The organism is Caballeronia sp. LZ035 (genome assembly GCF_031451175.1).
Taxonomy (GTDB): domain Bacteria; phylum Pseudomonadota; class Gammaproteobacteria; order Burkholderiales; family Burkholderiaceae; genus Caballeronia.
The window spans coordinates 1,167,243-1,254,218 of the sequence record NZ_JARUXS010000002.1; the positions used below are offsets into that span (position 1 = coordinate 1,167,243).

Here is an 86,976-nt window from a genome sequence, read left to right on the forward strand (position 1 = left end):
TGCTCACCAACCTGTCCGTGACCGCGACCGGGATCATCGGTTACTGGGCCATTCCCGCGCTCGGCTGGCGCTCGATGTTCGCGCTCGTCGGGCTGGGCGCCATCGGCATCTGGTTCATGCGCAAGTCGATGCCCGAATCGCCGCGCTGGCTCGAATCGCAGGGCCGCCACGAAGAAGCGGACGCGTTGTTGCGGTCCATCGAAGCGCGTTTTCCGCAGCTTCCGGCGTGGGATAGCGTGTCGATGTCCGTGACGGCAGCAGCGGCCGATACGGCGCCGGTCGCGGCAAAACCCGGCTATCGTGCACTGTTCCGCAACCCGCTGTTGTCGAGGACCGTGCTCACGATGATCATGTCGGCGGTCAACATGTCGGTGCTCTACGGACTGATCGCGTGGTTCCCGACCTTTCTCGTCAAGCAGGGCATCGCGGTCACGTCGACGCTGGGCTACACGGCGGTGATGGGGATCGGCACGCCTGTCGGTTGCCTCATCGGCATGGCGCTGACAGACCGGCTCGGACGCCGCGTGAGCATCGTCGGCGTGCTGGTGCTCGAAGCGGTCGCCACGGCGCTGTATCCGATGGTCCATTCGCCTATCGAGCTGATGGCGACAGGCGCCGTCATCATGATGTGTTCGTCCTGCATCACGTCGCTTGCCTTCGCGGTCTATATCCCCGAACTCTTTCCCACCGAGTTGCGGATGCGCGGTTCATCGCTGTCCGCTGCCGTGGGGCGGCTTGCATCGGCGGCTGCGCAGGGCGGCATCGTGATGATCTTCGGCATCGGCGGGATCTTTGGCGTCACCAATTTCCTGATCGGTTTGATCGTGTTGCAGATTCTCGCGTTGCTCGTGCTCGGTGTGAACACGCGAGCCCAAACGCTGGAGGACATCGAGCCGAAGGACGCGCCTCACTCGGAACCGGCTTCGGCCTTGCATGGCCGCGGCGCGAGCCTCTCTCAAGCCGATTGACAAGCGAGATGCGCCATCACGATGATGGCGCATCTCCCCGACACCACGTCCAACGGATCATTGCTCGACCGTCAACGGCGGCCCGAGAAACTCGATGTCCCACTTCGCGCCAAGCTTCGCAAGCGTCTCCGGGGCGGGAATGCCGCGGGCCATGACGTCGCGCAGTTCGCTGAAGAAGCGGTTAGCGTCGAAACCTGGCGAGATCAGCACCAGCATATGCGACGTGTCATCGCTGATATTGACGAAGCGATGCGTGGTGCCGACCCGCGCCGTCAGCGTCTCGCCCGCCTGCAGGATGCGACGCACGCCATCCACTTCGAAGAGGTAGCGCCCTTGCAGCACGTGGAAGATCTCGGTTTCATTCCCGTGCCGATGCAGCGGCGGGCCGAAGCCCGGTGCATCGTGGGTTTCGATGAGCGTCGCGCGCCCCTCCGTTTCCGAGGGCTCGATGCAGACCGTCAGTTCCAGTCCGATGGCTGGGATATGAATGGCGCTATCCGCGACCGGGTAGCGGTCCATGAGTTGCGGTTTCATGATGTCGGTCCTTCGTCGATAGCGCATGGGTTCAATGATGGTCGAACAGGGCAATCTGCTTCGACTTGATCATCGAGCGGACCTTGGTCATGAACTTGGTATGCGGGTCCTTCTGGCATTCCTGCGCGACGGTTGCGGCGACCGGCTGCATGGTATCGACGACCGTGGTTTCGGTGCCCGACACGCCGAGCTTGTCGACGCCTGCAACCCAGTAGACGAGTGCCGGCTTGTATGCTTCGTCAACCTGAACGAAGTCGGCGCACGTCATCTTGGCGGGGGCGATTTTCTCTCCGGCTGCGTGGGCCATGCCGGACATGCCGACGGTGAGGGCGCACAGGGCGGCTGCGAGGCTTTTGGCGAGGTTCATTTGGACTTCCTTGATGGTGGGTTGAGAGGTGAAGTTCGAGACTGCCTGCGCATCGTATCGACGCAGACTTAGCCGCGAATTACCATCAAGGAAGCAGCCCGCTTCAGTCGCCGGTCATCAGAACGCGTGGCGCAAGGCCACGCGCGCGACGAGCTGCGCCGAGTTGGACGACACATTCTGCGCGCCCGGAATGTACGCCTGATCCAGCACCGAATCGGTCGACCCGCCCGCGATCTTCTGATACGCACCCTGCACGTACACGTCCGTGCGCTTCGACAGCGAATAGTCCGCCATCAGCCCGGCCGAGTGAATGCGCGGCTTCACGGTGCCCGCGCTCGCGTCATACGTTTCGATCGAATACACATACTGCGCACCGACATAGAACGACGGCGTGAACTGGTACTTGCCGTTCACTTCGAAGTTCTGATACCGCAGGTTCTTGAGCGTGTTGCCGTCGGACGCGAGCGGCACGCCAATATAGCCGTTCGTGATCGGATCGCGATAGCTCGAATTCGAGTACGCGAAGCCGACGGTCGCTCGGTCGAACGTGTAGTTGATGCCCGCGCCGAAGATCTGCATGCGCTGAGCGATGAAGCTTGCGTCGTTGGTCGCGATCGCGCCGTTCGCGTTGAGACCCGTGCCGTCCGCGCGCAGATACGCCGCGCCGAGCAGCAGGCCGCCGAGCGTGTACGACGCGCCCACGCTGTACTGCCGGTTGTTCGCGAAGTTCGTGTCGTTGCTGAAGCTGTAGGTGCCGCCGAACTGCAATCCGCCGATCGCCGGCGACGTGTACTTCACCGTGTTGTTCACGCGGAACGAGTTGTCGGTGTTGTCGTTGTCGAACGGATGCGCGAACAGGTAGCCCGCGAAGTTGCCGTTCGCCGTGGTGGGCGCGAAATAGTCGACCACGGAATCGTACTGACGGCCGAACTTGACCGAGCCGTAGCGGTCGTTGGCGAGGCCCACATAAGCCTGCCGACCGAACATGCGGCCGCCTTGCCCGGCCGCGCCGTTGCTGAGGTTCACGCCGCTTTCCAGCTGGAAAACGGCTTTATTCCCGCCGCCGAGATCCTCAACGCCGCGCAATCCCCAGCGGCTGCCCGACGCATAGCCACTGGTGAGCTCCACCACGCGATGCGCACCGACATTGGTCGTGTAATCGACGCCTTCGTCCAGGATGCCGTACAGGGTGACGCTGCTTTGAGCATGCGCTGAAGTTGCGATGCACGCGAGCGCGGCGATCGGGATTGCCTTGATTCTCATGAATGTCTCTAGTCTTTTCTTTCTCGGGGAAGGCCCCGGGCGTCCAGCCGGCGGGACCGCGAGCGACGGATTGTGCTGCATGGGCGCGCGACTGCCAAAGGATTTGATCGAAGACCCATCGTGAGTTTTATGAATGTTTCTCCCGCGAATTCTTCGCTTGTCGTTGCAGCGCGACGCGCGGAAAAATGCTTCACAAATGTGCAGCCCAAACCATTTCGGCAGGGCCGTACCGCAATCGGAGACAGCACGGATATGCAGCCAGAACGGAATTTTGTGAACGGGCGTTTTATCGAACCCGTCGGCGATGCGCTCACCGCCATCCTCAATCCCGCGACCGAAGAGGTGGCAGGGCAGGTCCACAACGCGTCGCTTGAACAGGCGCTGCTCGCCGTCGATCAGGCCGCCGCCGCACAACGTCAATGGCGCGCACTGCCCGCCGCCGAACGCGGTGCGCACATGCAGCGGCTCGCGGATGCGATCGTCGAGGTGTCCGCCGAGATCGGTGCGGCGTTGGCGAAGGAGTCGGGCAAGAGCGTGACAGACGCCACCAACGAAGCCGTCTATGCCGCGCAGATCACGCGCTATCACGCGGAATGGGCACGCCGGATCGAAGGCGAAGTCATTCCGAGCGATACGCCCGATGAAAATCTCGTGCTGCATCGCGAGCCCATCGGCGTCGTGGCGTGCCTGATTCCTTTCAATTTCCCTATCTACACCTTACTGCGCAAGATCGCGCCGGCGCTGATCGCGGGCAATGCGGTGGTCGTGCGCCCGAGCAACAACACGCCGCTGTCGGCCTTCGCACTGGCGCGCGCCGTCGAACGCGCCGCGCTGCCGGCGGGCGTCATCAACATCCTCGCGATGGATCACGCAACCGCCGAAGCGGTCTGCACGCATCCGAAGGTCGGCATGATCACGCTGACCGGCAGCGTCAACGCGGGCCGCAAGGTACTCGAATACTGCAAGGCGAACATCGCGAAGCCGTCGCTGGAACTGGGCGGCAAGACGCCGGCCATCGTCGAGCCGGACGCCGATCTGCCGAAGGCCGCGCGTGAACTGGTCGCCTCCAAGCTCACGCACTGCGGACAGCTTTGCACGGCCATCGAGCGCGTCTACGTGCATGAAAGCATTCACGACGCCTTCGTCACGCTGTTGCGCGACGAGATGAAGGCGAAGCAGATCGGCGATCGCAGCGAGGATGCGGGCTTCATGGGGCCGCTCGTGAATCGCACGTCGCGCGACGGCATTCACGCGATGGTGCGTCGCGCGATCGAAGCGGGCGCGAAGCTCGAAACCGGCGGCGAGTTGCCGGAGGGCCGCGGCTTCTTCTATCCGCCGACGCTGCTCTCGAACTGCCGTCAGGACATGGAAGTCGTGCAGGAAGAGACCTTCGGGCCGGTGCTCGCCGTGCTGAAGTACGCGGACATCGACGAAGCGCTCGCAATGGCGAACGATCACCAGTTCGGTCTTTCGTCGGTGCTGTACACGGAGAACTACCGGACGGCGATGAAGGTCGCCAATTCGATCGAAGCGGGCGAGCTTTATATCAACCGTACGCCCGCTGATCCGTATCAAGGTTTTCACGCCGGCTGGAAGCGCTCCGGCATCGGCGGCGACGACGGCAAGCACGGCATGCTGGAGTTCACGCAGACGCGTCTCGTCGTCATGAAGTACTGATCCGCGCAGTCTCTCTTTTCATCACCAACAAAAACATATCGAAGGTTCGGCCGCGCGGCATCTGAATGCCGTGCGTCGCTGTCCTTCCAGGAGCACACCTGTGTCATCGAATCCCGCTCAAACCGGCCGCGACGTCGCGGCGCCGGGCGAAGGCTCACGCGCCGACCGCTATATCCAGCTCGCCTTGCTCGTGATCGCGGCTGGCGCCATTTATCCGATCCTGTATCTGCGGCAGGTCTATCAGCCGACGATGCTGGAAGTCTTCCACATCTCCGAGTCGCAGCTCGGCTATCTCTATTCCGCGCTCGGCACGATCTTCCTCGTGTGCTACCTGCCGAGCGGCTGGCTCGCGGACCGCATCGCGCCGCGCGTGCTGATCAGCTTTTCGCTGATCGCGACCGGCGCGCTCGGACTGTGGTACTCCACGGCGCCCGCGTTCGGCTCGTTGATCATCATCTTCGGCTGCTGGGGCATGACGACCGGCCTGACCTTCTGGGCCGCGATCATCAAGCGTGTGTCGATGATCGCCTCCGCCTCGGAGCAAGGCCGCTTCTTCGGCCTGCTAGACGGCGGACGCGGCCTGGTCGAGGCCCTGCTCGCAACCATCGCGATCTCGCTGTTCGCGTGGGCCACGCAGACGCACGGCGATTCGACGGCGGCGGGCTTCAAGCTGGTCGTCTACCTGTACGCGTTCCTGTGCATCGGCCTGGGTGTGGTGCTTGGGTTGGTGCGCGATCCCGCCGCGACGCAAGTGAAAGAGACGAAGCGCCGCGACAGCAACGTGATGCGCGATCTTGGCGTGCTGCTGAAGAACCCGCAACTCTGGCTGCTCGCCGCCATCGTGTTCTGCGGCTATCAGGTGTTCTGGGCCACGTATAGCTTCTCCGCGTATCTGCACGAGAAGGACATCGGCTTGTCGGTGGTCGCGGCGGGCTTCATCACGACGCTCAAGCTGTGGATGCGTCCGATTGGCGGCATCGGCGGCGGCTTCCTCGGCGACCGCTTCTCGAAGACCTCCGTGCTGGTGTTCGCGCTGTTCGCGGCTGCTGCTGCGCTGCTCGTGCTGATGGCCGCGCCGTCGATCGGCAGTCATGCGCTCATAGCGGTGGTCGTGCTGTTCATCGGCGTGATGACCTACGCGATTCGCGGTCTCTACTGGTCGCTGCTGGATCAATGCAAGGTGCCCGCCGAAACGATGGGCCTCGCCATCGGCCTCGTGTCCGTTATCGGCTATTCGCCGGATGCCGTGCTGCCGCTCATCAACGGCTATCTGACGGAGACCTACCCGGGCGTACACGGCTATCAACTCTACTTCGGCTACATCGCCTGCATGTCCGCACTCGGCGGCGTGGCCGCTCTCGTCTTCAAGCATCGACTCGACAAGCAGGAGTCTCAACGATGAAAATCGCCGCGCTGGAAACGCATATCGTCGCCGTGCCGCCACCTCATGTCGGCGGCATGTACTGGATCTTCGTCAAGCTGCGCACGGAGTGCGGCATCGAGGGCGTCGGCGAGATCTACGCCGCAACCTTCCATCCGAAAGCGATGACGCCGATCATCGAAGACGTGTTCGAACGCTATCTGCTCGGTCACGATCCGCATCATGTGGAGCGGCTGTACCGTGAAGCGTATTCGAGCGGCTTCACGCAGCGTCCCGACCTCACGATGATGGGCGTCGTCAGCGGGCTGGAAATGGCGTGCTGGGACATCATCGGCAAGGCGGCGAACAAGCCGGTCTATGAACTGCTCGGCGGCCGCGTGCATGAACGCCTGCGCTCGTACACGTATCTCTATCCGAAGAACAGCCGCGGAGAGTACGACTACGACGATCCCGATCTCGCCGCCGAATGCGCCGCGCACAACGTGTCGCTGGGCTTCACCGCCGTCAAGTTCGACCCGGCCGGACCGTACACCGCGTATTCCGGCCATCAGCTTTCGCTCGACGTGCTGGATCGTTGCGAACTGTTCTGCCGCAAGGTACGCGAAGCGGTCGGCAGCAAGGCCGATCTGCTGTTCGGCACGCACGGGCAGATGGTGCCCTCGTCCGCGATCCGCCTGGCGCAGCGGCTGGAAAAGTTCGATCCGCTGTGGTTCGAAGAGCCGGTGCCGCCGGGACAGGAACACGCGATGGCGCAGGTTGCCGCGAAGACCAGCATTCCGATTGCGGCAGGCGAGCGCCTGACCACCAAGTACGAATTCTTCAAGCTGCTCGACGCGCGCGCCGCATCGATCCTGCAATTCAACGTCGGACGCGTGGGCGGGCTGCTCGAAGCGAAGAAGATCGCGAGCCTCGCCGAAGTCCATTACGCACAGATCGCGCCGCATCTCTACAACGGTCCGGTGGGCGCGGCGGCGAGCATCCAGATTGCCGCGTGCTCGCCCAATTTCCTGATTCAGGAAAGCATCGGCACGTGGGACGGTTTTCATGCCGACGTGCTCAAGTCGAAGATTCGCTGGGAAGACGGGTACATCATTCCGTCGGACGAGCCGGGACTCGGTGTCGAACTGAACATGGACGTCGTGCGCGCGCATACGCCGTACACCGGCGAACGGCTGCATCTGCAAATGGCCAGCGCGCCCGTCGACGTGAAGGACCTCGCGCCCGCCAAGGGCTGAACGAAAGGCATCGGGATCATGGAATTCGATTACATCATCGTGGGCGCGGGATCGGCGGGCTGCATCCTCGCGGACCGGCTTTCGGAGTCGGGCGAGCACTCGGTACTGCTGCTCGAAGCGGGCGGCGCGGACAGTTCGTTCTGGTTCAAAGTGCCGGTGGGCTTCACCAAGACCTACTACAACCCGCAATACAACTGGATGTATTACAGCGAACCGGAAGCGCAACTCAACGGCCGCCAGCTGTATTGCCCGCGTGGCAAGGTGCAGGGCGGCTCCGGCTCGATCAACGCGATGATCTACGTGCGCGGCCAGCCGCACGATTTCGACGACTGGGAGCGCGCCGGCAATCAGGGCTGGGGCTTTCGCGACGTGCTGCCGTACTTCCGCCGGCTCGAATCGCACTGGGCGGGCAACACGGAGTATCACGGCGCGGATGGGAAGATCGCCATTTCGTCGATGAAGGCCGATGCGCATCCGATCTGCGGCACGTTCCTGGAAGGCGCGCGGCAAGCGGGCTTCCCGGTTATCGGCGACATCAACGGCGCAGACTACGAAGGCGCGACCATCTACGACATCAATGCGCGCAACGGCCAACGTTCGTCGAGCAGCTTCGAATATCTGCACCCGGCGCTCTCGCGCAGCAACTTGCGCGTGGAGCGCGACATCACTGTCAGCCGTGTCTCGTTCGACGGCAAGCGCGCGACCGGCATCGAGGCGTCGCGCCACGGCAAGACGCTGCGCTTCCAGGCGAAGCGCGAAGTGATTCTCGCGGCGGGCGCGGTGGATACGCCGAAGCTGATGCAGCTGTCGGGCATCGGCGACAAGGCATTGCTGGCCCGGCACGGTATTCCGTTGCTGCACGAGCTGCCCGCCGTCGGCAAGAATTTGCAGGATCATCTGTGCGTGAGTTTCTACTATCGCGCGACCGTGAAAACGCTCAACGATGACCTGGCGTCGCTGTTCGGCAAGATGAAAGCGGGCCTGCGCTATCTGACCCGGCGGCGTGGACCGCTCTCGATGAGCGTGAATCAATCGGGCGGCTTCTTCAAGGGCGACACGCGCGAAGCCGAACCGAACCTGCAACTGTATTTCAATCCGCTGTCGTATCGGATTCCGAAGAGCAGCAAGGCGCGGCTCGAACCGGAGCCGTATTCGGGCTTCCTGCTGTGCTTCAACCCGTGCCGTCCCACGAGCCGCGGGTCGGTCGAGATCGGCTCGAACCGCGTGGAAGACGCCGCGAAGATTCGCGTCAACGCGCTGACCACGGAGAAGGACTTGCAGGAAGCAGTGCAGGGCAGCCGGCTGATCCGCAAGATCATGGACTCGGGCGCGCTGCGCGGCATGACCGCTGAGGAAATCTCGCCGGGCCCGGACGTGACGAGCGACCGCGCGCTGCTCGATTATTTTCGCGATCAGTCGGGCTCGATCTACCATCTGTGCGGTTCGTGCACGATGGGACCGGACGCGGCGACGTCCGTCGTCGATGCGCGTCTGCGCGTGCACGGCCTGGAGGGGCTGCGGATCGTCGATGCATCGGTGTTTCCGAACATCACGTCCGGCAACATCAATGCGCCGGTGATGATGGTCGCGGAAAAGGGCGCCGACATGATTCTCGAAGACGCACGGACGGACGCCGCGCGCCGCGTTACACCGACCGAGCTTGCCACGGCTTGATGCACTCAACTAAGGCGTGCCCCGAAGCGGCATAATCTGCTTCGATTCGTACGATGCCGCCTCAGAGCGGCATGAGACCGGGGCGAGGCGCGTGGGCGCCGGTTTGGGTCGAAGGAGACCGACGTGAAGCGAAAGATGCCCGCCCTGAATGCGCTGAGGGCTTTCGAGGTTGCCGGCAACACCGGCAGCTTCACGCGTGCGGCAGAAGTGCTGCACGTCACGCAAAGCGCGGTGAGCCGCCAGGTTCGCCAGCTCGAAACCCAACTCGGCGAAGCGCTTCTTTTGCGCCGTCATCATCAACTGGAACTCTCGGCCACCGGGCGCCTGCTGTTGCAGGCGCTCAAGCTTTCGTTCGACCGTATCGAACTGACGGTGCGCAGCATTCAGGAAAAGACCCATTTGAAGCGCCTGCGCGTCAACGTACCGCCGACCTATGCCAGCCGCTGGCTGATGCCGCGCCTGCAATCGCTGCGCGCGGCCGCGCCCGAACTCGAACTCACGGTGACGACGAGCCTGAAGGACGATCTCGCGGAATCGGGCGGGCTTGATTGCGCGGTGCGCTTCGGCGACGGCGAATGGGAAGGCCTCGACAACCAGGTGCTGATGAACGAACGGCATGTCGCGGTGTGTTCGCCCGCGCTGCTGGGCGGACGCATCGAACCGGTGGAAGATCTGAGCGCCTTCACGATGCTGCACGTACTCGCGAGCAGCGACCAGCGTTATCTCACCTGGCAGCACTGGCTGAAAGCCGCGCATATCGACGATGTCGATCTCGGCGGCGGCTACGAGTTCGACTTGCTCGATCACGCGATCCGCGCGGCGGTGGACGGCCTCGGCGTCACGATGGCCGACCGTCACATGATCTCCAGCGAACTGCGGCAAGGCACGCTCGTGCCGTTGCGCGACGTCGAGGTGGACGGACACCAGTCCTACTGGCTCGTGACGCGGACCGGCCAGGACGATGCGCCGCAGGTGGCGTTGTTTCGTGACTGGCTGCATCGGGAAATTGCGGAACAGGAACGCGCGTGGCCGCCGCGCGTTCGGGAATAGGCAGCACGCGCGCCACAGACAAAATATATAAAAGATAAAACGTACGAAGGAGACAACCGTGCGCCGTCTGCCATCGCTGACCGCGTTGCGTTTTTTCGAGGAAAGCGCGCGCCATATGAGCTTCAACAAATCGGCCACTGCGCTGTGCGTCACACCGGGCGCGGTCAGCCGGCAAATCCGTCTGCTGGAGGATGCGCTCGGTCCGAAACTGTTCGAACGCGATCACAAGGGCATTCGCCTCACCAAGCCTGGCGAGGAATTGCTCGCGTGTCTGTCCGAGGCGTTCGATTCGATCGAGCGCGTCACACGCATGCTGTCCGGCGCCCGGCGCGGCGAGCGCAAGCCGCTCACGGTGACCGCGCCGCCGACCTTCGCCACACGCTGGCTGTCGCCCCGTCTCGGGTCGCTGATGGACGCCGTGCCCGACATCGATCTGTCCGTACGCACGGATGCCCGCGAGGATCGTCATTGCTGCATTCGCTTCGGCTATCAGGCGCGCGCGGATCACCACTCCGAATTGCTGTTCAACGAGCGGCATGTGCTGGTCGGTGCGATGAAGTTCGCCGGGCAGTCCGTCGAGGCCCTGCTGGAACGCGTGCCGACGCTCCATGTCCTGCACAACGACGCGCGGCTTTCGCTCTGGCCCGACTGGCTCGATGCAGCCGGTTTGTCGCGTTCGCATGCACAGAAAGGGATCGAATTCTCCACGCTCGATCAGGCAATCCACGCCGCGCGCGCCGCGTCGGGGCTTGCGGTCGTGGATCGCAACATGATCGTCTCCGACCTGCGTGAAGGCGCGCTGGTGCAGCTCTCGCCGGTGGAATCGGCCGGGCCGTACGGCTACTGGCTGGATCTCGCGCCATCTCATGCGGACTCGGACAGCGTGCAGGCGTTCGCGGAATGGCTGCGCGGCGAAGGAACCACGGCCGCGCAGCCTTGACGCGCGTTTAACTACCGCTCGCCTGATTCAAGGTCAGATGCTTGGTCTCGGGCGCCCAGGCAATCGAGACGATCATCCCGACGAGCAGCACGGCGGCGAGCGCGAGCATCGTCATCTGGATGCCGGCCTGCGCAATGCCCACCGGCAGCAGGAACGTGCCGATGGCCGAACCGAGCCGGCTGCATGCAATCGACAGGCCGACGCCACAGGCGCGAGCTTCCGTCGGAAAGCACTCGGGCGGAAACACGCCGACCAGGTTCGAGAATGCCGACATCGTCAGCGTGAAGACGCCGAACGCGACGAGCATGCCGAGGTTCATCGACGCAGGCAGCATCGCCAGCGCAAACAGCGAGGCGCAACACACCGCGAACGAGCCGATCAGGAACGAACGGCGCGACAGCCTGATCGTGAGCCAGATGCCGAGCAGCGCGCCGAGCACGAGGAAGGCGTTCAGCAGCAGGTCCGCGCCGGAACCTTCGGGCAGATGGATCGCGGTGAGAATGCTCGGCAGGAACGTGTAGATCGCGAAATAGGGAATCACGAGACACACGAAGAACGCACAGTTGAACACCGTGCGGCGGATCAGGTCCGGCTTGAACAGGCGCGCGAAGCCGCCTGCGGGCGCGTCGTGCTCGCCGGGACCGCCGTCGAGCGTCACGTTCGGGCCGAAGTACTTGCGTACGATGCGCAGCGCTTCATCCGCGCGGCCATGGCCGAGCAGCCAGCGCGGCGACTCCGGCGTGCCGATGCGCAGGATCAGCACGAGGAAGGCCGGCACGCCCGCGGAGGCGAGCAGCCAGCGCCACGCATCCGGCGACGCATCGGCGTAATGCATGCCGAGCACGTTGGCGATCACATAGCCGATGGTCCAGATCACGCTGAACGAGCCGAGCAGCGTGCCACGATGCTTGCGCGGCGAGAACTCCGCGAGGATCGCATGGCCGACGGCGAAATCGCCGCCCATGCCGAAGCCGATCAGCACCCGCAGCGCGACGAGAATCGCGGGCGTGGTCGCATAGAACTGCGCGAAGGCCGCCGCGGTGATGATGACGAAGCTCAGCAGGAAGATCTTCTGCCGGCCGAGCTTGTCGGACAGCCAGCCGAACACGAGACTGCCGATAAAAATGCCGATCAGCGCCGACGAGCCGAGCAGGCCCATCCAGAAGGCATCGAGTGGAATCTGCTTGTTCAGCGACGACAGTGCATAGCCGATCGTGCCGAGCGCGAAGCCTTCCGTGAAATGCGCGCCGAAGGTCAGGCCCGCGATCTTCACGTGGAAGCGGTTGAGCGGAACATCGTCGAGTGCGATGGGCTGCTGCGCGGCGTGATGCGGGGTGCCGGCAGACGGGCCGAGCGCCTGCGGGCTCAGGCTGTGAGTATCCAAGAGTATCTCCTCCAATGCGGAGTCAGGAAGGCCGCGCACGCGATGGTCTTATCGTTCGGGCGTGCGCAGCGGGATGATGATTCAGCGGCCGAGTCCGGCCATCATCAGGTACTTGAGTTCCATGTATTCGTCGAGGCCGTACTTCGAACCTTCACGGCCCAGGCCCGACTGCTTGACGCCGCCGAAGGGGGCGACTTCCGTCGAGATGATCCCGTCGTTGATGCCGACCATGCCGCTCTCCAGCGCCTCGCCGACGCGCCACGCACGGCCCAGATCGCGCGTGTAGAAGTACGCGGAGAGGCCGAAGGGCGTGTCGTTGGCGGCGGCGACGGCTTCCTCTTCCGTCTTGAAGCGGAAGCACGCGGCGACCGGACCGAAGGTTTCCTCGCAGGCGATCTGCATCGAAGGCGTGGCGTCCGCGAGCACGGTCGGCTCGTAGAACGTGCCGCCGAGCGCATGCGGCTTGCCGCCGGTGAGGATGGTCGCGCCCTGGCTCACGGCATCGGCGACGTGGGTCTGCACCTTCGCCAGCGCCGCTTCGTTGATGAGCGGACCCTGATCGAACTCGCCTTCCAGACCGTTACCGACACGCAGCTGATGCACCGCGCGCGTCAGCGCCTGCGTGAAGGCGTCGTAGATGCCGTCCTGCACATAAAAGCGGTTCACGCATACGCAGGTCTGTCCGGTGTTGCGGAACTTCGAGGCGATGGCGCCCTGCACGGCGGCGTCGATGTCGGCGTCATCGAAGACGATGAAGGGCGCATTGCCGCCGAGTTCCAGCGAGAGCTTCTTGAGCGTATCCGCCGATTGCTTCGCAAGCAGCTTGCCGACGCGCGTCGAGCCGGTGAACGACAGCTTGCGCACGTCCGGCGACCCGGTGAGCGTCTGGCCGATGGCGACGGCATCGCCGGACACGATGTTGAACACGCCCGCCGGAATGCCCGCTTCCTCGGCGAGCACGGCCAGCGCGAACGCGGAAAGCGGCGTCTCTTCCGACGGCTTCAGCACCATCGTGCAACCGGCGGCAAGCGCCGGTCCGGCCTTGCGCGTGATCATCGCGAGGGGGAAGTTCCACGGCGTGATGGCCGCGACCACGCCCACCGGTTCGCGCGTGACGACGATCTTCGAATGCGGCTTCGGGCTCGGAATGATGTCGCCATAGGCGCGCTTGGCTTCTTCCGCGAACCATTCGAAGAAGCTCGCCGCGTACGCGACTTCGCCCAGCGCTTCGGCGAGCGGCTTGCCTTGCTCGCGCGTCAGCAGTTCGGCGAGCGTGTTGCGGTTCGCAAGCATCAGTTCGCCCCAGCGCTTCACGCGCGCGCCGCGTTCCTTCGCGGTCAGCGCGCGCCAGGCGGGGAACGCGCGCTTCGCGGCATCGATCGCGAGCTGGGTTTCCACGCTGCCGCCGCGCGCGACCTGGGCGATCACCTCGCCCGTCGCGGGATTGCGCACCGGATAGGTGGCCGCGCTTTCGCGCCATTGGCCGTCGATATAGTGAGTGGTTTGCAGAAGGCCGTTCATGCTGCACGCTCCAGGGTTTCTTCGAAGACGCCTTGCGCCGGCCGCGATTCGCGCGCGATGCGCCGTCCCGCCGTGTAGTCGTTGATCAGATCGCACGGCGTGTAGTGGCGTTCGAGTTCGTGCAGTTCGTCTGCGTCGAGCTTCGTGTCGAGCGCGGCGAGGGCGCTGTCGAATTGCGCCGGCGAATCTGCGCCGACCAGCATGCTGGAAATGCCCGGGCGGCTGAGCACCCAGGCCTGCGCGATCTGCGCCGCCGATACGCCGCGCCGCGCCGCCACGCGCGCCACGGACGCCGAGATGGCTTGCGACGCGGGATCGCCATACATCTGCGCGGTGAAGAAGTCGGTCTGATTGCGCGTGGACTTCGCATCCGACGTGAGCAGGCCGCGCGCGAGCGGACTGAACACCGAGACGCCGACGCCCTGGTCGATGCAATACGGCACCATCTCGCGCTCTTCCTCGCGATAGGCGAGGTTCAGCTGCAACTGCATGTTGATGGGCTTGTGCCAGCCGTGCCGCTCGCAGGCCTGCATGATCTTGGCGAACTGCCACGTGTACATCGTCGACACGCCGATATAGCGCGCCTTGCCCGAACGCACGATATCGTCGAGCGCGCACATCGTTTCTTCAACGGGCGTGTTCACGTCGAAGAAATGCAGCATGTAGACGTCGATGTAATCCATGTCGAGACGCTTGAGCGACGCGTCGATGCCGTCCATGATGTGCTTGCGCGAATGGCCGCCCGCGTTCGGGTAGCTCGCCATGTCATAGCCGACCTTGGTCGTGACGACAACTTCCTCGCGCTTCACGAGACGCTTCAGAATGCGGCCGACGACTTCCTCGCCGACACCGGTCGAGTAGAAATCGGCGAGATCGATGAAGTTCACGCCTGCATCGAGCGCGTGCTTCACGATGGGTTCGCTTTGTGCTTCGTTGAAAATCCAGGGCTTCCATTGCGGCGTGCCCATGTTCATCGTGCCGAGGCACAGACGCGACACCTTGAGGCCGGACTGGCCGAGACGTTGATATTCCATGTGCGGAAGCTCCTCAGCGCTTTTTCGGCGTGTAGAACGGGTTCGACACGTCGCGCGCGGCCTTGAACACGGCTTCCTTGCGCGGCAGACCTTCGAGCGCGGCGATGATCGCGTTCTTGCAGGCGCGGTAGTTGTTCTCGAAGACGGCGTCGAGATCGTCGGTCTTCGGATTGACCCAGTTCGCCGACACGACAACCCAGTCGTTCTCCGCTTCGGGCGGCAGCGTGCCGTTTTCGAGCGATTCAGCCACGGCCTTCGCGATGCCTGCCTGCGACGCGCCCCAGGTGGCATTGCCGTGGAAGTCGCTGTCGATCGGCGCCTTGTTCACGTAGAGCGTGAGCGGCTTGGTCGGCACGCCCGGCTGGGCGATCACGACGAAGGGCGCATGGCCCGCGGAGGGCGTCGCGAGCGCGGTGGCGAACGCCTGACCGGCGGGGCCGTTGCGCGGCCCGACCAGCACGTTGATATGGGCGAGATTCACGCCCGGTCCTTCGAAGCCTTCGCCGATGAAGAGTGTCTTGTCCATTGCCTTGATTCCTGTGCCTGTGTGAGATGTCGGTCAGCAGCCACCACTGCGGTGGATGAGAGCGATTCTGTGACGGCCTTCAGGGGAGGAGGAATCGAGGATTTCTCAAGGTGGGGTTGACGAAAGCTCAACTCGGGGTTGACCCGGAGGGCCGACGGCAACGGTCGAGGGTTCGATCGGGGTTTCTTCGCGGCGAACATGCCGAACCCGCGATGACGCCTGCTCCGGCGAACCAGGCCGCCGCAACGGATGACGGTCAAGGTGCGAGGCGGCCCGTCTGTCTGTTCGGCTGGAACCCCGAGATTCGCACTTGAGGGCAGCCCATGCGCGAATCAGCTGCGTGACGACGCCATCTCCGCAATCCGCCGCACGAGCCGCGTGGCGCGCTGACCGCGTGCAACATCCATCGCACGGTGAAGCAGGCGGACGACTTCAGCCTCGTCGGCACCCGCGCTTCGGCGCAGCGCGGCGCTCACCCGCAAGGCTTCGGGAAGCAGCCAGCGGCGTCCGCTGCTTTCCAGACTCACCACCAGCTGGTCCATCAGGCGAGAGAGTGCAGCAGCGCCCACTTCCCGCCGCGCGGCGTCGGCGAAACGCTCCAGCGACAGCAGGTCGACGAGCGTCGCGTAGCGCCGTTCGAGATTCGCCAGCGCACGATCGACGAGTTGCCGCGCGGCCTCGTTGCCCTCGCTCGCTTCGGTCCAAAGCAGGAAGCTGCGGCCCACCGGCTCCCACGCCGCCAGCCCATGTTCGCGTGACAGCGAACAAAGAAGGCGCGCCTGTTGCCCGATCCGCGCGTCGTTTTCTTCGAGCAGAAAGAGGATGCAGGCCAATGCCGCCGCCGCACAGCGCGAGACCGGATCGGGCTGTTGCCGTGCATCGGTGAGGGCGCGCAGCAGTGCGGGATCCGAATGCGGACGCGCGCCGGTCAGCCAGAGCGAAATGGCGAGCGCGTTGTGCGACACCGCCGCGACCGGATGCCCGTCGAGCTGATTGTCGCTGCCCGCCAGTTCATCCATGGCTTCTTCGTGACAGCCGTCGAGCGTCAGCAGGACGCCGCGCATCAGCTTGTAGCCGGGATGCGTGGACGAGCCCTCGCATTCCTGCACGATGCGTTCGCGCACCGGCCCAAGCAGGTCGGGATGATCGTCGCCGTAGCCTGCCTGAAGGGTTCGCAGCAGCAGCGCCGAGAGTCCGCGCAAGCGCATTTCGTCGTCGGCGCAGGCGGTCGCGAGGTCGTAGACACGCCACCACGCCGCCACCGCTTCCGCCGCCGGACGCTTCGGATGCATGCGCCCCAGCGCCTCCGCGAGCATCAGCGTGAGCAGCATATGATCGCGAACCTTGAGCGTCGCGTGCGCGTCCGGATGAGCGAGCGTACGGCCGATCCATTCGATGCGCTCCGCTTCGCGCCGCGTCTCGCTCCAGAGGTCGCGCGATGCCTGCAGGAGCTTCACGGCCAGTTCGATCCGCCCCGCATCGATCGAGGTGTTCAGCCCGCGGCGCAGGTCGGCGAGGAGCGCGTGCGAGTCGTGTGAGAAAGACCCCCCACGCGCAAGCCATTGCGCGTGGCGCAGCGAGGCATCGGCGTAAGCGGTATCCGGCTGGAGAACCAGTTGCGCGAGGGTGTACTCGCGGACTGCGGCGTGCAGGGTCAGCCGGACGATGCCGTCGTCATCCGCAGCCGACACCGTCACAAGGCCCGCGTCCAGACCTTCTCGCACCGTCGCTTCATCGCATGCCGCGATGCACTGCGCATCGGCCCACGACAGTGGACGCGCGCAAAGACTCAGGCATCGCAGCGCCCGCCGCGCGGATTCGCCGAGCGCATCGAAACGCGTGGCGATCACCGTTCGCACCGCGTGCTCAGCAGGCAGCGATGCCACATGCAGGCCGCTACGCCGCGACAGCATCGCGCAAAACTCGCGGTCCCAGTGGGCGAGGGCATCGCCCGCCGATGCGCCCGCAATCTGCTGTGCCGCCAGTTGCAACGCGAGCGGATTGCCCGACACCGCGCGGCAAATCGACGCAATGGCGGGATGCGTGTCGTCTGCCGTCGCGCCGGCGGCATGCAGCTGCATCGTGAACAGCTTCGTTGCATCGGAAAGATCGGCGAAGCGCAAGGGCGCAAGCGGCAAAAGATACTCGCCCGGCACGAAGAGCGGCGCTTGGGCGCAGACCATCACGTTCGCGCGCGTGTGCGCGAGCATCGCTTCGATCACGCTCGCCAGGTCCTGCGCGCTCTCGCCGCCATGATCGATCACGAACAGCGCAGGGCGCTCGCCGAGACTCGCGACCAGCGCATCGATGCCCATGTCGGGCTGCGCCACGCCCGCCTGTGCCGCGATTTCCTCGGCCAGATGCGCGGGCAGGGTCGCCATGCCGAGATCGATCCAGTACACGCGCTCCTCGAACAGCGCCGCGACACGCGGAGCCGCCTCACGCGCGAGCCGCGTCTTGCCGATGCCGCGCGCGCCCATCAGCGTGACGAGCCGTTCCTGCGCGATGCGCATCGTCAGTTCGGAGAATTCGGCGTCGCGGCCCACGAGCGGCAGATGTGCCAGCGGATCGGCATGGGAAGCGATGCGCGTCGCAACCTGCACCGGCCGATGCTGTGCGGCCGGTGTCGCGTCGACGGATGCGGCGGGCGCGTCGTCGAGTTCGTCGCGTATCTCGACCCATTCAGTCGTGAGCCGATAACCGCGGCGCGGCACCGTTTCGATCAGATCGCGGTCGTCGCCGAGCGCGCGGCGCAACTGCGACACCAGCGCCTGCACGCTGCTGTTGGCGACCGGCTGTGACGATGGCGACGAGCCCTGCTGCAAGTCGCTGACCGGCACGATGCGGCCGCGCGCATCGACGAGCGCGAGCAGCACGTCCATGGCGCGCTCGCTGACGGGCACGGCTTTGCCGTCGAGCGAAAGTGCGCGCGACGCACGGCGCAGTTCAAAGCGTCCGAAACGCGTGACACGCTCCGTTGCGGGGAGAGTTTCTTGTTCTTTCATGCAAGCGGTGAGTGGTCTGGGGTGTGCAGGCGGGCTGCCTCCTGGTGCGCAAGAAAGGGCGCAAGGAAAGGCGCGAGAAAGCCGCATGCATCGTCCGCTTGTTATGCGTGGCCGCCGTGACTATCGCATATTGTCCCGATGCGCGTGTGCACGCGCCGTCATCATGCCGATAACGACAAGGACATTCATCGCCGCGTCATGCAGGAGCTTCATGCAGGAGCTTCATGCAGGAGCTTCACGCGCGCAGCCAGACGAACTCGCCCGCCGCGATGCCTTCGAAGCGCTCGTCGCTCGACTCGACGATGTTCTGCCGCCAGTAGCGGCCGTGATCCGCATAGTGGGACAGCATGTCGGCGAGGGTTTCGCCGTCGAGGTCGTCCGCGAAGGGCGCGCGCACGATCAGGACCACGCAGCCCGTGTCGGTGTCCATGCCGAGCTGCGCCTGATCCTGCGCATAGATGAGCAGATTTGCTTCCAGCATCAGCCGGAACACCGTCAGCGCGCGGCCCGCGCTCACCGCGCCGTACTGGAAGGTGATGTAGAGCGCGTCTTCGTCGCTGTCGAAGAAGTCGAGACGCACGTCGAATCCTTCGACCTCGATGGAGCGCGTCTCGAGCACATGAGCCGCGTCGGGCAGGCCGACGGCGGCGCACAGTGCGTCGATCAGGGTTTCGTAGCGGGCAGCGCTCATGGCATCGAAGCAAACGAAAAGCGCCGGCATGCGACGATGCCGGCACAGGGTGCGATGGCAGCGCGGATCAGGCCACGCCGCCGATGCCTCACATGTCTCTTACGAAGCCTTGGCGGCGTCCTTCAGGCCCGATGCGCCGCTCTTGAGCGCTTCGCCGGCAGCCTGCTTGACGCTGGCTTGCGACTGGGCCTGAGCGATTTCCAGACCTTGCTGCGCGTTCGCGGCGATCTGGCTCGTGATCGCGTCGGTGCTGACGCCGCTGCCTGCCGAACCTGCGCCGCTCGCTGCTACGTTGCCTGCCGTCGAGGTAATCGTACCCATGATGCACTCCTTGGTGGTAGAGGAAGAAAAAGAAGCCATTCGATGCGGACCGCTCGCCCGGCCCGCGCGCTCGAACAGCGTGTTGCAGGCCGTGACGGGACATGCGCGCAGCGTCGTCCCGTCACGGCGTTCCGCGCGCGTGGCGCGAAATCCGTGTGGCGCGATTACTTCGCCAGTTCCTGTTCGCGCAATTGCGCGATGACCCGGCTCGCCGCCATCAGGCCTTGATAGATCTTCGAGCGGTTGTTGCGGTCCAGTTCGTTGCCGCCCGACGCATCGCCGACGGCTAGCGCGCTGTCGCGCAGCGCCTGTTCCAGCGCATCGAGACGCGGCGCCGCCGCGGGATCGGCCAGCAAGGTCTGAAGATGATTGAAGTCATCGGCGTGACGTTCCAGCGCTTCGTACATGTTTTCTCCTGATTCCGCTTCAATGTCCGCTTCAATGTCCGCTTCAATGCGGCAACTCGGGTTCGGCATCGGCATGGGCTTCGGACGCCGGCATCGTGTAGATATGCTTCACGCCGTCGGGCGTTTGCGCGTACTGCACGTCGCCCGCCGACACCAGCGCGATATACGTTCCCTTCTTCGGCGCGGCCGCCGGCTGCACGACGTCCGTCAGCGCCATGCGAATCGTGCGAATGCGCTTGCCGAAGTCACCTTTCACGCGCGCGAGCGCCTGCTCGACGCGCTGCCTGTCCGCGACCGTGCCCGACAGCGTGAACACGCCCTGGCCGTCGTACTTCACCTCCACACCGTCGATGCCGATGGCGTCGCGGATACCGCGCGCCGTCTCGTCGGCGATGCCGTAGCGCCGTGCCACCACGCCCGGCTTCAGGCGTTCGAACACCTGCCGCGCCATGTAGTCGTCGCTGGCGCTGCGCACCATGCCGGTGGCGATGACGCGCGGGGCGCCGTCGTCGCCGGCGGTGCCGTCGGGCGCGACGTGAAGTTCATTCAGATGCGCTTCCGCCAGCGCGCGCTCGAGCTTCTGTTCCATTTGCACGTCGGGCGGGGCGATGGCCGCGCGGCTGACGTTCGTCGTCAGCGCGAAGCTGATGCCTACCGCCGCGACGCCCACGGCCGCGCAAGCCACGGCGATGCTCGCGTAACGGCGACGCTGCTGCGAACGCGTCCCGCCAGCCGCTGCCGCGTCTTCGCTTGCGCCCGGTTCGGATGGACCGTTCAGCAGGGTCGAGAGCAACGCGAGATCGCTCGGCCAGGTGGCGTCGGCCCAGCCGATGCACACGACGGTCTCGTCGAACTGCATCGGCACAAAATCGATCATCCAGGTCCTGCACGGATCGAGCGTCGCCGTGCCCGCCTCGATGCGCTCGCTGCATGTGGCGCCGCTCTCGTCCATGCTCAGCAGCACGTCGGGGCCGCGCCAGTCGGTGAGCTGGATGTCGGCGTCGTCATCGCGGCCAATGCGATGCGCGCCCGGCGTCAGTACCACCTGCGCGCCCGCGTGATGTCCGGTAAGTATGCGTAGCAGTTTCATGACGGATCGTGCCTTGCCGTGCTCGCTGCGATGAATGAACTGTAGCGAGCGCATACGTGCCCTTGGTGCAGTGACGCGAAGACGGCGTCAGACATGCGAAGCGTCGAGCGCATGGAGCGTGGCGTTCGTGCGCGCCTGATTCGAACGGCGCAGCGGGCGCTGCATCATCAACAGATGCAATCCCGCGAGCAGGTTGAAGTCCGCCATGCGTGCCGAAGGTGCGCCGTGTTTTTTCGAGCGTTCGATCAACCGTTCCTTGATGGCTTCGATGCTGCCCGCGTCCAGCGAGCCTTGGGCGAAGCGCGCCGCGGTCGCTTCGCGGGCCAGACGCAACAGCAGCGAGTCGATACGTGCGTGCGGATTCGTCTGGAGTTGGCGGCGCAGCGAGAGCAGGGCGTCGCAGCAGGCGTCGGCGAGATGCGTCGCCGTGTGATCGAGCAGGTTTGCGCTTGCCGACGAAGCCACCGGGGCCGCGTGCAGCGAGCTAAGTCGCCATGAGCGTTCGCGGCGGTCCTGATCGCGTTGCTGCTGGCCTTGCCCTTGTCGTTGTCCTTGTCCTTGCCCCTGGTTTTGGCCCTGCTGTCCGCCGCCGCGTCCGCCGTCACGCGTGACCCGCGATCCGCCCGCACGGTGTAGCGGCGAGCGCTGCATCGAGGCATGCGCATGCTTCAGCACCTGAGGCGCCGTCTTGCGTGATGCGCTGAACTTGCCGCGCTTCGTCATGCGCGGTTTGCGCGCCTGCGCCAGCCGCGCGCGCAGCTTGTTGGCCCGCAACTTGTTCGACAGCAACTTCGCATGCGCGCGATGCGCATTGGCAAACGCCGTCTGCCCGCGATACAGGCTCGCCTGATGGTCGGATCCGGCAGCATGCTGCGCGCGGTCCTCGCGCGCGCGCTCGGCCTGCGCGAGCGCTTCGGTGCGGGCATCGCCGCCGACCTTCGGATTCATAGCGGCAGCGCGGTGCGCATCATCTGATTGGCAAAATGCAGCACGGCGGAGGCCGCGAACGGCGCCGCGATCACGATGGTGACGACGACCGCAATCAGCTTCACGCCATGCGGCAGCGTCTGATCCTGCATCGACGTGATCGCCTGGAAGAACGAAACCGCGAGTCCTACGGCCGCCGCGACGATCACCACCGGCAGCGAGCAATAGAGACACAGCAGCATGCCTTGCGCGGTGGCGCCGGTGAGTGCGTCCAGATTCATGTCGAGGTCACTTGTAAGTCAGCACGAGGCCGTGAATGAGCGTGGACCATCCATCCATGACGACGAACAGGAGCAGCTTGAACGGAATGGCGACGTTGGTCGGCTGCACCTGATTGAGGCCCATTGCCAGCAGCACATTGGCGATGATCAGGTCGACCACGATGAACGCGATGTACAGCAGGAAGCCGATCTTGAACGCATCGGTCAGTTCGCTCAGCGTGAACGACGGCGCAAGCACGAACAGGTCGTCCTCGGTCAGCTTGCTGGCTTCTTCCTTCGGCCACACGAGCGAGGCGGAGCGCAGGAAGAAGCGCTTTTCGCGTTCGTCGGCGTGGCTCGCGAGGAACTTGCGGAACGGCTCGCGCGCGGCGCTGAACGCCTGCATCACTTGCTGCGAACTGGACTCGCCCGCCATCGGCGAACCCGACATGTTATGCGTCGCGCTGATGGCGACCGGTGCGAGCACGTACGCCGACACCAGAATCGCGATGCCGTTGAGCACCATGTTCGGCGGCACCTGCTGCACGCCGAGCGCATTGCGCAGCAGCCCCAGCACGACGACAATCTTCATGTAGCAGGTCACGACCATCGCGACGAACGGGAGAATGCTGATCGCCAGGACGACGAGCAGCAGTCCCGTGAGATCACCGAACTGAACCATCGCCGTGCGCCATGCTGACGATGCGGATGCCCAGATGCTCCGCCACCGAGATGAGTTCGCCAAAGCCGATGGTCTGCCCGTGCGCCACCAGCCGGATGCGCGCATCTTCGACGGGCGTATCGAGTTCGATCACATAGCCCGCGCGCAGCGACGAAAGCTGCGCAAGCGGCAGCGCCACGCTGTCGAGTTCGAACTGCACGGGCAGGTCGAGTTCGCCGATTTCGATGACGTCGCTCGCGGCGTTCGGGCTGTTCGCAAGCGGCGTCGCGCCGTCGTCGATGAAATGTGTCTCGTCGGTCATGATGGGATCCTCGGTGATGGCAAGGCTGCCGCCGTTCATCTGTGCGGAAGCGGTCAGCCGTTTCAGGCCAGGCGTGCCCCAGGCGGCGCGCACGGTGAACGCGTCGCCCTGGCGCAGCGCGGTTTCGGTGGCCACGGGCATCGTGCGCAACAGCACGTCGCCGGGTCGCAGCGCTTCGAGCGCGTCGATCGCGACGCGGCGTGCGCCAATGGCAATGCGTCCCGGCACACGGCACGCCATCCCGGGTGCGACCGGGTGCATGTTCCGGATACGGCGCTCGAAGAGCGCGAGAACGGCCGGCGTGGCGTGGATCAGCGCGCGATGCCTGCGAGCGTTGAACGTCAATTCGAGCCCTGCGCTGAGCGTGTCGTCGGGCGTGTCGAAGGAGTCGGCACAGACAATGCCGGCGACGCGCCAGGTGCCTGTGCCGCTCGCCAGCAGCGCTTCCGTCAGCGGCGCCAGAAGCGCGGCGGCAAGCGCCTGCCGCAGCGCCTCTGCACCCGCGGACGCCGCGAGGATACGCAGCGCCGGATAGCGTTGCAGGTCGAGATCGATGGCAAGCGTCCCCGCCACGTGCGTCAACACGATGCGTCCCGGTTCCGCGAAGGATTCCTCCGACGCCGACGCGCTCAGCTGCCACGATTCGACGCCTGCGCATTGCAATGCCAGCGCATCGGTCCGTGCATCGAACAGCACGCGGCTCGCTTGCGCCAGCGCTTCGGGAACCCGCCGCAATGCCGCGGCCAGCCCTTCGTGCGACGCGGCGAATGCCTGCTTGTCAAGCGCTGCGGACTCGTTGAACGCAATGGCCATGAGATCGGGATGGAAGTGGAACGGCGCGTCACCAGATAGCGATATCGACTTCACGCGGTTCGCCCCATGCATCGAGCAGCGCCGACAGTTCGCGATCCAGCATCGGGTTATGCTGCAAGAGTAACTGGCGGCTGGAAGCGTCCTGCGTGTCGAAACGAAGCTGGAGACAGCGAGGCGAAAGCGTGAGATACAGCGTGGTCGCCGGCAGAATGCGCGGATCGAGCGGCATGCGTACTTCCCAGTTGCCCGATTGCGTGATCGCGCGATGCGCGCAGAACGCGGTCACTTCACGCGCCACACGGCCGATCAGCGCAATGAACGGCTCTTGCTGGCGGTACGCTGCATCGACAATGGGCGCGCACACGGCACCAATGCGTTCGGCCAGCGGATGCTCGGGCGCATCGTGTTGCTCCTGGTGTTCATCGCGCCGGGTATCGACATGACCTTGTTCGATTGCAGCAACGCGCGTGCGCCGCATCAGCGCGGCATAGTCCACGCGGCGCGGACGCAGGCGCGCGGCCGGCGCTGCCTCGTTCTGCTCCGGCAAGAGCGGCGCGATGATGCGCACGAGCCGGCTCACAGCGTCACGCGGCCGAGCGGCTGCAAGTCAAGATGCGCGCCGAGTTCCTGATACGAGTACACGGACAGCCAGCCGAGTTGCGCCTCGATCATGCGGCGCACGTAGCGGCGAATGTCCATCGACGTGACCAGCGCGATGCCCGCACGCGGCGCCGCACCGGCAAACGACTGAATGCTGTCGACGAGAAACTTCGCCTGATCCGGCGGCAGCGCAAGGTAGTTGCCGGTCGGCGTTTGCTTGATGGCCTGACGGATGTGCTGTTCCACCGGCATGTCGAGCAGCACGACCGGCAACTGCTTCGCGCCGCCGGCCGCGCGATGCGCAAGGAAGCGCGAAAGATCGCCGCGCACGTATTCGGTGAGCATCAGCATGTCTTTCTCTTTCGGGCCCCACGAAATGAGGCTTTCCATGATGTTGCGCGCGTTGCGGATCGATACCTGCTCTTCGAGCAGGCGCCGCAGGACATCGGCGATACGCTGCGGCGGCAGCACCTTCTGCACCTCGGCCACCAGGCCCGGATACTCCGCGCCGAGTTGTTCGAGGATGTACTGCACTTCCTGCACGCCGACGAAGAGCATTGCGTGCTGCCTGAGCAGCGCGACCGACGCATGCGCAATCAACTGCTCCGCGCGCCATACGCGCGAGTTCGCGGGCACGGCGTTCTCATCGATCCAGTAGGTCGCATGACCGTTGGCGACGAGCGGCGTGCCGACGTCGCATTGCGCGATCAATGCGGTTTCGCTCGATTCGTTGGCTACACTCAGATCGGGCAGCATGACCTTGCCCGCTTCCAGCGACAGCGAAAGCTGCGGAACATCCTGCATCAGAAACTCGCAGGTCGAAGGCGCGAGACGGTCCGACACCCACATCGTGATGCCCGGAAACGGCACGCCCAGTTCTTCCTGCAAGGTGGCGCGTTCCGCTTCGAACGCCCGGTCCAGCGCCGCCGGATTGATGCGCGCCACGAGATCCGCCGCGATGCGCACGCCGATGGGCGCGGCAAACGCAGGCGCGTGCGGCATGATGGCGGGCGCGTGTGCCTTCGAACCGGCGCGCTGCATCGATCCCAGCGACTCGGCGACGGGCGCGGCGCGCTCCGGCTTCTTCTTGCCGAGCTTGTATGACGCAAACCCCAGCGTCGCCGACAACAAGACGAACAACGGCCACGGAAAGCCCGGCACGGCCGCAAATGCGAGCAGCAGGAACGAAGCAAAGGCCAGCGCGCGGGGATTGCTCGTGACCTGCCGCCCGATCTCCGCGCCGAGCGACAGATGCTTGTCGTCGCGCTCGTCGGCGACGCGGGTAATCATGACGCCTGCCGCAACCGACAGCAGCAGCGACGGAATCTGCGAGACCATCGCGTCGCCGATCGAGAGAATGGAGAAGCGGTTCGCCGCCTCGCCTGCCGTCATCCCGTGATACGCAACACCGACCGCCAGCCCCGCCACGATATTTACCACGGTGATGATGAGGCCCGCGATGGCATCGCCCTTGACGAACTTCATCGCGCCGTCCATGCCGCCGTGCAACGCGCTTTCGAGTGCGAGCGTGGCGCGCTTGCGGCGCGCTTCGTCTGCGGTGAGATTGTTGGCGCGCAAGTCGGCGTCGATACTCATCTGCTTGCCGGGCAAGGCATCGAGCGTGAAGCGCGCGCCGACTTCCGCCACCCGCTCGGAGCCCTTCGCGATCACGATGAACTGCACGACCGTGATGATCGTGAACACGACAATGCCCACCACCAGATTCCCGCCGACCACGAGCTCACCAAAGCTGTCGATGATGTCGCCCGCTTCGGCATGCAGCAGAATCGACTTGGTCGAGGCAATGTTCAATGACAGCCGATACAGCGTCGTGAACAACAGCAGCGTCGGAAACGACGACAGCGACACGATGCTCGGCACGTAGAGCGTAATCATCAACAGGGTCACGCTGATCGCCAGGTTCAGGCTCAGCAGGATGTCGATGAGAAAGGTCGGCAGCGGCAGGATCATCAGCGAGATCATCGCGACGATGAGCGCCAGGAGCGCGACTTCGCCGCCTGCGGGGAGTTTGAGGGTTTTCAGCATCGTATTCAGATCTCGCTCAATGAACGCGCGCCGAGCGACTCGACCCAGCGCAGGATCGCGGCCACGGTTTCGAACAGTTCTTCGGGAACCGGCGCGCCGATTTCCACCTTGTAGAGCGCGCGCGCCACGGGCGGATTGCCCACGATGGGCACGTCCGCCATTTGCGCTTCGCGGCGCAACCGCGCGGCTTCCTGGTCGTAGCCCTTGGCGATGATGACGGGCAGCGGATTCTCATCGGGTGCATAGCGGATCGCGACGGCGTAATGCGTGGGGTTCACCACCATCACGCTCGCCGCACCCACGCGCGGCCGTGGCGCGCTGGTCGCCATCTCGCGGGCGAGCCGGCGGCGCTCGCCCTTGATGACCGGATCGCCCTCATCCTGCTTGTGCTCGCGCTTGACCTCGTCCTTGCTCATTTTCTTGCTGCGAATGAAGAGCCATTTCTGTAGCTTCACATCCGCCGCTGCGAGCGCGACGAAGACCACGGCCGCGATGCCGAACAGTTTCAGCACCATGCCCGAGAACAGTCGCGAGAGTTCCGGCAAGGGTTGATAGAGCGAGCCCACGATCATCGGCAAGAGTCCCTTCACGGTCTGCCACATGACGATGGCGACCGTCGCGCCCTTGATGAACATCTTCGCCAGATCGATCAGCGCGCGCACCGAGAAGATCTTCTTGAAGCCCGCCATCGGGCTGACGGCCTGCAAGTTGAACGAGACCGGCTTCATCGATATCTGGAAGCCCACTTGCGGCATCAGCGCCAGACAGACCGCCAGCATCGCAACCGCGACCGGAATCGCCACGGCGCCGGCCACGCGCGAGCCGATCTGCTGCAAGGCCACCGCGAGCGACACCATGTCGTGCGCGCCGCCCACGAAATGCAAGGCGATTTCGAGCGACGAACGCGCTGCATCGACGATACCGCTGCCCGCCGCGAGCAGCGCGACCACGCCGGCCGCGAGCAAAACGCCGTCGACGAGATCGGAACTCTTCGATACCTCGCCGTCCTTGCGCGCATCCTTCAGCTTTTTCTCGGTGGGCTGCTCGGTCTTTTCGTCGCTCATCGGCAGGCGCCTGAAGGAAATCGTGCGGTCGATCTTATGCGCCGCCCGTCAGGTAAGGGCGATGCCTCGCGAAGCGCGCGCAGCGAAAGCGAAGTGCACACGACGCTTCGCATTCGCGCAGAAGGCTTCGCACGGCGGTGAAAGACGCACGCACGCCATTGTTATGGTGAGAGCGGGTCGCCAGTGGCGGCAATTCATTCCACGGAGGTTTCACGTCATGCTCCCGAGCCAGTCATCGCCGTCTCCCGACTATCTGCGCTGCAGTCACGATGTGGTCTGCGGGCTGATCGAGACGGTTTCCGCCGCGCTGTTTGCGCACTTTCCGAAGGCGGCCGGCGACACGCTCGACGTCGAACTCGTGCTCGACGCGCTGCGCGTGTTCCGCCCGAACGTGACGGAAATCGGCATGCTCGACGGCGTGCTGCATATCGTGCATGGCCGCTGGGACGATGCCGCCCATGCGCTGCGCGCGGTGATCGATCTCGCCCCCGAGTTCGCCTATGCCAAGGCGATGATGGCCTACTGCCTGGCCTCGCGCGGCGAACCGGGCTGGCGTCAGTGGGCGCACAACGCACTCGAATCGAGCCCGAACCAGGAAACACTGACACTGGTGCGAGCGCTCGAAGCGCGCGAAGACCTCCAGCATGCGATGCACGACTATCGCGGCGGCGACTTCGTGATGCCGGAATCGGTGCAGACCTTGCAGGAGCAGGCGCGCGAGGCGGAAGAGGCGCAGCATGCATCCGCTTCGGGGGCCGCCTCGATGCCGGACCCGCAATTCAGCTATCTGCGCGCCTGAACGTCATACGGAGATTCGAAGATGAGCAATGTCATCGGCAACGACATGATGAGTTCGGCGTTGAGCCAGTTGAGCCAGGGCAACGACGCGGCGAACGACAGCGCGGCGCAGAAGTTCCAGGCGATGATGGACGCGCCCAATCTCGTTCCGCCTTCGTCTCATGCATCGGGTGGCGATGCCGCTGCCTTCACGCAGATGGTCGCCTCCCACGACGCCGCCGCGCAACACGCGATGCAGCACATCACCGAGTTCTCGCAACGCGCGGGCGACATGGACGTGAAGCAGGTGATCGCCGAATCCGCGCAGGCGGCCATGGAGATGTATCAGGTCCAGTTCGATTTCCAGGCGAAGATGAGTGTGGTGTCGTCGTCGAAGTCGTCGGCTGAAACTCTGATGAAGAACCAGTGAGCATGAAGCGCGACCTTCTTCGCCGTGCGGCGTTCGTGCTGGTCCTGAGCGGCTGCGCGCTGCTGTCCGCGTGCAAGAAGGAGTTGTACGCGAAGCTGTCCGAGCAGGACGTCAACGAAATGACCGTCGCGTTGCTCGAACGCGGCGTGCGCGCGGACAAGACCACGCCCGACGGCGGCAAGACCTACACGCTGGAAGTCGAGAACGACGACCTGGTGCGCGCGATGCAGATTCTTGCGCAGCGCGGCCTGCCGCACAATCGTTTCGACGATCTCGGCAATCTGTTCAAGAAGGATGGCCTCGTTTCGACACCCACGGAAGAGCGCGTGCGCTTCATCTACGGCTTGTCGCAGGAGTTGTCGGGCACGCTGTCCAATATCGATGGCGTGCTGTATGCGCGCGTGCAGATCGTGCTGCCGAACAACGATCCGCTCGCGCAGCAGGTGAAGCCATCGTCGGCGGCGGTGTTCATCAAGTATCGGCCGGAATCGGATATCGGCGCGCTGACGCCGCAGATCAAGAACCTCGTCGTGCATAGCGTCGAGGGGCTGTCTTACGATCAGGTCAGCGTGACCGCCATTCCTGCCGAGGCGGTGGACGTTGCACAGGTTGCGCCCGCGACGAAACACTACCCGTTGCCGTGGATCATCGGCGGTGGAGTCGCGTTGTTGCTGGCGGTCGGGATCGGCGTGGCGTTGCTCACGCGGCGGCAGATGTTGCAGGCGCGCTTGAGGCCCGCTGTCGAAGTGATCAACGGACGCTTCGCGGACTTCGCTTCGAAGCGGATGAAGCGCGGTTCTTCGACCTGATTCGCACGATGCACGTCAACGCGACGCCCGCCCGCCGCATCGCCGCTGCGCTGAACGCATGGCAGGACAATGCGCGCAATGCGTTGTCGTGGGCGCATGGTTCGTGGCCCGCCGGCGTGCTTTCGCTCAGTGAAGACGATTGCGCGGCGCTGACGTCCGCCGTCGCGTCCGTGGAGCATCGCGAAGCCTGCTCGCTGGCCTTCCTGGCCAGTGCGCAGATAGGGTCGCCGTCGCTGGAGGGCCCGTTCCTCGATGCATTACCCATTGAAATCGGACTGCGCGTCCTGCGTCTGCGCGCTTTGCAGTTCCGCCGTGGCGAGATTCGGCGCATCGTCGACAAGCGCACACGCATGAGCGTGCTGCACTGGGCGGGCGTGTCTTCTCTCGAGCACATCACGCGTGACGCGCTCGTTGCGCCCGACATCGCGCGCCTGTCGATCCCTCCTGTCGCCATGCTCGACGCCGATGCGCTCGCGCTCGAAGGCCTGGCGTTGATCGCACGCGACACGTCGTCATCTTGCGCGCTGCTGAGGTGCGCGTTGCCGCGTGCATCGGCGCATGCGTCATGGGTCGGTGGCGTGCCGCGCGCACTCGACCAGCACGGCACGCAGGCCCTCATCGCGCAACTTCCCGAACTTCTGCCGGAGTGGTCATGGTTATTTGGCTGAGCGAGCACGGGCAGGCTGCTTCATCCGATGCGCAGCCCATGCGCTTCGGCGTACACGGCGATATCGTCGCGCGCGAAACCTTCGGCGCATTGGTCGATCTCGATGCGGCCTACGCCCGCGCATCGCAGGACGCGCAAGCGGAACGCGATGCGGCGCGCGAGGACGCTGCGCGCATCGTCGAGGAAGGACGCGTGCAAGCACGAGCGTTACTGGAAGAAGCAAAGCGCGAACGCGAACAGGCCGCGGCGCGAGGTTTCGACGAAGGCATGGCGCAAGGGATCGCGCAATGGATGGAAAACATCGCCCATGCCGCCGACGAAGCGCGCGACACGCAGGCGCAGATGCGCGCGCGCATGGCCGAGATCGTCGCAATGGCGGTCGAACAGATCGTGCGCACCGAGCGCGTCGGTGCCTTGTTCGAGCGTGCGCTGGTCGCCGTCGACGGCATCGTGGAAGGCTCGACCTATCTGCGCGTGGCCGTGCATCCCGACGATTACGACGACGCCCGCGCCGCCTTCGATGCCTTTGCCGCGCGCTGGCGTGAACTCGGCCGTCCGTTGCCGCTGACGGTCAGCGTCGATACGCGTCTTTCGCGCGGCAGTTGTTTGTGCGAGTCGGATCTCGGCTTCATCGATGCCGGCGTGACCACGCAGCTTCGCACGATGCGCGCGGCGATCTCGCGCGCACTGAAGGCGTCGGTGGAGAAATGAGCGTGATGTTCGAGCAACTCTCGCACGCCATCGAGAATGAACTGCGCACGACGGCGCGCGTGACCCAGAGCGGCAAGATCATCGAAGTGATCGGGACGCTCATCAAGGTTGGTGGCGTCGATCTGCAACTGGGCGAACTGTGCGAATTGCGCGCGCCGGACGGAGCGCTGCTGCAGCACGGCGAAGTGATCGGCTTCACGCGCGACTACGCGCTGGTGTCGCCGTTCGCGCGGCTGGAGAACGTGTCGCGCGCGACTCGCGTGATCGGTCTCGGAAGACCGATGAGCATCCGGGTCGGCGATGCACTGCTCGGCCGCGTGATCGACAGCCTTGGTGAGCCGATCGACGGACGCGGACCGCTCGATATCGACGAGACCTGCACGCGCGCCATTCTCGCCGATCCGCCCAGCCCGATGACGCGCCGCATGATCGAAGATCCGATGCCCACTGGCGTGCGCGCCATCGATGCGCTGACCACGTTTGCGGAAGGCCAGCGTATCGGCATTTTTGCGCCGGCGGGCGTCGGCAAGAGCACGCTGCTCGGGATGCTCGCACGCGGCGCGCAATGCGATGTCAACGTCATCGCGCTGATCGGCGAGCGTGGGCGGGAAGTGCGCGAGTTCGTCGAACTCATCATGGGCGAGGCGGGGATGGCACGCTCGGTCGTGGTGTGCGCGACCTCGGACCGGTCATCGATCGAACGCGCCAAGGCGGCTTATGTCGCCACGGCGATAGCCGAGCATTTCCGCGACGAAGGCAAGCGCGTGCTGCTGATGATGGATTCGCTCACACGCTTCGCCAGGGCGGGCCGCGAGATTGGACTGGCCGCCGGCGAGCCGCCCGCGCGACGAGGCTTTCCGCCTTCCGTGTTCGCGGAACTGCCGCGTTTGCTGGAACGCGCGGGCATGGGCGAGACGGGCTCAATCACTGCGTTGTACACCGTGCTTGCCGAGGATGAAAGCGGCAGCGATCCGATCGCAGAAGAAGTGCGCGGCGTGCTGGATGGCCACCTGATTCTGTCACGCGAGATCGCGGCGAAGAACCGTTATCCCGCCATCGACGTCCTCGGCAGTCTGTCGCGCGTGATGCCGCAGGTGGTGACGCGCGAGTATCTGGCTGCTTCCACACGTCTGCGTGAACTGCTCGCCCAGCATCGCGATGTCGAGATGCTGTTGCAAGTGGGCGAGTATCAGGCAGGCTCGAATCCGCTGGCGGACGAAGCGATCGCCAAGATCGACGCGATTCTCGCGTTTCTGGGTCAGGCAACGGACGCCTACGCCGATCCGCAGGAGACGGCGGAACGCCTCGCGCAGCTTGCGCAGCCGTCATGAACACGAACCGCAGACGCATCGCTGCGCTATCGCGAGCAAGCGCACGGCGTGAGCGCATGGAAGCCGATTTGCGCGCGTCGCTCGATGCGTTGCGCCGCGACCTGGCGCAACTTCAGGCGCATGCGGAAGAACTGAAGGCGCGCGTCGACGAGCTCGAAGCGACTGCATTCGACCATCGCTCGCGCATCGCACGGATGATGACGGGCGAAGATACGTTTTCGCTCGACACGTTTGAAGCTTGCCGTCGCTATCTCGACATCATCGATGCGCGCACGCGCGAAGCGGGCAATGCGCTCGACGCGCAGCAGGCTGCCATCGTCGCGAAACAAGCGGAGACGCAACTGGCGCAGCGGGCGATCGCGGTCAATCGCGCCCGCATCGACCTGTGTCGCAAGCGTGTGCGCGGCCTCGAACAGGTTCTGGAGCAAGCCGCACTCGACGCGGAAGACGAAGCGGCAGAAGAACGGGTGATGGCCAAACGTCTGGCGATGAAGGCATGAACGACCTGTTCGTGCTGTACGGTCCGCTCGTCATTCAGAAGCTGATGGTGCTGGGCGTGTGCTCGGTGCGCCTGTTCGTCATCATGACGCTGTTTCCTCCCACCGCCGACGGCACGCTGCAAGGCCCGGTGCGCAATGGCGTCGCGCTGCTGTTCAGCGTGTATATCGCGGTGGCGCAGCCCGCGGACTTCGCGCAGACGCTCACCGGGATGACGCTGCTCCTGACCGGCCTGCGCGAAGCGCTGATCGGTATCGTGATGGGCTTTGCTGCCTCGACCGTATTCTGGGTCGCGGAAAGCGCGGGCGTGTATCTCGACAGCCTCACCGGTTATAACAACGCGCAGATCACCAATCCGCTGCGCTCGGAGAAATCGACACCCTCGGGCACGCTGATGAGTCAGCTCGCCATCGTCGCGTTCTGGACGCTCGGCGGCATGAACTTCCTGCTCGAAGCGCTGTACGAATCGTACCGATGGTGGCCCGTGGCCTCGACCATGCCGCTCGACACGAACTATCTCGAACTCTTCGTCCTGCGCCAGACCGACTCGATCATGGAGATGATCGCCAAGCTCGCCGCGCCCTTGCTGTTCGTGCTGGTGCTGATCGACCTCGGCGTGAATGTGGCGGCGAAGTCGGCGCAGAAGCTCGAACTCGGGGCGCTGAGTCAACCGATCAAGGGCGCAGTGGCCGTGCTGCTGCTTGCCTTGTTCGCGGGCATCTTCGTGAACGAAGTGCGGGATCAACTCGATCTGCGCCTGTTCGCATCGCAGATGAAAGCCCTGTCCACGTTTCATGGCAAGCCGCACGAATAAAAGCTGTCGAATCTGCCGATCGTTTTTCAACAATCTTCAAATCGCGCTCACGCCTCAACTTTGTTGAGAATGTTCGATCGAGCCGCGGGCTACATTGGCCTCCGTCGCGCGACGCCGCCGTTCGTCGCGCACTTCGAACGGAGTCAACATGTTCTCGAGTGTGTACTTCCCGCTGGTCTCGACGATTTCATGCGACGGCGCGCCGCGCGTCCAGCTCGATCTGCTGCGCGCCGGCCGCGTGACGGATGCCGTGTCGCATGCGCATCGCTGTGCGCCGCAATCGCAATGCAGCGATGGCAGCGACGCGTCCGACTGCATGCAGCTGCAAGCCGACCTTCAGACGATGCTCGGTATCGATGTCGATGCCGAGGATTCGTATCGCGAAGCACAGAAGCTGATGCGCTCGTCGCGTCGCGATGTGCGCGTGGCCTCATGCCGCAACGCGGGCTGGCAGGCGTTCTTCCGCCAGCGTTTCGGCACGGCGATGTCGTGCTTCATGCGCATGGTCGACGACGAACGCCTCAAGCCTTCGCAGGCCATGGAAGGGCGCTTCGGTGCTGTGTGCGTGGTGCTGGAAATGGGCCAGCATCATGAGGCAGCGGCGTTGCTGGATGAAATGGACGCGCTGCTGGACGCCGTGAACGTGCACGCGGACCTGTGGCGCGAAATCATCGATACGCTGCGTTTCGACCTCGCCAGCCAGCACGAGCTGCGCACGGCCGCGCCACTCTCGGACCACGTGTACTGGCAGTCGGGACTGGCCGCGAGCATCATGCACGCGACGCCGGACCGCGATGCGCTGAAGCATGTCGAGTCGCCGTTGCTGCGTGCGCGCATCGACTTCATCGACGCGCTGCGCAAGCTCGCTCACGGGCAGCCCGGTGCGTCCGATGCAGCCCTCGCACATCTGAACTGGACCTTTGCCAATGGCCTGCATGCGTACCAGCACGCAGTGCGGCTCGACATCGCGCTGGCCGCGCTGGCGGGCGGTGCGCCGCAACTCGCCGAAGCGATGCTCGCGCCGTTGACGCCGGACCCGCGTGGCGCACGCAATCATCGACATCTCGAGTATCTGTATTGCCTTGCCAGGACGCGCAGTGCGCAAGGCCGCGACGACGAGTCGGCGCAACTCTATCGCCACTATGCGCTCGCCGCCATGCAATGCCTGCGCGAAGCCGCGCCGATGCTTGCGCCGCTTGCGCACCGGACGCGGCGTGCGCCCGCGCAGCTCGATGAAGTCGGCGCGCGCCTGCCGGCGAAGTATCGGCGGGCGTATCGGTATCTGATGGACAACCTCGATCGCAGCGACCTGTCCGTGAGAGAAGTGGCGGCCGAAATCGGCGTGACGGAGCGTGCGCTGCAGAGCGCGTTCCGCAACAGCCTCGGCTCGACGCCGACCGAGATCATCCGCCAGAAGCGCATGGAGCGCATCCGCGTGGAATTGCAGCGCGATGTCGTGCATGGCGATCACGGCGTGCTCGATGCCGCGAACCGCTGGGGCGTGCAGAACCGCTCGACGCTCGTCAACGGCTATCGACGCCAGTTCAACGAAGCGCCTTCCGACACGCTCAAGCGTTGAGCGTGCTTCCTTCTTCGACCGATCGATTCGAACATTCATGACAGACACTGCCCGCCGGTTGCTTGCGCGCTTCAAACTATGTGTGTGCCTCGTCCTTGCGTTGACGAATACCTGCGCCTACGCGATGAAGGTGCCGTTCAGGACGCAGTCGGTGCATATCGCCGTCGACGGCAAGGAACTCAAGGACGTCTTGCGCGATTTCGCGGCGAGCCAGGGGATTGCGGCGTCCGTTGCGAACGATGTTTCAGGGGCGGTGTCGGGCCGCTTCGACATGGCGCCGCAGCGCTTTCTCGACACCCTCGCCGCGACCTTCGGCTTCGTCTGGTTCTACGACGGCAGCGTGCTCTCGATCAGCAGCGCCAACGACATGACGCGCCAGATGATCCATCTCGACTTCGCGGGGACGCGCGAGCTGCGCTCGACGCTCGCGCAGATGGGCCTCGACACGCCGCGCTTTCCCGTGGTCTACGATCCTTCGTCGGGCGCGGCGCTTGTCACCGGGCCGAAGCAGTATGTCGCGCTGGTGGCCGATCTCGCGTCGCGGCTCGATCAGAATGCGAACCGGCGCGTTGGCACGGAAGTGCGCGTCTATCCGCTGCATCACGGCTGGGCGGACGATCATAACGTCGTCATCGACGGCAAGTCGGTGACCGTGCCGGGCGTCGCGCGCGTGATCGCGGAGATGTATCACCCGGGGCGCGATGCATCGGGCGCGAACAGCGACGGCCCGAACGCGTCGCAGGCAATGCAGCCCGGCATGGAACGGCAGACGCCGATGAACGACGCATCTGGCAACATGAACGGCGGCTCGCCCTTTGCCGGCGGCGACAACAGCACGCTTTATCCGCCATTGCCGCCGTTCATGAACAACGGCATGGCGACGCCTTCGGCCGCGCAGGGCCGTGGCTATGTGCCTCGCGTCGCCATGTCGGCCGATGGCGGCGGCACCGGCGCGGTTCCGGCCGGAGCGGGCATGCTGCCCGTCATCAAGGCCGATCCGCGCACGAACTCGGTGCTGATTCGCGATCTGCCGCAGCGCATCGGGCAGTATCAGTCGCTGATCGAGCAACTCGACGTGCGGCGGCAACTCATCGAAATCGAGGCGCATATCATCGAAATCGACGATTCGGCGCTCAAGCAACTGGGCGTGGACTGGCGCGCGCACAACAGTCATATCGACGTGCAGACGGGCACCGGCAGCACCACCGCGAACAGCTTCAACGGCCAGGTCAACCCGGTCTTCACGGGCACGGATTCGAGCGGCAGCACGATCATCAACACGACGCCCGCCGGCATCTCGCTGACGGCCGTCCTCGGCGATGCAGGCCGCTATCTGCTCGCGCGCGTCAACGCGCTGGAGGACAACAACCTCGCACGCGTCGATGCCAGCCCGAAGGTCGCCACGCTCGACAACGTCGAAGCCGTGATGGACAACAAGAAGAAATTCTTCGTGCGCGTGCAGGGCTATACATCCGGCGATCTCTACGCCATTTCGACCGGCACGTCGCTCCGGGTGCTGCCGATGGTCGTCGATGAAAACGGCCAGACGCAGATCAAGCTGCAAGTCCATGTCGAGGACGGGCAGACGACGGATCAGCAAGTGGACAGCATTCCCGTCATCACGACCAGCACGATCAACACGGAAGCGGTCGTGGCCCAGGGCGAGAGCCTGCTGATCGCGGGGTATCGCGTGGACAGTTCGTCGAACGGGGAGAGCGGCGTGCCGGTGCTGTCGAAGATTCCCCTGCTCGGCGGCCTGTTCAGGTATCGGGAGAATCAGCACAGCCACATGGAACGGCTGGTGTTGCTGTCGCCGCGTGTGATCGAGTATTGAGACGCGCAACGGCTCGCGGCGGGTGCGCGAGCCGCTTGTCACTGCGCGTCAGGCGATCCGGCCGCTTCGCGAACAGACGGCCATGAAACTCCAGGTCTCGTTGTCCGCGGACCAGGGCTGCGCGTTGCGGGCGGTTTCACTGGTGCCCGCATGCAGCTTGATCCCGCCCGCCGACTTCGGACACGCGGCGCGCTGGGTCTCGCGTTCGCGTTCACGCTCGCGGCGCGGCGCGGGCGCCTCGGTGACTTCTTCGATGCGATACCCGTGCGCATACATCGTCCGCAGCGCGATGCCTTGCGCGCCGTCGAGCAACAGTTTCTTGCGCAGCTTGTAGATGTGCTGCTCCAGCGTCCTCCCGGCGATCTCCTCCGAGCTTCCCCACACGGCGGCGGCCAGCGCGCGCCGCGTCACGTAGTTGCCCTGCTGCGAAAACAGCACCCACGCAATGGCGAATTCCCGCGCCGTCAGCCGCACTGCGCGTCCGTCGATGCACGCGCTGCCGTCGCGCCGGTTGAGGCGGTACACGCCGGCCTGCACGGCGTCGTCGGCATGAGAGGCAGCGTGCGCATCGTCCGTCTGGTGCAGGCCGAAGCGGCGCACCGCCAGCAGCACGCGCAGACGCAGTTCACGCGGATCGACGGGCATCAGCACGATGTCGTCGGCGCCGGCGGAAAGGGCGGCGTGCATCTGCTCGCGCGCGCAGAAATCGCCGATGGCGATCAGCGGCGCGCGCCGGTCGTCGAAGCAGGCCCGGCGCGTCAGGACAGGATGCGACGGATCGAGGCCCGCACGCGCGTCGAACACGATGGCGGCGAATTCCTCGCGATGCAGCGCGCGCGCCAGTCCCACGCCCTCGCCGTACTGCACGCAGTCGATCCCGTCATCGGCGAACGCCGAACGGATGACGTGAAACATCCCCGAATCGCTGGTGAAAATTGCAAGTCTCAATGGTGTCCTCGCGAAGATAGGCCATCTGTGGCTCGCATGCTCATGCCTTTGCGCATGGTTGCGGCGGGTGTCAGCCATCGAAAGGTAGGAGGAGACGCGCGCTAGGTACGTAACATTTTGTTAAGCACGCGCTCCATAGCAAGGCCGTATGGTGTGAAGAAACGAAATTACGCGCAGCTTGACGGGGACTTGGCAGACGATTCACACGCGTGTGATGAACCGGCCGCGAACCGACAGCGGAGACGGGTGCGGGATGAATATCACAAAGCCTTACGCGGTAAGGGTTTGCAAGGAGCGGCAGCGTGAAGCTTACGTCCGGTAATGTTTCTGCCCGCTTTATTTGAGAATCGCTTGAGGGTTGACGATGCGGGCAAACGTTTGCGGTCAGCGAGGGCTGTAGAAGAGATACGTGGCCGAATACGGCACGAGCAGCGTGCCGCCTTCGCGTTCGCAGAGCGCATCGGGCGGCAGGCCGCCGGTCGTATCGATGCGCTGCACCACGGAAGTGCGCGAGAAGCGGCGCTGTGCGGCCATGCGCGCGCCCGGCTTGCCCGCATCCTTGGCGACCGAGCGAGACCAGACCAGCGTGCCCGCCGTGACCTGCGCCACCGCATCGCGACGCGTGCTGACCGAGCTGTCGTCGTAGGCGATGAAGTGGTCGCCTGGCGTCACGGTGCCAATGCTGCGGCGATGCCTGTCGACCAGCGTCGCGAGCTCGCCTTCGCGCCACCAGATACGCACGGCGCCATCCCGGCGGCATTCGTAGACGGACTGGCCGCGGGCGGTCAGCACTTCGTCGAGATGCGCGTCGGGTGCGGCGCGCAGTTCGTCAGGGATGCGGGACGTGTCGAGCGGAGGCGCGGCGTGGGTGGCGCAGCCTCCCAGGCCTGCAAGGAGCGCAAGCGCAGGGACCAGCACAGGGCGCTTCTTCATCAGAGTGCCGCGACGCCGAGTGCTTCGGCCACGCGGACGCGGGCGTCGTCGTTGCGGTAGGCGAGGTGCGCATCGTCGCGCGCCTGCGGCAGGAAGCGATCGACGATGGCGATCGCCGTCGCATTGTGACTGTCGAGCACCGCATGCGCGAGCCTCTGCCATTCGATATCGTCCTGCGCATGCAAGCACCAGCTCGACAGCGCCCAGACGATGGGACTGCCGTCGCCGCGCGCGTCGACCTGACGCAGCACCTGCGATGCCGCGAGCCAGTTGCCGGCGCCGATTTCCATGCGCGCTTCGCAGACATCGCCGATCGCGCCGCGCGGATGCAGCACGCGCAGCGCCTGGAGTATGTCTTCCAGTTCGGCGCGCGCACCGGTACGCACGCCCCACGAAAACACCGCGAGCAGCACGTTCGACACGATGGGAGGATTCGACATGTTCCGGCTCCGAAGACTGTAATGGACGACACGCCGTGCAGGATGTGCTTGGCCATCCTGATCGACTGTGCGGACGAAGCGATTCTCCACGATGCCCTGCCTGCGCAAGCTGCACAGCGCGAAGCAGCGACTACACGCGCGAACCGGCAGAACCACGCATGGGCAGCGCATGAGTTGCACCGGGCAGTTCGGCTCGCGCGACCTGACTTCGCATCGCTGCCGTGCTTTGCCCCGGCATCCGCCTAGTCTGTGCGCTGAACCGTCACGCGCTCGTCCCGCGTCGCCGGTTCTCCATCGAATCTCACATTCCTCAGCGGGAGCACACAGCATGAGCAACGCGATCTCGACGGCCTTCCTGAATTCTTCGGGCGCCGTCTCGGACTTTGGCTCGCAAGGCAACACCGAAGGCGCGGGCGGCAATAGCGCCGTCGCCAAGGTGCTGCAGGACATCGAGCAGCTTCTGTCGGGCGGACAGAATCAGGGCGGCGGGCAAGGCGGCGGCGCGAACGGCGCAGGCGGTCAGGGCGGCGACACGGGCGCGCTGAGCGGCATCCAGCAACTGCTGCAAGACATCCAGGCGATGCAACAGGGCGACCAGCAAGGCGCCGGCAATCAAGGCGGCGGCAACTTCGCGGGCGGCGCGGGTGGCGCGGGCGGCGCAGGCGGTGCGGCCGGTGGCCAGGGCCAGGGCCTGCACGACGTCAAGCTCAACACCAAGGCAGGCGGCGAAGCGCTGCATCTGCAAGCCGATTCGAACGGCACGCTCTACAACGGCAGCGGCAACTCGGTCGGCCAGATCAATCAGGACGGTTCGGTGTCGCTCAACTCGGGCGCGACCAAGGAAATCCAGCGTCTCGAAACGGGCGGCAAGGACGGCCTCGCCGGCATGCTGACCGGCGTACACGGCGACAAGGGCGAAGGCGGCAACGTGTCGTTCTCTTCATCGGAAGTGACGGTGAGTGCGGGCGATCTGAACCAGAAAAACGATTTCTGAGCAAGCCGATCCGGCGCGCGCCGATGGGTGCAGACCTCTGCAAATCCGTGCGCGCCGCTTCGCAAGCGAAGGCGGGTGTTCGCATGCCGGATGAACAGCATGCGGATGCCGCGCCGGATTGAACGCCAATGGTTTCAAAGGAGCGGGAAATGAGCCTGATCGGCAATGTATTTCATGACATCGGCAATGCGGCGAAGGACGTGGTGGGCGGCGCGCTGCACATGGCGGAAGGCGCGGCATCGCTCGGCAAGTCGCTGCTGACGCTGAACCCGCGCGAAGCGGCGGACAGCCTCGGCCGGATCGCGGGCGGCGCGGCGCAGACGGCGGGCGGCGCGGCCACGCTCACGCCCGAAGGGCTCGCTGCGACGACCCTGCTCGACGGCGGCGTGGAGGCGGTCCATGCCTTGTCATCGGCGACGCCGAATGTCTGAGGCGGCAGCGCACACGCAAGACGGCCGCGCCGATGCCTCGGCGCTGGCGCGCGCCGTCGCCGATCATATTCGCGAGGGGCGCATCGACGAAGCGGAACTGATGCTCGTGCGGCTGCACGAATGCTGTCCGGCGAGTCGCGACGTGCTTGCGTTTCCGGTGCTGATCGCCTTGCAGCGCGGCCGGACTCACGATGCGTGGCAACTCGTCAATGGCCTGCCCGACGAGCAGTGTCCCGAGCTCAAGGCGCTGTGCCTGCGCATGCTGGGCGACCCGCTCTGGCACGGCTATGCAAGCGCCCACGCCGACAGCCCGAATCCCACCGTGCGCCGCGCCATGCGGCAACTGCTCGGATGCGAGGCGGAACCGCATCCGCACGCGCACATGCACGCGCACGAGGCGCAGTGACCTCCCGGAGTTCTTCATGCTGAACAAGCTGAATCTGCGTTCGACGCACACTACGGCCGACACCAAAACCGCCGGGACCGACCCCGGCGCGAAAACGAAAGCGCCATCGACTGACACGAAGGCGCGGGCCATGCCTTCGTCGGGCTTGCAGATCGGCTCGTTCGCGCAGCAGGTGCGGCACAAGCTCACGCCGCATCGGCATGAGAAGAACGCGGCGGCGAGTCATGCGTTCGATACGCTTAACGTGAAGGACGCGGAAACGAAACCCGTGAAGACGCCGCTTGCCGCCGATGTCTCGCCCGAGCGGCGCAACGAACAATATGCGGCGGTGGCAAAGCAGAACCAGGCGTTTCGCACGCATCTGCGCGGCATCGGTCTCGAGACGGTCCACAACAGCGGCAGCAACAATAACTGCTCGATCTATTCGCTGGTCGATATCGCTGCACCGAAGCTCGATCCGCAGAAACGGCATCAGGCGGTCGACGAGATTCGCGCGGCCTTCGACCACGCGCATCCCGACGAGAAGGGCAACATGTTGCTGCTCGATATGCAGCGCGGCGGTCATGGTCCCGCGCTGGTCGCGCTGGTGAACAGGAAGTTCGGCGTGAACATGGAAGTGGGCGTGGTGCAGGCGGGCGTCGAAGATGCGCATCCGCTGACGCATCTCGGCACCGTGCGCGCGGGCGATGGGTCCTCCGCGGGAAAGCCGGTGACGCACAAAGGCGTCGTGTGGGACCAGCACGGGCATTTCGAAGCCTTGCGGCAGATTGCGCCGAAGCCCGCTGCGGCTGGTTCGACGGCTGCGACCGCAACTTCGAGTAAAGCCGCGCCGTTTGCAAAGCTCGCGGCGATCGGGAAGTTTCGTGGCGGAACGCCGGCCGTGAAGACCGCGAAGGACACCAGCGAAGCCCCGACCGAGTCGTATCAACTCGACGCATTCGACTTCAAGACCGATACCGCCGACTGGTCCACTGACGCGCAAAAGGCCCTGAGCGGGACAGCGGAGGCGAAGGACACGCACAAGGATGTCAGCGACACCTCAGTGCCCAAAGACGAGACGTCGAAAATCAAAGGCGATACACCGGAAGCGAAGGACACCGGCCCCGGCTTCTCCGTGCCGCCGCGCAAGATGAACATCGGACAGGCATACGACCGCAGCAAGCCAGGCTTCACGGCGATCGAATCGCTCGGTATCCGGCCCTTCGGTAATCTCTTCAACGCAGCGGCGGCAAGCATGCACGGACCGTCGAATGCCGCGCTGCTGGGCGCTGGCGGCGGCGTGGGCGGCGTCCACGATGCGCTGCTCGGCGGGCTGAACGGTCACGCACTGATGGCATCGAGGCAGAAGGGCAAACGCTACGGCAAGCAACTCGACGACATGCTCAAGAAGGACGTCGAGGCCTTCCAGAAGAACCCGCAACTCGACACGCTGATTCTCACCAAGGACAAGAAAGGCCAGTGGGCCTACGACATGGAAAAGGTGGCGAAGGTCGCCGCCAGCGACAAGCCCGAACACAAGGACGCCAGCGCGCACGCGAAGAACGTCTTCCTGACCGCTTACATCAAGGACGAAGTGGCGGGCAAGCGGCAGAATCGCGCGACGTATGAGGTGACGCGGAACGTGGTGGGCATTGCATCGGCGGGCGCGATTCTCGGCGGCACGCTCGGCATGGCTGCACCGGCTGCGGGCGCGGCGGCCATCGGTGCGAAGAGCGCGGGGCTGGGGCTTGGTTTTGCAAACGCGCTCGATGGTGCGAAAGGCGTGCGCGGCCTCAAGCAACGCATGCGCGACGACAAGGAACGCGAGATCGACGGGCGCTTTCTTGCAAAGCGCATGGACCTGAAGGATGTCGGCTACGACAAATCGATGCCGCAGGAAGCCATCAACGGCGCGCAGGCGGCGATCAAGGACCACGCGCGCCTGGAGGCAAACGAAATGCTGTTCCGCAGCCTGTTGACGGGGCAGCACATCGACGAGAAAAAATCGACCGAAGCGAAGAAGGGCCGCGCGGATGTGGCGGCGAAGCATGCATACGGCGTCGTCGATCACCAGGTCGATACCTTTGCCGCGAAGAAGGACGGCGCGCTCGAAGACTTCCATCGGCACGTGAGTGCGCCGGGGCTCTCGCAGCGCGAGAAGAGCAAGCGGCTGGAGGCATCGATCAAGAACGATCCTGCGCTACGCCAGGCCTACGATCTCATGCGCGATGTCGGCATGCGCAGCAGCGAGGCGACTGTTGCCCTGCACAAGCTCGTCATGCGCAAGATCGAGACGAACATGGCGAAGGATCCGGCGCGCGCCGGCGCGACGACCGAAGCCGCTCAGGGATACGACGGCAAGCCCGAAGCCGGCGACGTGCGCGACATGCGCGCGGTGTTGCGGCGGCATTGAGGGCGACCTCACGCATTGCCCGCCGACGTTTCGAACAGAACGCCGCAATGGACGCGGTCGAGCAGCAGCGCGTGATTTTCTCCGGTCTACCAGCGCATGAACGCGCTGTTGTGATGATGGCCGATCACGATCAGATCGACCGCGAGTTCATCGGCGAACTTCGAGATCCCGTCCACCGGATTGCCGACGACACAATGTCCGGTAGCCGAGATGCCCAGATCGCTCAATCGCTTCACACCTTCCGACAGGATGTGCTGCGCGGCGGTGTCGTCGATGTCGAAGGCTACGGGCGAGAGCACCTCGAACCCGCGCGTCCAGTAGGAATGGTCGAGCACCGCCAGGAGATGCGTGTTCGCGTTGAGTTGCTGTGCGAGCCGCGCGCCACTGCGCAACGCGGCGCGTCCTTCGGGCGTGCCGTCGTAGCAGAGCAGGATGCGATGAAATAGCATGATCGTGATTTGCGCTGTCGGCGGCGGCTCAGGTCACCATCGGCACGGCTTCGATCAGCGCGAGACCCAGCAAAACCCCGATGGCCGCCCCGATCAGGCGCGGATGCCACCGTTCCAGATGGCATGCTGTCATCAAGGCCCCCACGAAGATGACCCCCAGCAAAGAAAAAATGACCAGGAGATAGCCGATTTCAAACTCATTGTTGATCAGCATGATGCGCCCCTTCAGACAGCCCACACGCTCAATATACATCACGACGTGATATATTGAAAATGATCTTGAGCAATGAGGAGGGCGGGTCATGCTGGTCACATTTCATTCGAAGGCGACGCCGGACGTCGTCATGCTGAAGGACCTCGCGGGGTACTTGCTGGGCGTTATCGGCAAGCGCATCGACGTCAGGGGCGTGATCATCCATGCCGATGTGGCGGCAGCGATCGGCCGGCTCGAAGCCGCGCTGGACGAGGATGCGAGGATTGCCGAAGAGCATGGCGCCACGCATCGGGTGCTGTCGGGTCGCACGACGAACCATGACGCGGGACTTCGGCAACGCGCGGTGCCCTTTATCGACATGTTGCGCATGGCGAATCAGCAGCACGCGGATATTCTCTGGAGTTGCTAGCGGGAAGGCGGCGAGTGTTTAGTGGCCCGGACCGGTTTGCTCGACACAGGAGATCATCAACGTACTGCTTGAGTCGACCACATGACGGACCGTTGCGACATGTACTTCTTGTGCTGTGCAGCGCCATTTTGCAACGAGGTCCGCATGACACGACGAGCGACGAAGGTCGGGACGCGGAGTCTGCACGGAATACGGGCAGGACAGCAGCCCGTCGCACTGGCGATGCAGTTCGGCAGTGATGTCGGCTCGCGTTGCCTCGCAGTTCTTGCCGAGCGTCGCAGAGATGACGTGGATCGTACGGCCGGACGGTGCCGCTTCTGCGAATGACAGTGGCGGCGAGAGCCACACCATCATTGTGATCGTCGCCAAAGGCAAAACGCGCGAGCGAGGGATTCGCATGACGAATTCTTCTGTAGGTAAGCTCAAGCACGGGGCATGACTCTTTCATTCTAGGTCGCGTCTCACGCGAATACCGGGACTCCTTGTTCAACAGCCTCGACGCCGCCTGTAGAGACGGGAACGCCGTTCTGAGCCGCGACATCCAATGCCATATCAGCAACGGAATGCCGGGAGCTCCAGATGAAACCGCTCATCACCGTATTGACGGCCGTTTTCACGTTCGCATGGTCAGGGTTGCAAGCGCGAGCCGCCGGACCGACTGATCCGCAGATTGCCGCTATCGTTGTCACAGCCAATCAGGTCGATATCGACGCGGGCAAGCTTGCCGAGTCGAAGACGACATCGGCCGACGTCAAGGCATTTGCGCGACAGATGGTTGCAGATCACAGTGGCGTGAACCGGGCTGCGGCCGACCTCGCGCACAAGCTCAAGCTCACGCCCGAAGACAATGCGACGAGTCGAACCCTCCGCCAGGGCGGCGACGCGAATCTCGCCAGCCTGAAGACGCTTTCCGGCGCACAGTTCGACAAGTCGTACGTCGATCACGAGGTGACCTACCATCAAAGCGTGCTCGATGCATTGGACACGACGCTCATACCGAGCGCAACGAACGCTGAATTGAAGGCGCTTCTGGTGAAGGTGCGACCCGCGTTCGAGGCGCATCTCGACCACGCGCGGCACTTGCAGACCGCCTTGGAGAAGAGCGGTGCGTGATCTGCGGATGTGCGCCTGCCTCTTGAGTGCGCTTGCGATTCCCGTCGATGCGGTCGCCAGAACCTATGTTGTCGTCATCGAGCAGATGCGTTTCGAACCGGGGGTTCTGACGGTCGAGCGGGGCGATCGCATCCAGTTCGTGAACAAGGATCTGTTCCCGCATACAGCCACAGCCGACAAAAAAACGTTCGATTCGCATGCCATTGCGCCGGGTGCATCCTGGAGCTTGGTCGTGCGGCATGCAGACCGTTATACGTACTTCTGCACGCTCCATCCGACGATGCATGCCATCCTCATCGTGCAATGACGAACATGACTGAACCCATGCGATCCGACTTGTTCGAAGATGATCGAAAGATCGCGCAATGCGTTGCGGCAGGGGATCGCGGCGCGTTCGAGGTCATGATGCGGCGCCACAACCGGCGTCTCTATCGCATTGCACGGGCCACGCTGCGAGACGACGCCGAAGCAGAAGACGCGCTGCAGGATGCGTACATTCAAGCCTACCGCTCGATCGCACAGTATCGCGGCGAAGCCCGGCTTTTTACGTGGCTGGCACGTCTCGTTCTCAATGAATGCTTTGCGCGCTTGCGTCGCACGGTGCGCCGTCAGAACGTGATTCCTATCGTCGACGCAGCGGATTGGATCGAACAAGGCGATCTCATGCTCACGAAAGACGACGATGCCCCGGAGCAGGCTTGCGCACGCGCGCAAGTTCGCGCGCTGCTCGAACAGAAGCTCGATGAATTGCCCGAGGCATTCCGCGTCGTGTTTGTATTGCGTGCTGTCGAGGAGTTGAGTGTCGAGGAAGTCGCGGACTGTCTGGGCATTCCCGAGGCAACCGTACGTACGCGACACTTTCGCGCGCGCAGTCTGTTGCGCGAGGCGCTGGCGCAGGCGTTCGATCTCGCCGAGCGGGATGTGTTCGAGTTCGGCGGGTCGCGGTGCGATCGGATCGTGTCGAAGGTTCGGTCCAGGATCGAGGACGTCGCGTAGAGCGGATGCTCCTCGGATCATCCTGATGTCTCCGGCCCGCTTCGTGATGGTGCGTGTGAACGAGAGTGAGCTGAAGACGAGGTTTGGCGGTCAGCCCAGCGACCCGCGGTTCAAGCCCGAGCGCGCGCGTTTCTGGACAGCAGAACCGTAACGGCGCCGCTGAGAGACGCACGCCACACCCTCGAATCGCGCAGCAACTCCACGCGTCCAGCCAGCTACGCCCCTTCTTCTCTGGACAAGCGAATCCTTTGGAACACAGCGCCAGATCTCGGGGTGGCCGCAGCCTCGCTGCGCAGCTATTCCTGAAATTGCTCCTCACTCGCCGACCTCGTTCACGTTCCAACCGGGGCGAAATGTCATCCCATCCGCCTGATCGCCTCGCCTCACCCTATCCGGGACAATCCTAAATTTTGACGGGTTGACATATGACGTCTCACCTAATACTTTGATGGGTAGAAGACGGCCGCGGAGCCGGCCAGCTTCCTCAGATGCTTAAAAACATGGGTGCCCGCCATGCGCTGGCTGCCCGGCATCCACTCACCCTATCGACCCCCGAGGTTCCAAGATGAAGCACGCAAACGTTCGTACTCGAATTGCCGGTTCCCTTTTGCTCGCGGGATGTCTCGTGGCGAGCGCACCCGCGTGGGCAGGCGATGTGGTCATTGGCTTCGCGGCGCCGCTGACCGGCGGTTCGGCCCATTACGGCACGGATCTGAAGCGGGGTGTAGAACTGGCACTGGACGACGCGAATGCCAGGAATCTGAAAATCGGTGGTCAGCCGGTGCACTTCGTCCTGGAGGCGGAAGACGACCAGGGCGATCCGAGAATGGGTTCGCAGGTCGCTCAAAAACTGGTCGATGCGAACGTTGCCGGCGTGGTGGGTCACTTCAATTCCGGGACGACGATTCCCGCCTCGCGAATCTACAACACCGCCGGCATTCCCATGGTGTCGCCCACCGCGACGAATCCGACGCTGACCGCGCAAGGTTTCAGCAACGTCTTCCGCGTCGTGAATTCGGACGCGCAGATGGGAAAACTCGCAGGGCAGTCGGCGGTGCAGGCGCTGAAAGGCAAGAGCATTGCTGTCATCGACGACCGCACGGCTTTCGGTCAGGGCATGGCGGACGAGTTCGTCAAGGGCGTGGAGTCGGCGGGTGGAAAGATCGCCGACCGTGAGTTCACGACCGACAAGGCCGTGGACTTCAAGGCGCAACTGACGAAGATCAAGTCGTCCAATCCGGATGTCGTCTTTTGGGGCGGCCTCGACCAGCAGGCCGGACTGCTTGCGAAACAGATGCGCCAACTGGGTATGCGCGCCATCTTGCTCGGCGGCGGCAGCTTCGAAAATGACAATTTCCTGAAAGTCGCAGGGTCGAGTGCGGAAGGCGCGACGTCGTGGGACTACGGTATTCCGCTGTCGAAGATGAAGACCGGCCGCGAATTCGACGAGAAGATGAAGAAGAAATACAACGAAGGCGTCGTCGCCTATGCGCCGGCGGCGTATGACGCGGCGTGGGTGCTCATCAATGCCATGCAGAAGGCGAACTCGACCGATCCCAAGGTATATGGTCCGCTCGTGAAATCCGTCGCGTTCGAAGGCATTTCGGGGAACATTGCTTTCCTGCCCAACGGAGACATGAAGGATCCGATGGCGACGTTCTACAAGGTCATCGACGGGAAGTGGGTTCCGCAAGCAGTCGCGGTGGGAGACAAGGTGGGCCCGGTCACGAACTGACGATTTCCAGCAGGCGAGCAAGCGATGGAGCGTGGACGACACATGCTCCTCGCTGCCGTGCGATGACTTCATTGAACATAGCCACAACAACTCAAAATCCATGGACCTTCCCACAGAAACGTATGACGTCCCACGAAAGACCATGCCGGCGCCCGCAGAGGCTCGCCGGCACGTGAGCGCCGAAGAGTTGCGCCGCGTTGTGCTGGCCTCCGTAGTTGGAAGCTTCGTCGAATGGTTCGAGTTTTCTGTCTACGGCTATCTGGCCGCCGTGATGGGCCGTGTGTTCTTTCCTGCCAGCGAACCCGGTACGCAACTCGTCGCGTCACTTGCGGCATTCGCCATCGCATTCTTTGCGCGGCCGTTCGGCGGACTGATCTTCGGTCCCATCGGCGACAGATACGGCCGAAAGAGCGTGCTCACCGCGACCATCATGCTGATGGCGTTCGCGACCTTCTTCATCGGCCTGGTGCCGGATTACCAGACCATCGGCATCGCGGCGCCCTTGCTTCTGCTGTTCCTGCGTTTGCTTCAGGGCGCGTCGGCGGGCGGTGAAGCGAGCGGGGCGGCCATCTTCGTGGCGGAATACTGCGCGGACAAGAATCGCACGCTCATTACGAGCTGGATCGAAGTGGGCTGCATGTGCGGATTCTGCTTCGGTGCCTTGGTCGCCGCGCTGCTTTCGCACGTCTTCAGCGCTCAGCAGATCGATTCGTGGGCATGGCGACTGCCGTTTCTTCTCGCGTTGCCGCTGGGCGCAATCGGCTTGTATATCCGCTACCGCCTCGACGAAACGCCTGCATTCAAAGCCGCGCATCGCGAGAGAGCGCCGGGCGGGTTCCGCGAACTCTTCGCGACTCACTTCGCCGCGCTGTTGCAGTCGAGCGGCATCATTATCGTGACCAATGTGACCTTGTTCATCGTCGTCACGTATACCCCGACTTATCTCGTGAGTACGTTGAAGCTGCCTGCATCCACGGGCTTCACGATCGCACTCATCTCGCAGGGCTTTCTCATCGTCACCATTCCGATTCTCGGGCGGATAGCGGACCGGATCGGACGCAAGACGATGATGCTCATTGGAAGCATCGCGTTACTGGCGCTTGCGCTTCCATGCTTCAGGATGCTGACGGTCGAAAGCGAACTCGAACGCCTGCTCGCGCTGCTCGGCCTGAACCTGTGCCTGGCGGCCTTGCTGTCGTGCATCTATTCGAAGATTCCGTCGCTGTTCGATACCAGCGTGCGCTTCACAGGAATGGCGATCAGCTACAACGTTTCGGTCGCGCTGTTCGCGGGCACCGCGCCGATGATCAACTCGTGGTTGATTCAGGCAACGGGCAGCACACTCGTGCCTGCTTATTACCTGATGACCGCGGCGGCGGTAGGCATCGTCGCGCTTCTGGCGTGTCAGGACCGGACCGGTCAGCCAATGCGCGGAGACGCACCGAATCGCTGAAGCGCTCCACGCTTGCGCAACGACGCGCGCGGCATGAGGCGCTCAGGCCTCGCCGCGCGTGTTCGTGAGGTTGTGGTAACGCTCGAGGCTTTCGTTGAGATGGCGGCGCATCGCGCGACGTGCCGCCGTGGAGTCCTGATTCTCGATGGCGTCGAGAATATCGCCGTGTTCACGCTGAATGCGGCGGATATACGTCTTGCGTTCCTTGGGATTGGCTTTGCCGTGCTTGAGCCGCAGGTCGATGATGATCTCCTGGCCCAGCGTTCTGAGAATCGACACGAAGTGCGGATTTTCGGAGCAGGTCGCCACAGCGAGATGGAACTCGAAGTCGGCCTTGGCACATTCGGCGTCGTCGTCGACCGCCACGATTTCCATCCGGGCGTACGTCTCCTTCAACGCGCGAAGGTGCGCTTCCGAGCGCCTTTGCGCCGCGTAGGCCGCGCCTTCGGTCTCGACGCCGCTACGCAATTCCAGCACGTACATGGAGTTGCTGAGCGTGTTCGAATCGATGAAAGTCGGGTCGTCGCCCTGCCCCCGCGCTTCCGCAACGAACACGCCGACGCCGTGTCTCGCAATGAGCCGACGGCCCAGCTTGAGAGACGCCACCGCTTCACGAATCACGGTCCTGCTGACGCTGAACTCCGCGCACAGTTCGGGTTCCGTGGGCATCTTGGAACCGGGAGCGTAATCACCGCGCTCGATTCGATCGCTCAGTGCCTGGATGACCAGTTCCGTGAGGCTGCGTCGCTTGCCGGAACTGGTGGCGGTTTTGAGTAGGGTTTCAGCGTCCAGAGTCATTCCGATTGCCTTGAGCCGGGAAAATAGCGGCGGTAAATCAGACCTCCGCCGTATGACATGTGACGACTTTATCACAGCGTGCCGGCCGTCGTTACGGGCTCTCGGGGCGCTCTTGTCCCTCGTCAATCGCGCAAACGTTACGCGTAGATATAGCCTCCGCTGACGATGACATTCTCGCCAGTCGCATAGGTGTTGCGGGTGCTTGCCATCATGACGACCCACTGTGCGATTTCCTCGGGTTCCGCCGCGCGTCCCAGCGGATTCGCAGCGGCAAGTTCACCGAGAAAGCCGGCGACCTTCGCCTTCTCGGTCGCGAATCCGGCGGGCGCAACCGAGTTGACGAGAATGCCGTCCTTCGCCACTTCAGCCGCGAACGACTTGGTCAGACTGACCACCGCAGCCTTGGTCGCGGCATAGTGCGCATTCTGCGGGTGCGCCTTGAACGCATCGACGGACGTGATATTGACGATGCGTCCTGCAATATGCGGCTCGACCTTTTCACGACTGCGCATGTGTTCGACCGCCGCGACCATCATGTGATACGTGCCCTTGATGTTCACCGCGTTCTCGATGTCCCAGTCGTCGTCCGAGATGTCGAGAATGGGCTTGCGCGGATAGATGGCTGCGCTGTTGATGAGCGTATCGACACGGCCCAGTTCACCCAGTGCCTGTCGAAACGCCAGGTGCGCGGTGTCCTTGCGCGTGATATCGCCTTCGACACCGACCGCGTCATGTCCCTGGCTATCGAGCATGCCGACGGTCTCCGCGAGCAACGGCCCGTTCTTGTCGATCAAGGCGATGCGCTCGGCGCCTTCCTTGAACATCAGCCTGGCAATGGCGAGGCCCAGACCCGTTGCGCCACCCACGATCACGACTCGTTGATTCTTCATGTGCTGTATCTCGACAGGGACTGCATTAAGGAGTGTTCGGGACGATTTGCGATCCGCCGGGCGCCTGATCGGTCGGGAAGACTTCGAGGCGCGATACGTCGACGGACTCAGGCAGCCTCAGCGCGGTCGAGATGAGTTCTGCGATGTCGGCGGGCTGGATCGAGCGATAGGCGTCGTAGAGCTTTTCGCTCGCAAGTTGTTCGCCGAGCGCAGTGCGATACAGATTCGTTTGCACGCGTCCCGGCGCGATTTCCGTCACGCGGACGCGGCTGCCCAGCAGATCGCAACGCAGCGAATCGCAGAACAGGCTGATGGCCGCTTTCGTTGCGCCGTAGACCGCCGTGTTGGGATGAGGGAAACGCCCGGCGCTCGAACCAATGAAGAACAGGTGGCCGCGTCGCCGCCTGATCATGCCTTCGAGTGCCATGTGGGCGAGGCGGAGCGGGGCGCGCAGATTGACGTCGATCATGCTGTCGATATCGTCGAGCGAGCAGGCATCGAACTTGACGACGGCCGGCAACAGCCCGGCATTGTTGACCACCACGTCGATCTCGTGCGTCTCGAAGACGTCGTGCAACAACGACGGGTCGCGCAAATCGAGCGTGACGGGCGTGACGCCGCCTTCTGCCGCGAGGGCATCGAGCGCGTCCTTGTCACGCCCGACCGCAAACACGTGCACGCCGTCTTCGACGAGGCGCCTGGCGATTGCCCGGCCGATACCGCTGGAGGCGCCTGTCACCAGCGCATGCCGGAAATGAAGAGTGCTGTTCATTGAATGAGACCGCGTGAAGGTTGCCGATAGCTTCTAGATAACACCTTCCTCAAGGAAGGGCTTGTTCTCGATGACGCGCTGATAGCCGAGCGGCGAGAGATCGAGCGAACGATATTCGCCGTAGATGATCTGCTCGCTCAATCCCCGGCCGATGGCGGGCGACTGCTGCAGACCATGGCCGCTGAAGCCATTGGCAAACAGGAAGTTGGTCACTTCCGCATGCGGGCCGACGACCGCGTTATGGTCCAGCGTGCAGAAGTCATAGTGCCCGGCCCATGAACTGACGACCTTGATCGCTTCGAATGCCGGCACGCGCTCGGCCAGCGCGGGCCAGATCATCTCTTCGAATTCCGCATGAATGACGTCGAAGTCGTTCACGTCCGCGAGCGGGTCCGGCTCGGGATAACAACCCGTCAGATAGTACTTGCCTTCGGGGCGGAAGAAGATGCCGGTCGTGTCGATGGTCAACGGAACGATGCCTTCCAGCGGCGTCCGGCAATCGAACACGAAGAGGCAGCGCTTTCTCGGTTCGACAGGAATCTCGAGTCCCGCCTTCCGCGCCATGGCCGGGCCGCGCGTGCCCGCCGCATTGACCAGCGTGCCGCAACTGATCGCTTCGCCGCTCTTCAGAACGATGCCCGTGATCTTCGCGCCTTCGCGCCGGATATCGACGACTTCGTTTTCGATGTACTCGACGCCGAGCGAACGCGCCTTCTTGCGCATGCCTTGCAGAAGGCCATAGCTGTCGAACCAGCCTTCGCCCGTTTGCCCGTACACGCCGTTGACGAGACCGTCCGTGTTCAGCCACGGGAACCGCGCGGCCAGCTTGTCCTGATCCAGCAGCACGACGTCCGCGCCGTTCAGGCGCTGCGTTTCGTAGTTGCGCTCGAACATCGGCGCGCCTCGGGCGTCGCCGAGATAGAGATAGCCGTTCTCCTTGAAGCCGAGTTCGGGTGCGTCGCCATCGACGGAAACGAGTTCGTGGAAGTTGCGAATGAACTCCGTACCGAACTGCGAAATCCTGATGTTCAGTGGATTGGAGAACTGATGCCGGATCGACGCGCTGGAGAGCGCCGTCGCCGATTGCGCATAAGACCAGTCACGCTCGACCACGAGGACCGAACCGGTGAAGTCCGGGTTCGTCGCGAGGAAGTAGGCCGTGGCGCTGCCGACCACTGCGCCGCCCACGATGACGACGTCGTAGTGGGTCGCTTTTGCTTGCTGTGCCATCTCGATGCTATCCAGGAAAGACTAACGGGCCGACGCGCTCAATTCGCTTTCGGGTCTTCGAAATGGCCATCCGCCGCAAAGGAACCGCCCTGGTACTTCACCGCGGGATGGCGCGGATCGGGCGAGGGCGTGTTTGCGTAGACTTCCGCGGCGAACGTGTCGGCGGAGTCTTGCGGCCGGTAACCGAGATAGCCGGCTTCGGTGTTGTCCCAGAAGTTCGCGCTGTTGTCGGAGTTGCCATACACGATCATGTGGCCGACGCTCGGCGTCATCAGCGTCCGGATGCAGAGACGCGAAAAGTCCTCATACGACAGCCATGTCGCCAGCATGCGTCGATCGACCGGCTTCGGAAAGCATGAGCCAATTCGCACGCACACGGACTCGAGACCGAACTTGTCGAAGTAATAGCGCGAGAGATTTTCAACGAAGGTCTTGCTCAGGCCGTACAGGCTGTCCGGGCGTTGCGGAACATTGGCATCGATCGTCTGCGTGCATTCGTAGAAGCCAATCGCGTGGACGGAGCTTGCATACACGACGCGTTTGACGCCGCATTGGCGGGCTGCTTCAAAGATGTTGTAGCTGCCGACGATGTTGGAATCCAGGATTACCTGAAACGTGTTCTCGCGTGGTGCGCCGCCGAGATGGATGACGACATCGACACCCTTCATCATCTCGAAGACCGCGTCACGATCCGCGAGATCGCGTTCGAAATGGACTTCGTTGTCGCGTCGCTCGCCCAGTGAAGCGCGATCGCTCAGCGTGAGCGTTCTGGCATAAGGCCGCAACGATTCCCGCAGCACCGAGCCGAGCGCGCCGGCGGCGCCGGTAATCAGAATGTTATCGAACGGAGGCGTGTTGAACTCTGTCATGGTTGTCCTTACTGGCTGACGGCTGCATTCAGCTCATCGAGCGACAAGCCGTAGTCTTCGCGCAGCTGGGTTTCGGAGATGTACTCGTTCTGTACATCGCGGAGCAAGGCTTCTTTCGAACGCTTTTCGGGCGAGCCCATGCCGCCGCCGCCGGGCAGCGAGAGCGTGACGCGTTCATGCTCGCCGACGGCTTGCGTGCCCTTGCCGCGCATGCGCGTGCCGTCCGAGAGCATCACCTGGCCGGCTTCTCCTGCATGTCCGCCGGACTGCCCGCGCGCCGGATGGCCGATGCGATCGAACATCGCATTGAACCGGAAGTGATAGCCTTCGCGCGGACCGATTTCCACGACCTGTCCCAGCCCGCCGCGATGCTCGCCCGCGCCGCCCGAGCCCGAACGCATTTCCTTGCGCCACACCACGATAGGGCCGACTTGTTCGGTTGCTTCGACGGACATCGCATGCACGCCGCTCGGGAACGCCGTGGCGGACAGGCCGTCGAGTTCCGGACGCGCACCGGTGCCGCCGCTGTTGAACATGAGGATTTCGCTGCCCTTGAGCCCGGCATCGTCGCGCACTGGACGGGCGCTGACATGCAGATTCCAGAGCGCGCCGGAGCCTTCTGCCGGCACGCGATTCGGCACGATCTTGTGCAAGGCGCCCAGCACGAGATCCGGCACGAAGTGGCCGAGCACGTGACGCACCGCAACCGGGCTGGGATGCTGCGCGTTCAGGATGCAACCCTCGGGCGCCTGCACGCGGAACGGCTCCAGCGACGCCGCGTTGTTCGGCACTTCAGGCGCGATGATGCACTTCAGGCCATAGCAGGCATACGCCTTGGCGTAGAGCAGCGGCACGTTGATGCCGAACGGGCTGGCCGGCGAGGAGCCCGCGAAATCCGCCAGCAGGTGCTCATCTTCAACGGACAGCGTGACAGCCAGCTTCACCGGCGTGTCGTAGCCGTCGAGCGTCATCTCGTTGGTCTGCGTCTGCTTCGGCAATGCGGCGATGCGTTCGAGCGTGGCTTCGCGGCTGCGCGCGAGAATGAAGGCGCCGATGCCTTCCACATCCTTCAGTTCGAATTCCTTCAGCATCTCGATGAGACGCTTGTGGCCCGTCTCGTTGCACGATGCCAGCGCGTAGAGATCGCCGACGACCTTGTCCGCTTCACGCACGTTGTGTCGAAGGATGTTCACGAGATCGCGATTCACCTGACCGCGTTCGATGAATTTCATGATCGGCACGAACAGGCCTTCTTCGTACACCTCGCGCGAGTCCGGACCGAATCCCCGGCCACCGATATCGACCACGTGCGCGGTGCTCGCAAAATAGCCGATCAACTCGCCATTGTGGAACGAGGGCGAAACGACCGTGAAGTCGTGCAGATGACCGGTTCCTTTCCACGGATCGTTGGTCAGATACACGTCGCCTTCATACATGTGTTCCGTGCCGATGTCGGTCATGAAGTGCTCGACGGCTTCGGCCATCGTATTCACGTGACCCGGCGTGCCGGTGACCGCCTGAGCGAGCATGCGGCCCTGCTTGTCGAAGATGCCCGCCGACAGATCGCCGGCTTCACGCACGCTGGTGCTGAATGCCGTGCGAATCAGCGCCAGCGCCTGTTCTTCGACCACGGAGATCAGTCGGTTCCACATCACCTGCATGTGGATGGTGTCGAGATTGCTGAGGGACATGGGCTTACTCCTGATGGGCCGTTGCGGCGTTCGTTGCTTTCGACGTGGCGAGCAGACAGCCGTCGGGCTGGACCGTCGCGTTGAACGACGAGGTGATCAGCGTCGACGTTTCCGGCTCGACGATGATGGCCGGTCCATTCACGCTTTCGCCCACCTTCAGCGACGCGCGCTCGACGATGGCGGCATCGACGAACCTGCTCAGCGCGGCATCGAAAATCTTGCGGGACTTGAGCGCCTTGGCAGCGTCGCGCGACGTGACGAGCTGGAGTCGCTCGACCGGCGGCAGCGGCGAACTTGCCTTGACGGCCCAACTGACGATCTCGATGTCCAGACCGTCGATGGGCCGCCCGAAGAACTGCGTATAGGCCTTGGCGAAGGCATCGGCGAAGTGCTTGCGGTCATCGGCGGTAAAACGGCGATGCGGCATCGCAACCGGAATCTCCCATCCCTGGCCGACGTAGCGCATGAAGGCCTTGATATCGACGATCGGCTCCGCTTCTCCCGAACCTTGTTTCGCGAAGTGCACGGATTCGTGCGTGAGTTGCTCGACGATTTCGTTCAGCACCTGGGCGTCGAAGTGTTCGAAGCGCATGCTGGCGCTGCGCACGCTTTCATAACCGAACGGCGCTCTGAGAAAGCCGATGGCCGAACCGACACCGGCACCCGGCGGCACGATGAATTTCGTGATGCCGCTCTTCTCGCACAATCGCGCGGCGTGCAGCGGTCCCGCGCCGCCGAAGGTGATCATCGTGTAGTCGCCGATGTCCTTGCCGCTCTCGACCGCATGCACGCGTGCGGCGTTGCTCATGTTCTCGTCGACCACTTCCGCGACGCCGTAAGCCGCTTCTTCCGCGCTCAGTTCGATCGCGCCGCCGACTTGCTGGACCATCGCACTCGCTGCGTTGTCGGTGGACAGGGGAATCGTGCCGCCCGCGAAATTCGCCGGGTCGAGCCGGCCGAGCAGGAGATCGGCATCGGTGACGGTCGGCTGCGTGCCGCCGCGCTGATAGCACGCCGGGCCGGGTTCGGAGGCGGCGCTATGCGGGCCGACGCGGATTTGACGCATCACGTCGAGCGAGGCAATGGAGCCACCCCCGGCGCCGATCTCGACCATCTCGACGACCGGAATCGAAATCGGCATGCCGCTGCCTTTCTTGAAGCGGTAGGTGCGCGCGACTTCGAAGGTGTTCGCCGTCTTCGGCGTGAGGTCGTCGATCAGGCAGATCTTTGCCGTCGTGCCGCCCATGTCGAAGGACAGCACGGTGTTGAGGTCGTAGCGCGCGGCAATGTGCGCCGCGAAGATCGCGCCGCCGGCGGGACCGGATTCGACGAGCCGCACCGGAAACTCGGACGCGCTTTCGACCGACACGATGCCGCCGCCCGAATGGATGATGAAGATCGGGCAGACCGCGCCGGCATCGCGCACCTTGCCCATCAGTCGATCCAGATACGACTTCATGATCGGACGGACATACGCATTGGCGCACACCGTGTTGAAGCGCTCGAACTCGCGAATCTGCGGCGACACTTCACTGGAGATGGACACCGACACATGCGGCAGGCGATTCAGGATCGCGTCGCGCATCGCGCGCTCGTGCTCGCCGTTCACATAGGCATGAATGAAGCCGATGGCAACGCTCTCGAAGCCGCCTTTCTCGATGCGCTCGACGATAGCGCCGGTCTGCGCTTCAGTCGGCGCCAGGAGTACGCCGCCCTGGGCGTCAATACGCTCGCTGAGCGTGAAGCGGTTTGCGCGCTCGATGAGCGGCGGCGGCAGCTTGATATTGAGGTCGTATTGCTCGAAGCGGTTCTCGGTCCGCATTTCGATGGTGTCGCGGAAGCCTTCGGTCGTGATGAATGCCGTCCTGGCGCCACGGCGCTCGATCAGCGCGTTCGTCGCGAGCGTGGTGCCGTGAATGATGACGCCGATGTCCTTGAGTTCGATGCCGGCCTTTTCCGAAACGATGCTGATGCCCTTGATGATGGCGCGCTCGGGCGCCTCGTAATCGGTCAGCACCTTGGTGGAGTAGAGATTTCCACCGAGTTCGAGGGCGACGTCGGTGAACGTGCCACCGATATCGACGCCTACCCGTGCTTTGTCGTGACTGGCCACCATGACTCTCCTTGTCAACCATGATATGCGCCGAGCCGATACTCGGCGCGTTTTTGCAAATGTGACGAACACGTTCAGAAGGCTCGCCGGGGCGGGGAACCGTAGACGTCTCCGTGCTCGCTTCCGCCGTGGATACGTGGCCGGAAGACTTCGTTTTTTTGATCGTTGACATATGATGAGTGACGTCTTAATCTGATGTCAAGCAAACAAAATTCTGTCGCGATTTTTCGATGGTGCTAGAGGAAGGTAAGTCATTGTTGTATAGCGATAAATCAGGAATTTTCCGTGACTGGATCTGCGCTTCATCAGCCCGAAAATAGCTGCGGCGGAGTGCTCAAAAATTCGGAACGTATTCATTTTTTCAGTCAACCTGATGCAAAATCGGCCGCCATCTGGCGGAAGCGGTCCGGCCCGGAAAATCCACCGCATCGAGTAGAGAGGAGAGGAAAGACATGAAGGTGCTTGTCGCTGTAAAGCGGGTGGTCGACTACAACGTGAAGGTTCGGGTGAAGTCGGACGGATCGGGCGTGGATGTCGCCAACGTGAAAATGTCGATGAATCCGTTCTGCGAAATCGCCATGGAAGAGGCGGTCCGGCTGAAGGAGGCGGGCGTGGCGGAAGAAGTCATCGCCGTGTCGTGCGGTGTAGCGCAGTGTCAGGAAACGCTTCGGACGGCGCTCGCAATCGGCGCGGACCGTGCAATCCTGGTCGAGACCGCCGATGAACTGCAACCGCTCGCTGTTGCGAAGCTTCTCAAGGCGCTGGTGGACCGCGAGAAGCCCGGACTTGTCATCCTGGGCAAGCAGGCCATCGACGACGATGCGAATCAGACGGGCCAGATGCTCGCTGCGCTGGCCGGACTTCCGCAAGCGACGTTCGCATCGAAAGTCACGGTTGAAGATCGCAAGGTGAGCGTGGCGCGCGAAGTCGATGGCGGTTCCGAGACTCTCGCCTTGAGCCTGCCGGCCGTGGTCACGACCGATCTGCGGCTGAACGAGCCGCGCTACGTCACGCTGCCCAACATCATGAAGGCGAAGAAGAAGCCGCTCACGACGATCACACCATCGGAGCTCGGCGTGGATGCCGCGCCGCGCCTGAAGACGCTCAAGGTGACCGAGCCGTCGAAGCGCAGCGCCGGCGTCACCGTCCCGGATGTGAAGACACTGGTCGACAAGCTGACGACCGAAGCCCGCGTGCTGTAAAGGAGACAAGAAGACATGACGATGCTGGTGATTGCGGAGCACGACAATGCTTCGATCAAGGCGGCGACGCTCAACGCCGTCGCAGCCGCCGCAACGCTCGGCGGTGACATTCATATCCTCGTGGCGGGTGCGAACGCACAACCCGCCGCCGATGCCGCAGCGAAGATTGCGGGAGTCTCGAAACTTCTTCTGGCCGATGCGCCGCAACTCGCAGACGGCCTTGCGGAGAATATCGAAGGCACCGTGCTCGGGATCGCGAAGGCGTACACGCATATCTTTGCCGCCGCGACGGCGTACGGCAAAAACATTGCGCCGCGTGTGGCGGCGCAGCTCGACGTCGCGCAGATCAGCGACATCACGGCGGTCATCAGTGAAGACACCTTCGAGCGCCCGATCTACGCGGGCAATGCGATTGCGACTGTCCAGTCGAGCGATGCCATCAAGGTCATTACCGTGCGCGCGACCGGCTTCGAGCCCGTTGCCGCGCAAGGCGGAAACGCGGTGATCGAATCTGTCGAAGCCGGGAACGATGCAGGTCTCTCGCGCTTCGTCAGCCGGGAAGTGACGAAGCTCGATCGCCCGGAACTGACGAGCGCGAAGATCATCGTGTCCGGCGGAAGAGGACTTGGAAGCGGCGAGCACTACACGCAAGTGCTCGAACCACTCGCGGACAAACTCGGCGCCGCGCTCGGTGCATCGCGCGCGGCGGTCGATGCGGGCTTCGTCCCGAACGATTATCAGGTCGGGCAGACGGGCAAGATCGTGGCGCCAGACCTCTATGTCGCCGTCGGCATTTCCGGCGCGATCCAGCACCTTGCGGGCATGAAGGACAGCAAGGTGATCGTCGCCATCAACAAGGACGCGGAAGCACCCATCTTCGGCGTCGCGGATTATGGCCTGATCGGAGACCTGTTCGAACTGGTTCCTTCGCTCGCATCGGCTATCGCCTGATAGCAAATCATTCAACACCACGCTCGGCGACCGCACAATGCGCGCTCGCGTGTCGCCGACGCTCAATCACGGAGAACCTGGAACATGATTTCCACGACCGACCCGCATGTGAACCGGAAGCCGCGGAATATCCCGCAAGCCGAATGGGACACGCGCGTTCAAGTGGCGGCCGCGTATCGGCTCGCGGCGAAGTATGAATTGACGGACCTCATCTACACGCACATTTCCGCGCGCGTGCCCGGAACCGACGACCAGTTTCTCATCAACCCGCACGGCTGGTTCTTCGATGAAATCACGGCGTCGTCGCTCGTCAAGATCGACGTGGACGGCAATCCGATCGGCGACGACCGCTTCGAAGTCAACGCGGCCGGATTCACCATCCACAGCGCGTTGCATCAGGCACGGCATGACGTCGAATGCGTCGTGCATCTTCACACGACCTACGGCATGGCCGTCGCCGCGATGGAGTGCGGTCTGCTGCCGCTGAACCAGATCAGCATGCAGTTCTATAACCGCGTCGCCTATCACGAGTACGAGGGCATTTCGCTGGAGCTCGACGAGCGCGAGCGCATCGTGAAGTCCATCGGGAAGAGGGACTACCTCATCCTGCGCAATCACGGCTTGCTGACGACAGGGCGCTCGGTCGCCGAAGCGTTCACGCGCATGTACTACCTCAACAAGGCGTGCGAGATTCAGGTGGCCACGCTGTCGGCGGGACAGAAAGTGGTGATCCCGTCTCCGGAAGTGTGCGAGCACGCGGCCAAGCAGCACGACGACTACGCGAACCTCGATACCGTTCACCTCGACCGCGAATGGACCGCGCTGCTTCGGCTGCTCGAACGCGACGGCGGGAACTATCGCGTGTAATCGAGGCTTCACGCGGCTCTTACTAGACGTTCCGCGTGACATCGGCTGCACGTTTTGACACGCGTTTGCAAGCACGCGTGTCATGCCGCTGTGCGTCGTCTTCAGAAAACTATTGGAGGGAGACAAAGCGTGTCGAATTCCGCGCATTTCAAAAAAAGCCTGACAGCATTCGATTTGACGCTGATCGGGTTCGGAACCGTATTCGGCTCAGGCTGGCTGTTTGCTGCGAGTAACGTCGCCACGATTGCCGGACCTGCCGGGATCCTCTCATGGGTGATCGCCGCCGTCGCGGTATTGACGCTCGGCGTCGTCTACTGCGAACTCGGCGCCGCGATTCCCAGCCCGGGCGGAGCCATCAGCTACCTGGACATTTCCCACGGGCCGATGGTGACCTGTCTCATCGGCTTGATGACGGTGATCTACATGTCCAGCATCGTCGGTCTTGAAGTCGTCGCCGCACGGCAATACGCGGCCGCTTGGTGGCCGGCGTTGAACCTGCCGGGCACGAGCAGTCCGAGCAAGCTGGGATGGATCCTGCAACTCGCGATGATCCTGGTCTTCTTCGGTCTCAACTTCGCCAGCGTCAAGACGTTTGCGCTGGCGAACAACATCGTGACGGCCATCAAGTTCATCGTTCCGTCGACGATCATCATCACGCTGCTGATCTTCTTCAAGCCCGCGAACTTTCACGTTGCCGGGTTCGCGCCTGCGGGTTTGTCTGGCATCGAAGCTGCTGTGTCCACTGGCGGCGTGATCTTCGCGTTCCTCGGACTCACGCCGATCGTCGCGGTTGCCAGCGAAGTGCGCAATCCGCAGAAGTCCATTCCCATCGCGCTGGTCTCGTCCATCCTGCTGGCCGGCGCGCTCTATGTGCTGCTGCAGATTGCGTTCATCGGCGCGGTGCCGACGTCGCTGGTCGGACAAGGTTGGCATGAAGTCGGGAAGAGTCTGTCGCTGCCGTTCTACGACATCGCGATTCAGCTCGGTGTCGGTTGGCTTGCCGTGGTGGTCGCGATCGACGCGGTCATTTCGCCGTCGGGTTGCGGCAACATCTTCTTCAATGCGACGCCGCGCGCGCTGTTCGCCTGGTCGAATTCGGGCACGTTCTTCAGTGCTTTCGCCAAGGTCGACGAGAAGACGGGCATTCCGCGTCGTGCGACCTGGCTCACGCTTGCATTGGCCGTTTTCTGGACGCTTCCGTTTCCGTCGTGGGAAGAGATGATTTCCATTGTGTCCGCGTCACTCGTGGTCAGCTATGCGGTGGCGCCGGTATCTGTCGCAGCCTTGCGCAGAAGTCACCCGGACTTGGTGCGTCCGTTTCGTGTAAAGGCGCTTGGACTGATTGGTCCGCTTTCGTTCGTCGTGGCGACGCTCATCGTCTATTGGACCGGATGGAAGAATCTCTGCTGGTTGCTGGGCGTTCAGGTTATTTTCTATATCGGCTATCTGTTCGTGATGAAGAAGAGTGTGGTTGGACATCTTTCGTTCCGACAGCAGGTTCGCAGTTCGCTCTGGCTGGTCGGCTATTACGCGCTGACTTTGCTTGCTTCGTATCTCGGGCCGTTCCAGGGCATCGGCGTGATGCACCATCCTTTCGATACCGTCGCCGTGTGCATGATGGCGCTGGGAATCTACTATTGGGGCGCGCGGACAGGAGCACTGAAGCCCGAGTTGCGAGCGGTCGCCGATGTCAGGTCCAGCGAAGGGGGCTTCGTATCTTCGGAAGAAAATGCATTCGTCGCTCGCACGCTATGACGATCGGACGCGCTAAAACACAGGCTATTTGTAAGCGAGGCGTCATAAGATCTTCAGGTTATCGGCTTCCGCGTTCAACAAGAAAAGTCCGCACACCCTACCGATTCAAGCCAGCACGGAGCGATTGAAAATACTTATTTACTGATTATCCCGATCGCGAGATAGAGTAGTGTCGTTGCGAACGTGTGCATCCGATATCGATGCACTCATCCCCCTCATCGCGAACCAGGCGGCCATGATGGTCATCATGGATTGATAGGTAATACCAAACAAGCATGTCGTAATCCTGATTCGCCAGAGGAGGATGCGCATGACCGCAGGTTCGCGAACCATCGATTCCCCGAGCGCCGGCCGCATGCACATGCATTGGCGCCGTACCGCGCGCGTCGCTTTGGGGTTCGTCGTCATCGCGTCGCTCGCGGCATGCATGATGGGCCCCGACTACCGCAAGCCCGAAGTACAGATTCCGCAAGGCTTCAAGGAAGGCGTCGACTGGCAGCGCGCCGACGCCAATCCGCAAGCCGCCATCGACAGCACATGGTGGCGCATGTATCACGACGACACGCTCAACGGCCTCGTCGAGCAGGCGTTGCAGGCGAATCAGTCGATTGCAGTGGCCGAGGCCGCCTATCGCGTCGCACTCGCGACCGTGGAGAGCAATCGTGCGGGGCTGTTCCCGATCGTCACGGCGGGGCTGTCGGGCGCGCGTTCCGGCGGCGCCATCCAGTCGGCGGGCGCGGGCCGTAGCGCGGGTTCATCGACCATCGCCGCGCCGGGCAACAGCGTGGTGGCGCTCGGCTCGGTCAGCTGGGAACTGGATCTGTGGGGCAGCGTGCGCAGGCAGATCGAGCAGGCGAAGGCCAATGCGCAGGCATCGGATGCGCAACTGGCCGGCGAGCGCCTGTCGATCGCGGCAAGCGTCGCGATCGACTACTTCGAACTGCGTCAAGCCGACTACGATGTTCGCGCGCTGCAGGAGCAGCAGGATATCGACACCCGCATCCTCGCGATGACGCAGGCCGCCTATCAGGCCGGGCAAGCGTCGAACGACGACCTGCTGCTGTCGTATCAGGAACTGGATACGGTGATCGCCCAGTTGCAGACGGTCGCCACGCGGCGCGAGCAGGACGAGCATGCGATCGCCGTGCTGACCGGCGTGCCGCCCGCGTCGCTCAGCATCGCGCCGGACGCCGACTATCATTTCATCGCCCCTGCGCTGCCTTCCTCGTTGCCTTCGGAACTGCTCGAGCGGCGCTATGACGTGGTCAGCGCCGAGCGCACGGCGGCCGCAGCCAATGCGAGCATCGGCGTGGCCGAGGCCGCGTTCTTTCCGACCGTTTCGCTCTCGGCCGAAGGCGGCTTCGCGCACAACACCATTGCGCATCTGTTCACCGTGCCGAACCGCTTCTGGACACTGGGCCCCGACCTCGCGCAAACCATCTTCGACGGCGGCGCGCGCACGGCCGCGATGCACGAGGCCCGCGCCAACTATGACGAGAACGTCGCCAACTATCGCAATACGGTGCTGACGGCGTTCCAGAGTGTCGATGACAGCCTGTCCTCGATGAATCATCTGCGCGCACAGGAAGGCGCGTACGCGAAGGTGCTCGACAGCAACAGCCGCATCTTCGCGAGTCAGGAAGCGCAGTTCAAGGCGGGCGCGGCCAGCCAGCAAAGCGTGTTGACCCAGCGCCTCACGCTGATCCAGGCGCAACAGAGTCTGCGCGACACGCAAGCGCTGCTTGCGCAAAGCCACGTGTTGCTCGTGAAGAACCTCGGCGGCGGTTGGCAGCGCGATGACGCCGACATGGCATCGGCGGCATCGAGTGTGGCTGCGCAACGGGCCGCCGCTTCATCGGATTGACAGTCGCACGCTGTAGTCAGCATCACGCCTCGACCCGGCCGCGCGCAAGCCGCTTGCAAGCAAAAACGGAGCTCTCATGAAGTCACGTCCCTGGCGCGTCTCGCTCTCGTATTTGTGTCTGATCGTGCTTGCCGCATGCCACAAGAGCACGCCACCGCCGCCGCCGCCGCAGGTCTCGACGACGAAGGTGCATGCGCAGACGGTGCCGCTCGAACGGCGCTTCGTCGGCCGCCTGTCGCCTTATTACAGCGCGAACGTTACTGCGCGCGTGTCCGGCGTGCTGCTCAAGCGAAACTACGTGGAAGGCTCGGAGGTTCGCGCGGGCCAGTTGCTGTTCGAAATCGATCCGACTTTTTATCGCGCGCAACTCAACAACGACCTTGCCCTGCTGGCCCAGGATCAGGCCACGTATACGAACGATCATGTGACCGCCTTGCGCAATCGCAAGCTGCTGCCAGTGGGATCGGTGTCGCAGCAGACGGTCGACAATTCGGATGCCGCCGAACGCAGCGCGGCCGCCAAGGTCAAGGCCGACGAAGCGCTGGTACAGAGCGCGCGCGTGTCGCTCGACTACACGCGCGTGACGGCGCCGATCAGCGGCATTGCGGGGCAACAGCAGGTCACGGCGGGCGCGGTGGTGGGCAGCAGCACGGCCGACAGCGGCGGCAACGGCACCTTGCTGACGACGATTCAGCAGATCAATCCGATGTACGTCAACTTCACTATCAGCGCAGCCGATCTGGCGACGCTCGAGCAAGCGCAGAACGGCGGCGGAATCGAACTGTCGCAACAGAACCAGACCACGGTGCGGATCGCATTGCCGAACGGTGCGTCGTACGGCACCGTGGCCCGACTCGATTTCTCCGACGTGACCGTGAACTCGTCCACGGGCGCGGTCAATCTGCGCGCGCTGGTCGCGAATCCGAACCGGCGTCTCTTGCCGGGCATGTTCGTCTCGCTCACGGTCGACTTCGGCCGTCAGAACAACGTGTTCCTGATTCCGCAGCAGGCGTTGCTGCGCGATACCACCGGGCCCTACGTGCTCACAGTCGGCGCGGATAACAAGGCGGCGCGGCGCGATGTCGAGACGACCGACAGCCTCGGCGACAACTGGGTGGTGACGAAGGGACTCAAGGACGGCGACGAGATCGTCGTCATTGGCGTGCAGATGGCGCACATCGGGGCGCCGGTCAAGACGGTCGCATGGGAACCGCCGGCATCGGCGGCGTCAGCGTCAGCGGCTTCGGCCGGCGCGGCGAAGTAGGAGAGCGCCCATGCCGAGTTTCTTCATCGACCGTCCTGTCTTCGCGTGGGTCATCGCGATCCTGCTTTCGCTGTTCGGCATCCTCTCGGTGCGCACCATGGGGATCGACTCGTATCCGGACATCGCGCCGCCTCAGGTGACCGTCACCGCGCAATACCCGGGCGCGAGCGCGCAGACGATGGAATCCACCGTCACGCAGGTGATCGAGCAGCAGCTCACCGGGATCGACAACCTGCTGTACTTCAGTTCGACATCGAGCGCGAACGGCCAGACGCAGATCATCCTCACGTTCGCGACCGGCACCAATCCGGATATCGCGCAGGTCCAGGTGCAGAACAAGGTGACGCTCGCCGAACCGCTGTTGCCGTCCCAGGTCACGCAGCAAGGCGTGATCGTCGCGAAGTCGAGCCCGGACATTCTGCTGTTCATCGCATTGCAGTCCGACAATGCGGCCATCGATGCAGGCCGGCTCTCCGACATTCTCGCGTCGCAGATCCAGCCGGTGATCGGCCGCGTGACCGGCGTGGGCAATACGACCCTGCTCGGGTCCGAATACGCGGTGCGCATCTGGCTCGACCCGGACAAGCTGCAAAGCTATGGTCTCTCGACCACGCAGGTGCTCAACGCCGTCACCGGACAGAACGCGCAGTTCGCGGCCGGTTCGCTCGGCGCCGATCCGGCGGTCAAGGGCCAGGTGTTCACCGCGACCGTATCGGGCGACAGCCTGTTCTCCTCGATTCAGCAGTTCCGCGACATCATTGTGGTAGCGAACAATAACGGCACCACGGTCAGGCTGAGCGATGTCGCGCGCATCTCGTTCGGCTCGCAGACCTACGGGCAGGCGCCTGTCTACAACGGCAAGCCCGCCGGCGGCCTCGCGGTGTTCCTGCTGCCGGGCGCGAATGCGCTGACAGTGGAGAAGGCCGTCAAGGCCGCGATGGACACGCTCGCGCGCGACTTGCCCGAAGGCGTTACGTGGAGCATTCCGTATGACACCACGCCGTTCATCACGGCCTCGATCGCGGACGTGATCCGCACGCTGGTCGAGGCGATCGTGCTGGTGTTCTTCGTGATGCTCGTGTTCCTGCAGAACCTGCGTGCGACCATCATCCCGACGCTCGTGATTCCGGTGGCGCTGCTGGGCACCTTCATCGGTCTCTCGGCGCTGCACTACACGCTCAATCAGCTGACGTTGTTCGGCATGGTGCTGGCGATCGGCATCGTGGTGGACGATGCGATCGTCGTGATCGAGAACGTCGAGCGCATCATGACCGAGGAGCATCTGGAGCCGCGCGCGGCGACTCGCAAGGCGATGCAGCAGATCACCGGCGCCATCATCGCGATTACGGTGGTGCTGTCCGCCGTGTTCATTCCGTCCGCGCTGCAACCGGGCGCGACCGGCATCATCTATGCGCAGTTCGCGCTGACCATCGCGGTGTCGATGGGCTTCTCCGCGTTCCTGGCGATGTCCTTCACGCCTTCGCTATGCGCCGCGATCCTCAAGCCCGAGCATCAGGTCAAGAAGAACGCGTTCTATCGCTGGTTCGACCGGACCTTCGACTGGACCACCAACCACTATCTGAGTCATGCAGGCAAGGCGGTGCGTCATGCGCCGCGCTGGATGATCGGCTTCGTGCTGGTCGTGGTGCTCACGGGCTTTCTGTACACCCGGCTGCCGACCAGCTTCGTCCCCGACGAAGACCAGGGATTCGCGCTCGCGCTTGTGAACCTGCCGTCCGGCTCGACGCTCGAGCGGACCAATCATGTGATGGGCGAACTGCGCGAGAAGCTGCTGAAGAGCGCGGTGGGCAAGGATATCGTCGGCATCTTTCAGCCGGAAGGCTTCAGCTTCGTCGGGACGAGCGAGAACGTCGGGATGTCCTTCATCAAGCTGTCGGACTGGGACAAGCGTTCGCAGACCGCGATGCAGCTGATCCCGCAATTCAACCGCATTCTGTCGTCCATTCCGGATGCACAGATCTTCGTGGTGAACCTGCCGACCATTCGCGGCCTGAGCCAGTTCGGCGGCGTGGACATGTACTTGCAGGCGCGTGCGGGGCAGTCACGCGCGGAACTCGCGCAGGCGCAGGGCGCGTTGCTCGCCAGTGCCGCGAAGAGCCCGGTGTTGTTCGGCATCCGGCCCAACTCGCTGCCGTATGCGCCGCAGCTGGATATCGCCGTGGACCGCACGCAGGCGCAGGCGATGGGCCTCTCGCTCTCCGATGTCTACCAGACGCTGCAGATGGAGCTCGCGCCGTTCTATATCAACCAGTTCACTTACGGCGGCCGCGTGAAGCGCGTCTATGTGCAGGCCGATGCGCCCTTCCGCATGAGTCTCGACGCGCTTCAGCATCTGTACACGCCGAGTCTGTTCACGTCGACGGCGTCTGCTTCTGCTTCGAAGAGCAGCACGGTGACGACGGTCGCGTCCAACGGCTTCGTCACGCCGGTCGATCCGTCGCCAGCCAATACGTCGATTGCGCCTTACAACATGGTGCCGCTGGCCAGCGTGGTGAACGCGAAGTGGGCCTTCGGGCCGACGGTGCTGCCGCGCTATAACGGCTTCTCGGCGATCGAGATCGTCGGCAACTCGGGGCCGGGCTATTCCACCGGACAGGCGATTGATACGCTCAACGATATCGTCAATCACCAGTTGCCGCGCGGCTTCGCAGCTGACTGGACCGGCCAGTCGTATCAGGAACTGCTGTCGGGATCGTCGGCGACGACGCTGATGGCGTTGTCGATCGTGGTCGTCTTTCTGTGTCTCGCTGCGCTCTACGAGAGCTGGTCGATTCCGGTCTCGGTGCTGCTGGTCGTGCCGCTCGGCATGCTCGGCATGCTGGTGTTCTGTCTCGGCTTCGGCGTGCCGAACGATATCTACTTCAAGATCGGCCTTGTCACGGTGATCGGACTGGCCGCGAAGAATGCGATCCTGATCGTCGAGTTCGCCGTGGAAGGGCAGCAAAAGGGCATGACGCTGCGAGATGCCGTGCTGACCGCGGCGCGTCTGCGGCTGCGGCCGATCCTGATGACGTCGATGGCGTTCATTCTCGGCGTGTTCCCGCTCGTGATCTCGTCGGGCGCGGGCGCCGCTTCGCGTCATGAGATCGGCACGGGCGTGATCGGCGGCATGTTGTTCGCGACCTTTCTCGGTCTGCTGCTGATTCCGGTGTTCTATGTCGTGGTGCGCCAGATGCTAGGCGACAAGCTCGACGAGGTATCGCACAAGATGCCGCATCACGGACAGAACGGTGGCCATGATGCGGGCGATCCGCCTGACGGTACAGGGGAGAACAAGCCTGTGTGACGCGGGGACATGGCGGATGAAACGAACGCGACAACAGGCGCTGAGCACGCGCGACCAGATCCTCGATGCGGCTGAGCGCGTGTTCGCCGAGCGCGGCGTGTTTCATGCGACGCTGGAGGCGGTTGCGTTGCGCGCGGGATTCACGCGCGGCGCCGTCTATGGGCATTTCCGCAACAAGGGCGATCTGTTCGTGGCGGTGACGAATCGCGTGACCTTGCCGATGGAACTGCTCGTCGCAGCGGCCGTCGATGCCGCCGAACCGGACCCGCTCGGCAAGATTCGAGCGCTGCTCGTGTATTGCCTGGGCACGGTGGTGATCGAGCCGCACAGCCGCCATGTGTTCGAAGTGTTGTTCACGAATTGCGAGCACACGCACGATAAGGGCGATATGGATATCGTGTTCGAGCGTCAGCGCGATGCCGCCCGCAAGGGACGCAAGCAACTGGAACAGGGGCTCATCAATGCGATCGCGCGCGGGCAGTTGCCGCTCGAACTCGATACCGGGCGCGCGTCCAGTGTCGTGCACGCGTTTCTGGGCGGTGTGCTGCGCGACTGGCTGATGGATCAGGATTCGATCGCGCTGCCGCGTGACGCCGAATATCTGAGCGACGTGTGCATCGGCATGTTGAGAGATTCGCCTTCATTGCGACGGACGAGGTAGCGAGGTGAAGGGCTGAACGCGGCAGAGTGCGGGTTAGACACGCGTTCTTCCGGCGAACGTCAACCGGGTGACAGTGGAGGGCGCTTCATGCTCACCAACTCCATCACCTCATCCCGATCATCCGCGGACAGGATCGGAATCGTCAGCCACTTCCCATCCGGATACGCACGGGTTTCATCGTAGAGCTTGACCAACTGCGGGCTCCAGGAATAGCGTCGCGCCTCGAATTTCTCTCGCTCGGCGCGTCCCAGGACGACAAGGACCGAAAGCAGCCTGTATGCCGGAAGAAGCGTGCAGAACGCCTGGGTCTTCTTGTATCGCAACGACCACCCGCGCTTCTTGCCACCATGTAACCAGTCTGGCGCGAATACGCCAGGGTAGGATGCCTCGATCCAGCGCCGCAGTTCGACCCAATGCCTGAATGCTCCGGGCCCCATCCAGTCGCGGACAGTGCGGTCATCGGGCTGTGAGGACTTGTCGGCGATTCTGTCACCGACCTCGATGGATTGTTTCATGTGGCTTCTCTCGTCAACCTGCTCAGACTCAAGGCGGCCTTTGGAACCGACGCCAGAAGCAGCGACAGCGATGCAGCCAGCAACACGACATCCTTGAGAAGGAATTGACCGGGCATGGCCGAGATCGCCGGGAATCCGCCCGCCGTTACTTCTGCTACTCCGGGCGTGCTCAACATGAAGGTGAGCGTGATCAGATACGTCGCAGCGGACATCGCTGCGCCCAGTGCGGAAAACATCGGCTGGAAGGCTCCGATGATCAGTGCCGCAGCCGTCGACAACTCGAGTGCGCCGATAACATAGCTTGCCCCTCGAACGCCGAACAGGGTGTGCAGCCAACTCATGACGGGGCTGTTGATGATGAACGGAGCGATGCCATTTGCTTCGTAGGCGGTGAATTTCATGCCGCCGAACCAGAGGAAGACGATCACCAGCGCCCATCTCAACAAGGCCAGACTGGAGAGGGGCCCAGGGCCCTTTTCAGCGATACGGAAACGGATCGGATTTTCGCGCGTATTCATTGTGCTTTCCTGTTCAGGGAGTTCAGGCAATCGACTTCCGGTACTGGATGAAGCCTGATTTATCAGCGACGCTGTCGTAGAGCCGCATGCCGACTCGATTCGTCTCGTGTGTAAGCCAATGCACACGGGACACGCCGCGTTGCTTCGCTGCGGCGCAAACGTACTCGATCAGCGCGCGCTCGATGCCGCCGCCGCGCGCATCGGCCGTAACGAACAGATCCTGAAGGTAGCAGTAATCCCCTGTCGTCCACGTGGAGCGGTGGTAGATCGAATGCACCAGTCCGTACGTCTGCTCGCCAGCCGTTGCAAGCGCCGCGTGCATTGGCTCACTGGGGTCCAGGAAGCGTGCCCATGTCTCACGGGTAACTGGCTCGGGAATGTCGACTTCGTAGAATCGCTGATAGCTTTCCCACAGTGGAAGCCAGCGATGGAAATCGTCGTTTCCGACGGGTTTGATTTCAAAGGAACGCATGGAAAGGCTCCAGAAGCTATTCGAGCGGCGTGGTCAGCGCTTTGTCGTCGGTGTCGACGACGAACACCGCAAGCAGCTTCGCCGGCCGGGTCTTGCTCGCATTGCGGCTGATGGCGTGGAGTGCGCCCGGCGGCTCGGACCAGCTTTCGCCCGCCCGATAGATGCGCGTCTCGCCGTCGTTGACTTTCGACGCTATCGCGCCCTTGATTACGTAGGCGTAAATGAAGGCCGACTTCGCGTGAGTGTGCGGTCGCGAGGCTGCTCCCGGCGCATAATCGACTTCCACTGCGATTAGCGACTTGCCGGGAACATTGGGAATGGCCGCATCGAAGTCCTTCGTGACGGTTTCGGCTTTTACGTCATGGGCCGAGGCAAAGCCGGACGTCGCGATGGCGACTGTCATGCAACCGGCAGCGAGCATCTTTCGGGTTCTCATGGACTTCTCCTTTCGAGCGTCGGCGAGTCGTCGTGCATCATGGGCCGCGCTTGGTCATCGAGTTCAGATCGAGCCGGCCGGGGCAACGGCCGGAAAGTCCTTCTTGGGATCGAACACGTTGTTGAAGAAGTTGGTCAACGAGTACATCGCAACCAGCGCGACGATCTCCATCACGTTTGCATCCGTATAGCCGGCATCGCGAACGGCGTTCAGATCGGCGTCATTGACCTGGCCACGCGTTTCGATAACCTTGCGTGCGAACTGAACGGCGGCGTCCCGCTTCGGATCGGTCGCATGGCCCTTGCGCGCGAGAATGATTTCATCGGCGGGCAGCTTCGCCATGTGTTCGGCCGTAAAGCTATGAACCGTGAGACAGTAGTTGCACCCGTTCACTTCGGACACCGCCAGGCCGATGCTGTCACGCGTCTTCACATCGAGTGCTTTGCTCAAGGAGCCGAGCAGATTCGCCCACGCGTTGAATGCAATCGGGCTCTGCGCAAAGGCCGCCATCATGTTCGGGGTGAAGCCGATATTCTTCGAGAACGCATCGAGGGTCGGTTTCGATTCAGCCGGTACCTGATCCGGTTGCGAGATAGTCATTCGTGTCATGTCACGCGCTATAAGTCATGGATTGAGGAAGGGGTTTCGAGAGGACGTCTCTCTGTTGATGCAACGAAGCGTCTATACGAGCGCCAACACATCACTCACGGGACGACGCGGCTTCTGTGCCCAGTTTCCTGATCGCTCCGAGCCGATGGACAACAGCAGCACCGGAACTTCATCCGTCGCCAGTCCGAATTCGCGGTGCACGGCTTCGGCATCGAAACCGATCATCGGTGTCGAACCGAGACCCAGTGAGCGAGCCGCATAAATCATCGCCGACGCGCCGAAGGTCGCGGTGCGGACGGCCTCATCCCGCTGACGCTGGGGATACGCCATGTACAGATCGCGTGCGGGGTTCTCCCATTCCGCGACCATTGTGGCGGGCATGACGCCGGCTTCGACCAACGGAGCCAGGCGTTCCGGTATGACACTCGTATCGACCAACTGGCCGCAAACGATGAAGGTCACGGCCGCATCGACGATCGCGGGCTGGTTCCAGGCAATCGGGCTCAGACGGGCTTTGGCCTCGGGTGTGCGTACGGCGATGAAGCGCCAGTTCTGCAAGTGAAAGGACGTCGGCGCACTGGTACCGATCCGCACCAGCTCCCGGATCTGTTCGTCGCTCAGCGTGGCCGCAGGATCGTAGTACTTGGCGGCGCTGCGACTCAGGATGCATTCGATGACTGCATTGGTCATGTCGGTTCGAGCGTTCATGGCAACTCCTATAGGTGCGGAAACAGGCTGGGGATAGTCACGTGCGTTTGTTCTGCGCAGTGCTGCTATCTGCAGATCAGCCTGTTTCTCGAGTGGGCTGGGAGTCACTACTTTAGGCTTGCGCGAAAGCGAAATCACGAGCAGATAAGCTCAAAAAAAGGCCCAAAAGGATCAAGTCGACGTGGATGGTTCAAGGCTTGTCTGGAAACGCATGAGCACGCGTTTCGTCATCGCCGGATCGACATGGACGGCCTGAACGCGCAGTCAAACTTCTCCTGGGAAGCGAGCCCTGTCACTCACCCTGGCGCGCCAGACGACGCCATTGACCGGTCGTCATGCCCATCCGGTCGGCGAACAGACGACGAAACGACGATACGGATTGATATCCCACCGATTCGGCGACTGCCTCGGCGGACATCGTCGACTTCTTCAACTCGTTTGCAGCCACGCTCATGCGAATATCGGTCAGCAAGTCGATGGCCGAGCGACCAAGCGCGTCCTGGAAGCGCCGCATGAAAGTGGCGCGCGACATGCTGCATAAGCCGGCTAGCTCAGGCAGACTCCAGGGCCGGGCGGGCTCGGAGAATATCGCTGTAATAGCCGGCGCCAGCCGTGGATGAGCGGCGAGGGCCAGCAAGCCTGCCGGGGCCTGTTCGGATTCGCTCGCCTTGCGCAGGATCAGGGTGAACAGCGCCGAACTGAGCGCATTGAGAATCGCATGTCCGCCCGCTCTGTCGCTCGTGGACTCGTCGCGCATCAGCGCGACAAAGCTCGCGAGCTGATGCGAAACCGAGCCGGTACGCGATTCACCATCGCCATCCATGGCCCGCACCACCAGATTCGTGGGCAGGTAATCGCGGATCAGCCGATCGTGAGGCGGTGCAATGAAGAACCGCCCGCACAACATGTCCAGACGCTGGCCCGTACCATCGTTCTCGCTGAACCGAAGTCCCGTTGCGTTTTCACGTAGGTGGATGGGCGCGGGGGATTGTCCGCTGCCGTCATGCAGAACATGTGCCGACCCGTGGGGCAGGAGCAGGATGTCGCCGCTGACCAGTTCCCTGGTCGTCCCGGTCTTCGGATCCTCGACGATGGCCCGACCCTCGAGCACGATGTGATAGGGAATTTCATGCGCAGCGGACTGCACCCGAGCCACGCGCCATGGCGCACCGTAGGTGCAACGAACCTCCAATCGTCCGCTGATCGTGATCATGCGCAGCAGATGCGTCAGCCAGTCGACCTGTGGCTCAGGATGTCGTTCGGCCTTGGCCGGGAAAGGTTCGAAATGGTCGGCGATCACGCCGGCTCGTGGGCGAGACATTGCATTGAGCGTCATGTGGTGCTCCATTACTGAATCGACGTCGGCCTGTCTCAAGTGTCAGTACCCGAGACTGCCGAAGCCAGGATCATCCGATGCCGGTTGACCGGCACTCGCGCTCCATAAGCGCGGGGGCGAAAGATGGAATCTCCCCGGTGTATCGGCTTACCGGACAACATGCAGATAGCTTCCATGCGTGCAACGGCCATTCCCCATATCTGACTCGCGTAGTGACCCAGGCAGGGATCGCTCCAGCAGATGCTGATGGTCGTCGATGACAACTTCTCCACGACTGAGACGTGCAAGGGTGAACGTTCGTTTTGCATGGTTGAAATCGGACATCGTCAAGGGTGCAGGGCGCAGGCCTGGGATTCACTGTTCAACGTGGCGGTGAAGATGCCTGCCATCTCGGGCTGGATCGCCGCGACGAGTGAGTGGCGCAGTTCGGCCGCGCGCGCTTCATCGATGAAGGCTGTTGCCTGCAACGGCAGATAGTGGACCGACTTCAAGCCGATGCATCCGAATGCGGCGCTCAGGTAGGGCGTAAGGAAATCCGGTTGATTCGCGCGATCTCCCATGAACACGCCGCCGGACGCGATGCCAACGAATACCGGCCGGTCCTCGAGCATTCCGGTCTTGCCCGTGGGTGTGGACTTCATCGTGCGGCCGACGCGCAGGATCTGATCGATCCATGCCTTCATGACCGAAGGGACGGTGAAGTTGTTCAGCGGCGTTCCGATGACAATCGCGTCCGAACGTTCGACTTCCTCGATGAGCTGCTCGCCCAGCAACACGGCCTCGGCGGAGCGGCCTGCCGCGCTCAGCGACGCTGGTGTGGCCAGTGCGTCGGCATAGGTCGCCGTGGTGTGAGGTATGGGTTCGTAGCCGAGATCGCGCCGGAAAACATGCGCCTCCGGGGCCATCGAGAGAAGTTTCCCGACGATCGCGGCCGACAGCAGTCGACTGTGCGATGCCAGTCGCGGACTGCAATCGATATGCAGGATGTTCATACGTCTTTCTCCAGGAGAGTCACCAGGGCAATGGCGGCTGTGAGGACCTTCACGTAAAACGCAGGCAGAATCGGCCCTGTGCCCACGACTTCCTCTCTTTGCGTTGACCTTATCTTTGCATCAGCGAAAGTGTGAGAATTCTGTACCATCAATGGTGCGGGCAGAAGAACCAAGAACCCCAATTTTGTGTGTACCAAGATCGTGAATCCAGACTTCCAGATTCAACTCGACCGGACGGCCAGGCTGTCCCTCACGGAACAGATCCGGGAGAGCATTGGCCGGGCTATCGAGTCAAGCCTGCTCGCGCCCGGGACCCGGTTGCCTTCGTGGCAGGACCTGGCGGCGCAACTCGGCGTGGCGCGCGGCACGGTTCAAGCAGCGTATGAACGATTGTCCGATGCCCAGATGATCGAGACCTTCGGAGCAGGGGGAACGCGCGTTGCCCCGCGGCCCTACGTTGCCGCGACTCAACCCACGGCGCCCCGGCTCGGAACGTTCATGAGGGCGTATGAGGAGATGAACGCCGGGCCGGCAATCTTTCAGCTCGGCGTGCCGGCGTTTGGGGGACTTCCTGAAAAGCTGTTCTCACGCGCGCGCTCCTCCAACCTGTTGAAGACCGGCTACCTGTCGTCGTTGCTCTATCCCGATCCCAGGGGCGAGTTCGAACTGCGCAAGGAAATCGCGGGCAATCTGTCCATCACCCGAAACTTTCACTGTCATCCGGAGCAGGTGTTCATCACGTCGGGGTTCAGTTCCGGCCTGGGCCTCACGCTAAGGGTGCTGGGTCTGGACGGCAAGAAGGTCTGGATGGAAGAGCCGGGTTTCATGGTCACCCGCAAAGGTCTGGAACTCGCGCGCCTGAATATCGTGCCGATACCGGTGGATGCGGACGGTATCAACGTGGACTATGGCATCGAGAAGGCCCCGGATGCTGCGTTGGCCGTCCTGACACCCGGCCAGCAGGCTCCGTTGGGATCGACCCTGTCGTTGAGGCGGCGTCTTCAGCTGCTGGAATGGGCTGCCGCGAGTGGCGCCTGGGTCATCGAAGATGATTACCTCGGCGAGCTACAACTGGAAGGCAGGCCTGCGCCCGCCATGGCGTCTCTGGGTGAAGGGAAGCGCGTCATCCACATCGGTTCATTCAGCAAGACGGTGAGCCCTGCACTGCGGCTTGGATTCGTCGTCGCGCCTACCGAACTGGCTAACGCATTCTCCGAAGTGGCGGCGACGCTTGCGCCCGCGCCATCGCCAGTCGTGCAACTCGCCACGGCTCAGTTCATGCATGACGGTCATTACATCCGGCGCGTGCGTCGTCTCAAGCGGCTCTATACCGCGCAGCGCGATGGGCTATGCGAGCAGTTGCGCATGCGGGACGCGCAGTGGGTGAATGCAGGCCTCGCCGTACTTCTCCGACTTCCTGACGGTGCGCCCGACGTGCAGATCGTTCGAGAGGCAATGAGCTTCGGCATCGCGCCGTCGCCTTTGTCGGTGTGGTTCGCTGATCCAGGCTGGACGTTGCCCGGCCTTTTGCTGGGGGTTGCCACGGCGCCTGAAGAGCATCTGGAGACATCGTGCCGACGGCTGTTCGAGATCATCGAGCGGTATCGCTGATGGGCCTGCTGCCAGCCAGATAGTGCAGATGCGTCGCGGTTTCAGTAGCGGAATCTTCTTTGCGCCCAGGCGGTGCGAGTTGAGCGATGTCCATCGCTCCTGGACCAGATTGCGCGTTGCTCAGATCGACAAAACAACAGCCGCATTGTCGTTCACTTGCGTGAACGTTCGAGCAAAGCGGTACAACTGGTCGCCGATTTGAACACGGTTCAATCCGGATGATGTCAGCTTCAACATTTCATCGGCGACTTCACGGGGAAGGGTGCCGACCTTGCGAAGCTCTTCCTGCGCCCCGGACGGATCTCCAAGGTAGACAGTACAGACCTCGGGTACATGCCGTATCAGCACCACGCTCGTCGCGCGGTCAAGTGCACGCTCGAGCACTTCGGCAAGCGCTTGCAAGGCTTGATCACGCAGGCTATCGCCAGTTTCGGTCGTCTCGTCGCTTTTCGTCATCATGAGCCCCTTGGAACGATGGAGATCGTCGCAGGTCCATCCCGCCTTTGCCGCTCCTGACGTCAAACATAACACGGACCGATCGAGCACATGCGTCAGGCGGTGGATGCGGGGGCAGCCGCCGGTCGATGGCATCGCGCGTCCCAAGGAGGCCCTGCAGGGCATCCACACCGTGCTCGTCACACGTTGTTCGAATCGCCTGCTGCAATGACTTCGCCGCCCTCGAGAATCGGTTCCTGCGGGGCTGCCCGTTTCCTGTTACCTGGGGTTCCGCGGGTCTGGCGACGCACGACCCACCGCTTCAGGAACAGGAGCGCGGCGCTCACGCATCCATACATCACGGTCACGATGAACGCCGCCTGCAGCAGCGACTCGGGCGCAAAGCTCGATATATCCTGTGACCGGTGCAACAATTCGTCGTAGGGGATCACATAACCGAGCGATGTGTCCTGCACGATCGCCAGCAACGAGCTGATCAGCGCCGGCAGCATGTTGCGCAGCGCCTGCGGCAGCACGACGTGCAGCATCGCCTGCCATGGGCGCATGCCCAGGGCCAGCGCCGCTTCGCGTTGTCCGCGCGGCAGCGAGAGAATGCCCGCGCGCACCACTTCCGCGGTGAGCGCCGCGTGATGCAACGCCATGGCGACGACGAGAAAGCCGAGGGCAGGCCAGTCGAGACCGAGCGCGGGCAGCTCGATCACCATGAACAGGATCAGCAACAGCAACGGCACCGCGCGGAACAACTCGACATACGTGCCCGACAGCGCGCGCACCCATCCGCGCGACGACAACCTGCCAAGCGCGAGCGGCATCGCCAGCGTGAATGCGGCAAGCGCCGAGCACAGCGCCGCCTGGAGGGTCGAGACGAGTCCGTCGAACAGGAATTTCGCGGTGCCCCAGTGCCAGAAGATGGCCCACTTCGGCGCCGCGAACTGTCCGCTCGATTGAAGCCGCATGCCGATCGCCACAAGCAGGCCAAGCACGGCAACCGCGCTCACGACCGAAAAGACTCGCTGACGGCCACGCGCGACGGGACCGGGTGCTTCGTATAGCGCGGTCGTGTGCTTCATCGTGCCACCGCCATGCTGTGTTCGATGCGACGCATGAGAAGGCCGAGCGGCACCGTGAGCGCCATATAGGCGAACATCGCGGCAGCGAAGGTGGGCACGGCTTGCGCGGTTTCGAAGTTGATCCGCTGAGCCGTGTAGGTGATGTCGAACACGCCGACCGCCGCGGCGATCGAAGACGCCTTGATCTGGTTGACGAAGAGATTGCCGAGCGGCGGTATCACCGTGCGCACGGCCTGCGGAAGCACGACATTGCCGACGACCTGCATGAAGCGCATGCCGATGCTGCGCGCTGCTTCGATCTGTCCGGATGGCACTGCGTTCACGCCGGCGCGCAGGACCTCGGCGACCCACGCGGCGGTGTAGAAACCGAGCACGAGGATGGACGACGTCGTGAGCGAGTACATGAAGCCCAGCTTCGGCAGGCCGAACACGAACAGCAGCAGAAGCGCAAGCAGCGGCGTCATGCGCATCACTTCGATGTAGGTCGCCGCGAACCAGCGCAGCGGCGCGAGCGGCCCGATGGTCATGACGGTCAGCGCGACGCCCAGCACGAATGCCATCGCGAAGGACAGCAACGATAGCTCGATCGTGACGCCCATCGCCTCGACGAAGCGCCACGCAAACGAATGAAGAGAGTCCATGGATGCGCGCGGATCAGCGTTCGATCGTCGGCACCTGCGGCTTGCCGAGCGTGCCCTCGAGGTTCTTCGCGTAGAGCTTGTCCCAGGTTCCGTCCTTGATCGACTGCTGGAGTTGCGCGCTGACCCACTCGCGGAACTGCTCGTCCTGCTTTGCTACGCCAATGCCCCACGGCTCCTGCGTGAACGGCTTGCCGACGATACGAAACTTGTTCGGCTGACGCATCGCTTCGCCTGCGAGCGTGGCGCCATCGTCGACGTAGGCGTCGAAGCGGTTATCAGCGACGCCTTCCACGCATGCCGCCGTGTCGTTGAAGGTGACGAACTTCGTCTGCGGGGCGATCTTCCTCACGTTGTCTTCTACCGTCGTGCCGTTCAGCACGCACGCGGTCTTGCCGTTCAGATCCTGCGGTCCCTTGATCGACGTATCGGCGTGACGCGTGAGAATGTCCTGACCCGCCACATAGTACGGTCCCGCGAAGCCGATGACCTTCTTGCGCTGATCATTGATGGTGAGCGTGGCGATCACGACGTCGACACGGCCGTTCTGCACAAACGGCAAGCGATTCTCGGTCGTCGTCTTGATCCACTCGACGTTGTCGGGCGAGCCCGTCAGCCGGGTCGCGAGCATGCGCGCGAGATCGGCCTCGAAACCTTCCGTGTTGCCCGACATCGGATTGCGCACCGAGAACATGAGCGTGTTGAGCGAGGTCCCGACCACGAGCTTGCCGCGCTTCTGGATCTTCGCCATGGTCGAGTCGGCGGGAAAGGTCTCGGCGTGGACGGCCGTGCTCGCCGACAGCCAGGCGCTCGCGGTACAAGCAGCAATGACGACGATCGACTTGAGTTTCATGCGGTTGTCTCCGTACTGTTATGGTGAAGCGGCCTCATGGACGCTTTCGTATCCAACCTTCAATGCTCCAGAATGCGCGACAGGAAATCGCGGCCGCGTTCGGACTGCGGGCCCGCGAAGAACGCGTCGGGCTGCGCCACCTCGACGATGCGCCCGGCGTCCATGAAGACGATCCGGTCCGCGGCCTGCCGCGCGAAGCCCATCTCGTGCGTCACGACGATCATCGTCATGCCGCTCTTCGCGAGTTCGAGCATGACCTGCAGCACTTCGCTGACCATTTCCGGGTCCAGCGCGGACGTGGGTTCGTCGAACAGAATCAGCTTCGGGTTCATGGCCAGCGCGCGAGCCAGCGCGACGCGCTGCTGCTGGCCGCCCGAGAGCTCAGCTGGCGCGGCATCGGCCTTGTGCGCAAGTCCGACGCGTGCGAGCAGCCGCCGCGCCTCGGCTTCGGCGGTGGTGCGAGGCTGGCCGAGCACCTTGCGAGGCCCCATCGAAACATTTTCCAGTACCGTGCGATGCGCGAACAGATTGAACGACTGAAACACCATGCCGATCTGCGCGCGCATGGCAGCGAGCGCGCGACCTTCTTCAGGCAGCCGCTCGCCGTCGATCAGGATCTCACCCGCGTCGATCGTTTCCAGCCGGTTGATGCAACGGCAGAGGGTGGACTTGCCGGAACCCGACGGTCCGATGACCACCACGACTTCTCCGCCTCCCACTTCGAGATCGACGTCGAACAAGACCTGCTGTGCGCCGAATGATTTGTTGAGCCCCCGCAGGGACACGAGCGGCGGTTCCGCCTGCGCGCTCAGACCCATGTGAGTTTCACCGTCGACTGAAGCTGGCCCACGGGCATGCCGCGCACGTTGCGCAGCACCGGATCCGCCCATTTTTCCAGCGGCGTGCCCGAGATGGCGAGCGGCAAGTCGAGTTGCCCGAGCACGGCGATGGTCGTCGCGTAGACGGCCGCGAAATCGCCGTCGGCAATCTTCACCGCAACACCGATCCCGCGACTGCGCACGCCGATCGCATGGACGCCGTCGGCGCCGACTTTCGTCACCCAGTCGCCGTCTTGCGATGCGTGCGCGAGCGCCAGATCGCAACGGCCCGTGCCGGACACCATCTCCGGATGCGCGGCCATCGCCGCATAAATGCGGGCAAGCGCCGCGTCCGTCTCGGCCCCCGAGGGCGATGCGCCGGCGGCAAGGCGCGCCCACATGCGCGCGAGCCGTTCAAGCGGCATGCCGTAGTTCGGCGCACTGCATCCGTCGATGCCGGCCCACATGTCCTGCTCGCGCAGGTCGGCAAGCGCCGCAACATCGCGGGCAATCTGCCGCTGCAGCGCATGCCCAGGCTCGAGATAGGCGTCGCGCGCGTGACCGTGCAGCGTGCAATAGCCGAGAAAGCCCGCATGCTTGCCGGAGCAGTTGTGATGACGCTGATCGAACACGCTGCCGCGCGGCGGCAGGTTGTGTTCGCCGTAGCAGTCGGGCATGTGTACGCCGCAGCGCAGATCGGTTTCGTCCGCGCCGATCTTGTCGAGCATGCTGGAGACCGCGTCGAAATGAATCTGTTCGCCGCCGTGACTTGCACACGCCAGCGCGAGTTCTGCGTCGGTGAAGCGGAAATGGCCGGGACCGCCGTCGCGCACGAACGGGAGCGCCTGAAACGGCTTGAGCGTGGAGCGCGAGAAGACGCTCGCATGCGGGTCGCCCGCATAGGCGAGCAGCGCGCCCGCCGTGTCGACGACGGCCACCGAACCCCAATGAATGCGTTCGACGTGCGTGTTGCGGCTCGCAATGGCGAGCGGGACATGCGAGGGAAGTGTCATCGGCTTAAGAAGTGAAGACGGTAATGCGAGTTTAATTATTGCAAAAAACTGTGTTCAGGCGTAGTTTCGAAAACCGTTTTGCATGGGGCGCAACGCCAGATGGTCCGAAAAAAAGCACAGGAAACCGGCCTCGATCATCTCGGCGCCATGCGCGCGCTCGTGCGTGTCGTCGAGCTGGGCAGTCTGTCCGCCGCGGCGCGCGAGCTCAAGCTGGCGACCTCCACGGTCGCGCGCAAGATCACGGCGCTGGAGGACATGCTCGGCGTGCCGTTGTTGCATCGTTCGACGCATCACGTCGCGCTGACCGAAGCCGGCAATCTCTATCACTCGCGCGCGGTCTCGATGATCGCGGACCTGGACGACACGTTGCGCGTCGTCGCCGAACTCGATGCAGCGCCGAGCGGGCCGCTGAAGCTGACAGCGCCGGTCGCCTTCGGCCGACGCTACCTCGCGCCGCTGGTGACGCCGTTCCTCATGCGCTATCCCGGCATTCAGCTCGATCTGCGTCTCACCGACAATCACAACGACATGGTCGCAGGCGGCTTCGACCTCGACATTCACGAAGGCGAGAATTACCTCGACAACCTGATCGTTCAGCCGATCTCGCGCAACGACAGCGTCCTGTGCGCGGCGCCCGGCTACCTGGCCCAGCGCGGCCGGCCCGCGACGCCAGGCGATCTCGCGAAGCACAACTGCCTGCGCTATCTGCATCCGGAGGGCGATCCGCGCTGGCATCTTGCGAGAGGCAGAGCCACGCAGTCGATCCTCCCGCAAGGCAATCTGCAGTCAGATCATTCGGAGTTGCTGCTGGAAGCGACGTGCGCCGGTCTCGGCATCGCCGAATTCGAAATCTGGCTAGTCCGCGATCTTCTCGGGAAGGGCGAGCTGGAAGTCGTGCTCCCTGCCTATCGCCTGGACAATGCGTTGACCGGACGCATGATCTACATGGCCTATCTGCCGAACCGGCGGCTTTCGACCAAGGTGCGCGTACTGCGCGAATTCCTCGCTGAACAGCTGCAGGGGATCGGCGAATTGCCTGAGGGACTGGCCATCGGGCAAGGTTCCACGTCGACTGGACGGCCGCGTACGAGTCGCGGCAGCCATCGCGTCTTGCGCACGGTGAAGCTCAGGAACGAGCCTTGAAAGGAGGCGTTGAGTCGTCGGGGTGTTTCCTCGGGAGGCGCGTACGTCAGTCATCAAGGCGTGGTTCCGTTGGGGAAGGGCGCCGTCTTCGAATCAACCGGAATGGAATGGGATCTGCCGACCGGCGAAGCGCTTCGCGCCATGGGACGGGCCTGGCTGACGTGAGCTGCGTCGCACATGGGGTTGCATCGGGCTTCTTTACTGAGTGAACTCAGTCTGGACCTCACCGGATGACAGTCGCTTGTGAAAGAAAGTCGTTCCACAGAGTTGGCCATCAGGCGTGTAACCGCAGTCCGGAACCTCGCCGACTCGCTGCCAGCCCGCGCGTTCGTACAGTCGCTCGGCATCGCTGCCGGTGGCGGTATCGAGCACCAGGACCGATTTCGCGGCCTCGCGTGCGACATCTTCGACCGCAGCGAGCAGACTCGCGGCGACGCCTTGCCTTCGCGCGTCGCGACGAACCAGCATCTTTGAAACATCCGCGCGATGAGGCTGATTCTCGGGGAAGGCAGTAATCAATTGCACGGTACCGACCACTCGACCATCGAGATCTTCCGCAATCAGCAAGACTCGCTCGCCGCGAGCCACACCGTCCGCGGCACGCTGCCAGAAAGCGATTGCCTTGTGCCTTGCAAGCGGCGACATGAAGCTGACTGCCGCGCCGCCTTCAACGCAGTCGATCAGGATATCGACAAGCGGTTCCACATAAGCCTCGACTTCGGCCGCCGAAAGCCTTCTCACGCGTACTGCACCACTCATCATGGACTCCAGGAATTCCTCTATGGCAAAGCGACGATGCATGCGTCGCCGCGATGGCTCACGAACACCTTGCGCTCAATTGAAGCGACCCGGCGAATAAGGCGCCGGATCGATGGACGGCCGTCCGGACGTTATGAGATCGGCCAGCAAGCGCCCGCTCGGCGGTGCCGCCGTCATCCCGTAGGTCCCATGCCCGAAGCATAGCCAGAGGCCTGGCCGGTCGCCGGCTGCGCCGATCGCCGGCAGACTGTCCGGCGTCGATGGCCGTTGACCGGTCCATATCTGATGCGGCGCTTCGACGAGCGCGGGGAACAGTTCGCGCGCCTGCTGCAGCGCATGCAACGCGCGTTGTTCGTTCGGCATGCCGTCGACGCCGCCGAATTCGACGCTGCCCGCAATGCGCAGTCCTTCGAGCATCGGCGTCAGGCCGATCGCGCGGCCTCGATGAATGAAGGGCACGCCGATCTTCACCCGGTCGGTGTCGACCATCACGTGATAGCCGCGCTGGCTTTCGAGCGGAATGCGGATGCCGAGCGGCGCGAGCAGTTGCATCGACCATACGCCGCCCGCCACCACGACGTCGCGCGTGCGGTGATTGCCGGTCGAGGTGAGGATCAGCCATTCGCCGTTCTCCGGGATCAGCTTCAACACCTTCTCCCGATGAAACGTCCCGCCGTGCTCGACGATCCGTTCGGCCAGCGCACGATTCAGTTCCGCCGGGCTCACGGTATGCGCATTGCCTTTTTTCAACACACCGAAGCGCACCGATCCGTCGATGCCCGGATAGAGACGCTCGATGTCGGCGCGCGAGAGGGTCTCGACATTCAATCCGTAGCTTTCGGTCAACTGCCGTTCGACGTCGGCGGCCGAGCCTTGCGGAGGCACGTCGCTGAGAATCGCTTCACCTTCCTCGCGAATATAGCGGCCATAGAGCGCGTCGCCGAGCAAGCGGCGCCATTCGATCAGCGCGGGCGCGTGCAGTGCGTGCAGGCTCCGCGCGAGTGTCGTCATGCGGTCGACCTGACCGGCTCGCAGCCACTGGATGAACCACGGCAACGCCTGTGGCGCATAGCCCGGATGGATCGAGAGCGGACCGAGCGGATCGCGCAGCCAGCCCGGCACCTTGCGCAACATGCCTGGCTGCGCGCCCGGCATGAAACTGTCCGGCGAGATGAAGCCGCCGTTGCCGAACGACGCGGCGCCCGGCGACGGCAACGGATCGACGATCGCGACGTTGCGTCCGAGCAATTGCAGATTGCGCGCCACCGACAGCCCGGCAACGCCGCCGCCGATTACCATCACTGTATCGACCATGGCAAAAAGCCCTGTTTCAAAGCGGTAAATGTGGTCATCAGGCCAGCAGCCGATCGAGGAACGATCGGGTCCGGTCGGTCTGCGGATTGGAAAAGATCTGCCCGGGCGGTCCGTCCTCGATGATGCGTCCGCCGTCCATCACGACGACGCGATCGGCGACCTCGCGCGCGAAGCCCATCTCGTGCGTGACGACCACCATCGTCATGCCGGACTTCGCGAGGTCCTGCATTACCTTCAGCACTTCGCCGACGAGTTCGGGATCGAGCGCCGAGGTCGGTTCATCGAACAGCATGATCTTCGGCTGCATCGTCAACGCCCGCGCGATGGCGACGCGCTGCTGCTGTCCGCCCGACAATTGCGACGGATAGTGCTGTGCCTTGTCGGCGAGACCGACCCGGTCCAGCAGCGCGAGCGCTTCTTTCTCGACGCTCGCCTTTGCCCGCTTCAACACGACCTGCGGCGCGAGACACAGATTTTCGAGCGCGGTCATGTGCGGAAAAAGATCGAAATGCTGGAACACCATGCCGATGTCGCGACGCCTCAAGCACACTTCGCTCGGCTTGAGTTCATGGATCCGGTTGCCGTTCTGCCGATAGCCGACCAGTTCTCCATCGACGAAAAGGCGTCCGGCATTCACGTGTTCGAGGTGATTCATGCAACGCAGCAGCGTCGATTTTCCGGAGCCGGACGGGCCGATGATGCAGACCACCTCGCCCTGATGGACGCGCAGATTGATGCCGCTCAGCACTTCGAAAGCGCCGTAATGCTTGCCGACCTCGCGTGCCTCGACCATCACCTTGCGGTGCTGCGCGGCGTCGTCGGTGCGTGGAATCGCACTCATCATTTCTCCTTCTTCATCACTTTCACCGACTTGTTCAGACGCTTCTCGATCCGGCTCTGGATCAGCGTCAGCACGGTCGTGATCGCGCCGTACCAGATCACCGCCACCATCAAAAGCGGAATCTGCTCGAAGGTGCGCGAATAGATCACCTGCACGGTCGTGAGCAGTTCGGTGTAGGCGATCACGCTGACGAGCGACGTCGCCTTGACCATCGAGATCACTTCGTTGCTGAGCGGTGGAATGACCACACGCATTGCCTGCGGAAAGATGATGTGACGCATTGCGCGCAGCGGCGTCATGCCGAGCGCGAGCGCCGCGCGGCTCTGTCCCGCCGACACCGACAGGATCCCCGAGCGCACGATCTCCGACACATACGCGGCTTGCGCGAGACCGAGGCCGATCACGGCCGCCGCCATCTGCGTTAAAGAATAACGATGGAGGCAACATGTTCGAAAGCATTGATGTCGGACCGAAACGTCCCGGTCATCCGATCTCCGGCGTGGTCCGCAAGGGAGG

The 86,976-nt window shown here is 63.4% G+C and carries 87 protein-coding genes (1 of these 87 cut by a window edge); 37 read left to right on the forward strand and 50 right to left on the reverse strand.

What is annotated here, in order from left to right; genetic code table 11:
* Positions 1–968, forward strand: the 3' portion of a protein-coding gene (locus QCE88_RS20895; RefSeq protein ID WP_309905671.1) for an MFS transporter. It extends 469 nt beyond the left edge of the window; only the last 968 of its 1,437 coding nucleotides appear in the window; its start codon lies beyond the left edge, outside the window; the stop codon is at positions 966–968.
* Positions 969–1,025: 57 nt separating this feature from the next.
* On the opposite strand, the gene QCE88_RS20900 is transcribed toward QCE88_RS20895, so the two are convergent.
* From QCE88_RS20900 to QCE88_RS20910, 3 genes are all read right to left on the reverse strand, one after another.
* On the reverse strand, positions 1,026–1,502 hold the full coding sequence (locus QCE88_RS20900; protein WP_309905673.1) for a cupin domain-containing protein: 477 nt from the start codon (positions 1,500–1,502) through the stop codon (positions 1,026–1,028).
* Between the two features lie 31 nt (positions 1,503–1,533).
* Positions 1,534–1,869 carry an HdeA/HdeB family chaperone gene (locus QCE88_RS20905; protein WP_309905675.1) on the reverse strand — a complete coding sequence of 112 codons (336 nt, stop codon included), beginning with the start codon at positions 1,867–1,869 and terminating at the stop codon, positions 1,534–1,536.
* Between the two features lie 117 nt (positions 1,870–1,986).
* Positions 1,987–3,132 carry a porin gene (locus QCE88_RS20910; RefSeq protein WP_309905677.1) on the reverse strand — a complete coding sequence of 382 codons (1,146 nt, stop codon included), beginning with the start codon at positions 3,130–3,132 and terminating at the stop codon, positions 1,987–1,989.
* 252 nt (positions 3,133–3,384) lie between these two features.
* Between QCE88_RS20910 and aldA the strand changes: the two genes are divergently transcribed.
* The 6 genes from aldA to QCE88_RS20940 all read left to right on the forward strand — a co-directional run bounded on the left by aldA (position 3,385) and on the right by QCE88_RS20940 (position 11,089).
* Positions 3,385–4,809 carry an aldehyde dehydrogenase gene (aldA, locus tag QCE88_RS20915; protein ID WP_309905679.1) on the forward strand — a complete coding sequence of 475 codons (1,425 nt, stop codon included), beginning with the start codon at positions 3,385–3,387 and terminating at the stop codon, positions 4,807–4,809.
* 100 nt (positions 4,810–4,909) lie between these two features.
* The gene (locus QCE88_RS20920; RefSeq protein WP_309905681.1) at positions 4,910–6,211 is read left to right on the forward strand and encodes an MFS transporter; all 1,302 of its coding nucleotides are present in this window, start codon (positions 4,910–4,912) and stop codon (positions 6,209–6,211) included.
* Positions 6,208–7,425 carry a mandelate racemase/muconate lactonizing enzyme family protein gene (locus QCE88_RS20925; RefSeq protein ID WP_309905683.1) on the forward strand — a complete coding sequence of 406 codons (1,218 nt, stop codon included), beginning with the start codon at positions 6,208–6,210 and terminating at the stop codon, positions 7,423–7,425. Before QCE88_RS20920 ends, QCE88_RS20925 begins: the two co-directional genes overlap by 4 nt.
* A gap of 18 nt (positions 7,426–7,443) precedes the next feature.
* The gene (locus tag QCE88_RS20930) at positions 7,444–9,099 is read left to right on the forward strand and encodes a GMC family oxidoreductase N-terminal domain-containing protein (RefSeq protein ID WP_309905685.1); all 1,656 of its coding nucleotides are present in this window, start codon (positions 7,444–7,446) and stop codon (positions 9,097–9,099) included.
* Positions 9,100–9,234: 135 nt separating this feature from the next.
* Positions 9,235–10,149, forward strand: a complete 915-nt coding sequence (locus QCE88_RS20935) for a LysR substrate-binding domain-containing protein (protein WP_309906538.1) — start codon at positions 9,235–9,237, stop codon at positions 10,147–10,149.
* Between the two features lie 58 nt (positions 10,150–10,207).
* Positions 10,208–11,089, forward strand: coding sequence for a LysR substrate-binding domain-containing protein (locus tag QCE88_RS20940; protein ID WP_309905687.1), 882 nt, complete (start codon positions 10,208–10,210; stop codon positions 11,087–11,089).
* A gap of 7 nt (positions 11,090–11,096) precedes the next feature.
* Here QCE88_RS20940 and QCE88_RS20945 read toward each other — a convergent pair whose 3' ends face one another.
* From QCE88_RS20945 to sctU, 16 genes are all read right to left on the reverse strand, one after another.
* Complete coding sequence (locus tag QCE88_RS20945; protein WP_409018195.1) at positions 11,097–12,398, reverse strand: MFS transporter; 1,302 nt, start codon at positions 12,396–12,398, stop codon at positions 11,097–11,099.
* A 156-nt stretch (positions 12,399–12,554) separates the two neighbouring features.
* Positions 12,555–13,994 carry an NAD-dependent succinate-semialdehyde dehydrogenase gene (locus tag QCE88_RS20950; protein ID WP_309905689.1) on the reverse strand — a complete coding sequence of 480 codons (1,440 nt, stop codon included), beginning with the start codon at positions 13,992–13,994 and terminating at the stop codon, positions 12,555–12,557.
* Entirely contained in the window at positions 13,991–15,028 is a 1,038-nt protein-coding gene (locus tag QCE88_RS20955) for an aldo/keto reductase (RefSeq protein WP_309905690.1), read from the reverse strand. The genes QCE88_RS20950 and QCE88_RS20955 overlap by 4 nt, the downstream gene beginning before the upstream one ends.
* Positions 15,029–15,041: 13 nt before the next feature.
* Positions 15,042–15,554, reverse strand: coding sequence for a formaldehyde-activating enzyme (gene fae / locus QCE88_RS20960; RefSeq protein ID WP_309905693.1), 513 nt, complete (start codon positions 15,552–15,554; stop codon positions 15,042–15,044).
* Between the two features lie 332 nt (positions 15,555–15,886).
* Positions 15,887–18,559, reverse strand: coding sequence for a winged helix-turn-helix domain-containing protein (locus tag QCE88_RS20965; protein ID WP_309905694.1), 2,673 nt, complete (start codon positions 18,557–18,559; stop codon positions 15,887–15,889).
* A gap of 235 nt (positions 18,560–18,794) precedes the next feature.
* Positions 18,795–19,250 carry a CesT family type III secretion system chaperone gene (locus QCE88_RS20970; protein WP_309905696.1) on the reverse strand — a complete coding sequence of 152 codons (456 nt, stop codon included), beginning with the start codon at positions 19,248–19,250 and terminating at the stop codon, positions 18,795–18,797.
* A 99-nt stretch (positions 19,251–19,349) separates the two neighbouring features.
* A complete protein-coding gene (locus tag QCE88_RS20975) occupies positions 19,350–19,571 on the reverse strand; it encodes a hypothetical protein (RefSeq protein ID WP_309905698.1) in 222 nt (73 codons plus the stop codon).
* Positions 19,572–19,735: 164 nt separating this feature from the next.
* A complete protein-coding gene (locus QCE88_RS20980) occupies positions 19,736–19,978 on the reverse strand; it encodes a type III secretion protein (protein ID WP_309905699.1) in 243 nt (80 codons plus the stop codon).
* 43 nt (positions 19,979–20,021) lie between these two features.
* Positions 20,022–21,068 carry a type III secretion system protein gene (locus QCE88_RS20985; RefSeq protein ID WP_309905702.1) on the reverse strand — a complete coding sequence of 349 codons (1,047 nt, stop codon included), beginning with the start codon at positions 21,066–21,068 and terminating at the stop codon, positions 20,022–20,024.
* Between the two features lie 87 nt (positions 21,069–21,155).
* Positions 21,156–22,016 (reverse strand): hypothetical protein, encoded by an 861-nt coding sequence (locus tag QCE88_RS20990; protein ID WP_309905704.1) that lies wholly within the window; start codon positions 22,014–22,016, stop codon positions 21,156–21,158.
* Positions 22,013–22,276, reverse strand: a complete 264-nt coding sequence (gene sctS / locus QCE88_RS20995) for a type III secretion system export apparatus subunit SctS (protein WP_309905706.1) — start codon at positions 22,274–22,276, stop codon at positions 22,013–22,015. The genes QCE88_RS20990 and sctS overlap by 4 nt, the downstream gene beginning before the upstream one ends.
* Before the next feature lie 7 nt (positions 22,277–22,283).
* Entirely contained in the window at positions 22,284–22,937 is a 654-nt protein-coding gene (gene sctR, locus QCE88_RS21000; RefSeq protein WP_309905708.1) for a type III secretion system export apparatus subunit SctR, read from the reverse strand.
* Complete coding sequence (gene sctQ / locus QCE88_RS21005; RefSeq protein ID WP_309905710.1) at positions 22,921–24,105, reverse strand: type III secretion system cytoplasmic ring protein SctQ; 1,185 nt, start codon at positions 24,103–24,105, stop codon at positions 22,921–22,923. The genes sctR and sctQ overlap by 17 nt, the downstream gene beginning before the upstream one ends.
* Positions 24,080–24,631 (reverse strand): type III secretion system protein SctP, encoded by a 552-nt coding sequence (gene sctP / locus QCE88_RS21010; RefSeq protein WP_309905712.1) that lies wholly within the window; start codon positions 24,629–24,631, stop codon positions 24,080–24,082. The genes sctQ and sctP overlap by 26 nt, the downstream gene beginning before the upstream one ends.
* Positions 24,628–26,697: a type III secretion system export apparatus subunit SctV gene (gene sctV, locus QCE88_RS21015; RefSeq protein WP_309905714.1), complete on the reverse strand. Its 2,070-nt coding sequence runs from the start codon at positions 26,695–26,697 to the stop codon at positions 24,628–24,630. Before sctV ends, sctP begins: the two co-directional genes overlap by 4 nt.
* Before the next feature lie 5 nt (positions 26,698–26,702).
* The gene (gene sctU, locus QCE88_RS21020) at positions 26,703–27,761 is read right to left on the reverse strand and encodes a type III secretion system export apparatus subunit SctU (protein ID WP_309905715.1); all 1,059 of its coding nucleotides are present in this window, start codon (positions 27,759–27,761) and stop codon (positions 26,703–26,705) included.
* Between the two features lie 217 nt (positions 27,762–27,978).
* On the opposite strand from sctU, the gene QCE88_RS21025 reads away from it, so the two are divergent.
* The 10 genes from QCE88_RS21025 (at position 27,979) to sctC (ending at position 37,211) form a co-directional block, all read left to right on the forward strand.
* Complete coding sequence (locus QCE88_RS21025) at positions 27,979–28,560, forward strand: HrpB1 family type III secretion system apparatus protein (protein ID WP_309905717.1); 582 nt, start codon at positions 27,979–27,981, stop codon at positions 28,558–28,560.
* Positions 28,561–28,581: 21 nt separating this feature from the next.
* Entirely contained in the window at positions 28,582–28,968 is a 387-nt protein-coding gene (locus QCE88_RS21030) for a type III secretion protein HrpB2 (RefSeq protein ID WP_309905719.1), read from the forward strand.
* 2 nt (positions 28,969–28,970) lie between these two features.
* Positions 28,971–29,777 carry a type III secretion system inner membrane ring lipoprotein SctJ gene (gene sctJ / locus QCE88_RS21035; protein WP_309905721.1) on the forward strand — a complete coding sequence of 269 codons (807 nt, stop codon included), beginning with the start codon at positions 28,971–28,973 and terminating at the stop codon, positions 29,775–29,777.
* A gap of 8 nt (positions 29,778–29,785) precedes the next feature.
* A complete protein-coding gene (locus tag QCE88_RS21040) occupies positions 29,786–30,445 on the forward strand; it encodes a type III secretion protein HrpB4 (RefSeq protein ID WP_309905724.1) in 660 nt (219 codons plus the stop codon).
* Positions 30,430–31,155, forward strand: a complete 726-nt coding sequence (gene sctL, locus QCE88_RS21045; RefSeq protein WP_309905726.1) for a type III secretion system stator protein SctL — start codon at positions 30,430–30,432, stop codon at positions 31,153–31,155. Before QCE88_RS21040 ends, sctL begins: the two co-directional genes overlap by 16 nt.
* Complete coding sequence (sctN, locus tag QCE88_RS21050) at positions 31,152–32,486, forward strand: type III secretion system ATPase SctN (protein ID WP_309905728.1); 1,335 nt, start codon at positions 31,152–31,154, stop codon at positions 32,484–32,486. The genes sctL and sctN overlap by 4 nt, the downstream gene beginning before the upstream one ends.
* A gap of 56 nt (positions 32,487–32,542) precedes the next feature.
* Positions 32,543–32,986, forward strand: a complete 444-nt coding sequence (locus tag QCE88_RS21055; protein ID WP_309905730.1) for a type III secretion protein — start codon at positions 32,543–32,545, stop codon at positions 32,984–32,986.
* Positions 32,983–33,798, forward strand: a complete 816-nt coding sequence (gene sctT, locus QCE88_RS21060; protein ID WP_309905731.1) for a type III secretion system export apparatus subunit SctT — start codon at positions 32,983–32,985, stop codon at positions 33,796–33,798. The genes QCE88_RS21055 and sctT overlap by 4 nt, the downstream gene beginning before the upstream one ends.
* 148 nt (positions 33,799–33,946) lie before the next feature.
* Positions 33,947–35,377 (forward strand): helix-turn-helix transcriptional regulator, encoded by a 1,431-nt coding sequence (locus QCE88_RS21065; protein WP_309905732.1) that lies wholly within the window; start codon positions 33,947–33,949, stop codon positions 35,375–35,377.
* 37 nt (positions 35,378–35,414) lie between these two features.
* On the forward strand, positions 35,415–37,211 hold the full coding sequence (gene sctC / locus QCE88_RS21070; RefSeq protein WP_309905735.1) for a type III secretion system outer membrane ring subunit SctC: 1,797 nt from the start codon (positions 35,415–35,417) through the stop codon (positions 37,209–37,211).
* A 48-nt stretch (positions 37,212–37,259) separates the two neighbouring features.
* Here the strand turns inward: sctC and QCE88_RS21075 are convergent, their stop codons facing one another.
* The 3 genes from QCE88_RS21075 to QCE88_RS21085 all read right to left on the reverse strand — a co-directional run bounded on the left by QCE88_RS21075 (position 37,260) and on the right by QCE88_RS21085 (position 39,532).
* Positions 37,260–38,126, reverse strand: coding sequence for a response regulator transcription factor (locus tag QCE88_RS21075; RefSeq protein WP_309905737.1), 867 nt, complete (start codon positions 38,124–38,126; stop codon positions 37,260–37,262).
* A 417-nt stretch (positions 38,127–38,543) separates the two neighbouring features.
* Positions 38,544–39,092, reverse strand: coding sequence for a DUF3455 domain-containing protein (locus QCE88_RS21080; RefSeq protein ID WP_309905739.1), 549 nt, complete (start codon positions 39,090–39,092; stop codon positions 38,544–38,546).
* Positions 39,092–39,532, reverse strand: coding sequence for an HrpB1 family type III secretion system apparatus protein (locus tag QCE88_RS21085; RefSeq protein WP_309905741.1), 441 nt, complete (start codon positions 39,530–39,532; stop codon positions 39,092–39,094). Before QCE88_RS21085 ends, QCE88_RS21080 begins: the two co-directional genes overlap by 1 nt.
* Positions 39,533–39,860: 328 nt before the next feature.
* On the opposite strand from QCE88_RS21085, the gene QCE88_RS21090 reads away from it, so the two are divergent.
* From QCE88_RS21090 to QCE88_RS21105, 4 genes are all read left to right on the forward strand, one after another.
* Positions 39,861–40,526: a hypothetical protein gene (locus QCE88_RS21090; protein WP_309905743.1), complete on the forward strand. Its 666-nt coding sequence runs from the start codon at positions 39,861–39,863 to the stop codon at positions 40,524–40,526.
* Between the two features lie 149 nt (positions 40,527–40,675).
* Positions 40,676–40,957, forward strand: a complete 282-nt coding sequence (locus QCE88_RS21095) for a hypothetical protein (protein ID WP_309905745.1) — start codon at positions 40,676–40,678, stop codon at positions 40,955–40,957.
* On the forward strand, positions 40,950–41,363 hold the full coding sequence (locus tag QCE88_RS21100) for an HrpB1 family type III secretion system apparatus protein (protein ID WP_309905747.1): 414 nt from the start codon (positions 40,950–40,952) through the stop codon (positions 41,361–41,363). Before QCE88_RS21095 ends, QCE88_RS21100 begins: the two co-directional genes overlap by 8 nt.
* A 16-nt stretch (positions 41,364–41,379) precedes the next feature.
* The gene (locus QCE88_RS21105) at positions 41,380–43,755 is read left to right on the forward strand and encodes a hypothetical protein (RefSeq protein WP_309905749.1); all 2,376 of its coding nucleotides are present in this window, start codon (positions 41,380–41,382) and stop codon (positions 43,753–43,755) included.
* Positions 43,756–43,841: 86 nt separating this feature from the next.
* Here QCE88_RS21105 and QCE88_RS21110 read toward each other — a convergent pair whose 3' ends face one another.
* Together QCE88_RS21110 and QCE88_RS21115 are read right to left on the reverse strand one after the other, a co-directional pair.
* Positions 43,842–44,204 (reverse strand): universal stress protein, encoded by a 363-nt coding sequence (locus QCE88_RS21110; RefSeq protein ID WP_309905750.1) that lies wholly within the window; start codon positions 44,202–44,204, stop codon positions 43,842–43,844.
* Positions 44,205–44,232: 28 nt separating this feature from the next.
* Positions 44,233–44,418 (reverse strand): hypothetical protein, encoded by a 186-nt coding sequence (locus QCE88_RS21115; protein WP_309905753.1) that lies wholly within the window; start codon positions 44,416–44,418, stop codon positions 44,233–44,235.
* An 88-nt stretch (positions 44,419–44,506) separates the two neighbouring features.
* On the opposite strand from QCE88_RS21115, the gene QCE88_RS21120 reads away from it, so the two are divergent.
* The 6 genes from QCE88_RS21120 (at position 44,507) to QCE88_RS21145 (ending at position 50,124) form a co-directional block, all read left to right on the forward strand.
* Entirely contained in the window at positions 44,507–44,827 is a 321-nt protein-coding gene (locus QCE88_RS21120; RefSeq protein WP_309905755.1) for a DUF1840 domain-containing protein, read from the forward strand.
* Positions 44,828–45,406: 579 nt separating this feature from the next.
* A complete protein-coding gene (locus QCE88_RS21125; protein ID WP_309905757.1) occupies positions 45,407–45,940 on the forward strand; it encodes a DUF4142 domain-containing protein in 534 nt (177 codons plus the stop codon).
* The gene (locus QCE88_RS21130) at positions 45,933–46,247 is read left to right on the forward strand and encodes a cupredoxin family copper-binding protein (protein WP_409018175.1); all 315 of its coding nucleotides are present in this window, start codon (positions 45,933–45,935) and stop codon (positions 46,245–46,247) included. The genes QCE88_RS21125 and QCE88_RS21130 overlap by 8 nt, the downstream gene beginning before the upstream one ends.
* 17 nt (positions 46,248–46,264) lie before the next feature.
* Entirely contained in the window at positions 46,265–46,936 is a 672-nt protein-coding gene (locus QCE88_RS21135; RefSeq protein ID WP_309905758.1) for an RNA polymerase sigma factor, read from the forward strand.
* A 625-nt stretch (positions 46,937–47,561) separates the two neighbouring features.
* Positions 47,562–48,671: a branched-chain amino acid ABC transporter substrate-binding protein gene (locus tag QCE88_RS21140; protein WP_409018176.1), complete on the forward strand. Its 1,110-nt coding sequence runs from the start codon at positions 47,562–47,564 to the stop codon at positions 48,669–48,671.
* 142 nt (positions 48,672–48,813) lie between these two features.
* Positions 48,814–50,124, forward strand: coding sequence for an MFS transporter (locus QCE88_RS21145; protein ID WP_309905763.1), 1,311 nt, complete (start codon positions 48,814–48,816; stop codon positions 50,122–50,124).
* A 42-nt stretch (positions 50,125–50,166) separates the two neighbouring features.
* Here QCE88_RS21145 and QCE88_RS21150 read toward each other — a convergent pair whose 3' ends face one another.
* The 7 genes from QCE88_RS21150 to QCE88_RS21180 form a co-directional block, all read right to left on the reverse strand.
* Positions 50,167–50,997, reverse strand: coding sequence for a FadR/GntR family transcriptional regulator (locus QCE88_RS21150; protein WP_309905764.1), 831 nt, complete (start codon positions 50,995–50,997; stop codon positions 50,167–50,169).
* Between the two features lie 62 nt (positions 50,998–51,059).
* Positions 51,060–51,812, reverse strand: coding sequence for an SDR family oxidoreductase (locus QCE88_RS21155; protein WP_309905766.1), 753 nt, complete (start codon positions 51,810–51,812; stop codon positions 51,060–51,062).
* 25 nt (positions 51,813–51,837) lie between these two features.
* Positions 51,838–52,584 carry an SDR family oxidoreductase gene (locus tag QCE88_RS21160; RefSeq protein WP_309905768.1) on the reverse strand — a complete coding sequence of 249 codons (747 nt, stop codon included), beginning with the start codon at positions 52,582–52,584 and terminating at the stop codon, positions 51,838–51,840.
* 33 nt (positions 52,585–52,617) lie between these two features.
* Complete coding sequence (locus QCE88_RS21165) at positions 52,618–53,814, reverse strand: FAD-dependent oxidoreductase (RefSeq protein ID WP_309905769.1); 1,197 nt, start codon at positions 53,812–53,814, stop codon at positions 52,618–52,620.
* A gap of 38 nt (positions 53,815–53,852) precedes the next feature.
* A complete protein-coding gene (locus QCE88_RS21170) occupies positions 53,853–54,683 on the reverse strand; it encodes an NAD(P)-dependent oxidoreductase (protein WP_309905771.1) in 831 nt (276 codons plus the stop codon).
* A gap of 8 nt (positions 54,684–54,691) precedes the next feature.
* Positions 54,692–56,374, reverse strand: coding sequence for a hydantoinase B/oxoprolinase family protein (locus QCE88_RS21175; protein WP_309905773.1), 1,683 nt, complete (start codon positions 56,372–56,374; stop codon positions 54,692–54,694).
* 4 nt (positions 56,375–56,378) lie between these two features.
* A complete protein-coding gene (locus tag QCE88_RS21180) occupies positions 56,379–58,490 on the reverse strand; it encodes a hydantoinase/oxoprolinase family protein (RefSeq protein ID WP_309905775.1) in 2,112 nt (703 codons plus the stop codon).
* 449 nt (positions 58,491–58,939) lie between these two features.
* On the opposite strand from QCE88_RS21180, the gene QCE88_RS21185 reads away from it, so the two are divergent.
* The 8 genes from QCE88_RS21185 (at position 58,940) to QCE88_RS21220 (ending at position 70,358) form a co-directional block, all read left to right on the forward strand.
* Positions 58,940–59,689 carry an electron transfer flavoprotein subunit beta/FixA family protein gene (locus tag QCE88_RS21185; protein ID WP_309905777.1) on the forward strand — a complete coding sequence of 250 codons (750 nt, stop codon included), beginning with the start codon at positions 58,940–58,942 and terminating at the stop codon, positions 59,687–59,689.
* A 15-nt stretch (positions 59,690–59,704) separates the two neighbouring features.
* A complete protein-coding gene (locus QCE88_RS21190; RefSeq protein ID WP_309905779.1) occupies positions 59,705–60,640 on the forward strand; it encodes an FAD-binding protein in 936 nt (311 codons plus the stop codon).
* An 84-nt stretch (positions 60,641–60,724) separates the two neighbouring features.
* The gene (locus QCE88_RS21195) at positions 60,725–61,507 is read left to right on the forward strand and encodes a class II aldolase/adducin family protein (protein WP_309905781.1); all 783 of its coding nucleotides are present in this window, start codon (positions 60,725–60,727) and stop codon (positions 61,505–61,507) included.
* Positions 61,508–61,636: 129 nt separating this feature from the next.
* Positions 61,637–63,262, forward strand: coding sequence for an APC family permease (locus QCE88_RS21200; protein WP_309905783.1), 1,626 nt, complete (start codon positions 61,637–61,639; stop codon positions 63,260–63,262).
* Between the two features lie 310 nt (positions 63,263–63,572).
* A complete protein-coding gene (locus QCE88_RS21205; RefSeq protein WP_309905786.1) occupies positions 63,573–65,126 on the forward strand; it encodes an efflux transporter outer membrane subunit in 1,554 nt (517 codons plus the stop codon).
* Between the two features lie 76 nt (positions 65,127–65,202).
* On the forward strand, positions 65,203–66,390 hold the full coding sequence (locus QCE88_RS21210; protein WP_309905788.1) for an efflux RND transporter periplasmic adaptor subunit: 1,188 nt from the start codon (positions 65,203–65,205) through the stop codon (positions 66,388–66,390).
* A 10-nt stretch (positions 66,391–66,400) separates the two neighbouring features.
* Positions 66,401–69,697, forward strand: coding sequence for an efflux RND transporter permease subunit (locus QCE88_RS21215; protein WP_309905790.1), 3,297 nt, complete (start codon positions 66,401–66,403; stop codon positions 69,695–69,697).
* A 16-nt stretch (positions 69,698–69,713) separates the two neighbouring features.
* Positions 69,714–70,358, forward strand: coding sequence for a TetR family transcriptional regulator (locus QCE88_RS21220; protein WP_309905791.1), 645 nt, complete (start codon positions 69,714–69,716; stop codon positions 70,356–70,358).
* A 59-nt stretch (positions 70,359–70,417) separates the two neighbouring features.
* Here the strand turns inward: QCE88_RS21220 and QCE88_RS21225 are convergent, their stop codons facing one another.
* The 9 genes from QCE88_RS21225 to QCE88_RS21265 all read right to left on the reverse strand — a co-directional run bounded on the left by QCE88_RS21225 (position 70,418) and on the right by QCE88_RS21265 (position 75,944).
* The gene (locus QCE88_RS21225) at positions 70,418–70,873 is read right to left on the reverse strand and encodes a DUF3788 domain-containing protein (protein ID WP_309905793.1); all 456 of its coding nucleotides are present in this window, start codon (positions 70,871–70,873) and stop codon (positions 70,418–70,420) included.
* A complete protein-coding gene (locus QCE88_RS21230; RefSeq protein ID WP_309905795.1) occupies positions 70,870–71,391 on the reverse strand; it encodes a DUF417 family protein in 522 nt (173 codons plus the stop codon). The genes QCE88_RS21225 and QCE88_RS21230 overlap by 4 nt, the downstream gene beginning before the upstream one ends.
* Positions 71,392–71,413: 22 nt before the next feature.
* Positions 71,414–71,863: a GNAT family N-acetyltransferase gene (locus QCE88_RS21235; protein ID WP_309905797.1), complete on the reverse strand. Its 450-nt coding sequence runs from the start codon at positions 71,861–71,863 to the stop codon at positions 71,414–71,416.
* Positions 71,864–71,879: 16 nt separating this feature from the next.
* Positions 71,880–72,299 (reverse strand): cupin domain-containing protein, encoded by a 420-nt coding sequence (locus tag QCE88_RS21240; RefSeq protein WP_309905799.1) that lies wholly within the window; start codon positions 72,297–72,299, stop codon positions 71,880–71,882.
* Positions 72,300–72,362: 63 nt separating this feature from the next.
* The gene (locus QCE88_RS21245; protein ID WP_309905801.1) at positions 72,363–72,908 is read right to left on the reverse strand and encodes a peroxidase-related enzyme; all 546 of its coding nucleotides are present in this window, start codon (positions 72,906–72,908) and stop codon (positions 72,363–72,365) included.
* 72 nt (positions 72,909–72,980) lie between these two features.
* Positions 72,981–73,598, reverse strand: coding sequence for a nitroreductase family protein (locus QCE88_RS21250; protein WP_309906544.1), 618 nt, complete (start codon positions 73,596–73,598; stop codon positions 72,981–72,983).
* A gap of 310 nt (positions 73,599–73,908) precedes the next feature.
* On the reverse strand, positions 73,909–74,952 hold the full coding sequence (locus QCE88_RS21255) for an AraC family transcriptional regulator (protein WP_309905803.1): 1,044 nt from the start codon (positions 74,950–74,952) through the stop codon (positions 73,909–73,911).
* 35 nt (positions 74,953–74,987) lie between these two features.
* The gene (locus tag QCE88_RS21260; RefSeq protein ID WP_309905805.1) at positions 74,988–75,260 is read right to left on the reverse strand and encodes a DUF3331 domain-containing protein; all 273 of its coding nucleotides are present in this window, start codon (positions 75,258–75,260) and stop codon (positions 74,988–74,990) included.
* 18 nt (positions 75,261–75,278) lie between these two features.
* The gene (locus QCE88_RS21265; RefSeq protein ID WP_309905806.1) at positions 75,279–75,944 is read right to left on the reverse strand and encodes an NAD(P)H-dependent oxidoreductase; all 666 of its coding nucleotides are present in this window, start codon (positions 75,942–75,944) and stop codon (positions 75,279–75,281) included.
* Positions 75,945–76,145: 201 nt separating this feature from the next.
* Here QCE88_RS21265 and QCE88_RS21270 point away from each other — a divergent pair, with 201 nt between their 5' ends.
* The gene (locus QCE88_RS21270; RefSeq protein WP_309905808.1) at positions 76,146–77,555 is read left to right on the forward strand and encodes a PLP-dependent aminotransferase family protein; all 1,410 of its coding nucleotides are present in this window, start codon (positions 76,146–76,148) and stop codon (positions 77,553–77,555) included.
* A 120-nt stretch (positions 77,556–77,675) separates the two neighbouring features.
* Here QCE88_RS21270 and QCE88_RS21275 read toward each other — a convergent pair whose 3' ends face one another.
* From QCE88_RS21275 to QCE88_RS21300, 6 genes are all read right to left on the reverse strand, one after another.
* Positions 77,676–78,014, reverse strand: coding sequence for a hypothetical protein (locus QCE88_RS21275; RefSeq protein WP_309905810.1), 339 nt, complete (start codon positions 78,012–78,014; stop codon positions 77,676–77,678).
* A 176-nt stretch (positions 78,015–78,190) separates the two neighbouring features.
* A complete protein-coding gene (locus QCE88_RS21280; RefSeq protein ID WP_309905812.1) occupies positions 78,191–79,081 on the reverse strand; it encodes an amino acid ABC transporter permease in 891 nt (296 codons plus the stop codon).
* Positions 79,078–79,722 carry an amino acid ABC transporter permease gene (locus QCE88_RS21285; protein WP_309905814.1) on the reverse strand — a complete coding sequence of 215 codons (645 nt, stop codon included), beginning with the start codon at positions 79,720–79,722 and terminating at the stop codon, positions 79,078–79,080. Before QCE88_RS21285 ends, QCE88_RS21280 begins: the two co-directional genes overlap by 4 nt.
* A 13-nt stretch (positions 79,723–79,735) precedes the next feature.
* Positions 79,736–80,572: a glutamate ABC transporter substrate-binding protein gene (locus QCE88_RS21290; RefSeq protein ID WP_309905816.1), complete on the reverse strand. Its 837-nt coding sequence runs from the start codon at positions 80,570–80,572 to the stop codon at positions 79,736–79,738.
* Between the two features lie 59 nt (positions 80,573–80,631).
* On the reverse strand, positions 80,632–81,390 hold the full coding sequence (locus QCE88_RS21295; RefSeq protein ID WP_309905818.1) for an amino acid ABC transporter ATP-binding protein: 759 nt from the start codon (positions 81,388–81,390) through the stop codon (positions 80,632–80,634).
* Positions 81,381–82,403, reverse strand: a complete 1,023-nt coding sequence (locus QCE88_RS21300) for an asparaginase (RefSeq protein ID WP_309905820.1) — start codon at positions 82,401–82,403, stop codon at positions 81,381–81,383. The genes QCE88_RS21295 and QCE88_RS21300 overlap by 10 nt, the downstream gene beginning before the upstream one ends.
* A 99-nt stretch (positions 82,404–82,502) precedes the next feature.
* On the opposite strand from QCE88_RS21300, the gene QCE88_RS21305 reads away from it, so the two are divergent.
* Positions 82,503–83,546, forward strand: coding sequence for a LysR family transcriptional regulator (locus QCE88_RS21305; RefSeq protein WP_309905822.1), 1,044 nt, complete (start codon positions 82,503–82,505; stop codon positions 83,544–83,546).
* Positions 83,547–83,744: 198 nt separating this feature from the next.
* Here the strand turns inward: QCE88_RS21305 and QCE88_RS21310 are convergent, their stop codons facing one another.
* The 4 genes from QCE88_RS21310 to QCE88_RS21325 form a co-directional block, all read right to left on the reverse strand.
* On the reverse strand, positions 83,745–84,305 hold the full coding sequence (locus tag QCE88_RS21310; protein ID WP_309906546.1) for a GNAT family N-acetyltransferase: 561 nt from the start codon (positions 84,303–84,305) through the stop codon (positions 83,745–83,747).
* Between the two features lie 75 nt (positions 84,306–84,380).
* Positions 84,381–85,619, reverse strand: coding sequence for an FAD-binding oxidoreductase (locus QCE88_RS21315; protein ID WP_309905824.1), 1,239 nt, complete (start codon positions 85,617–85,619; stop codon positions 84,381–84,383).
* 37 nt (positions 85,620–85,656) lie between these two features.
* Complete coding sequence (locus QCE88_RS21320; RefSeq protein WP_309905826.1) at positions 85,657–86,460, reverse strand: amino acid ABC transporter ATP-binding protein; 804 nt, start codon at positions 86,458–86,460, stop codon at positions 85,657–85,659.
* Positions 86,460–86,864 (reverse strand): amino acid ABC transporter permease, encoded by a 405-nt coding sequence (locus QCE88_RS21325; RefSeq protein WP_309905828.1) that lies wholly within the window; start codon positions 86,862–86,864, stop codon positions 86,460–86,462. Before QCE88_RS21325 ends, QCE88_RS21320 begins: the two co-directional genes overlap by 1 nt.
* Between the last annotated feature and the right edge of the window lie 112 nt (positions 86,865–86,976).

What these genes read in the sequence shown, in the direction of transcription:
- QCE88_RS20980 (WP_309905699.1), bottom strand. Translation starts at nt 19,978, where the DNA reads ATGTACGAAGCGCTGGAACGTCACGCCGATGACTTCAATCATCTTCAG.
- QCE88_RS21210 (WP_309905788.1), top strand. Translation starts at nt 65,203, where the DNA reads ATGAAGTCACGTCCCTGGCGCGTCTCGCTCTCGTATTTGTGTCTGATC.
- QCE88_RS20955 (WP_309905690.1), bottom strand. Translation starts at nt 15,028, where the DNA reads ATGGAATATCAACGTCTCGGCCAGTCCGGCCTCAAGGTGTCGCGTCTG.
- sctT (WP_309905731.1), top strand. Translation starts at nt 32,983, where the DNA reads ATGAACGACCTGTTCGTGCTGTACGGTCCGCTCGTCATTCAGAAGCTG.
- QCE88_RS21160 (WP_309905768.1), bottom strand. Translation starts at nt 52,584, where the DNA reads ATGAACAGCACTCTTCATTTCCGGCATGCGCTGGTGACAGGCGCCTCC.
- QCE88_RS20970 (WP_309905696.1), bottom strand. Translation starts at nt 19,250, where the DNA reads ATGAGCGCTGCCCGCTACGAAACCCTGATCGACGCACTGTGCGCCGCC.
- QCE88_RS21280 (WP_309905812.1), bottom strand. Translation starts at nt 79,081, where the DNA reads ATGAAGCACACGACCGCGCTATACGAAGCACCCGGTCCCGTCGCGCGT.
- QCE88_RS20925 (WP_309905683.1), top strand. Translation starts at nt 6,208, where the DNA reads ATGAAAATCGCCGCGCTGGAAACGCATATCGTCGCCGTGCCGCCACCT.
- sctL (WP_309905726.1), top strand. Translation starts at nt 30,430, where the DNA reads ATGGTTATTTGGCTGAGCGAGCACGGGCAGGCTGCTTCATCCGATGCG.
- QCE88_RS21175 (WP_309905773.1), bottom strand. Translation starts at nt 56,374, where the DNA reads ATGTCCCTCAGCAATCTCGACACCATCCACATGCAGGTGATGTGGAAC.
- QCE88_RS21135 (WP_309905758.1), top strand. Translation starts at nt 46,265, where the DNA reads ATGCGATCCGACTTGTTCGAAGATGATCGAAAGATCGCGCAATGCGTT.
- QCE88_RS21310 (WP_309906546.1), bottom strand. Translation starts at nt 84,305, where the DNA reads ATGAGTGGTGCAGTACGCGTGAGAAGGCTTTCGGCGGCCGAAGTCGAG.
- QCE88_RS20985 (WP_309905702.1), bottom strand. Translation starts at nt 21,068, where the DNA reads ATGAAACTGCTACGCATACTTACCGGACATCACGCGGGCGCGCAGGTG.
- QCE88_RS21260 (WP_309905805.1), bottom strand. Translation starts at nt 75,260, where the DNA reads ATGCAAAACGAACGTTCACCCTTGCACGTCTCAGTCGTGGAGAAGTTG.
- QCE88_RS21075 (WP_309905737.1), bottom strand. Translation starts at nt 38,126, where the DNA reads ATGTTTCACGTCATCCGTTCGGCGTTCGCCGATGACGGGATCGACTGC.
- QCE88_RS21065 (WP_309905732.1), top strand. Translation starts at nt 33,947, where the DNA reads ATGTTCTCGAGTGTGTACTTCCCGCTGGTCTCGACGATTTCATGCGAC.
- QCE88_RS20950 (WP_309905689.1), bottom strand. Translation starts at nt 13,994, where the DNA reads ATGAACGGCCTTCTGCAAACCACTCACTATATCGACGGCCAATGGCGC.
- QCE88_RS20910 (WP_309905677.1), bottom strand. Translation starts at nt 3,132, where the DNA reads ATGAGAATCAAGGCAATCCCGATCGCCGCGCTCGCGTGCATCGCAACT.
- QCE88_RS21180 (WP_309905775.1), bottom strand. Translation starts at nt 58,490, where the DNA reads ATGGTGGCCAGTCACGACAAAGCACGGGTAGGCGTCGATATCGGTGGC.
- sctC (WP_309905735.1), top strand. Translation starts at nt 35,415, where the DNA reads ATGACAGACACTGCCCGCCGGTTGCTTGCGCGCTTCAAACTATGTGTG.
- QCE88_RS20930 (WP_309905685.1), top strand. Translation starts at nt 7,444, where the DNA reads ATGGAATTCGATTACATCATCGTGGGCGCGGGATCGGCGGGCTGCATC.
- QCE88_RS20905 (WP_309905675.1), bottom strand. Translation starts at nt 1,869, where the DNA reads ATGAACCTCGCCAAAAGCCTCGCAGCCGCCCTGTGCGCCCTCACCGTC.
- QCE88_RS21225 (WP_309905793.1), bottom strand. Translation starts at nt 70,873, where the DNA reads ATGAAACAATCCATCGAGGTCGGTGACAGAATCGCCGACAAGTCCTCA.
- QCE88_RS21205 (WP_309905786.1), top strand. Translation starts at nt 63,573, where the DNA reads ATGACCGCAGGTTCGCGAACCATCGATTCCCCGAGCGCCGGCCGCATG.
- QCE88_RS21255 (WP_309905803.1), bottom strand. Translation starts at nt 74,952, where the DNA reads ATGACGCTCAATGCAATGTCTCGCCCACGAGCCGGCGTGATCGCCGAC.
- QCE88_RS21235 (WP_309905797.1), bottom strand. Translation starts at nt 71,863, where the DNA reads ATGCGTTCCTTTGAAATCAAACCCGTCGGAAACGACGATTTCCATCGC.
- QCE88_RS21290 (WP_309905816.1), bottom strand. Translation starts at nt 80,572, where the DNA reads ATGAAACTCAAGTCGATCGTCGTCATTGCTGCTTGTACCGCGAGCGCC.
- QCE88_RS21025 (WP_309905717.1), top strand. Translation starts at nt 27,979, where the DNA reads ATGCTCCCGAGCCAGTCATCGCCGTCTCCCGACTATCTGCGCTGCAGT.
- QCE88_RS21305 (WP_309905822.1), top strand. Translation starts at nt 82,503, where the DNA reads ATGGTCCGAAAAAAAGCACAGGAAACCGGCCTCGATCATCTCGGCGCC.
- QCE88_RS21120 (WP_309905755.1), top strand. Translation starts at nt 44,507, where the DNA reads ATGCTGGTCACATTTCATTCGAAGGCGACGCCGGACGTCGTCATGCTG.
- QCE88_RS21265 (WP_309905806.1), bottom strand. Translation starts at nt 75,944, where the DNA reads ATGAACATCCTGCATATCGATTGCAGTCCGCGACTGGCATCGCACAGT.
- aldA (WP_309905679.1), top strand. Translation starts at nt 3,385, where the DNA reads ATGCAGCCAGAACGGAATTTTGTGAACGGGCGTTTTATCGAACCCGTC.
- QCE88_RS21185 (WP_309905777.1), top strand. Translation starts at nt 58,940, where the DNA reads ATGAAGGTGCTTGTCGCTGTAAAGCGGGTGGTCGACTACAACGTGAAG.
- QCE88_RS20975 (WP_309905698.1), bottom strand. Translation starts at nt 19,571, where the DNA reads ATGGGTACGATTACCTCGACGGCAGGCAACGTAGCAGCGAGCGGCGCA.
- QCE88_RS21165 (WP_309905769.1), bottom strand. Translation starts at nt 53,814, where the DNA reads ATGGCACAGCAAGCAAAAGCGACCCACTACGACGTCGTCATCGTGGGC.
- QCE88_RS21110 (WP_309905750.1), bottom strand. Translation starts at nt 44,204, where the DNA reads ATGCTATTTCATCGCATCCTGCTCTGCTACGACGGCACGCCCGAAGGA.
- sctV (WP_309905714.1), bottom strand. Translation starts at nt 26,697, where the DNA reads ATGCTGAAAACCCTCAAACTCCCCGCAGGCGGCGAAGTCGCGCTCCTG.
- QCE88_RS21230 (WP_309905795.1), bottom strand. Translation starts at nt 71,391, where the DNA reads ATGAATACGCGCGAAAATCCGATCCGTTTCCGTATCGCTGAAAAGGGC.
- QCE88_RS21275 (WP_309905810.1), bottom strand. Translation starts at nt 78,014, where the DNA reads ATGATGACGAAAAGCGACGAGACGACCGAAACTGGCGATAGCCTGCGT.
- QCE88_RS21220 (WP_309905791.1), top strand. Translation starts at nt 69,714, where the DNA reads ATGAAACGAACGCGACAACAGGCGCTGAGCACGCGCGACCAGATCCTC.
- QCE88_RS21250 (WP_309906544.1), bottom strand. Translation starts at nt 73,598, where the DNA reads ATGACCAATGCAGTCATCGAATGCATCCTGAGTCGCAGCGCCGCCAAG.
- QCE88_RS21100 (WP_309905747.1), top strand. Translation starts at nt 40,950, where the DNA reads ATGTCTGAGGCGGCAGCGCACACGCAAGACGGCCGCGCCGATGCCTCG.
- QCE88_RS20965 (WP_309905694.1), bottom strand. Translation starts at nt 18,559, where the DNA reads ATGAAAGAACAAGAAACTCTCCCCGCAACGGAGCGTGTCACGCGTTTC.
- QCE88_RS21080 (WP_309905739.1), bottom strand. Translation starts at nt 39,092, where the DNA reads ATGAAGAAGCGCCCTGTGCTGGTCCCTGCGCTTGCGCTCCTTGCAGGC.
- QCE88_RS21300 (WP_309905820.1), bottom strand. Translation starts at nt 82,403, where the DNA reads ATGACACTTCCCTCGCATGTCCCGCTCGCCATTGCGAGCCGCAACACG.
- QCE88_RS21320 (WP_309905826.1), bottom strand. Translation starts at nt 86,460, where the DNA reads ATGAGTGCGATTCCACGCACCGACGACGCCGCGCAGCACCGCAAGGTG.
- sctN (WP_309905728.1), top strand. Translation starts at nt 31,152, where the DNA reads ATGAGCGTGATGTTCGAGCAACTCTCGCACGCCATCGAGAATGAACTG.
- QCE88_RS21145 (WP_309905763.1), top strand. Translation starts at nt 48,814, where the DNA reads ATGCCGGCGCCCGCAGAGGCTCGCCGGCACGTGAGCGCCGAAGAGTTG.
- QCE88_RS21170 (WP_309905771.1), bottom strand. Translation starts at nt 54,683, where the DNA reads ATGACAGAGTTCAACACGCCTCCGTTCGATAACATTCTGATTACCGGC.
- QCE88_RS21090 (WP_309905743.1), top strand. Translation starts at nt 39,861, where the DNA reads ATGAGCAACGCGATCTCGACGGCCTTCCTGAATTCTTCGGGCGCCGTC.
- sctR (WP_309905708.1), bottom strand. Translation starts at nt 22,937, where the DNA reads ATGGTTCAGTTCGGTGATCTCACGGGACTGCTGCTCGTCGTCCTGGCG.
- QCE88_RS21190 (WP_309905779.1), top strand. Translation starts at nt 59,705, where the DNA reads ATGACGATGCTGGTGATTGCGGAGCACGACAATGCTTCGATCAAGGCG.
- QCE88_RS21315 (WP_309905824.1), bottom strand. Translation starts at nt 85,619, where the DNA reads ATGGTCGATACAGTGATGGTAATCGGCGGCGGCGTTGCCGGGCTGTCG.
- QCE88_RS21245 (WP_309905801.1), bottom strand. Translation starts at nt 72,908, where the DNA reads ATGACACGAATGACTATCTCGCAACCGGATCAGGTACCGGCTGAATCG.
- QCE88_RS21040 (WP_309905724.1), top strand. Translation starts at nt 29,786, where the DNA reads ATGCACGTCAACGCGACGCCCGCCCGCCGCATCGCCGCTGCGCTGAAC.
- sctU (WP_309905715.1), bottom strand. Translation starts at nt 27,761, where the DNA reads ATGAGCGACGAAAAGACCGAGCAGCCCACCGAGAAAAAGCTGAAGGAT.
- QCE88_RS21285 (WP_309905814.1), bottom strand. Translation starts at nt 79,722, where the DNA reads ATGGACTCTCTTCATTCGTTTGCGTGGCGCTTCGTCGAGGCGATGGGC.
- QCE88_RS21240 (WP_309905799.1), bottom strand. Translation starts at nt 72,299, where the DNA reads ATGAGAACCCGAAAGATGCTCGCTGCCGGTTGCATGACAGTCGCCATC.
- QCE88_RS20990 (WP_309905704.1), bottom strand. Translation starts at nt 22,016, where the DNA reads ATGAATCCGAAGGTCGGCGGCGATGCCCGCACCGAAGCGCTCGCGCAG.
- QCE88_RS21195 (WP_309905781.1), top strand. Translation starts at nt 60,725, where the DNA reads ATGATTTCCACGACCGACCCGCATGTGAACCGGAAGCCGCGGAATATC.
- QCE88_RS21030 (WP_309905719.1), top strand. Translation starts at nt 28,582, where the DNA reads ATGAGCAATGTCATCGGCAACGACATGATGAGTTCGGCGTTGAGCCAG.
- QCE88_RS21295 (WP_309905818.1), bottom strand. Translation starts at nt 81,390, where the DNA reads ATGGGTCTGAGCGCGCAGGCGGAACCGCCGCTCGTGTCCCTGCGGGGG.
- fae (WP_309905693.1), bottom strand. Translation starts at nt 15,554, where the DNA reads ATGGACAAGACACTCTTCATCGGCGAAGGCTTCGAAGGACCGGGCGTG.
- QCE88_RS21115 (WP_309905753.1), bottom strand. Translation starts at nt 44,418, where the DNA reads ATGCTGATCAACAATGAGTTTGAAATCGGCTATCTCCTGGTCATTTTT.
- sctS (WP_309905706.1), bottom strand. Translation starts at nt 22,276, where the DNA reads ATGAATCTGGACGCACTCACCGGCGCCACCGCGCAAGGCATGCTGCTG.
- QCE88_RS21105 (WP_309905749.1), top strand. Translation starts at nt 41,380, where the DNA reads ATGCTGAACAAGCTGAATCTGCGTTCGACGCACACTACGGCCGACACC.
- QCE88_RS21125 (WP_309905757.1), top strand. Translation starts at nt 45,407, where the DNA reads ATGAAACCGCTCATCACCGTATTGACGGCCGTTTTCACGTTCGCATGG.
- sctJ (WP_309905721.1), top strand. Translation starts at nt 28,971, where the DNA reads ATGAAGCGCGACCTTCTTCGCCGTGCGGCGTTCGTGCTGGTCCTGAGC.
- QCE88_RS21085 (WP_309905741.1), bottom strand. Translation starts at nt 39,532, where the DNA reads ATGTCGAATCCTCCCATCGTGTCGAACGTGCTGCTCGCGGTGTTTTCG.
- QCE88_RS21155 (WP_309905766.1), bottom strand. Translation starts at nt 51,812, where the DNA reads ATGAAGAATCAACGAGTCGTGATCGTGGGTGGCGCAACGGGTCTGGGC.
- QCE88_RS21215 (WP_309905790.1), top strand. Translation starts at nt 66,401, where the DNA reads ATGCCGAGTTTCTTCATCGACCGTCCTGTCTTCGCGTGGGTCATCGCG.
- QCE88_RS21055 (WP_309905730.1), top strand. Translation starts at nt 32,543, where the DNA reads ATGGAAGCCGATTTGCGCGCGTCGCTCGATGCGTTGCGCCGCGACCTG.
- QCE88_RS21095 (WP_309905745.1), top strand. Translation starts at nt 40,676, where the DNA reads ATGAGCCTGATCGGCAATGTATTTCATGACATCGGCAATGCGGCGAAG.
- QCE88_RS20900 (WP_309905673.1), bottom strand. Translation starts at nt 1,502, where the DNA reads ATGAAACCGCAACTCATGGACCGCTACCCGGTCGCGGATAGCGCCATT.
- QCE88_RS20935 (WP_309906538.1), top strand. Translation starts at nt 9,235, where the DNA reads ATGCCCGCCCTGAATGCGCTGAGGGCTTTCGAGGTTGCCGGCAACACC.